Below are 109,592 nucleotides of genomic sequence, written 5' to 3' on the forward strand. Positions count from 1 at the left end.
TTTGCCTGGCGGCAACAGCGCGGTGGTCCCACCTGACCCCATGCCGAACTCAGAAGTGAAACGCCGTAGCGCCGATGGTAGTGTGGGGTCTCCCCATGTGAGAGTAGGGAACTGCCAGGCATCAAATAAAGCAAAAGGCTCAGTCGAAAGACTGGGCCTTTTGTTTTATCTGTTGTTTGTCGGTAAGCGCTCTCCTGAGGAGGACAAATTCGCCGGGAGCGGATTTGCACAGCACGCAGTGCTGCCCGGAGGGTGGCGGGCAGGAGGCCCGCCATAAACTGTCAGGCATCAAACAAACAAAGAAACCTCATGCGCAGGCATGGGGTTTTTTGTTGTCTGCGGTTCAGGAAAAGCGGCCGGACGCCGCCCGGATCGGGCGCTGCGCGCCGCGATCCCTGCCCCTTCAGGCGCAAAACGCCGAAAAATCCCTCTCTCTTCCGCCCCTGCAGCGGTGAAATGTAGCGTCAAAATGCTGCTCTATCCCACCACATAGCACCCTGTTATCAGCCGTTGCCCACTTTTTGCCGATTCGCGCGGCGCAGCGCTATTATTCATGATGCTTCCTGCCGATTAATCGCTGTATTCTGTCCCGTGCGTGGTTGAAACTTTCTCACCTTCCGCTTGCAGACTCGACATTTTGCTTATTCCTGGTTATTGTTAGCTGTCTGGATGTCTAAACGTTTATACGTATGCTATGAGGTAATAAAGTTATGCCTATTCGGGTGCAGGACGAGCTACCGGCCGTCAATTTCTTGCGTAGTGAGAACGTCTTTGTGATGACGGCAACGCGCGCAACGACCCAGGAAATTCGCCCGCTGAAGGTGCTTATCCTCAACCTGATGCCGAAGAAAATCGAGACCGAAAACCAGTTCCTGCGGCTGCTATCGAACTCTCCGCTTCAGCTTGATATCCAGCTGCTGCGCATCGACGCGCGTGAATCTCGCAACACGCCAACCGAGCATCTGAACAACTTTTACTGCAACTTTGAGGACATCTGCGACCAGAACTTTGATGGCCTGATCGTCACCGGCGCGCCGCTGGGGCTGGTCGAATTCAACGACGTGGCCTACTGGCCGCAGATCAAGCAGGTGCTGGAGTGGGCAAAGGATCACGTCACCTCAACGCTTTTTGTCTGTTGGGCCGTACAGGCCGCGCTCAATATCCTTTATGGCATCCCCAAGCAAACCCGCACTGAAAAAATCTCCGGCGTATTTGAACACCATATTTTGCATCCGCATGCGCTACTGACCCGCGGTTTCGACGATACCTTCCTCGCGCCACACTCGCGCTATGCCGATTTTCCGGCCGCATTGATCCGCGACTATACCGATTTAGAGATCCTGGCAGAAACCGAAGAGGGCGATGCCTATCTGTTTGCCAGCAAAGATAAGCGCATTGCCTTCGTCACCGGGCATCCTGAATACGATGCCGGTACCCTGGCGGGCGAGTTTTTCCGCGATGTGGAAGCGGGACTCAGCCCGGAAGTTCCGACCAATTATTTCCCGCATGATGACCCGCAAAACACACCGCGGGCCAGCTGGAGAAGTCACGGAAACCTGCTGTTTGCCAACTGGCTGAACTACTATGTCTACCAAATCACGCCATACGATCTGCGGAATATGAACCCGACTCTGGATTAATCCTCCAGCCAACGCGATCCTAAAGCGTTTCAGCATTTTGCCTCTGGCACCTTCGGGTGCCTTTTTTGTTTCCGAAATTCAATTCATGTACGAAATAAACTTTAATTTTAATGTTATCAATATGTTGAATTGATATTAAAATTAAAATGGAAATTGTTTTTGATTTTGGAAAAATAATGCGTAGTCTTAATTGTGTTGAGCGAAAACCAGACAACGATCTTTCACTCGCGCCAACTGGATCAACCAAGAGGAGCTGCACAATGACGCAACAGGCGACAATCACTGACGAACTGGCCTTTGGCCAGCCCTATGGCGAGCAGGAAAAGCAGGTCTTAACGCCCGAGGCGGTGGAGTTCCTGGCGGAACTGGTGAGCCGCTTTACGCCTGAGCGCAATAAGCTGCTGGCGGTACGTATCCAGCAGCAGCAGGATATCGACGACGGGAAGCTGCCTGACTTTATTTCGGAAACGTATTCCATTCGTAATGGTGACTGGACGATTCGCGGTATTCCGGCCGATTTACAGGATCGCCGGGTAGAGATCACCGGTCCCGTTGAACGCAAAATGGTGATTAACGCTCTGAATGCCAACGTGAAAGTATTTATGGCTGACTTTGAGGATTCGCTGGCGCCTGACTGGAACAAAGTCATCGATGGTCAGATTAACCTGCGCGATGCGGTCAACGGCACCATCAGCTATACCAACGAAGCGGGGAAAATCTACCAGCTGAAGCCCGATCCTGCGGTGCTGGTTTGCCGGGTGCGGGGCCTGCATCTGCCGGAAAAGCACGTCACCTGGCGCGGGGAGTCGATTCCCGGCAGCCTGTTTGATTTCGCGCTCTATTTCTTCCATAACCACCGGGCTCTGCTGGCGAAAGGAAGCGGCCCCTATTTCTATCTGCCGAAGACCCAGGCCTGGCAGGAAGCGGCCTGGTGGAGCGAAGTCTTCAGCTACACCGAAGATCGCTTTGAACTGCCGCGCGGCACCATCAAGGCGACGCTGCTGATTGAAACGCTGCCGGCGGTGTTCCAGATGGATGAAATTCTCCACGCGCTGCGTGACCATATCGTTGGCCTGAACTGCGGACGTTGGGATTACATTTTCAGCTATATCAAAACGTTAAAAAACCATGCTGACCGTGTTTTACCCGACCGCCAGGTGGTGACGATGGACAAGCCGTTCCTCAACGCCTATTCACGCCTGCTGATTAAAACCTGCCACAAGCGCGGCGCGTTTGCGATGGGCGGCATGGCGGCATTTATTCCCAGCAAAGACGCTGAACGCAACCGCCAGGTGCTCGGCAAAGTTACCGCCGACAAAGAGCTGGAAGCTAAAAACGGCCATGACGGCACCTGGATTGCCCACCCGGGACTTGCGGATACGGCGATGGCGGTTTTCAACCGCGTGCTGGGCGAAAGGACCAATCAGCTGGGCGTCAGCCGGGACCAGGATGCGCCCATTACCGCCGAACAGCTGCTGGCCCCCTGCGACGGGGAGCGTACCGAAGCCGGGATGCGCGCCAACATTCGCGTGGCGGTGCAGTACATCGAAGCCTGGATCTCCGGCAACGGCTGCGTACCGATTTATGGCCTGATGGAAGATGCGGCGACTGCCGAAATCTCGCGCACCTCTATCTGGCAATGGATCCACCATCAGAAGACGCTGAGCGACGGGACGCCGGTGACCAAAGCGCTGTTCCGCCAGTGGCTTGGCGAAGAGCTGATGGTTATTCAGGAGGAGCTGGGTGAGCACCGCTACAGTAGCGGCCGCTTTGACGATGCCGCGCGGCTGATGGAACAAATCACCACCTCAGACGAACTGATTGATTTCTTAACGTTGCCTGGCTACCGCCTGTTGGCGTAATTCACCCACTCGTGACCCTATGGAGCATCTGCACATGAAAACTCGTACCCAGCAAATAGAAGAATTAAACAAAGAGTGGACACAGCCGCGTTGGGAAGGCATCACCCGCCCGTATAGCGCAGAAGAAGTGGTGAAATTACGCGGTTCGGTCAACCCGGAATGTACCCTGGCGCAGCTTGGCGCAGCCAAAATGTGGCGGCTGCTGCATGGCGGCTCGAAAAAGGGCTATATCAACAGCCTTGGCGCGCTGACCGGTGGGCAGGCGCTGCAGCAGGCGAAGGCGGGGATCGAGGCGATTTATCTCTCCGGCTGGCAGGTCGCGGCGGATGCCAACCTGGCTTCCAGCATGTATCCGGATCAATCGCTGTACCCGGCGAACTCGGTGCCAGCGGTGGTCGATCGGATCAACAACACCTTCCGTCGCGCCGATCAGATCCAGTGGTCTACCGGTATTGAATCCGACGATCCGCGCTATACCGACTATTTCCTGCCGATCGTGGCGGATGCTGAAGCCGGCTTCGGCGGCGTGCTGAATGCGTTTGAGCTGATGAAATCGATGATTGAGGCCGGTGCAGCGGCGGTTCACTTTGAAGATCAGCTGGCGTCGGTGAAGAAATGCGGCCATATGGGCGGTAAGGTGCTGGTTCCGACGCAGGAAGCTATCCAGAAACTGGTGGCCGCTCGCCTGGCGGCCGACGTCATGGGCGTACCGACGCTGGTCATCGCCCGTACTGACGCCGATGCTGCGGATCTGATCACCTCTGACTGCGATCCGTACGATCGTGAGTTTATTACCGGCGATCGCACCAATGAAGGTTTTTTCCGCACCCATGCCGGCATTGAGCAGGCGATTAGCCGCGGCCTGGCCTATGCGCCGTACGCTGACCTCGTGTGGTGCGAAACGTCTAAGCCGGATCTTGAGCAGGCTAAGCGCTTTGCGGATGCTATTCACGCCCGCTTCCCGGGCAAGCTGCTGGCCTACAACTGCTCGCCGTCGTTTAACTGGAAGAAAAACCTCGATGACGCCACCATCGCTCGCTTCCAGCAGGCGCTCTCCGACATGGGCTACAAATATCAGTTCATTACCCTGGCGGGCATTCACAGCATGTGGTTCAACATGTTCGACCTCGCCCGCTCCTATGCGCAGGGTGAGGGGATGAAGCACTACGTTGAGAAGGTGCAGCAGCCGGAGTTTGCCGCCGCTGCGGAGGGATACACCTTTGTTTCCCACCAGCAGGAGGTGGGCACCGGCTACTTCGATAAGGTGACCACCATTATCCAGGGCGGAGCTTCCTCAGTCACCGCGCTGACCGGCTCAACGGAAGAAGAGCAGTTCTGACTGTTTTCCCCCTCTCCCTGCCGGGGAGAGGGCTGGGTGAGGGGGAAGGTATGACGCGTGGCCTGGAACTATTGATTGCACAGACTATTTTGCAGGGCTTTGACGCCCAGTATGGCCGTTTCCTCGAAGTGACCTCGGGCGCGCAGCAGCGCTTTGAGCACGCCGACTGGCACGCGGTACAGCAGGCGATGAAACAGCGTATTCACCTCTACGACCATCACGTCGGCCTGGTGGTTGAACAGCTGCGCTGCATTACTGATGGCAAAAGTACCGACGCCGACTTTTTACTGCGGGTGAAAGAGCACTACACCCATTTGCTACCGGACTACCCTCGCTTCGAAATTGCGGAGAGCTTCTTCAATTCCGTCTATTGCCGGTTGTTTGACCACCGCTCGCTGACTCCCGAGCGGCTTTTTATTTTCAGCTCGCAGCCGGAGCGCAGCTTTCGCTCAATTCCCCGTCCGCTGGCGAAAACGTTTTTCCCCGGGCGCGGCTGGGAAACGCTATTAAGCAAGGTACTATCCGATCTTCCCCTGCGGCTGGCGTGGCAAAACAAGGCGCGGGATATTGGCTATATCACGGCCTGCCTGGTGGAGGCACTCGGCAGCGAGATGCTCTCCCGCTCTCATCTGCAAATAGCCAACGAACTCTTTTATCGCAATAAGGCGGCCTGGCTGGTAGGCAAACTGGTGACGCCGGTGGCAACGCTGCCCTTTTTGCTGCCCGTCCACCGCAGCGATGAAGGGGAGCTGTTTATTGATGCCTGCCTGACCACCCACGCGGAAGCGAGCATCGTCTTTGGCTTTGCGCGCTCCTATTTTATGGTTTACGCCCCGCTGCCCGGCGCGCTGGTCGAGTGGCTGCGCGATATCCTACCGGGGAAAACCACCGCCGAGCTGTACATGGCGATTGGCTGCCAGAAGCACGCAAAAACGGAAAGCTACCGTGAATATCTGCACTATATTGCTCGCAGCGACGAGCAGTTTATCGAGGCGCCTGGCATCCGCGGGATGGTGATGCTGGTCTTTACTCTGCCGGGTTTCGACCGGGTATTTAAGATCATCAAGGACCGCTTTGCGCCGCAAAAGGAGATGACCGCTGCCCACGTCCGAGCCTGCTATCAGCTGGTTAAAGAGCACGATCGCGTCGGGCGAATGGCCGATACCCAGGAGTTTGAAAACTTCGTGCTGGATAAGCGGCAAATCGCGCCGCAGCTGATGGCGCTGCTGCAGTCGGAAGCCGGAGCTAAAATTACCGACCTCGGGGATCGGATTGCCATCAGCCATCTCTATATCGAGCGGCGGATGGTGCCGCTGAATATCTGGCTGGAGCAGGTCGATGGCCAGGCGCTGCGCGATGCGGTCGAGGAGTATGGCAACGCCATTCGCCAGCTGGCCGCCGCTAATATTTTCCCCGGCGACATGCTGTTCAAAAACTTCGGCGTGACCCGCCATGGCCGGGTGGTGTTCTACGATTACGATGAGATTTGCTACATGACGGAGGTTAATTTCCGCGAGATCCCGCCGCCGCGCTATCCGGAAGACGAGCTGGCGAGCGAGCCGTGGTACAGCGTGTCGCCGGGGGACGTTTTCCCGGAGGAGTTCCGCCACTGGCTCTGCGCGGACCCGCGTATCGGGCCGCTGCTCGAGGAGATGCACGCCGATCTGCTGCGGGCCGACTACTGGCGCGAGCTGCAGACGCGCATCCGCAACGGCCACGTGGAGGATGTCTACGCCTACCGCCGCCGCCAGCGCTTTTGCGTGCGTTATGGCGCGATGCAGCAGGCGGGTTAAGCGAAAGGTTAATACGAGCCGCGGAGTTGCGGCTCAGGGCGATAGCGCGTCGGCGACGTCGATCAGCGCGAACTCTTCGTAAACCAGCTCCATCTCCGGTGACCAGCTCCCTTCACGCTCGAAGAAGGCCCGGTGAGCCTGCTGCCAGTAGCGCAGGCTCAAATCGCCTTCACCCTCCAGTGCGGCAAGATCCGCGGTCATCTCATTAAAGCGAATAATTCTGAGCGCCAGGGTGCGGATGACGCACGCCGGCTCGCCCGCTCCGTTGAGCACGATGTGCAACGAGCCCGGAGTCACCGGCGGATTTTCCTGCCGATAGCTGGCAAGCGAGCCGCAGGTGCCGCGCTTTTTCCCGGCGATAACCAGCGCCACCAGCTCGTCAGCCAGCGCGGGAGAATCGCCAAATGACCAGCAGAAGGCGCCGGGATAGCGCTGCTGCCAGAGGGCCTGCAGATCGCTCATCTTAGCGAACTCCGCCGTAGGCCAGGGTCACCTCTTTGGCGGCCTTAATTGCCAGCGCGCCGAGCTCGGTAACGCGATCGTCGGTCATCCGGGAGATAGGCCCGGAGATGGAGATCGCGGCAAACGGCTCGCGGTGTTCGTCATAGATGCAGGACGCGACGCAGCGCAGGCCCAGGGCATGCTCTTCGTCGTCGAACGAATAGCCGCGCTTGCGCGTCTGGGCCAGGTCCTCTTTCAGATGCAGCGGCGATACCAGGGTGGCGTGGGTGTAGGCGTGCAGGCCTTTGCGGTGTAGAAGGCCGGTGACCTGCTCTTCGCTTAGCTGCGACAGGAAAGCTTTACCCGCTCCGGAGGCGTGCATCGGCAGCTTGCCGCCGATCGGCGCCGACATGCGCATTAGCTGCGTACACTGCACCTGGTCGATGATAATCGCCTGGTGGTCGCCCTGATCCAGCACCGCCAGGTTGACCGTTTCGCCGGAGTCCTCCATCAGCTGGCGCAGAATGGGGTGCACGATGGCCAGCAGGTTGCGGCTTTGCAGAAAGCTGCTGCCGACCACAAAGGCGTGGGCGCCGACGGACCAGTGCCCGAGATCGCCTACCTGGCGCACGAAGCCCAGCTGCTGCATGGTCGTCAGCAGGCGGTGGGTTGTCGAGTTCGGCAGGCCGGCCTGCTGCGCCAGCTCGGTTAACGCGACGCTACCGTGCGATTCAGAAATCCATTCGAGTAATTTTAGCCCACGGGTAAGCGACTGAACTTGCCCGCTGGCCTGAGGGGCGGCGGGAGTCGCGGGTTTTCTGCCGCGCTTTGCGGGAACGGGAGTGACCATCGCAGATTCCTTTTTTCTGTATCGTGGAAATAGTTTTCGTTTTATTTGCCCGTTTTGCAATCACAACCCGACTGATCGGATGAGTGAAGCTGAACATGTCTCATATTGCCCGCCGCTCTCTTTCCCGACCCTGTGGTTTATGCCAGTATGGATGGACACTTCATCCTTCAAACTGTTTCTGCGTTGGCTGCTCTGGCTCATCCCCGGTTACCTGCTTGTCTAAGCGCCTGGGGCCGCCTTGCCGCCTTGACCCAGCTTGAATGATTTTGTGTATTTCTGGGGTCTGGTTGAGCGTTGTCGGGAGCGAGTGTGAGCAGCAAAGTTGAGCAACTGCATCAGCAGTTAAAAAAACGTATTTTGGTTCTGGATGGGGGCATGGGCACCATGATCCAGGGCTATCGTCTGAGTGAAGAAGAGTTCCGCGGCGCGCGCTTTGCCGACTGGCCTTGCGACCTGAAAGGCAATAACGACCTGCTGGTGCTCAGCAAGCCGGATGTGATCCGCGCTATTCACGACGCCTATTTCGAGGCCGGCGCGGATATCATTGAGACCAACACCTTTAACTCGACGACTATCGCGATGGCGGATTACCAGATGGAATCCCTGTCGGCGGAAATCAACTTTGCCGCGGCACAGCTGGCGCGCGCCAGCGCCGACGAGTGGACCGCCCGCACGCCGGAAAAGCCGCGCTACGTCGCGGGGGTCCTCGGGCCGACTAACCGCACCGCCTCCATCTCTCCTGACGTCAACGACCCGGCCTACCGCAACATCACCTTCGACGGGCTGGTGGAAGCCTACCGTGAGTCAACGAAGGCGCTGGTGGAAGGGGGCGTCGACCTGATTATGATTGAGACGGTATTCGACACCCTGAACGCCAAAGCGGCAATCTTTGCGGTCAAAGAGGAGCTTGAGGCGCTGGGTGTCGATCTGCCGATCATGATTTCTGGCACCATCACCGATGCCTCCGGCCGTACGCTCTCCGGGCAGACCACCGAAGCCTTTTACAACTCGCTGCGCCACGCCGATGCGCTCACCTTCGGCCTCAACTGCGCCCTGGGTCCGGACGAGCTGCGCCAGTACGTGCAGGAGCTCTCGCGCATCGCCGAATGCTACGTCACCGCGCACCCCAACGCGGGCCTGCCGAACGCCTTTGGTGAATACGATCTGGATGCCGATACCATGGCCGCGCAAATTCGTGAATGGGCTGAATCCGGGTTCCTGAATATCGTCGGCGGCTGCTGCGGCACGACGCCGGAGCATATCGCGGCCATGTCGCGCGCCGTTGCCGGGCTGGCTCCGCGCGCGCTGCCCAGCCTGCCGGTGGCCTGCCGCCTTGCCGGCCTCGAGCCGCTGAATATCGGCGATGACAGCCTGTTTGTTAACGTCGGCGAACGGACCAACGTGACCGGTTCTGCGAAGTTCAAGCGGCTGATTAAAGAAGAAAAATATAATGAAGCGCTGGACGTTGCCCGCCAGCAGGTCGAGAGCGGCGCGCAGATTATCGATATCAACATGGACGAGGGGATGCTCGACGCGGAAGCGGCGATGGTGCGTTTCCTCAACCTGATTGCCGGTGAGCCCGATATTGCCCGCGTGCCGATCATGATCGACTCCTCGAAGTGGGAAGTCATCGAAAAAGGCCTGAAGTGCATTCAGGGCAAAGGCATCGTCAACTCTATCTCAATGAAAGAGGGGATCGAGCCGTTTATCCATCACGCTAAAAAAGTGCGACGCTACGGTGCCGCCGTGGTGGTGATGGCCTTCGACGAGCAGGGCCAGGCCGATACGCGCGCGCGCAAAATCGAGATTTGCCGCCGGGCGTACAAAATTCTGACCGAAGAGGTGGGCTTCCCGCCAGAAGATATTATCTTCGACCCCAATATCTTCGCGGTAGCGACCGGTATTGAAGAGCACAACAACTATGCGCAGGACTTTATCGGCGCCTGTGAAGATATCAAACGTGAGCTGCCGCATGCGCTGATTTCCGGCGGCGTTTCCAACGTCTCGTTCTCCTTCCGCGGCAACGATCCGGTCCGCGAGGCGATTCACGCCGTCTTCCTGTACTACGCCATTCGTAACGGCATGGACATGGGGATAGTGAACGCCGGGCAGCTGGCGATTTATGACGACCTGCCCGCCGAGCTACGCGATGCCGTCGAAGACGTGATCCTCAACCGTCACGCCGAGGGCACCGATCGCCTGCTGGAGCTGGCGGAAAAATATCGCGGCAGCAAAACGGACGACTCCGCCAACACCCAGCAGGCGGAATGGCGCAGCTGGGACGTTAAAAAGCGTCTTGAATACTCGCTGGTGAAAGGGATCACCGAATTTATCGAGCTCGACACCGAAGAGGCGCGTCAGCAGTCGACCCGCCCCATCGAGGTGATTGAAGGCCCGCTGATGGACGGCATGAACGTGGTGGGCGACCTGTTCGGCGAGGGCAAAATGTTCCTCCCGCAGGTGGTGAAATCGGCCCGCGTGATGAAGCAGGCGGTGGCCTACCTCGAGCCCTATATTGAGGCCAGCAAAGAGAAGGGTTCCAGCAACGGCAAGATGGTGATCGCCACCGTCAAAGGCGACGTGCACGACATCGGTAAAAACATCGTCGGCGTGGTGCTGCAGTGTAATAACTACGAAATCATCGATCTTGGGGTGATGGTTCCGGCAGATAAAATCCTCAAAACCGCCCGTGAAGTGAATGCCGACCTGATCGGCCTCTCCGGGCTGATCACCCCCTCACTGGATGAAATGGTCAACGTGGCAAAAGAGATGGAGCGCCAGGGTTTTACCCTGCCGCTGCTGATTGGCGGCGCGACCACCTCTAAAGCGCATACGGCGGTAAAAATCGAGCAGAACTACAGCGGCCCGACGGTCTACGTGCAGAACGCCTCGCGTACCGTTGGCGTCGTGGCGGCGCTGCTTTCCGACACCCAGCGCGATGACTTCGTTGCCCGTACGCGTAAAGAGTACGAAACCGTGCGTATCCAGCATGCGCGCAAGAAGCCACGTACTCCGCCGGTCACCCTGGAGGCCGCCCGGGATAACGACCTGGCGTTTGACTGGGGGAGCTATACGCCGCCGGTGGCCCATCGCCTCGGCGTGCAGGAGGTCGAAGCCAGCATCGAAACGCTGCGTAACTACATCGACTGGACGCCGTTCTTTATGACCTGGTCGCTGGCCGGGAAATACCCGCGTATCCTCGAGGATGACGTGGTGGGCGAAGAGGCGCAGCGGCTGTTTAAAGATGCCAACGACCTGCTGGATAAGCTGAGCGCCGAGAAGTCGCTGAACCCGCGTGGGGTGGTGGGGTTATTCCCGGCTAACCGCGTTGGCGACGACATCGAAATCTACCGTGACGAGACGCGCACCCATGTTCTGACCGTCAGCCATCACCTGCGCCAGCAGACCGAGAAGGTCGGATTTGCCAACTACTGCCTCGCCGATTTTGTCGCGCCGAAGCTGAGCGGTAAGGCCGACTATCTTGGCGCGTTCGCGGTAACCGGCGGGCTGGAGGAGGACGCGCTGGCCGAGGCCTTTGACGCTCAGCACGATGATTACAATAAAATCATGGTCAAAGCGATCGCCGACCGTCTGGCCGAAGCGTTTGCGGAATATCTGCACGAGCGGGTGCGTAAGGTTTACTGGGGCTATGCCGCCAACGAGAACCTGAGCAACGAGGAGCTGATCCGCGAAAACTATCAGGGGATTCGTCCGGCGCCGGGCTATCCGGCCTGCCCGGAGCATACCGAAAAAGCCGTGATCTGGGAGCTGCTGGACGTGGAGGCGCATACCGGCATGAAGCTGACCGAATCGTTCGCCATGTGGCCGGGCGCCTCGGTCTCCGGCTGGTACTTCAGCCATCCGGACAGCAAGTACTACGCGGTGGCGCAGATCCAGCGCGATCAGGTTGAGGATTACGCGCTACGCAAAGGAATGACCCCGGGCGAAGTTGAGCGCTGGCTGGCGCCGAACCTGGGCTACGACGCGGACTAGCCTGCGGCCTGTCGCAAATCGGTTATCTTCACTTACAACTTAGCGGGCGCCCAAAAGGCGCCCTGTCTCTTTATTGCGGCTAAACCCTTATACTGGAGTATTGGTTCAGGGCCATCTGCACTGACCGGGATTGCTCTGGGCGATGTAGCCCGGCTAAGCGTAGCGCCGCCGGGGGAATTCCCGACGGGGCTGTCCGCATTTATCCGTCGGGTAATAAGGAGAACAAGAATCCGTGTTAACTCTGCTGCACCTGCTTTCTGCCGTCGCCCTGCTGGTTTGGGGCACCCATATCGTTCGTACCGGCGTGATGCGCGTCTATGGCGCACGCCTGCGTTCCGTTCTCAGCAGTAGCGTCGAGAAAAAACCGCTCGCCTTCTGCGCCGGTATTGGCGTTACGGCTCTGGTCCAGAGCAGCAACGCTACCACCATGCTGGTTACCTCGTTTGTCGCTCAGGACCTGGTCGCGCTGGCCCCGGCGCTGGTAATTGTGCTGGGCGCCGACGTGGGGACCGCGCTGATGGCGAGGGTGCTGACCTTCGACCTCTCATGGCTCTCGCCGCTGCTGATTTTTATCGGTGTGATTTTCTTCCTTGGCCGCAAGCAGACCCGCGCGGGCCAGCTGGGGCGGGTCGGTATCGGGCTGGGGCTGATTTTACTGGCGCTGGAGCTGATCGTGCAGGCGGTGCACCCCATCACCCAGGCCAACGGCGTGCAGGTGATATTCGCGTCGCTGACCGGTGATATCATGCTGGATGCGCTGATAGGCGCCATGTTCGCGATAGTGAGCTACTCCAGCCTCGCGGCGGTGCTGCTAACCGCAACGCTCACCTCCACCGGCGTGATTTCGTTCCCGGTCGCGCTGTGCCTGGTTATCGGCGCGAACCTCGGCTCCGGGATCCTGGCGATGATCAACAACAGCGCCGCCAACGCCGCCGCGCGCCGCGTTGCGCTGGGCAGCCTGCTGTTTAAGCTGGTGGGCAGCCTGATTATTCTGCCTTTTGTCCACCTGCTGGCGGATGCGATGCACAAGCTGCCTTTACCGGAAGCGGAGCTGGTGATTTACTTCCACGTCTTCTACAACCTGATTCGCTGCGTGGCGATGGTGCCGTTCGCCGAGCCGATGGCCCGGCTCTGCAGGCGCCTGATTCAGGAAGAGCCCGAGCAGGACCTGCACCTGAAGCCGAAGCATCTGGATCCCTCGGCGCTGGATACGCCGGCCCTGGCGCTGGCCAACGCTGCGCGTGAGACGTTGCGCATTGGCGACGCCATGGAGCAGATGCTGGACGGCCTGCGTAAGGTGATGCACGGCGAGCCGCGGGAGGAGAAGGGGCTGCGCAGAATGGCGGACGATATTAACGTCCTCTATACCGCTATCAAGCTCTATCTGGCGCGGATGCCGAAAGATGAGCTCGCCGAAGAGGAGTCACGCCGCTGGGCGGAGATTATTGAAATGGCGCTCAACCTCGAGCAGGCTTCCGATATCGTGGAGAGAATGGGCAGCGAAATTGCCGATAAATCGCTGGCCGCGCGGCGGGCCTTCTCCGTTGAAGGGTTGAAGGAGCTCGACGGCCTGTACGATCAGCTGCTGAGCAACCTCCAGCTGGCGATGTCGGTCTTCTTCTCCAGCGACGTCCCGAGCGCCCGGCGCCTGCGTCGCAACAAGCACCGTTTCCGCATCATGAACCGCCGCTACGCGCACGCGCACGTCGATCGCCTGCACCAGCAGAACGTGCAGAGCATTGAAACCAGCTCGCTGCATCTGGGGCTGCTGGGCGATATGAAGCGTCTCAACTCTCTGTTCTGTTCGGTCGCCTACAGCGTGATGGAGCAGCCGGACGAAGATGACGAGCGGGATGATTATTAAGCGCTAAGGCCGCTGCCGGCCGTAGCGCCCCGGGAAAACCCCGCAGGCGCAGCGCAAGCCTGGTCCGCAACTCTCCCCGCCGGGGAGAGGGGGAAGGCGGTTAAAACCGGTGGCCGGCGGCGACAGAAACCGATTCTTTTCCGGCAGTAAACACCAGCGTTGGGTTCGGGCCGCCGAGGGTGGCGTGTCCCTGCGCAACCTGAATCCAGTTTCCTTCCGGTAAACCGATAATCACCAGCTCCGGCGCCACCAGCAGCAGCTCGCGGATCCGCTGTTCGCGGGTTTCGCCTTGGTGTCCTTCCGGCAGGGCGTTGGTGAAGTGGGGGTTAATCTGCAGCGGGAACAGCCCCAGGGCGTCAAACCCCTGCGGGTCAACGATCGGCATATCGTTAGTGGTGCGGATGGTCGGGCAGGCGAGATTGGCGCCGGCGCTCCAGCCGATATACAGCGCGCCGCGCCTGACCACGTCAACGATTGGCGCCAGCAGGCCGCGCGTGCGGCACTCTTTGAGCAGCTGGAAGGTATTACCGCCGCCGACGATGACCACATCGGCGGTCTCAATCGCCGCGATGGGATCCGCGACGCTGTGAATGCCCGTGACGCTCACGCCCAGAGGGGCAAAGACCGCGGCGGTTTTTGCCGTGTAATCATCCCAGGTCTGCGTGACGCCGGCGAAAGGGATAAATACCGCCGAACGGCGGCCGTTCAACTGCCCGGAAATGACCGGCAGGGCATGTTCCAGCCATGCCTTGCCGGGCAGGGTTGAGTTACTCAGTAGCAGTAGTTCCATCTTTTCTCCGTGATAACCATCGTCATTCAGGCCGTTTGCGCGGTGGCGTAGTCGCAAAACGCGCCGCTGCGCCTGAACGTCTATGGTCTGGTCATAATGACAAAGTCGGCTGGCGATCCTACCACTGCTTGCCCCTGCGCTCGCTGACGTGGCTCACGATGTTGTCAGGTTGCGGCACACCACGCTGCCGCAACCTATGCATCACGACCCGGGTATCCCTGGGCGATGCGGGCGTTTAGCCCGCGCGGGCAAACGCCGCCGCTTCGTTAACCAGCGCCTCGTCCGGGCGCACGCCGGTGTACAGCACAAACTGCTCTACCGCCTGCAGGGCAATCACCTCCGCGCCGCTGATGGTGCGTCTATCCAGCCGCTGCGCCAGGCGGATCAACGGCGTTTCCGGCGGCAGGGCCACCACGTCGAACACCACGTCGGCGCCCTCAACCATGGCCTGGCTGAAGGCCAGCGTCTCGACGTACTCTCCCCCCGCCATGCCGAGAGGGGTGACGTTGACCAGAATATCCACCGTTATTCCCTCAGGCTGCGGCTGCCACTGGAAGCCGTACTGTTTTGCCAGCGCCAGGCCGCTATCGCGATTGCGGGCAGCGATAATGACATCGCGGAAGCCAGCGTCGCGAAACGCGGCGATGACCGCCTTCGCCATGCCGCCGCTGCCCTGAATCATCACCTTCGCCGTGCGCGCCAGACTGTGGCTGTCGATCAGGCTTTTCACCGCGATATAGTCGGTGTTGAGGCCGGTCAGCCTGCCGCTATCGTTGACGATGGTATTGACTGAATCAATCACCTTTGCAGAAGGGTCGATAGCGTCGAGAAACGGCATGCAGCTCTCCTTGAACGGCATGGATACCGCACAGCCGCGAATGCCCAATGCCCGAACGCCTTGTACCGCCGCCGCAATATCCTGCGTCGTAAAGGCTTTGTAGATGTAGTTCAGCCCCAGCTTTTCATACAGATAGTTATGGAAACGGGTACCGAAGTTGCCCGGACGGCTGGCCAGCGACATGCAGAGCTGAGTATCGCGATTAATCATGGGTAATATCCTCCGCGTGGGCCAGCAGATACTGCTCGGCTTCGCCGGACCAGATCCCGTGATGGCGCTCTATAATTGCCGCCAGCGCCGGATCGGCAATGCTGCCCAGCGGGGTCAGCGGAATCGATTTCCCGGTATAAACCAGCTTCTTGCCGCCGCCGACGGCCGGTAAATCGAGGGTGGTTTCGCCCGCAGCGTTGAGCCCAAGAATATGGGTTACCACCTTCGCCGCCTGCACCTTTTTCTCCTGCATCAGCGCCACGGCGGCGCGCATATCGTCAGTGTTGCCCCCGGAGGTGCCGACGTAGTGGGTAAAGGCGTAGTGGACGTCGTAAAAGTTAACCGGCGCGCTAAACTGTTTATCCTGCGGGCCGGCGAAGAAGTTCAGGCAGCCATCGGCGGCCAGCAGCGAAGAGGCCAGGGTAATCAGCTCCTCTTTCGGCACGAAAACGAAAATATCGTCAAACCCGTGGCCGCCGGTCAGCGCCATCAGCGTCTCCCGGCTGGCGTCATGGCCGTCGAGGTAGTGGATCAGGGTTTGCGGCTCTGAGGGATAGTGCCGACGGGCGTAGCTCAGCTTGGGCTTATTGGTGTCGGTGACCACCAGCAGAGAGGGGTTGATCGGGCCGTGCAGGGCATAGTCAATGGCCAGCAGGCCCATCGGGCCGGTGCCGCCGAGGATCAGCGTACGCCCCTGCGGCCGGATGCCCATCGTATGGTTATAGGTGCCTTCCTGCAGGTGATAGTTGGCGTTGAAGGCGCCAATAACGCAGGAGAGCGGCTCGACCAGCGAGCCTTCAAACCAGGTATCGCCCTCCCAGGGGAGCAGGCAGTCCTGGGTCATCACCTCGTCAGGGATCACCACGTGGGTGGCTTCACCGCCGATCCACTGGAACGAGTAGCCGGGACAATCCGGGCGATCCGGCAGCTGCAGGTTGGCCTGAATCACGTAGCGCTGGCCGGGGTGGAATTTGTGCTGCCACTTTTTGCCGACCGCGAGGATTTCGCCGCAAAACTCATGCCCGATAACGATCGGATTGAGCGCAACGTCGTCCGGGACCTTTTTGTGGTCCTCGCCCTGATTGGCCTCTTTCCATGAGGAGAGGCACAGGCTGTCGGTGACCACCCGGGCGAGAATTTCATCATCCTCCATCGCCGGGAGTTCGAAAGTTTCCAGGCGCAGATCGCGTTTGCCATACAGACGTAGAGCCGTAGTTTTCATGTTTACCACCTCATCCCCTTACTCTTGCGGGGTTAGTTTATTGAAGCCGCCCCGACGGTAGCGCCGGGGCGAAAGATCAGGACAGGAAGCCCAGCGCGTGACCGATAATCCCGAGGCCGAACAGGGCGAAAATGAGCCAGACCGGGTTCACCTTCTTATTGAGCAGGCGCACCATCAGCAGCGTCAGGCCCAGGGCCAGCAGGCCAGGGCAAAGCTGGTCGAGGATGTTCTGCACGGTCATGGTGACGGTGGCGCCGTCAGCGCCCGGAGTTTGGGAGACCACCAGCGGTACGTTGATGGTGGTCCACTTCGTCACCAGTACGCCCATCACAAACAGGCCGAGGATTGAGGCGCCTTCGGTGAGTTTTTGCAGCAGGTTGCCGCCCATATCGCTGACGATATTGACCCCTTTGCGAAAGCCAAGCTGCAGCCCGTACCACTTCATGGCCAGACGTACTGCGTTGAAAATAAAGAAGAACAGCAGCGGGCCAAGAATATTTCCGGAGAGCGCCAGCGAGGCGCCGAGTGCGGCGGTAATCGGGCGCAGGGTTCCCCAGACCAGCGGGTCGCCGACCCCCGCCAGCGGCCCCATCAGCCCGACCTTGATGCCGTTAATCGCGCCGTCGTCAATCGCCGCGCCGTTGGCGCGCGCCTCTTCCATCGCGGCGGTGACGCCCAGTACCGGGCCGCAAACCGCGGGCGTGGTATTGAAGAACACCAGGTGGCGCTTGAGGGCCGCAACCTGATCCTCCTTCAGCGGGTAGAGGCGTTTGATTGCCGGGATCATGTCGTAGCAAAATCCCAGGCCATGAATACGTTCGAAGTTAAAAGAGGCCTGCTGCAGGTTGGAGCGCAGAAACATGCTAACCAGGTCGCCTTGCGTGAGTTTTTTCTGTTCCATGGTCGGCTCCATCAGTCGTCAAGTTGGTTAAGGGCGGTGGAAGAGGCGGCGCTAGCCTGGGGTTCAGGCTTGCGCCACTGCGGATTGAGCTGGATATAGATCAGCGCGATGATGACCCCCACACCGCCGAAGGCCAGCAGGCTAAAGTTGAGGTAACCGCCGGCGAGAAAACCAAGGAAAAAGAAGGGCATCAGATATTTCACGCCCATCATGCGCAGGACCATGGCGTAGCCGACCACGACGATGAAACCGCCGGCAATTTGCAGGCCGCGGGTCACGAATTCCGGGATCGCATTCAGCATGCTGCTGACCATATCGGCGCTGACGAACAGCGACACCACCAGCGCCGGGATGGCGACGCGCAGTGCCTGAACGCCGAGCGCCGAGACGTGCAGCAGATCGATGGTGCGAAAGCGGGCCTCTTCGGCGGCTTTATCCGCCGCGTGCTGGAAGACCACCGTGATGGTGCGGGCAAAGACGGTCAGCACCTGTCCGGCTGCGGCAACCGGCAGAGCGATGGCGATACCGGTCGCGATGCTTTGCTGGCCGACGATGACTAAAATGGCTGAAATGATGCTGGCCAGGGCTGAATCCGGAGACTGCGCCGCGCCGACGTTCATCCAGCCGAGGGCAATCAGCTCCAGCGTGCCGCCGAGCATAATTCCGGTTTTTAAATCACCGAGAATCAGACCAATCACCGTACAGGCGATTAACGGGCGGTGGGTCTGGAATTCATCCAGTACGCTGCCCATTCCGGCAATACAGGAAAAAATAAATATGGCTATTATTTGTAGGGTACTAATTTCCATAATTATAACCTTTAAAGTGTAGGGAACCCTGCCTGTTACGGCACATATACCAGTCACGTGGTTATTTATGCTGACGGTGATGTATTTATTTTTCGCCGCAACGCCTGCGCCACGAACGGGTAGTAAACAGGCGTTTTTTATTCTGTAACGGACTGCTGAGCGAGCTTGTCGAGAATATTAATAGATGGATCGGAAGCCACCACGCGTAAATCCAGAATAACGCCGAGCTGGTCCAGTTGGCGAAATGCGTCAATATCCGTTTGATCTAATGAAACGGCTTTGGTGAGCTGTTTCTTTCCCGGTCTCCAGGCCATGCCGCCGATATTTAGCGTGGCTATTTTGACTCCCTGCTGCACCATCGTTAAAACGTCTTGCGGATTGGTAAATAAATAAAAAACGGATTCATTTTGATATTGTGGATTATGATAAACGGCAACCGCTTTTTCGAGATTCACGACGTTGACCTTCATCCCTGGCGGCGCGGCCTGGCGGAGCAGGGTCCGGCGCACTTCGTCGTTATAAACATCGTCGTTGCAGATAATAATGCGCTGAGCGTTGGCCACTTTGGACCAGACGGTGGTCACCTGGCCGTGGATCAGCCGGTCATCGATGCGGGCGAGCGTAATGTTCATCAGAAATCCTCCTCAACGGTTTGTGGGAGCCGCCAGACCACGCAGCACTGGCTGGCAATCGCGGTCAAATGGTCGCACAAGGCGTCGGCGGTCATGGCCTGCTGGTTATCCACCAGCTCCAGCGCCAGCGGCAAAGAGAGGCCGCTGATCACCCGCAGCAGCGGGTTTTTCATCGCCAGCCCTGCGGCGGCATTCCACGGGCTGCCGCACTGTAAATCGACGGCAATCAGCCACTCATCACTGCTGTGAGTGCTTACTAACTCTTCCAACTTAGCGGCGATATCGCCGGCATTTTCTCCCGGGACAAACTCCACGGCGCTGACGTTGACGTCGCCATAGACCATACGAACGGAGTCCAGCATGGCGCAGGCAAGCTGGCCGTGAGCGCAGAAAATAGCGTTGACCATAGGATCTCCTTAACCGCGGGTTTTACCGCCAGCGATGTTAGTGGTTACTCCGGTTATATAGCTCGCACGCTCTGACAGCAGGTAGCAAACGTAGTCCGCAACCTCGCTCAGGCGCCCGGAGCGGCCGATGGGAATGGCGTTTTTGCTATAGCCTTCGCGCAGCTGTTCAACGCTGATGCCGCGGGTCCAGGCCAGCGCTTCTTCATACTCCGGCGTACGCAGCCCGGTTTTTTCCAGAATGCCCGGCGCGACGCCCACCACGCGGATACCGTGTCTTCCCAGCTCCTTCGACCATGAGCGGGTGAAGCTATTCAGCGCCGCCTTGGTGGCCGCATAGCAGCTCTGGCCCTCCGAGCCTTCCAGCCCGCTTTCTGACGAAACGTTAACGATCGCCCCTTCGCGCTGCTTCACCATCTGCCGGGCGACCGCCTGCGACATTAAAAAGACGCCTTTTTGGTTAATGTTGACCATTTTCTCAAAGGCCGCTTCGTTCAGCTCATAGCGGCCAGCGGGCGCCTTTTCATCAACTAACAGGCGGGGGAAATTAACCCCGGCGTTATTCACCAGGCCATCAATACGTCCGCAGCGTTGAATAATTTGCTCGACGCTGTGGTTCACTTCGTCGGCTCGGGAAATATCGGTGGGCCAGAACCTATAGTTCTCACTGTTACGATATTTGTCGCCACCGTGAATATCCGTCATTTGCACGTTGGCGCCTTGCTCAATTAATTCATCGACGATGGCCAGGCCGATTCCGGAGCCGCCGCCGGTGACAATAACTATTTTATCTTTGAGGTTTAGCCATGTTTTCATTATCGTCTTCTCGTTATTTAGATAAAGGGGGTCCGCGCAGCACGGGCTGCGGGAATAGATATTCTTATTTTATTTCAGCAATAGCTCAGCCGTTTCCCGGTTAGTCACCAGACAATTAATGTAGCCGCCGTTCAGGGCGCCGAGGATCCCGCTATATTTTTCTTCGCCGATGGCGATGCCCACCGAATAGCGCGCGTGCTTGAGCCTGGCGATATCAATAGAGAGCGTTTTTTCGTTCATATTAGTTTCAACGATGCCGCCGTTAATATCGTAAAAGCGCGAGCAAATATCGCCGGCGACGTGGCGGGCGTTGAGATCGTCGCTCTCTTCGCTGCCGTAAAATGCGTGCCAGTTTGCGCCGTCGCGGATCGCCGGTGAGCCGATCCCTACCAGCGCAACATCCAGATTGTCCCAGTAGGATGAGATGGTCTGAAAGTGCCTGGACTGCATGATGCCGTTGCGGATCAGGGTATTTTCCAGCAGCGCCGGGAAGTCGGCGAGGTGCGACTCGGCCTTCAGCTTCGCCGCTGCGCTATAGGTCAGGGTATTGACGTGGTAGCGGCTCTCCAGCTTACCGGAGGGGCCGCCGATAATCGGCACGCAGATAGCCTGGCGCGACTGGCTGGCCTGCGGCAGGGTTTCGACCAGCGCCCGCACCGCGCGTCCCCAGGAAAAGCCGATGATATCGCCGGGCTCCAGCAGCCGATCGACCAGCTGAGCGCCGTGCTGACCGATGGTATTGAGCTGGTCCTCCTCCTGCGTTGAGCTGCAGGAAGCCACCACCGCTTCCTTTAGGGCAAATTTTTGCTTCAGCTGCTGCTCCAGCCACAGGTTTTCGTTGTAGTCATAGTTGATGGCGATAGTGACGATACCCTGCTCGCGGCCGCGTTTTAGCAGACGGCTGATCGTGGTGCGGTAAATACCCAGCTCGCGGGCGATCTGCGCCTGGGTCATGTCCTGCTCGTAGTAGAGCTGGGCAATTTTCACGATTAAGCGGATATCGTCGCTATTTTCGGTGGTCATCTGCGGGCTCCTGCACATTTGTGCAAATCACGTTGTTGCTGCCTTGATCTGATATAACCCCATCAGCGGCCGACCACAAAGCAATTTTCCCCCATTTCATTGCGCTATGCCGGACGTTTATATTGCACATTTGATTATCAGCCCGCCGGCTGACGGCACCTTTGTGCCAGATTGCCTAATCGCTTGATTCTGTTTATTTTCGCCGGACAAAGTTGCAGAAGGTTCCACGGGACACTTTTGTGTCGAAAGACGCGGCAGATCACATTTAGCGCCACGGCGCCGGCGCGTGATTATTTTCGATTGCCCGCCGGCTGAGGTATATTTCTCGTTTTACACATAAAAGCATTCAAGTTTTATCGAGGCGGCAGGAGAGCGAGCGCCCGGGAGCATAGCAATCTATGTGGCCGGGATGCGTGAGCGTGGCCAATACGGAGACAACTTGAAGGATGAAGTGTTTTTAGGAGACGTTATGCTGCCCGACTCATCAACCCGACTCAATAAATACATCAGTGAAAGCGGCATTTGCTCGCGTCGCGAGGCGGATCGCTACATTGAACAAGGCAACGTTTTCATCAACGGCAAGCGTGCGACCATTGGCGATCAGGTTGCCCCTGGCGATGTCGTGAAGGTTAACGGCCAGCTGATTGAGCCGCGTGAGGCGGAAGATCTGGTGTTTATCGCGCTGAATAAACCGGTGGGGATCGTCAGCACCACCGAGGACAGCGAGCGCGACAACATCGTCGATTTTGTGAACCACAGCAAGCGCGTTTTCCCGATCGGCCGACTGGATAAAGACTCTCAGGGGCTGATCTTCCTGACCAACCATGGCGATCTGGTGAATAAGATCCTACGCGCCGGTAACGATCACGAAAAAGAGTACCTGGTGACCGTCGATAAGCCGGTTACCGACGAGTTCGTGCGCGGACTGGGGGCGGGCGTACCGATTCTCGGCACGGTGACAAAGAAGTGCAAGGTGAGAAAAGAAGCGCCGTTCGTCTTCCGCATTACCCTGGTTCAGGGACTTAACCGGCAGATTCGCCGGATGTGCGAACACTTTGGCTACGAGGTCATGAAGCTTGAGCGCACGCGGATTATGAATATCGGCCTGTCGGGATTACCCCTCGGCGAGTGGCGTGACCTGACGGACGATGAGCTGGTTGCGTTGTTTAAGCTGATTGAGAACTCCTCCTCTGAGGCCAAACCGAAGGCGAAAGCGAAGCCGAAAACGGCGGGCATCAAGCGCCCGGTGGTGAACGTGGAAAAGAGCAGCGAGAAAGGACGCCCGGCGGCAAACGGCAAACGTTTTAACCAGCCGGGACGTAAAAAGAAGGGGCGTTAGCGCCTGCCGCGCGTCGGCGTGCTCGCCGACCAGGAGAATGACGCGTCGCTGTCGGGTTTATAGGCCTGCTTTTTCTTTAACTGGCGGGCCTTTTTGGCCTCAGCTTCGCGCAGCACCATCAGCTTATCGATGTACTCTTTTTTTACGGCGTTGGTTTCTGCGTTAGTCAGCAGACGGCCGTGCGCGATTCTCGCCCGGTCAAGCAGCGTTTTCAGCTCGCGCTGCTCGCGCTCGGTCATATCTTGTTGCGTAATGCGGGGAAGTGCCATAGTAGAACCCTCAGTCAGCCGATAATTCAGTGTACGGCAATACCGGGTTGACTGACAGTCTGGATACCGCGCTAAGCGCAGTGAGGACGGGAAAACGCCCGGCCAGGCGCGGTGAGCGGCCTGTCCGGGCGGTGAAGGCAGGGCGCTACTTCGCTTTCTTCTCGGTGGGTTTAGCGGACCAGTAGCCGGCCAACAGCGACCCGGAAAGGTTGTGCCAGACCGAGAACAGCGCGCCGGGCAGGGCGGCAAGGGGGCCGAAGTAGATTTTCCCCAGCGCCGCTGCCAGTCCTGAGTTTTGCATCCCCACCTCAATGGCCAGCGTGCGGCAGGTCGACTCATCAAAGCCAAACAGACGCCCGCCCCAGTAGCCACTGAGCAGCCCGATGGCGTTATGCAGGATCACCGCGACAATCACCACCAGGCCCACGGAGGCAATGTGCGAAGCGGAGCCGGCGACGACGGCGCTGATGATCGCCAGAATGCAGAGCATGGAAAACGCGGGCAGGAACGGCTCGACCGCTTTGACCACCTTCGGCAGCAGGTGGTGAATAACCAGCCCCAGCGCAATCGGGATAACTACGATTTGCAGGATGCTGAGCAGCATACCCGCCACATCGACCTGAATATGCGCATCGACGTACAGGCGCGTCAGCAGCGGCGTTGCCACCACGCCAACCAGCGTGGAGACGGAAGAGATGGTGACCGAGAGCGCCACATCGCCTTTCGCCAGGTAGATCATTACGTTAGACGCCGTTCCGCTGGCAACGCTGCCCACCAGCACCATCCCGGCCGACAGCTCCGGTGGCATACGGAACAGCAGCGCCAGCGCCCAGGCGGCGAGCGGCATCACCAGGTAGTGCAGAAAAATCCCCGCCGCAACCGGCGCCGGGCGCGACAGCACGCGCTTAAAATCTTCCAGCTTCAGGTGGACGCCCATCCCGAACATGATGAGCATCAGCAGGGTGGTGACCCAGGGGCCGATGGGGGTAAAGGTGCCCGGCGTGTAATAGGCCAGAACGGAGAGCAGCAGCGCCCAGAGCGGGAACAGCCGTGTCAGCATAGCGAGCATGTTGGTTTCCTTGCAATTGGCTCGTCATCTTCCAGGCCGGCTGTGCCCGCTGCCCGAACGATGGCGAGTAGGTTGTGTTGATATAGTTATAAAAAAGCCGGGTTCGAGCCCGGCTATAGGTAATATTTATCGCGTGGAGGAATATTATTCAAACAAATTATGATGCAGCTTCTGCACGACCTTCTCAGCATCGACGCCCGGCACCAGGAAGCAGAGGTTATGGCTGGATGCGCCGTAGCAGATCATGCGAATGTTGAACGGCTCCAGCACGCCGAAGACCTCTTTGCCGACGCCGCAGGCGCGCGAAAGATCGTTGCCGATCAGGGCGACCAGCGCCAGATCCTGCTCTACCTCTACGCGACACAGGGAGGAGAGCTCGGTGAGCAGCGCCTGGGTGAGCAGGGTATCGGTGGCGGAGGTTGAGCCGGTGGTGTCCATGGTCAGGGCAATGCTGACTTCTGAGGTGGTGATCAGATCCACGGAGATATTATGGCGCGCCAGAATACCGAACACTTCGGCGAGGAAGCCGCGGGAGTGCAGCATATTCAGGCTGTGCAGGGTCAGCAGGGTCTGGCGACGGCGCAGCGCCAGCGCGCGGAACAGCGGCGGATGTTCGGTTTTATTGCACACCAGGGTGCCGCCGGCTTTCGGCTCTTTGCTGGAGCCAACGAAGACCGGTATATCGCTACGCACCGCGGGAAGCAGCGTCGCCGGATGCAGCACCTTGGCACCAAACGTCGCCATTTCGGCGGCTTCAGCAAAGGCGATAACGTCGATCCGTTTTGCCGCCGAGGCAACGCGCGGGTCGGTGGTGTAGATGCCCGGGACGTCGGTCCAGATATCGACGCGGCTGGCGCTAAGGGCTTCACCCAGCAGGGCGGCGGTGTAATCACTGCCTCCGCGACCGAGGGTGGTGGTGCGGCCTTTGGCTTCGCTACCGATAAAGCCCTGGGTGACGACCAGACCTTCGGCAAGGCGCGGCGTCAGCTGCAGCTGGGTTAGCTCAGCCAGGGCGGCGATATCGGGCTCGGCGCGGCCAAAGCGATCGCTGGTGCGCATCACTTTACGGACGTCAAACCACTGGGCGGCAATGCCGCGCTCGCGCAGGATTTCGACAAACAGCAGGGTGGACATCAGTTCGCCGTGGCTAACCAGCTCATCGGTCAGCGCCGTCGAGCATGCCAGCGCCGCGGCTTCCGCCAGGGTGGTGATGTTCTCCAGCAGACGCTCGATCTCTTCGCGGATCACGTTGGGATAGCGCAGGCGTTCGAGAATATTGAACTGGATCTGGCGCAGCGCCTCAAGCTTATCGAAACGCTCGGTGGGTTCCAGCCCGTCGGCTAACGCAACCAGAAGATTGGTTACACCCGCAGAGGCAGACAGCACCACTACACGAGTGTTTTCATCAATCATCGCAACGTCAACGCTACGATTCATGGCATCGAAATCGGCAACGCTGGTGCCGCCGAATTTGGCTACAACTAAATCTGTCATAACAACCTCGTGTCAGGGGGGCCTGACTTATTAAAACGATTCCTGATTGGGTTTGGGCTGGACACAACCTAACAGTCATAAAATGTCTTAATAAGCCAGGCCAAATTATTCAGCCATGGCACAAGGGAAGAGCGAAAAACAGGGTGGGCGCAGAGGGATAAACAGCTACGATGTCACCCAGAAGTGCTCCACCTTGTAGACCCGTTCCCCGACCTTTGCGTCAGTTCCTGAGTATGAAACGCCCGACTGCGAACGTTTCTGGTGACAACCCAGGGGATTCAGCCCCTGTGGCCGGTGATGAACGTACCAGACGCTCTTTCACCTCGGCGTTGCTCCCCCTCACGTATTTTCCCCGGACTGGTTCCTCCAATACGGTTACCTGGGCAACGCACCTCTTCTGGCAATTACCGACGTCTTTCACTTTGCCTGGGGGCGCTGGTCATGATCCCCCCTGCAATACCCTTTCGCTGTAGCGTGAAATGCGCGAGCAATACATACCTCGTTATATGCAGGCAGTGCAGCTATATAAAGGCTTCAGAGGGAGTATGTCAACGCTGCGGTTATGCGGATTTTTCATGCGCGGGCGATTAACAGCAAAAAGCCTTATGATGAGCCCGGCCGCACTCCGGCGGGCCGCCGCCCGGTGACCGAGAGTCCGCCGCTCTGCCCGGCGCCCGTGGGCGGATCCCCCCGCGCGCTGGTGCGGGACGTTTTTCCCGCATTTATGTCTATACTGGTAGTGGTTTTTTACCCTGATCTGACCCTGTTCCTGACGCGCGTCAACGGCATAACACAAAAATCATCACAATTTTTTGCCTCCGGCGCTACAATCGACCGCAGTCACAATTCTCAAATCAGAAGAGTATTGCTCATGAAAAACATCAACCCAACGCAGACATCTGCCTGGCAGGCGCTACAGAAACACTTTGATGAAATGAAAGACGTCACTATCAGCGAGCTTTTCGCTAACGATAGCGATCGTTTTACTAAGTTTTCCGCAACGTTCGACGATCTGATGCTGGTGGATTTCTCCAAAAACCGCATTACCGAAGAGACGCTGGCGAAACTGCAGGATCTGGCCAAAGAGACCGATCTGGCAGGCGCCATCAAATCGATGTTCTCCGGCGAGAAAATCAACCGCACCGAAGACCGTGCCGTGCTGCACGTCGCGCTGCGCAACCGGAGCAATACCCCAATCATCGTTGACGGCAAAGATGTGATGCCGGAAGTCAACGCGGTGCTGGAGAAGATGAAAACCTTCTCTGAAGCCATCATCTCCGGCAGCTGGAAAGGCTATACCGGCAAGGCGATTACCGACGTGGTTAACATCGGTATCGGCGGCTCCGACCTCGGTCCGTTTATGGTGACCGAAGCGCTGCGTCCGTACAAAAATCACCTCAATATGCACTTTGTTTCCAACGTCGACGGCACCCACATTGCGGAAGTGCTGAAAGGCGTGAACCCGGAAACGACGCTGTTCCTGGTGGCATCAAAAACTTTTACCACTCAGGAAACGATGACCAACGCCCACAGCGCACGCGACTGGTTCCTGGCAACGGCTGGCGATGACAAACACGTGGCGAAACACTTCGCGGCGCTCTCCACCAACGGTAAAGCGGTGGGCGAGTTTGGTATCGACACCGCCAACATGTTTGAATTCTGGGATTGGGTTGGCGGCCGATACTCTCTGTGGTCCGCGATCGGCCTGTCGATCATCCTCTCCGTTGGTTTTGACAACTTCGTTGAGCTGCTGTCCGGCGCGCACGCGATGGATAAACACTTCTCCACCACGCCGGCGGAGCAAAACCTGCCGGTGCTGCTGGCGCTGATCGGGATCTGGTACAACAACTTCTTCGGCGCAGAAACCGAAGCGATTCTGCCGTACGACCAGTATATGCACCGCTTTGCAGCCTATTTCCAGCAGGGCAACATGGAATCTAACGGCAAATACGTTGACCGCAGCGGTAACGCCGTGGACTACCAGACTGGCCCGATTATCTGGGGTGAGCCGGGTACCAACGGCCAGCATGCGTTCTACCAGCTGATCCACCAGGGAACCAAAATGGTGCCGTGCGATTTCATCGCGCCTGCGGTAACGCACAACCCGCTCTCTGACCATCATCCGAAGCTGCTGTCCAACTTCTTCGCGCAGACTGAAGCGCTGGCGTTCGGCAAGGCGCGTGACGTGGTTGAGCAGGAGTATCGCGATCAGGGTAAAGATCCGGCAACGCTGGATCACGTGGTGCCGTTCAAAGTCTTCGAAGGTAACCGCCCGACTAACTCGATCCTGCTGCGTGAAATCACCCCGTTCAGCCTCGGCGCGCTGATTGCGCTGTATGAGCATAAGATCTTCACCCAGGGCGCGATCCTCAACATCTTCACCTTCGACCAGTGGGGCGTTGAGCTGGGTAAACAGCTGGCTAACCGCATTCTGCCGGAGCTGAAAGATGGCGCGGATGTCAGCAGCCACGATAGCTCGACCAACGGTCTGATTAACCGCTATAAATCCTGGCGCGCGTAATCAGCGTTAATCCGCTTCAATGCCGGCCTCAGGGCCGGTATTTTTTATGGCAGACGGCGCAATAATTTCGCCGGATTTCCCGCCCACACGCCTTTCTCGGTAATCGACCGGGTGACCACGCTGCCCGCACCAATCACCGCACCATCGCAGATGCTGACCGCCAGAATGGTTGCTCCGCTACCGATAGAGACGTCGTTGCCCACCACGATTCTTCCCCAGCTCTCGCGATCGGCGTTGGGCTTACCGTCGCGAAACATATCGTTGGCAAACATCACCCCGTGGCCGATAAAACAGCGCTCGCCGAGCGTCACGTACTCGCAGATAAAGGTATGGGACTGGATTTTGGTGTCCGCGCCAACCGACGTATTGCCCTGAATCTCGACGAAAGGGCCGACGAAGACGTTATCGCCGAGGCGACAGTCGTACAGGTTAGCGGGCTGGTAGATCACCACATTTTCACCGCTTTCGACGTTGCGAACGCCGGTATCACGAAGCGTAGGCATCATTCCTCTCCGATCCGTTTGGCCAGAATATGGAGGGTGCTTTGCTGGGTGGCGGAGCGAAAGACGGTGTCTTTAAGATGCCGCATGCCCTGGCGCTCATAGAAGCGCCGGGCGCCGCTATTGGCGGCCAGCACCTCCAGCCACAGCCAGCGCTCGCCCTCAGCTTTAGCCCGCGCTTCGATGGCGCTAAAAAGCCGTTCGCCGTAGCGATGCCCCGTTTCGCCGGGCAGCAGATAGAGCTTATGCAGCAGCGTGCCCTGCGGGCCATCGGGTTCAATCTGCTGGCGATGCGCGTATTTGGCGAATCCTACCGGGCGCTGCGCTTCGGCAATCAGCCAGCGGCAGTTTGTCTCGGCCAGGCTGCGCTGCAAGGCTTCGGCGGCATACTCCTGCTGGAGAAAGTGCTCCAGCTCGCTGGCGCTGTGCCAGAGGTGGGTGAAGTGGTGGCGATAGCTGGCGTTGCCCATTTCACCGAGCAGGGTTGCGTCCTCCCGCTGTGCCGTACGTATTGTCAGCATGGTTGTCTCCTTTTTAACCCGCCAGTGTGGCAAGTGATTGTTACATTTGGCGCAACGGACGCAAAAAATTAACGAATAATATCGATCTGGGTCACGTTTTTGCGTTATACAGATCGCCAGGAACAATGAATATAAGAGGTATGAATATGCCGTCGGTCTATCGTCCGCTGGTGAGTTTTGTTGCGAAGGCCATGCAGGCCGTTCTGAATCTGGCGCTGCTGTGCCTGGGCGTGATTCTGGTGGTCTTTCTCGGCAAGGAGACCTTCCATCTGGCGCACGTGCTGTTTACCCCGGAGCCGGTGAGCAAGTACAAGCTGGTGGAAGGGCTGGTGGTCTATTTTCTCTATTTCGAGTTTATCGCGCTGATTGTGAAATACTTTGAGTCGGGCTTTCACTTCCCGCTGCGCTATTTCGTCTACATCGGTATTACCGCGATTGTGCGCCTGATTATCGTCGACCACGAGTCGCCGATGGCGGTGCTGATCTACTCCGCGGCGATCCTGCTGCTGGTGATTACGCTGTGGCTGTGCAACTCCAACCGCCTGAAACGCGAATAAAAAAAAGCGGCCTCCAGGGCCGCTGACCAACAGTCACAAATTTAATTTATGTAGGGTCCAGTTGAGGATAGCAGTGGCATTTGCCTTACTTTTCAGCTGAGGGCGGTAGTTGCCGTACCCGGTTGGGGTTCGTGTACAGCAACTAAGTCACCGTCCCTCCTCTGAAATTTGGGGCGGGTGTATCAAACTTAACCTTTCACTCCTCCCGCCGTCAGGCCGTTCACCAGCCAGCGCTGCGCCAGCAGGAAGACCACGGTAATCGGGATAGCGGAGAGCACCGCCGCCGCGGCGAAGTCGCCCCACAGGTAGTTCTGCGGGTTGAGGTACTGCTGCATGCCAACCGCCAGGGTATAGCTGTTCACATCGCGCAGCAGCAGGGACGCAACCGGGACTTCGGTAATTGCGGCGATAAACGACAGAATAAAGACCACCGCCAGAATTGGCACCGACAGCGGCAGCAGAACCAGACGGAAGGCCTGCCACGGCGTCGCGCCGTCCAGCGCGGCCGCTTCTTCCAGCGAACCGTCGATGGTTTCGAAGTAGCCTTTAATGGTCCAGACGTGCAGCGCGATGCCGCCCATATAGGCGAAGATAACGCCGCCGTGGGTGTTGAGGCCGACAAACGGCAGATACTGGCCGAGGCGGTCAAACAAGGCGTACAGGGCAACCAGCGACAGCACCGCTGGGAACATCTGAAAAATCAGCATCCCTTTCAACAGGGTAGCCTTGCCAGGGAAGCGCATGCGGGCGAAAGCGTAGGCGCAGGTAGTGGAGAGCGCCACGATACCGATGGCGGTGATCCCGGCAACCTTCACCGAGTTCCACAGCCACAGCAGAACCGGGAACGGCGGCGGCGTTACGCGGCCGTCCGCATGCTCAACGCTAAAGCCGAGCGCCAGACGCCAGTGTTCCCAGGAGATCTGATCCGGGATCAGGCTGCCGGTGGCGAAGTTACCTTCGCGCAGGGAGATGGCGATAACCATCAGCAGCGGGAACATAATCGCCGCGATAAAAATGAGCAGCAGGAGGTGCGTGGTGAAGAGACGCAGCTTCTGAGATTTAGGTTGTACCATAGCCATAATATTTTTATTCCCCTTGATACTGCTCCAGGCTATCTCGCTTGCCATTTTGAACTCGGGCAGTGCTCATCATCCTCACGTACTACGCGTACGCTCCGGTTCTTGCGCGCTGGCCGAGCCCAAACTGGCTGCGCCAATGACGCCTGGCCATTCCAGTTAGTCAAATTTCATTCGTGTGGCTTTCAGGTTAACAATCGCCAGCACGCCTACCAGCAGGAAGATCAGCGTAGCGATAGCCGCCGCGAGGCCGAAGTCCTGACCGCCGCCGCCTTCGAAGGCGATGCGGTAGGTGTAGCTCACCAGCAGGTCGGTATAGCCGGCCGGCGTGGTGGTGCCGAGGCGATCCGGACCGCCGTTGGTTAACAGCTGAATCAGTACGAAGTTGTTAAAGTTAAAGGCGAAGCTGGCGATCATCAGCGGCGTAAGCGGCTTGATCAGCAGCGGCAGCGTAATTTTAAAGAAGTTCTGGAACGGACCGGCGCCGTCCATTGCCGACGCTTCGTACAGGTCGTCAGGAATAGCTTTCAGCAGGCCCATGCACAGAATCATCATGTACGGGTAGCCCAGCCAGGTGTTGACGATAACGATCATCGAACGCGCGGTGGTCGGGTCGCTAAACCAGGCCGGCTTGATGCCGAACAGCGCGCTGAGCATCATGTTGATCTCACCGAAGCTCTGGTTGAACAGCCCTTTGAAAATCAGAATCGAGATAAACGACGGTACGGCGTAGGGCAGAATCAGCAGGATGCGGTAAATCGCTTTTCCTTTCAGGGACTCCCACTGTACGAGGCAGGCGAGGATCATGCCCACCGCGACGGTCAGAATCACGGTCAGAATCGAGAAGACTACCGTCCAGACGAAGATGGCGAAGAACGGCTTCTGGATCCCTTCATCGGTAAAGACGCGGGTGAAGTTATCCCAGCCAATGCTCACGGTGTAGCCCGGGCTGAGCTTCTCGCTGCTCCAGCTGCCGTCGGCGTTGATGGACTGATAGAAGCCGACTTTGTTGTTCGGCCGGTATTTGATGCCGCTCTGGTTGTTGGTCAGCTCGCCGTCGGCCGCCAGCGTATACAGCGGCTGGGTGCCGGAGAATTGACGCAGTGAGCTCATGATGACCTTGCTGTCGTCAGGCAGCACGGCGGTCAGCTGGTTCAGCGCGGTACGGTTCTGGGTGATCGCGCGCAGGTTGGCGCGCTCGCCTTCCGGCTGCGCATCGGCTTCTTTCAGGGCCAGCTTCTGCTCGCCGCCGAGCTTAAAGGCGTCGGAAACGTAATTTTTGCCGCTGTCGCCATCGGTCAGCGCCAGCTTCCACTCATCTCCCGCCGGGTACAGCGAGAAGTTGTAGGCTTTGCCAGCCTGGAAGGAGCGGTCCATCAGCACTTCCTGAGCGCGCTCGAAGGTCAGCTGGTTGGTGCTGCTGTAGTTGGTGAAGGCAATAGCAATGGTGCAGATCAGCGGAAACAGGACGAACAGCCCCATCCCGGCGAGACCCGGATAGACATAGCGCCAGGCATAGGCCTTGCGATTGGAAAAGATATACAGGCCAGCCGAGCTTAAAATCAGCGTCAGGATGGCAAACAGGTACTCCCCCTGGGCGTACATCAAAACAACAAGGTAACCCACCAGCAGGCACAGCAAGCCAATCGCAGACCATGTCAGCTGCGGGCTTTGCCACCAGTGTTTCTTTTTAACGACATCCATGGGGATCATCCTCTTTACACTTTATCCTTCGCGCTACCTCTTTGTTGGCTGCGGATGCGCACCCCAGTCACTTACTTATGTAAGCTCCTGGGGATTTGCATTCTTGTCGCCTCGATGTAGCGCGAATGATTTCGTGTAACAACGTATTCAATAAACCTTATTTCCTAAGAAATAAGGGAAACCGTATTACTTGGTGATGCGAGCCTGTGCATCTTTCAGCGCGGCATCGACGGTCTGACGACCGCTAGCTGCGTTGATAACCGCAGTACGTACGGCATACCAGAAAGCGGACATCTGCGGAACGTTCGGCATGATTTCGCCTTTCTGGGCGTTCGCCATGGTGGCGGCGATACGCGGATCTTTTTCCAGTTTCTCCTGGAAGGATTTCAGCGCCACGGCGCCCAGCGGTTTATCCTTGTTCACTTCATCCAGACCCTGATCGGTCAGCAGGTAGTTTTCGAGGAACTCTTTCGCCAGCTCTTTGTTCGGGCTGGCGGCGTTGATACCGGCGCTCAGAACGCCAACGAATGGTTTAGACGCTTTACCTTTGAAGGTTGGCAGCAGCGTCACGCCGTAGTTGATTTTGCTCTTATCGATGTTCGCCCACGCCCACGGACCGTTGATGGTCATCGCGGTATCGCCCTTGTTGAAGGCCGCTTCAGCGATGGAGTAATCGGTATCAGCATTCATGTGCTTGTTCTTGATCAGATCGACCAGGAAGGTCAGACCCGCTTTCGCGCCAGCGCTGTTCACGCCGACGTCTTTCACATCATATTTGCCGTTTTCAAGCTTGAACGCGTAGCCACCGTCGGCGGCGATCAGCGGCCAGGTGAAGTACGGTTCCTGCAGGTTGAACATCAGCGCGCTCTTACCTTTCGCCTTCAGCGTTTTATCCAGCGCCGGGATCTCTTCCCAGGTTTTCGGCGGATTCGGAACCAGGTCTTTGTTGTAAATCAGCGACAGCGCTTCAACCGCGATTGGGTAAGCGATCAGCTTGCCGTTATAGCGTACCGCGTCCCAGGTGAACGGATAGAGTTTGTCCTGGAAAGCTTTGTCCGGGGCGATCTCGGCCAGCAGGCCGGACTGCGCGTAGCCGCCGAAGCGGTCGTGTGCCCAGAAGATAATGTCCGGGCCATCGCCGGTTGCCGCAACCTGCGGGAATTTCTCTTCCAGCTTATCCGGGTGCTCGATGGAGACCTTAATCCCGGTGTCTTTTTCAAACTTTTTTCCCACTTCAGCGAGGCCGTTATAGCCCTTGTCGCCGTTAATCCAGATTACCAGCTTACCTTCTTCAATTTTGGCGAGGGCAGAGGCGGAAAACATCATCGTGGTCAGTGCTGACAGCGCGAGGATGCGGGCGCCGGTTTTGATTTTCATATACCAGTCCTTTTTGGTGATGTGCTCGTGGATACACTTAGGTGGCTTAACGGTGATGAGTTTCCTTTTTTAACAACCCCTTTCCATCCTCCCCATGTCTACGCCCCACCCGTGGTTTGTGTGATCTGGCTTGCAGAAATGCCGGTATTGGGGCGTGGAGCACATAAAAAGGAGACTATTTTTGCAACCTGTGTCACGAAATTGACTTTGGCGCGCCATCCCCCGCAGTGAGAGGCAATCTCTCATCCTCCCGTCTCCTCCCCCATAAAAAAGCCGGGGGTGGAGGATTTACCAGGTTAATGAATGCCGCATAGTCAGCCCATCTTGAATGTGTCTTTAAGTGACAGGTTGTAACGAAGGGAGATGGGCATGGCGAGCGTACAGCTGCGAAATATAACGAAAGCCTGGGGAGACGTGGTGGTATCGAAAGATATCAATCTCGACATCCAGGAAGGGGAGTTCGTGGTGTTTGTCGGGCCATCGGGCTGCGGCAAATCTACCCTGCTGCGTATGATCGCCGGGCTGGAAACCATAACCAGCGGTGATTTGTTTATCGGCGAAACCCGGATGAACGACATCCCACCCGCAGAACGCGGCATCGGCATGGTCTTCCAGTCTTACGCGCTCTACCCTCATCTCTCCGTCGCGGAAAATATGTCTTTCGGCCTGAAGCTGGCCGGCGCCAAAAAAGATGTGATCAACCAGCGCGTCACTCAGGTGGCTGAGGTGCTGCAGCTGGCGCACCTGCTTGAGCGTAAGCCGAAGGCGCTTTCCGGCGGCCAGCGTCAGCGCGTGGCTATCGGTCGTACCCTGGTGGCGGAGCCTCGCGTCTTCCTGCTGGATGAACCGCTTTCAAACCTCGATGCCGCACTGCGCGTGCAGATGCGTATCGAGATTTCCCGTCTGCATAAGCGCCTTGGGCGCACGATGATCTACGTGACCCACGATCAGGTCGAGGCGATGACCCTCGCTGACAAAATCGTGGTACTGGATGCCGGTCGCGTCGCGCAGGTCGGGAAACCGCTTGAGCTGTATCACTACCCGGCCGATCGCTTCGTCGCAGGCTTTATTGGCTCGCCGAAGATGAACTTCCTGCCGGTTAAAGTCACCGCTACCGCCATTGAACAGGTGCAGGTGGAACTGCCTAACCGCCAGCAAATCTGGCTGCCGGTGGACAGCGCCCGCGTTCAGGTCGGCGCGAATATGTCCTTAGGGATTCGCCCGGAACATCTGCTGCCCAGCGATATCGCTGACGTCACCCTCGAAGGTGTGATTCAGGTGGTGGAACAGCTTGGCAACGAAACACAAATTCATATCCAGATCCCCGCCATCCGTCAAAACCTGGTCTACCGCCAGAACGACGTGGTGTTGGTAAAAGAGGGAGCCACATTCGCCATCGGCTTGCCGCCGGAGCGTTGCCATTTATTCCGTGAGGATGGCACCGCTTGTCGTCGGCTGCATCAAGAGCCGGGCGTGTAAGGCTTCCCATTAAAAAAAACGTGCACCCTGGAGCGCCGAAAAACAGGCGCAACAACAGGCGAAGCGTTCAAAGAAAAGCAATGATCTCAGGAGATAGAATGATGATTACTCTGCGCAAACTTCCACTGGCGGTAGCCGTTGCGGCAGGCGTTATGTCTGCTCAGGCGATGGCCGTCGATTTCCACGGCTATGCTCGTTCCGGTATCGGCTGGACCGGCAGCGGCGGTGAACAGCAGTGCTTCCAGGCAACCGGTGCTCAAAGTAAATACCGTCTTGGTAACGAATGTGAAACCTATGCGGAATTAAAACTGGGCCAGGAAGTATGGAAAGAAGGTGATAAGAGCTTCTACTTCGATACCAACGTCGCGTACTCCGTATCGCAGCAGAATGACTGGGAATCAACCAGCCCGGCATTCCGTGAAGCCAACGTGCAGGGTAAAAACCTGATCGACTGGCTGCCAGGTTCCACCATCTGGGCCGGTAAGCGTTTCTACCAGCGTCATGACGTTCACATGATCGACTTCTACTACTGGGATATTTCAGGTCCTGGTGCGGGTATCGAAAACATCGATCTGGGCTTCGGTAAGCTGTCTATGGCGGCAACCCGTTCTTCTGAGTCCGGCGGTTCTGCCACCTTCGCTGACCGCGATGCGCAGGGTAACCGTATTTATGACAACATCGTGCCGAACGACGTCTTCGACGTGCGTTTAGCCGGTATGGAAATCAACCCGGGCGGTACTCTGGAACTGGGTGTTGACTACGGTCACACCAACATTCCAGACGACTACTACCTGCAGCCGGACGCCTCGAAAGATGGCTGGATGCTGACTGCTGAACACACGCAAAGCATGCTGAAAGGCTACAACAAGTTTGTACTGCAGTACGCAACCGACGCGATGACCTCCAACGGTAAAGGCATTCCGCAGGGCGGCAGCATCGATAACGATGGCTCCATGTGGCGTGTGCTGGACCACGGCGCGATCTCCCTGGCTGACGATTGGGATCTGATGTACGTCGGTATGTATCAGGATATTGACCGCGACAACAACAACGGTACCCAGTGGTGGACCGTCGGCGTACGTCCTATGTACAAATGGACGCCGATCATGAGCACCCTGATGGAAGTCGGCTACGACAACGTCAAATCTCAGCGTACCGGCGATCGTAACAGCCAGTACAAAATCACCCTGGCACAGCAGTGGCAGGCTGGCGACAGCATCTGGTCGCGTCCGGCAATCCGCGTATTCGCAACCTACGCCAAGTGGGATGAGAAATGGGGCTACGCGGACGGTGACTCCGGTACTGGCTACAGCTCCGGCGTGGCGTATAACGACACCTCTGCGAAGACCTTCAGCCGTGGCGATAACGACGAGTGGACCTTCGGTGCCCAGATGGAAATCTGGTGGTAATCCTGCCTGACCTGTCATGACCAAAAGAGGGGCGCAAGCCCCTCTATGTTTAGGCCCAGCGGGCTATTGCCTGGCTACCGCTCGGCCATCGGAATTGAGGTGATAACAATGAAAATGAAGAAAAGTCTCGTTGCCCTCTGCCTGTCCGCCGGCCTGCTGGCCAGCGTACCCGCAGTCAGTTTTGCCGATGTGAACTTTGTGCCGCAGAATACCGCTGCCGCACCGACGATCCCCGCCTCCGCGCTACAGCAGTTAACCTGGACGCCGGTCGATCAGTCAAAATCTCAGGTCACCAATCTCGCGACGGCAGGACAGTCGCTGAATATTCCCGGCATCACCGGGCCGGTCGCCGCCTATAGCGTTCCGGCGAACATCGGTGAGCTGACCATTACCCTGACCAGCGAAGTGAACAAGCAGACCAGCGTTTTTGCGCCGAACGTGCTGATTCTTGACCAGAATATGACGCCATCTGCGTACTTCCCCAGCAGCTACTTTACCTACCTCGAGCCGGGCGTAATGAGCTCAGATCGCCTCGAAGGGGTGATGCGTCTGACGCCGGCGCTGGGCCAGCAAAAGATTTACGTCCTGGTCTTTACCACGCCGCAGGATCTGCAGCAGACCACCAAATTAATCGACCCGGCGAAGGCCTACGCCAAAGGTACGGGTAACGCGGTACCGGATATTCCGGACCCGATTGCCAAACATACCACCGAAGGTACCCTGGGTCTGAAGGTGAAAACCTCTTCCGGCTCCAGCGTGCTGGTTGGCCCGCTGTTTGGCTCCTCCGGCCCGGGTCCGGTTACCGTCGGCAATACGGCCGCGCCGGTATACAGCGCGCCGGCCGCCGCTCCGGTCGTTGCTCCGGTCGTTGCTCCGGTCGCCGCACCGGCGGCGAAGAGCGAGCCGATGCTGGACGATACGGAAACCTACTTTAACAACGGCATCAAGCAGGCGGTTGCGAAAGGTGATATCGACAAAGCCCTCAAATTGATGAACGAAGCCGAGCGCCTCGGCTCGAAATCTGCCCGTTCCACCTTTATCAGCAGTGTAAAAGGCAAGGGGTGATCGTCTCCCCACAATGCTGATGTTTAGGCACAGCCTTTAGGTGCGTCCGCCTGGACGCACCTTTTTTTCTCGCGCGCGGCTGCTGTTGCATGGCTGTTGCGCGGAAGATCGTATCTTGATGTTTGCCCGCCCCGATCGGCCTATTCTGCGATACAATGCCTCCACGTTATGTATCGGAGAATCAGGCATGTCACATCCTGCGCTTACGCAACTGCGTGCGCTGCGCTATTTTGCCGCTATGCCCCCGCTCGAACCCGCGCTGCGCGACTGGCTGCTGCTGGAAGACTCAATGACCAAACGTTTTGAGCAGCAGGGGAAAAAGGTTAGCGTTATGCTGGTCAACGAAGCGTTCGTTGGACGTGAAGCGCTGGTTGGCGAAGAAGCGCTGCTGCCGGATGAAGCGCGTTACTGGCTGCGGGAAATTATTCTCTGCGCCGATAATGAACCCTGGCTGGCCGGGCGCACTCTCGTTCCGGAATCGACGCTGAGTGGTCCCGAACTGGCGCTGCAGCAGCTTGGACAGACGCCGCTGGGCCGCTATTTGTTCACGTCTTCGACGTTAACCCGTGATTTTATTGAAATTGGGCGTTATGCGGAGCTCTGGGGGCGTCGTTCCCGCCTTCGGCTGAGCGGTAAACCGCTGCTGCTGACAGAACTGTTTCTGCCGGCATCGCCGCTGTATTAAGAGGAAGAGAAAATGGAGTGGAGTCTGACGCAGAATAAGCTGTTGGCGTTTCATCGCCTGATGCGTACTGACAAGCCGATCGGCGCGCTGCTGCTGCTGTGGCCGACGCTGTGGGCGCTATGGGTAGCAACGCCGGGTATCCCGCCGCTGTGGATTCTGGCCGTTTTTGTCGCCGGCGTGTGGCTGATGCGCGCCGCCGGCTGCGTGGTCAACGACTATGCCGATCGTAAGTTTGACGGTCACGTTAAACGCACCGCGCGTCGCCCGCTGCCCAGCGGCGACGTGACGGAGAAAGAGGCCCGGGCGCTGTTTGCCGTGCTGGTGGTGCTCTCGTTCCTGCTGGTGCTGACCCTCAATACCATGACCATTCTGCTGTCGGTGGCGGGGCTGGCGCTGGCGTGGGTCTATCCATTTATGAAGCGCTACACCCACCTGCCGCAGGTGGTGCTCGGCGCGGCGTTTGGCTGGTCGATTCCGATGGCCTTTTCCGCGGTGAGCGAATCGCTGCCGCTGAGCTGCTGGCTGATGTTCCTCGCCAACATTCTGTGGGCGGTGGCCTACGATACCCAGTATGCGATGGTAGACCGGGACGATGACCTTAAAATAGGCATCAAATCAACGGCGATTTTGTTCGGTGAAAACGACCGCCTGATTATCGGCATGCTGCAGATCGCGGTGCTGGTCTTAATGGGGGCGGTAGGCTGGCTGAACGGCCTGGGCTGGGAATATTACTGGTCGCTGTTTATCGCGGCGGGGCTGTTTTTCTGGCAGCAGAAGCTGATTTTCCGTCGTGAACGCGACGACTGCTTCAAAGCGTTTTTAAACAATAACTACGTTGGGCTGGTGCTGTTCCTCGGCCTGGCGATGGGCTACATGGCGTAGTTTCCCCAGTCTTCGTTATAACTCCCCGGCCTGCGATGCGCAGGGCCGGGGCAGGTCTCAGGCGCTACGCTTCATCCTGCGCGGCGCTTTCAATCGTCAGGCGCACATCCGAGGTAATCAGGTTCGCCAGCATCTGGTAAACCTTCAGCGTCTCTTCCGGCTCGGCGTCGCCGGTATCGCTAATGTAGCCTTCGTCACGCAGCGTCAGTACCAGCGTACTGAATACCGCCTTATCGAAGAACTCCGGCGCGTTGATACCGTGCAGAACCGACAGGCGCTGGGCCATCGTACGGCTCTCTTTCTCCAGCGAACTGCGGTTAATCGAAGGATTTGCGCTCAGCAGCCAGAAGGTGATGGCGTAGCGCTGGAGCGTTTCACGCGCGCCGGCGGCCAGCAGTTGCAGCAGGCGGGAGTGCGACGGGTTGATGCTTATCTCATCATCGCTCAGCACCAGCAGGCCCTGGCGCTGCATCTCAGCGGTCAGCGCATCGATAACGCTCGCCAGCTCCTCTTTTTCCCAGCGCAGGAACAGCTCGGCCTTCAGCAGCGGATAGAACATCTCGACGTGACGCAGCACCTCCGCGCGGGTGATCCGCCGATGCTGGGTCACAATCGCCGCCAGCAGCGAAGGCATCATCAGCATATGAGCAATGTTGTTGCGGTAGTAGGTCATCAGCACCGCCTGCTCGCGCGGCAGAATAATGATGTCGCCGATGGTGTCCTTCTCGACCTCGAACTTATTCATCTTCAGCGCGTGGTCAATCAGCTCGCTGGCGGAAGCCGGCGGCGTGGTCGCGTCCGGAGAGTAGGGCACGTTACGCAGCAGATCGAGATAGCACTCCAGCTGCTGGGTCAGCTGCTCGCGGGTCAGCGAACGCTGGCGCGATGCCAGCAGCGCGGTACAGCACAGGTTCATGGCGTTTGCCGCGCCGGCGTTGTTGATGCGGACCATCAGATCGGCGGCGATGCTATTTACCGTCGGCGTCAGCCAGGACGGGCGAATGGCTTCGATAGGATCGATAGATTCGCGCCACTCCGGCACGTGCTGGTTGAGCCAGGTCATCAGCGGCAGCGGTTCGCCGAAGTTAACGTACCCCTGGCCGAGGTTACGCAGCTTGCTCAGGCCGCGCAGCATCTGCGGCAGGCTCTCTTTCTCTTTCGTCGCGCCGCGCAGCTCTTTGGCGTAGGTTCCGACTTCCATCACGTGCTCGTAGCCGATGTAGATAGGAACCAGCGTGATTGGCCGGGTGCCGCCGCGCAGCATCGCCTGAATAGTCATCGACAGGGTGCCGGTTTTCGGGTCCAGCAGGCGCCCGGTACGGGAGCGTCCGCCCTCGACGAAGTACTCCACCGAGTAGCCGCGGCTGAACAGCTCGCCAAGATATTCGCGGAATACCGTTGAGTAGAGCTTGTTGCCCTTAAACGTACGGCGAATAAAGAACGCGCCGCCGCGGCGGAAAATCGGCCCTGCCGGCCAGAAGTTGAGGTTGATGCCGGCGGCGATATGCGGCGGTACCAGCCCCTGGTGGTAGAGCACGTAGGAGAGCAGCAGGTAGTCCATATGGCTACGGTGGCACGGAACGTAAACGATCTCGTGCCCTTCGTGCGCCAACTGCCGCACGCGCTCGGCGTTGTGAACGTTAATGCCCTGATACAGACGGTTCCAGGTAAAGCCCAGCACGCGGTCGGTCAGGCGAATCATCTCGTAGGAGAAGTTTGCGGCGATCTCTTCCATCAGCGCGATCGCATTTTGCTGCGCCTTCTCGTGGGAGATTTTCTTACTGCGGGCTTCGTCTTCCACCGCGCGGGCGATGGCTTTTGACGCCAGCAGCTTGTTGAACAGATCCTGACGGGCGGGCAGGCGCGGACCGACGGCGGCCAGGCGCTGGCGGGCGAAGTGCATACGCGCCACGCGGGCCAGCTTCTGGGCGATGGTTTTGTCGGTTCCGTGCTCGGACGCCATTCGGCGTAGCGACACCGGCGGCGAGAAGCGCACGAAGCTGTCGCGGCCCAGCCACAGCACTGCGAAGAATTTCTGAATACCATTAAGCATGCGCAGCGGCGGATTGAGCTCGCCTTTTTCGCGCCCGGGCGCACGGCCAAACATCACCGACACCGGCACCATTTGCACATCGAGGTCAGGGTGGTTGCGGTGCAGATCCAGGTAGTCGTGGAACAGCTTGATGGACTCTTCTTTCGGCGTGTAGTAGGTAAATACGCGCGGGCCGCCGTGGATAAAGACGTAGCGGGGCAGCAGGGTGCCGTCGATTTCGAGCGGCTCGAGCGGATCGGCTAAATCATGCTCCAGGCACTGCGCGCGCAGCGTCAGCAGGTCTGCCTTCGAGTTATAGGGCAGAACGTACATAATCGGACGCGAGGTATCCAGTCCTAATTCCTGAGCAGGCTCTGCGGGAATAGACTTGCTTTTTACCAGCAGCCGTAATGGTAAATTAAGTAATTTATAGTAAATTCGTTGCCAGCCGGACATAAACGATGTGAAGCCTCTGGTTAATCATGCAAATGCGCGGCAAGAATAACAGAAAGTGCGCAAAATTTCCGTCGCCACGCGGCAAACGCGTACACTCATTGACGTCATTTACATAAAAAGGTTCTTTTGATGGCCAATAATACCACCGGGTTAACCCGAATCATTAAAGCTGCAGGGTATTCCTGGAAAGGTTTTCGTGCGGCATGGATAAATGAGGCCGCCTTTCGTCAGGAAGGTATCGCCACCGTTATTGCCATTGCGATCGCCTGCTGGTTGGATGTTGACGCCGTTACGCGCGTGCTGCTGATAGGCTCGGTTATGTTAGTGATGATAGTCGAAATTCTTAATAGCGCGATTGAGGCGGTGGTGGACCGGATTGGCTCCGAGCACCATGAGCTTTCCGGACGGGCGAAGGATATGGGCTCGGCGGCGGTATTTCTGGCGATCGCCATCGCGCTGATCGTCTGGGTTACGCTGCTGTGGTCGCACTATCGCTAAGCGCCGCTAGCATCAGGCTATGTGGTTTGCCGCCCACCGCCCCGGTTTAGCGTCCACGGGCCGGAGGCCGGCGAGCCTCCCTCCACGCATTTTTCTGTCCCGCGTGGAGCCGCAGCGCCTCACCACTATCCCTTCTGCGTTAACCTGCTCCGGCGGGCATCAAAACAAAAGAATCTCCTGATTTATGTGTGAAATTTGATTCCAAAATCACCGTTAGCTGTATATACTCACAGCATAACTGTATATACACCCAGGGGGCGGAATGAAAGCGTTAACGACCAGGCAGCAAGAGGTGTTTGATCTCATCAGGGATCATATCAGCCAGACGGGCATGCCGCCGACGCGTGCGGAAATTGCTCAGCGCTTGGGGTTCCGTTCCCCAAACGCGGCGGAAGAACATCTGAAAGCGCTGGCGCGTAAAGGCGCAATCGAGATCGTTTCCGGTGCCTCCCGCGGTATTCGTCTGCTGACTGAAGAAGAGCCCGGCCTGCCGCTGATTGGCCGCGTAGCTGCCGGTGAGCCGCTGCTGGCGCAGCAGCACATCGAAGGCCACTTCCAGGTCGACCCGGCAATGTTCAAGCCGAGCGCCGACTTCCTGCTGCGCGTCAGCGGTATGTCGATGAAAGACATTGGTATTCTGGACGGTGATCTGCTGGCGGTACACAAAACGCAGGATGTGCGCAACGGGCAGGTTGTGGTCGCACGCATCGATGAAGAAGTGACGGTTAAACGCCTTAAAAAGCAGGGTAACGTCGTCGAACTTCTGCCGGAAAACAGCGAGTTTTCACCGATCGTGGTGAACCTACGCGAGCAAAGCTTTACCATTGAAGGTCTGGCCGTTGGCGTTATCCGCAACGGCGAGTGGCTGTAAGCGCCTTCTCTAACGCAGCATCGTCTGATGCATGATGCTGCGCTATCTCTTCGCTCGGGCTTTCCCCATGCTTTTTAATGCTGCTGATAAGGCCCTGTGGCGCCTGGCGCTACCGATGATTTTCTCCAATATCACCGTCCCGCTGCTGGGCCTGGTAGATACTGCCGTCATCGGCCATCTTGATAGTCCGGTTTACCTGGGCGGCGTGGCGGTCGGAGCGACGGCTACCAGCTTCCTGTTCATGCTGCTGCTCTTTCTGCGAATGAGTACCACCGGCCTGACGGCGCAGGCGTTTGGCGCAAAGGATCCCGTTCGCCTGGCGCGCGCGCTGGTGCAGCCGCTTGGCCTGGCGCTGGCCGCCGGTCTGCTGATCGTTGTGTTTCGTATTCCGCTCATTAACCTCGCGCTGCATATCGTCGGCGGCAGCGAAGCGGTGCTGGAGCAGGCCCGGCGTTTCCTCGAGATCCGCTGGCTGAGCGCTCCGGCAGCGTTAGCTAACCTGGTGCTGCTGGGCTGGCTGCTGGGCGTCCAGTATGCCCGCGCGCCGGTGATCCTGCTGGTTGTCGGCAACCTGTTGAATATTGTCCTCGATCTGTGGCTGGTGATGGGCCTGCATATGAACGTGCAGGGCGCAGCGCTGGCGACGGTGAGCGCCGAATACGCCACCTTTATCATTGGCCTGCTGATGGCGAAACGCGTGCTGACGCTTCGCGGCGTGTCGTTCGCTATGCTCAAGGGCGCCTGGCGCGGCGATATCCGGCGGCTGCTGGCCCTCAACCGCGATATCATGCTGCGTTCGCTGCTGTTGCAGCTCTGCTTTGGCGCGGTGACCGTTTTCGGCGCGCGTCTGGGGGGCGATATCGTGGCGGTGAACGCCATTCTGATGACCATGCTAACCTTCACCGCCTATGCGCTGGACGGCTTTGCCTACGCCGTGGAGGCCCACTCCGGGCAGGCCTACGGCGCGCGCGACGGCAGCAAGCTTCTGGAGGTATGGCGGGCGGCCTGTCGACAGGCTGGCACGGTCGCGCTGGCGTTTGCGCTGGTTTACAGCGTGGCGGGCGAGCAGATTATCGCTCTGCTGACCTCGATACCCTCGCTCCAGCAGCTTGCCGACCGCTATCTGTGGTGGCAGATGATTCTGCCGACGATCGGCGTCTGGTGCTATCTGCTGGACGGGATGTTTATCGGCGCGACGCGCGGCAGCGAAATGCGTAACAGCATGGCGGTAGCCGCCGTGGGCTTTGCCTTAACCCTGCTGACGCTACCGGTGCTCGGTAACCACGGCCTGTGGCTGGCGCTGGCGGTGTTCCTGGCGCTGCGGGGCCTGTCGCTGGCGCTGATTTGGCGGCGGCACTGGCAGCGTGGAACCTGGTTTTCATAACGTGTTTTGTCGTAAAGATGGTTAAAGATTCCGAATAATAAAGTTAACCCAGAATTCTCATCTATAGTTAATCATACGTCCGGCACACAGCGGGCTGTTAACTCACCGAACGATGAGGATTGAATTATGAATAAAGACGAAATCGGCGGTAACTGGAAACAGTTAAAAGGTAAGGCGAAAGAGCAATGGGGCAAGCTTACCGACGATGATATGACCGTCATCGAGGGCAAGCGCGACCAGCTGGTCGGTAGAATCCAGGAGCGTTACGGCTACGCTAAAGATCAGGCAGAGAAAGAAGTGTCTGACTGGGAAACCAAAAATGACTATCGCTGGTAGCGATCGGACATAAAGCGTTAACCCTTTGTTTTAACGCATTGTTATTGCCTGCCCGAACGGTACAAGGATGTACGAAAATCCCCTGATTCCCGCTGCGGCTAACGCCTCAGCGGGCTTTCTTTTTAATCTGGATGGTGTGGTCGTGGTGGCAGTGCCCCGGCGTGTTGCAGGCTTCTACTTCGACGCAGCCCGCGCACAGGCCGTGCGCTTCAATCACGTTATGGCGCAGGGCGAAGCCCATTTTTGCCGCCAGCGTATGCATGATGTCCTCTACGCCTTCCGCGCACTCTTCTTTCACCACGCCGCAGCGATCGCAGATAAACATCGCTGAGCTATGGGTTGGCTGATCGAACAGATGGCACAGCACGTAGCTGTTGGTTGATTCCACCTTGTGCACGAAACCCTGCTCCAGCAGAAACTCCAGCGCCCGGTAGACCGTTGGCGGCTTGGCCTGCGGCTCTTTACCGCGCAGGAGATCGAGCAAATCGTAGGCGCTGATCGCCCCCTGCTGCAGACTCATCAGGCGCAACACTTCCAGGCGCTGCGGAGTCAGGCGCACGCCCCGCTGCGCGCAGAGCTTTTCAGCATGCGCTAACATTTCTTGCGAAGTGGACTTATCCATGAGCATCCTCTGGTTGCGTAACGATGAAGTTGTTACTTTATCACGATCCAGGCAAAACGCCGAGAACCCACGGTTTGTGCTATACCTGATGCATCTCATTTTCGGGAGAAAACGATGAAACGACCTGATTGTATTCGACATTGGCGCGAGCTGGAGGGGCCGGATGATGCCACCAATCCTGACAGCAACGAGCTCTTTTCCATCGGCGCGCCGCTGGCCCGAGGTTTACGGCTAAACCGGCTGGGGATCCATCATGAACGCCTGCTGCCTGGGCGTCGAACCTCTTATCCGCATGCGGAAAGCGATGAAGAAGAGTTTATCTACGTGCTGGAAGGGTATCCGGAAGTGTGGATAAACGGCTATCTGTGGAAGCTGGAGCCCGGGGATAGCGTTGGTTTTCCCGCCGGTACCGGGGTATGCCATACCTTCCTGAACAACACCGAAGAGGAGGTGTGCCTGCTGGTGGTCGGCGAAGCGAATAAAAAATTTAACCGGATCTACTATCCGCTTAACCCCAGCTACGCCGCGACGCGCCAGGATCGCTGGGTTGACCATCCACCGCAGTTCTTCGGTCCTCACGACGGCAAGCCGCGCAGGAAATAGCGTTTTTTCCACCCCGGGATATGGCCATTGGCGCTATGCGCCTGTGGTTTATCTTTGTGCTATAGTAGCGCCTCTTTTTACCCGGATGCCTGTTTATTCGCCATGATGCCAGAATCAACTTCTACCGCTTTTGCTGCCCACCGTTTTTCCATCGCACCGATGCTCGACTGGACCGACAGGCACTGCCGCTACTTCCTGCGCCAGCTGTCACGCCATACGCTGCTGTACACCGAAATGGTGACCACCGGGGCGATTATTCACGGTAAAGGCGACTATCTGGCCTACAGCGAAGAGGAGCATCCCGTTGCGCTACAGCTGGGCGGTAGCGATCCGGCTGCGCTGGCGCAGTGTGCGAAGCTGGCGCAAGCGCGCGGCTACGATGAGATTAACCTCAACGTCGGCTGCCCGTCTGACCGCGTGCAGAACGGGATGTTCGGCGCCTGCCTGATGGGTAATGCACAGCTGGTTGCCGACTGCATTAAGGCGATGCGCGACGTGGTCTCGATTCCGGTAACGGTCAAAACGCGCATTGGCATTGATGACCAGGATAGCTATACGTTCCTGTGTGATTTCATCGATACCGTATCCGGGAAAGGTGAATGCGATATGTTCATCATCCACGCCCGCAAAGCCTGGCTTTCCGGCCTGAGCCCGAAAGAGAACCGCGAGATCCCGCCTCTGGACTACCCGCGCGTCTATCAGCTAAAGCGTGATTTTCCGCATCTGACGATGGCGATCAACGGTGGGATCCGCTCGCTGGAAGAGGCGAAGCTGCACCTTGAGCATATGGACGGCGTGATGGTAGGGCGCGAGGCGTACCAGAATCCAGGCATGCTGACCGCGGTTGACCGGGAGATTTTTGCGGCCAGTGGCGCGGATGCTGACCCGGTTGCCGTGGTGCGCGCCATGTATCCGTATATTGAGCGTGAGCTGAGCAACGGGACCTATCTTGGCCATGTGACCCGCCATATGCTGGGCCTGTTCCAGGGGATCCCCGGCGCTCGCCAGTGGCGTCGCTACCTGAGTGAAAACGCGCACAAGGCCGGGGCGGATATTAACGTCCTGGAACACGCGCTGAAGCTGGTGGCCGATAAGCGTTAACGTTTCGCTAAAATTTAGTCAAATACGCCACGCCCTGAAGTTAACTTCAGGGCGTTTTTCTTTAAATTCAATAAATTATAATTGGCACGCTTCTTGTAATGCCTGAGTGCAGAGGGCTATTGCCGAGGAGAGAAGACGATGCTGGAACTGCTATTTATTATTGGGTTTTTTGTGATGCTGCTGGTGACCGGCGTGTCGCTGCTGGGCATTATTGCCGCGATTGTTGCGGCGACGGCGCTGATGTTCGTCGGCGGACTGTTTGCGATGATGATTAAACTGCTGCCGTGGCTGCTGTTGGCCGTTGCGGTGGTATGGGTGATTCGGGCGATAAATAAACCAAAAATCACCCGCTACCGTAGCAACAACCGCTGGCGTTATTAAGGTAGTGAGTGGTAGGTCACAACCTGAGGAATTTTGCATAATACGGCGTAGGTTTTGCTTATGAAATCTGTCACTATTAGCACGTTAATGAATTCATCGCGCTGTACCCTACATACAGCCGAACTAAAAAAAGTAAGGGCTTCCGAATGGAAGCCCTAAACTTTTCCACCCTCCCGACTCTCCCGTCATACTTCGAACTACAGGTGCGTTGGCTGCCTCGTTATTCGGCTCATCCATGAGCCTCACCCTTATCAGGGCCGCTGCTCGCAGCGTTCAAATCTGTTCCAGACAGATTTGTCACCCCGGTCACTTACCGGAGTAAGCTCCCGGGGATTCGCTATTTTGCCGCCTGCCTGTCGCCCGAATTATTTAGGGAGGGCCTCCCGTCATACTTCGAACTACAGGGGCGTTGGCTACGTTAGCTCACCCCGGTCACTTACTGGAGTAAGCTCCCGGGGATTCGCTATCTTGCCGCCTTCCTGTAGCCCGAATTATTTAGGGAGGGCCTCCTTTCGTCATACTTCGAACTACAAGGGCGTTGGCTGCGTTAGCTCACCCCGGTCACTTACCGGAGTAAGCTCCCGGGGATTCGCTATCTTGCCGCCTTCCTGTAGCCCGAATTATTTAGTGAGGGCTTCCCGTCATACTTCGAACTACAGAAGCGTTGGCAGCGTTAACCTTGCCTCGATTTACCCATTACGGTAGCAGCAGGCTTGAGCCTTCGGTGGCGCGGCTTTCGAGCACCTCGTGCGCGCGTCGCGCGTCGGCCAGCGGATATTTTTGACTCTCGGCAACGTCGACGTTTATCACCCCGCTGGCGATCAGCGAAAAGAGCTCGTTACTGGCTTCTACCAGCTCTTCGCGGCTGGTGATATAGCCCTGCAGAGAAGGGCGGGTAACGTACAGCGAACCTTTCTGGTTGAGGATCCCCAGATTAACGCCGGTAACCGGTCCGGAGGAGTTGCCGAAGCTGACCATCAATCCTCGGCGCTGCAGACAGTCGAGCGAAGCTTCCCAGGTGTCTTTGCCCACGGAATCATAGACCACATGCACCTTTTTACCCCCGGTAATCTCTTTCAGCCGCTCGGCGATATTCTCTTCACGATAGTTGATCGTCTCCCAGGCTCCGGCCTGCTTCGCGCGCTGCGCTTTTTGCGCGCTGCCGACGGTGCCGATGAGCCTGGCGCCCAGCGCTTTTGCCCACTGGCAGGCTATCAGCCCGACGCCACCGGCCGCAGCGTGGAACAGGAACGTCTCGCCGGCTTTGATTTCGTAGGTTTTACGCAGCAGATAATAGACCGTCAGACCCTTAAGGAAGGAGGCCGCGGCCTGCTCGAAAGAGATGGCCGCAGGTAAAATTGCGGCTTTATCGGCGGGGACATTATGCACCGAGCTGTAGGCGCCCAGCGCCGACTGGGCGTAAACGACGCGATCGCCGGCTTTAATATGCGTGACGCCGCGCCCGACCTTGCTTACTACGCCGGCGGCTTCGGTACCTAATCCGCTCGGAAGCGAAGGGGGCGGATAGAGGCCGCTGCGAATATAGGTATCGATGTAGTTGATACCAGTAGCTTTGTTTTCTACCTGTATCTCGTGCTCTGCCGGATCCCCTGCCACAAACTCCACCACCTGCAGAACTTCGGGGCCACCGTGCTTGTGAAATTCAATACGTGTTGCCATGCTTCCTCCTGAACTATGTGGTAACCTTTCGAGCCAATTTCTATACCGGGAATTCCATTCAATATGGCAGGAAATAAACCCTTCAACAAACCCCAGACTGAACCCCGAGTTCGCGATCCGCAGGTCGCCGGGTTGAAAGTACCGCCGCACTCGATTGAAGCGGAACAGTCGGTGTTGGGCGGTTTAATGCTGGACAACGAGCGCTGGGACGACGTCGCCGAGCGCGTTGTTGCAGAAGACTTTTACACGCGTCCGCACCGTCATATCTTTATTGAAATGGCCCGCCTGCAGGAAACCGGCAGCCCGATTGACCTTATTACGCTCGCGGAATCGCTTGAGCGCCAGGGGCAGCTGGACAGCGTAGGCGGTTTCGCCTATCTGGCTGAACTCTCCAAAAATACGCCAAGCGCGGCGAACATCAGCGCTTATGCCGATATCGTGCGCGAACGAGCCGTTGTCCGCGAAATGATCTCGGTAGCGAACGAAATTGCCGAAGCGGGCTTCGACCCCCAGGGCCGCACCAGCGAAGACCTGCTCGATCTGGCGGAGTCCCGGGTCTTTAAGATCGCTGAGAGCCGCGCGAATAAAGACGAAGGTCCGAGAAATATCGCCGAAGTACTTGATGCGACCGTTGCGCGTATCGAGCAGCTGTTCCAGCAGCCGCACGACGGCGTCACCGGCGTGAATACCGGCTATGACGACCTGAATAAAAAGACCGCGGGTCTGCAGCCGTCGGATTTGATCATCGTCGCGGCGCGTCCGTCGATGGGTAAAACGACGTTTGCGATGAACATCGTCGAAAATGCGGCGATGCTGCAGGATAAGCCGGTCCTGATTTTCAGCCTCGAGATGCCATCTGAGCAGATTATGATGCGTACCCTGGCCTCGCTGTCGCGCGTCGATCAGACGCGTATTCGTACCGGCCAGCTCGATGACGAAGACTGGGCGAGAATTTCGGGCACCATGGGTATTCTGCTGGAAAAACGCAATATCTATATCGATGACTCTTCCGGCCTGACGCCGACGGAAGTGCGTTCCCGCGCCCGCCGTATCGCCCGCGAGCACGGCGGCATTGGCCTGATTATGATCGACTACCTGCAGCTGATGCGCGTACCGTCGCTCTCCGATAACCGTACCCTGGAGATCGCCGAAATCTCCCGCTCGCTGAAGGCGCTGGCTAAAGAGCTGCAGGTGCCGGTGGTGGCCCTGTCGCAGCTTAACCGTTCCCTGGAGCAGCGTGCCGATAAGCGCCCGGTAAACTCCGATCTCCGTGAATCAGGTTCTATTGAACAGGATGCCGACTTAATCATGTTTATCTATCGTGATGAGGTTTATCACGAGAACAGCGATCTGAAAGGCATCGCCGAAATTATCATTGGTAAGCAGCGTAACGGCCCCATTGGTACGGTACGTCTGACGTTTAACGGGCAATGGTCGCGCTTCGATAACTATGCCGGCCCTCAGTATGATGATGAGTAAATCTCCGTAGTCCTTCACGCCGCTGGTACGTTGACTCGCCCGCCCGTCTCGGTCACTTAGCCTGTTAAGTTCCCGGGGCGCCCGGGCCTGTCGCCTTCCGGCAGCGCGATGGTTACCGGCGACTCTTTTATTAAGGAACTTAAATGCAAGCGGCAACTGTAGTCATTAACCGCCGCGCTCTGCGACACAATCTGCAACGTCTGCGTGAACTGGCGCCTGCCAGCAAGCTGGTTGCAGTCGTGAAAGCGAACGCTTACGGACACGGTCTTATCGAGACCGCGCGAACGCTCCCTGATGCCGACGCCTTTGGCGTCGCCCGGCTTGAAGAAGCCCTACGCCTGCGGGCGGGCGGTATCACGCAGCCGATCCTGCTGCTGGAAGGCTTTTTTGAGGCCAGCGATCTGCCGGTGATTGCCGCCCAGCGCCTGCAAACGGCGGTGCATAGCCCCGAACAGCTGGCAGCGCTGGAAAGCGCCGAGCTGAGCGAACCGGTCAGCGTCTGGATGAAGCTCGATACCGGCATGCATCGGCTGGGCGTGCTGCCGGAAGAGGCGGACGCTTTCTACCAGCGGCTGAGCCGCTGTAAAAACGTCCGCCAGCCGGTGAACGTCGTCAGCCACTTTGCCCGGGCGGATGAGCCGGAGTGCGGGGCCACCGAGCGGCAGCTGGATATCTTCACTACCTTTACCGATGGCAAGCCTGGCCTGCGCTCTATCGCCGCCTCCGGCGGGATTTTGCTGTGGCCGCAGTCGCATTTTGACTGGGCGCGTCCGGGCATTATTCTCTACGGCGTGTCGCCGTTAGAGAATCAATCCACCGGCGCCGACTTTGGCTGCCAGCCGGTGATGTCGCTGACCTCGAGCCTGATTGCCGTTCGAGAGCATAAAGCGGGCGAGCCGGTGGGCTACGGCGGGACCTGGATTAGCGAACGCCATACCCGTCTCGGGGTGGTGGCGATGGGCTACGGCGATGGCTATCCGCGCGCCGCGCCGTCCGGTACGCCGGTGCTGGTTAACGGTCGGGAAGTGCCGATTGTCGGCCGCGTGGCGATGGATATGATCTGCGTGGACCTCGGCCCCGAGGCGCAGGAGAGGTCCGGCGATCCGGTGGTGCTGTGGGGGGAAGGTTTACCCGTTGAACGGATTGCAGAAATTACGAAAGTAAGTGCTTACGAACTTATCACGCGCCTCACTTCACGCGTTTCGATGAAGTACGTCGATTAGCCCCTATTTACCGCAATATTCCCCGGCTGCGTCACGGCTGCCGGGGCCAGGGCGCTACCCGACAGCCCGGCTACGGCGCCAGCGCTGCGGCCGGGAAAAGCCCCGCCGGTGCCCTGGCGGGCGATCGTCATCGGCAATCCGCCAACATCCTCTCGACCTGCCACAGCTTCCGGTTTATTGTGTTATGACCTGCCTTTTGTAAACCTGGAGAAACATCGCGTGTTTCAGAAAGTTGACGCCTACGCTGGCGACCCCATTCTCTCCTTAATGGAGCGTTTCAAAGAAGATCCTCGCAGCGACAAAGTAAACCTCAGCATTGGTTTGTACTACAACGAAGCCGGAATTATCCCGCAGCTGAAGGCGGTGGCGGAAGCGGAAGCGCGCCTTAACGCGCAGCCGCACGGCGCCTCGCTGTATCTGCCGATGGAGGGTCTGAATGCTTACCGTAGTGCCATTGCGCCGCTGCTGTTTGGCGCCGAGCACCCGGTACTGCAGCAGCAGCGCGTGGCTTCCATTCAGACGCTGGGCGGTTCCGGTGCGCTGAAGGTGGGGGCGGATTTCCTCAAGCGCTACTTCCCGCAGGCGCGTGTATGGGTCAGCGATCCGACCTGGGAAAACCACATCGCCATCTTTGAAGGGGCTGGCTTCGAAGTAAGTGCTTACCCTTGGTTTGATGATGAGACCAATGGCGTGCGCTTTGAGGCGCTGCTCGAGACGCTACGCACGCTGCCTGAAGGCGATATCGTGCTGCTGCATCCGTGCTGCCATAACCCAACCGGCGCCGATCTGAGCCATGACCAGTGGGATGAAGTGGCAAAAGTGCTGAAAGCTCGCAGCCTGATCCCTTTCCTCGACATCGCCTACCAGGGTTATGGCGCGGGCATGGAAGATGACGCCTGGGCAATTCGCACAATTGCCAGCGCCGGTATGCCGATGCTGGTCAGCAACTCGTTCTCGAAAATCTTCTCCCTGTACGGCGAGCGCGTGGGCGGCCTGTCGGTGGTTTGCGAAGATAGCGAAACGGCGGGACGCGTGCTCGGTCAGCTGAAGGCGACCGTACGCCGTAACTACTCCAGCCCGCCGAACTTCGGGGCGCAGGTGGTTGCTACCGTGCTGAACGACGCGGAACTGAAGGCCTCATGGCTGGCGGAAGTCGAAGAGATGCGCACGCGCATTTTAGCGATGCGTCAGGAGCTGGTGAACGTCCTGAAAGAGGCGGTCCCCGGCGTTAACTTTGACTACCTGCTCAAGCAGCGTGGTATGTTTAGCTACACGGGATTGAGCGCCGCTCAGGTCGATCGCCTGCGTGAAGAGTTTGGCGTCTATCTGATTTCCAGCGGAAGAATGTGCATGGCGGGCCTTAATTCGGGCAACGTCCAGCGCGTCGCGCAGGCATTTTCTGCCGTGCTGTAACCCCGCAGCAGTACCCGGCCCTCTCCGGCGTTAAGGAGAGGGCGGTTCCTTTCCTGAAGTGTGATCATTCTCTTTTTCTATGACATTCGAGCAGAAACCTCTTTTCATCACCGGATGCGGAGGTTAAGGTCATGGTGAATTTATAAGCATGCACATTATTGAAAATTATAATGATTCGGTTATTTACACTCGCCATCATGCAAAATGCGTCTCAGCCCCAGGGAGCGTTTGGCTAAACGTAGCCGTCAACGAGGCCGTTTGAATGATGACGTTTATAGGGATAAATATGCGCAAAATCATCCTGGCCTTCGGGGCCGTCTGCCTGCTGTTCACGCTCAATAGCGCCGTCGTTGCCCGCGCCTCGACGCCGCAGCCCCTCTCGACGGGAACCAACGTCGCTAAGCTCGCTGAACAGGCGCCGATTCACTGGGTATCGGTGGCGCAGATTGAAAATAGCCTGCTGGGGCGCCAGCCGATTGCGGTGGGCTTTGATATTGACGATACCGTGCTGTTTTCCAGCCCTGGATTCTGGCGCGGCCAGAAAACATTCTCTCCCGGCAGCGATGCTTACCTGAAAAACCCCGAGTTTTGGCAAAAAATGAACAACGGCTGGGATGATTTCAGCATGCCGAAAGAGGTCGCGCGTCAGCTGATTGCGATGCACGTTAAGCGCGGCGATAGCATCTATTTTGTGACCGGCCGCAGTCAGACCAAAACCGAAACGGTCTCGAAAACCCTGCAGGATGATTTCCTGATCCCTGCGGCAAACATGAATCCGGTCATTTTTGCCGGCGATAAGCCGGGACAGAACACGAAAACCCAGTGGCTGCAGGAGAAAAACATCAAGGTCTTCTACGGTGACTCGGATAACGATATTGGCGCAGCCCGTGAAGTGGGCGCGCGAGGCATTCGCATTCTGCGCGCCTCCAACTCTTCCTATAAGCCTTTACCGATGGCCGGGGCCCAGGGAGAAGAGGTTATTGTGAACTCCGATTACTGATTGCCTGCGGGCGAAATAGCCGCCAGCAACAGCGGCAGCCAGAGGGTTGCCGTTTTTTTGTACAAAATCCGCTCCGGAAGGTTTTACCTTTTCGCTTATTGCTGCACACTTAGAAAGATTCATTCGCAGCATGAATGGCTTATCTGGCATCGACAGTCGGGCCGCGGTGCGGCTCGCGGAATATCGCATTCACGGCGGTTCGCGCCATCGCGTCGGGACGCTCATGGGGGAATATTAGATGACAATTTCGGAGTTATTGCTCTACTGCATGGCCAAGCCTGGCGCGGAGCAAAGCGTACACAGCGACTGGAAGGCGACGCAGATTAAAGTGTCGGACGTGCTGTTTGCGATGGTCAAGGAGGTGGAGGATAAGCGCCCGGCGGTGTCGCTGAAGGCCAGCCCGGAACTTGCCGAGCTTTTGCGGGAGCAGCACGTTGACGTGCGCCCTAGCCGGCATTTGAACAAGGCCCACTGGAGTACGGTATTCCTTGACGGTTCGCTGCCCGATTCGCAGATTTACTACCTGGTCGACGCCTCTTATCAGCAGGCGATTAGGCTGCTGTCGGAGCCGACCCGACAGCAGCTTTCACAGTGATTAGCTCAGCAACGGCTTGAGGAAATGCGCGGTGTGCGAGGCTTCGCACTCGGCAACCGTCTCTGGGGTCCCGGAGACGAGAATTTCCCCGCCGCCGCTGCCGCCTTCCGGGCCGAGGTCCACAATCCAGTCCGCGGTTTTGATGACGTCCAGGTTGTGCTCAATGACCACGATGGTGTTGCCCTGATCGCGCAACTGATGCAGAACGTCCAGCAGCTGCTGGATATCGGCGAAGTGCAGACCGGTGGTCGGCTCATCGAGAATATACAGCGTCTGGCCGGTTCCGCGCTTCGACAGCTCGCGCGCCAGCTTCACGCGCTGAGCCTCGCCGCCGGAGAGCGTGGTCGCCGACTGGCCAAGGCGGATATAGGTCAGGCCCACGTCCATCAGGGTTTGCAGCTTACGCGCCAGTGCTGGCACGGCGTCAAAGAACTCGCGCGCCTCTTCGATAGTCATATCCAGCACTTCATGGATAGTCTTACCCTTGTACTTAATCTCCAGCGTTTCGCGGTTATAGCGCTTGCCCTTGCACTGGTCACACGGCACGTAGATATCCGGCAGGAAGTGCATCTCGACCTTGATAACGCCATCGCCCTGGCAGGCTTCGCAGCGGCCGCCGCGAACGTTAAAGCTAAAGCGCCCCGGCGTGTAGCCGCGTGAACGTGATTCCGGCACGCCGGCGAACAGTTCGCGTACCGGCGTAAACACGCCGGTATAGGTTGCCGGGTTAGAGCGCGGCGTACGGCCAATGGGGCTCTGGTCGATATCGATAACCTTATCGAAATGCTCCAGCCCCTGCACGTCGCGATAGGGCGCCGGTTCGGCGATAGTCGCGCCGTTGAGCTGGCGCTGGGCTATCGGGAACAGCGTATCGTTAATCAGCGTTGATTTACCGGAACCGGAGACGCCGGTAATGCAGGTAAACAGGCCCACCGGCAGCGTCAGCGTAACGTCCTTCAGGTTGTTACCGCGTGCGCCGGTCAGCTTCAGCACCTTTTGCGGATCGGCGGCTACGCGCTGCTCAGGCACCGCAATCTTGCGCTTGCCGCTCATGTACTGCCCGGTCAGGGATTCAGGCACCGCCATAATATCCTGCAGCGTGCCCTCAGCCACCACCTGCCCGCCGTGTACGCCAGCGCCGGGGCCGATATCGATCACGTGGTCAGCGGCGCGAATCGCGTCTTCATCATGCTCAACGACAATGACCGTATTACCCAGATTACGCAGGTGAACCAGCGTCCCGAGCAGGCGTTCGTTGTCGCGCTGATGCAGGCCGATGGACGGCTCGTCGAGCACGTACATGACGCCGACCAGCCCGGCACCGATCTGGCTGGCCAGACGAATACGCTGGGCTTCGCCGCCGGACAGCGTCTCCGCCGAACGCGAGAGCGTTAGGTAGTTCAGGCCGACGTTGACGAGGAACTTCAGGCGATCGCCGATCTCCTTCAGCACCTTTTCAGCGATTTGTGCCCGCTGGCCGGAGAGCTTCAGGTTGGTGAAGAAGTCCATCGCATGGCCAATGCTCATATCGGAGATTGTCGGCAGCGGCGTATTTTCGACGAAGACGTGCCGCGCTTCGCGGCGCAGACGGGTGCCATCACAGCTGGTACAGGAGCGGTTGCTGATAAACTTCGCCAGCTCTTCGCGTACCGCGCTGGATTCGGTCTCTTTGTAGCGGCGTTCCATATTGTGCAAAACGCCTTCGAACGGATGGCGGCGCACGGAGGTGTCGCCGCGATCGTTCATGTACTTGAATTCAATGTTCTCTTTGCCGGAGCCGGACAGAATGACTTTCTGCACGTCGGCATTGAGGGTGCCCCACGGTGCTTCGATATCGAACTTGTAATGCTCGGCCAGCGACTTCAACATCTGGAAATAGTAGAAGTTACGTCGATCCCAGCCGCGGATCGCCCCGCCCGCCAGCGACAGCTCCGGGTTTTGGATAACCCGTTCGGGATCGAAATACTGCTGCACGCCAAGGCCGTCGCAGGTGGGGCAGGCGCCGGCCGGGTTGTTGAAGGAGAACAGGCGAGGTTCCAGCTCGCGCATGCTGTAGCCGCAAATCGGACAGGCGAAGTTGGCGGAGAACAGCAGCTCTTCCGCTTTCGGATCGTCCATATTGGCAACAACGGCGGTCCCGCCGGAGAGATCCAGCGCCGTTTCAAACGACTCGGCCAGACGCTGGGCGAGATCGTCACGCACCTTGAAGCGATCGATAACCACTTCAATGGTGTGTTTCTTCTGCAGCTCAAGCTTTGGCGGATCGGAGAGATCGCAAACTTCGCCGTCGATCCTCGCGCGGATATAGCCCTGGCTCGCCAGGTTCTCCAGGGTCTTGGTATGCTCGCCTTTACGCTCTTTGATAATCGGCGCCAGCAGCATCAGGCGCTGGCCTTCCGGCTGGGAAAGCACGTTATCGACCATCTGGCTGACGGTTTGCGCCGCCAGCGGGACATCGTGGTCCGGGCAGCGCGGTTCGCCGACGCGGGCGTACAGCAGACGCAGATAGTCGTGAATTTCGGTAATAGTGCCTACCGTAGATCGGGGGTTATGGGACGTTGATTTCTGCTCGATGGAAATCGCCGGCGACAGCCCCTCGATATGGTCGACATCCGGCTTCTCCATCAGCGACAGGAACTGACGCGCGTAGGCGGAGAGCGATTCAACGTAGCGGCGCTGCCCTTCGGCATACAGCGTGTCGAAAGCCAGTGAGGATTTGCCTGACCCTGAAAGCCCGGTGACGACAATCAGCTTGTCGCGGGGGATAACGAGGTTGATGTTTTTGAGATTATGGGTGCGGGCGCCCCGAACTTCGATCTTATCCATTCACCTTTCCCGGTAGGTAGATACACGGATTGCCTGGTTTGTATGAAGAACAAACGGCGGAAACGGCTAATTATGGCACAATCCGACCTGTTTGAATATACAGTATTGGAATGGCAGCGGGGGTTGATGGTGAAAAATTGTATAGCGATAAGATGTTTACTGGAATCGACGTCCCAGCTATCTAAAAGGGCCTTTGTGGTGTTAGAATTACCGGTTTACACTTATTAAGAAACGTATTCAGGAGATTCGATCATGGCCAGCAGAGGCGTAAACAAGGTGATTCTCGTCGGTAATCTGGGGCAGGACCCGGAAGTACGCTACATGCCAAGTGGCGGCGCCGTCGCCAACTTCACGCTGGCGACTTCCGAATCCTGGCGCGATAAGCAGACCGGCGAAATGAAAGAACAGACCGAATGGCACCGCGTTGTGCTGTTCGGCAAGCTGGCTGAAGTGGCCGGCGAATACCTGCGTAAAGGTTCGCAGGTTTATATCGAAGGCCAGCTGCGTACCCGCAAATGGACCGATCAGTCCGGTACTGAGAAGTACACCACTGAGATCGTGGTCAACGTTGGCGGCACCATGCAGATGCTGGGTGGCCGTCAGGGCGGCGGCGCTCCGGCAGGCGGCGGCCAGCAGCAGGGCGGTTGGGGTCAGCCTCAGCAGCCGCAGCAGCAGCCGCAGGGTGGCAACCAGTTCAGCGGCGGCGCGCAGTCTCGTCCGCAGCAGCAGGCTCCGGCAGCACCTTCTAATGAACCACCAATGGATTTCGACGACGACATCCCGTTCTAATCAGTACGTATTGAGAACGGTCGTCTCAGAATCATAAACCCTGCTTCGGCAGGGTTTTTTTGTCATGGCGTGGCCTGCCTTTCGCCTCCTTGCTCTCCCTTTCCCGTTTCCTCTTCTCTGCTTCCTGCTTCCTGCTTATCGCTCCCATTTTCGGACTGAACAGACCGCCGCGCCTGACGCCAGATATAAATAAATTAGTTTTAATAAACAATGGGTTAACAATTCCCCCTTCGTTCGGCCGCTTTCCCGTCCTCTCCTCACCGTCTTGCGAAATAGCCTTCTTATCCGGCCAGCGTCTTCTGCGCAGTCGATCACGTTTCATCGACATCAGCGCGCCAGGTTTGTGAGGATTATCTCTTTTCTGCATGCCGCTATTTGCTCATTGATGCTATAGCTAATATTTATTAGCTAATTATTATCAGTGATCAGGAGCAGTGATGAAACAGCAGTGGAGCAAAGAGCAGGCGCAGGCGTGGTATCAGCAGCAGGGTTGGCTTTGCGGGTTTAACTATCTCCCTTCGACGGCGGTGAACTGGACCGATATCTGGCAGGAGGAGACGTTCGATGCGCCAACCATCGAGCGTGAGCTGGGCTGGGCGGCAGAGGCGGGCTACAACACGCTGCGCATCAACCTGCCGTTTATCGTCTGGGAGGCCGATCGCGATGGCCTGATGGCGCGCATCGAGCGCTTCCTGACGCTTGCCGATAGCCGCGGCTTTAGCACCATGCTGACGCTGATGGACGACTGCGGCTTTTCGGGCGACGAACCCTATCTTGGGCCGCAAAAACCGCCGGTACCCGGCAAGCATAACAGCCAGGCGGCGGCGAGCCCCGGGCGGGACAAGGTTTGCGACCGTGACAGCTGGCCGCAGATCGAACGCTATATCCGCGACGTTATCCGCCAGTTCCGCGACGATAAGCGCGTTCTGCTCTGGGATCTCTATAACGAGCCGGGCAATCGCGGCATCTTTGCCACCGGCACGGTTGAGGTGCTGTACGACGAAAAGCTGGAAACCTATGCTCAGGAGCTGATGGAGCTCGCCTTCCGCTGGGCGAGGGAAGAGGACCCGACGCAGCCGCTCACCGTCTGCGCGTGGCGCCTGCCGGAGGAAGTTGAAGGAGAAGTGTTCTATCAACATCCGCTGGATCGGGCCGCGCTGGCCCTCTCGGACGTGGTCAGCTATCACGCCTATACCAATACCGCCCGCATGACGGCGATTATCCAGCAGCTTCAGCATCTGGAGCGGCCGATTTTTTGCACCGAGTGGCTGGCTCGCCACGTCGGCAGCACCATCGAAGAGCAGCTGCCGCTGATGTATATAGCGAACGTTGCGCCTTATCAATGGGGCCTGGTACGCGGGAAAACCCAAACCTGGCTGCCGTGGCCGGTGGTGATGAAGGAGTCTTCCGATTACTGCCGCCTCTGGTTCCACGACGTCTTTGAAGAGAACGGGATCCCGTTCTCCCGCAAAGAGATTGCGCTCATCCGCAGGCTTCGTCACATTGCCCTGCCGTCACGGGCATAATAATAATATATCCGGCGGTACGCCGCCGGGAATAGGGTACGCACTATGGCAACGACAATGAAAATACCGTCTCGCGAGTTGTGGTCTTATTTTGGCTATGGTTTAGGTCAGTGTTTTAGTTTCGGTTTAGTGGGCTCGTTTATTAACTATTTTTATACCGATGTGCTGGGAATATCGGCGCTGGCGGCGAGTACGATTTTCCTTATCGCACGCGCGTGGGATGCGGTTCACGACCCGCTGTTCGCCAGCATCATGGACACCATTAACAGCCGCTTTGGCAAGTTTCGTCATTTCCTGCTGATTGCGCCGCTGTTAATTACCGGGGTCACGCTGCTGGCTTTTTATAAAATCGAAGCCGATATGACCACCATGATTATCTACGCCGGAGTGACCTATATACTGTGGGGCACGCTGTACGCGATATCGGATATTCCGTTCTGGTCGATGTCCTCGGTGATGACCAACGACTCCGGTCAGCGCACCCGCGCGGTGACGGCGGCAATGCTCGGCGTTAATGCCGGTATCGCCTGCGCCAATATCTTTTTCCCCAAGCTTGCGGCCTTCTTTGCCCAGTACAGCAACGATAAGGGCTATTTTATGGCGGCGCTGGTGATGATGATGGTCGGCCTGCCGCTGATGCTTAACGGTTTTTTCCAGATCAAAGAACGCGTGCAGGCCGGCCCGGAAAAGGTCACCATGCGCGATACCTTCCATAATCTGCGGCAAAATAAGCCGCTATTTATCGTCCTGCTGTCGTTCTTTTTCTGCGTATTCCACAACGTCGCCGGCGGGATTTATATCTATTTCTTTATCTACAATATGGGCGACGGCGGGCTGCAGATGGCGATCGGTATTATGGGGATTGTCGCCGCGGTGCTGTGCCTCGTCGCCCCGATGCTGACGCGTAGAATGCAGAAGCGAAAGCTGTTTATGATCCTTTGCGGACTGGATATTCTGGTGCGGGTGGTGATGTGGTTTGCCGGCTATCAGCACGCGATGCTGCTCTTTATTCTGCTGGGCCTCAGCACGCTGTTTATCATGATGAGCAATATCCTGACCTCATCAATGATTGCCGACACCATTGAATACGCCGAATATCACACCAATAAGCGCTGTGCGGCCATTACCTTCTCCGGACAAACGTTTACCGGAAAAATGTCGGTGGCGGTCGGCGGCGGATTAATCGGCGTATTTCTGACCCTGATAGGCTATGTGCCGCAGGCGGCCAGCCAGAGCGAGAGCGTACTTAACGGGCTGTTCTTCGGTATCTGCCTGCTGCCCGCATTTGGCTCACTGATCAGGATGGGCTGTATGTCGCGCTATACCTTTACGGAAGAAAAGCATGCGGAGATTTGCGCGTTACTGGCCGATCGCCGAAAGGTTGCACCTGCGGAAAACGATGGTGAGGACAATCTGAAGCAGCCGCTGCCAATAAATTAGTTACGTCGATAAAATATACCGCCTGGCGATATTAGGATTATATCCCGGCGCGGAAAAATCTCCTCCGGAGGAATAAATCGGCAGACCCGAATGCCTCTGAGCCTACGCCGCCGTCGAGCGCTGAAGCCGGGGTTCGGTCGCACGAATAATATTACAACTGTCGTTAATAACCCGTTCGTGACGATGGGCGGGTTATTATTGTCATTAGCGTCATGCTTTATTTGTAAACTCTAAAAAATAAACTCTACTGCGTAATTGCATGTGACTTGACTACCCGTTTGCATTTTACTTGGCGACCGTTTGCGAATCACTTGACCATCGCCAAAAAAATTTACACTTAGCTCTCTACATAAGATGAGGTTCGATCCGAACGGCTGCTGTGTGCCAGGAGCGGGCGTCACTAATATTGCACTAAGTTAAAAATAAACAAATGTTCAATTGTGGTGTAAGAAAGGGTTTTCCCGAGTTCGGCTATGATGCGTTTTTAGAGGCAATGTATGAAAGGAAACACTTAATATGAGTTTCTGTTTAATTATGGGAAGTCTATTGAACACGCATTACTAAACCATTCAATAGATAGGTGTCCAGGGTATTGTTAGAACTTAGGTATTCGCATCGCGTTATGAATGCCTTTGCTGACGTAGTCGCTCTTCTGTTGGTGATATACCCAGGATGCGTTTATAACACTGAGAAAAATGAGATGGATTTATAAATCCGCTTTCTAGTGCGACATTTGTTATGGTTTCATCGGTAAATAACAGCATATGCCTTGCAGTTCGTAAGCGTAGGCGAAGCAGATAATTTTCTGGTGAATAGCTGGTCAATTTCCGCATGGAACGATAGAGTGTTCTTTGTGAAACACCATATTTTTCACAGAGTTTGTCCCAGTCAATAGCTACAGTATGACGGCAACGTAACTCATCCAGTAGATACTCTATCCCGAAATAATTTTTTGCATGCGTAGCTCTGACACGATGAAAACTAAGTAATGAAATTAATTGTAATAATAGACCTTCTCGACGCACCGCAGATAAAGAGTCATTTTTATTGAGTGTCTCTCTAAGTTGAGACATTAAATTGTTATATTGGTTGCGTGATTCAATATTAAGATGATAAATGCTGGACGATGACTCTGTAAAAGTGTTGCTTAATATTTGCTGCAGTGCAGGTATGTTGATAAATTTAACATCGCTACGGATAAGTATATTCGTCAAGCATAATTCACCCATATTTTCATAGTAGTGATAGTCTTCTTGTTTAATATAGAAAACATCACCTGACTGAATAGATATTGGCTCACCATTGAGTGTATGTGTTCCACTTCCATGGTCAACAATAACCAACTCCTCAAAGTCATGATCATGTTCAATGTTATTTACTTCAGGGTGTGTCTGGTGGATGGCAATAGGTTGTTCCTGTGTTGCAAAGTAATTATCAAATAATATTCTGTACATCGTCATACCCTCCTGAGCCGTTAACAATATCATTACAGCACAAACATTGACGCTATTGACTTCTCGTTTACAGAAATGTGAAGTGCATAGCCCTGTTTTATCCATACTGCCAGCTAAGAGTAAAATCTGGCATTGTGAATAATGCTGGCTCATGGCCACTGTGTGATGCTTACGCTCACTTCTCATAACAGGTGATGATGATGAAACTCTCCGGATGGCAAAAACTGAGTTTTGGCAGCGGTGCATTCAGCAAAGACATTTTCAGTGTCGTTGTTACTTCATATTTGATGATTTTTTATACTGACGTGTTTGGGTTAACCGCGTCAATGGCAGGCATCGTCTTGCTTGTAACGCGGCTCATTGATGCTTTCTCGAACCCATTTATTGGCACGTTAATGGACAGAACAGATACCCGCTGGGGTAGATTTCGTCCGTGGTTGCTCATTGTGCCCATACCATTTTGCATTTTCACCGGCTTAATGTTCTGGGTGCCCGACCTTTCGTTAACGATGAAATTTATATACGCGTTGATTGTTTATAACATTGCAGGATTGTGTTTTACCTGTATTGACGTTGCCATTTGGGGGTTAGTACCCAATCTTACGCGTGACACCACTCAGCGCAGTCAACTCATCGCATTAAGTCGGGCTTTTTCCAATGTCGCAGGGATGATTGTGGCACCGCTTGTCATGCCACTTATCTACTTCTTTGGACGGGATGACGCCGCAAGTGGATTCATGTGGATAGGCTGGATAGTCGGCATTCTTAGTATTTTATTTTCATGGATGCTATTTTTTACCACGCGTGAGTTACCTACCACCGTTGCGCCACGAAAGACGCCATTTTTATCAGCAATGCGTCAGGCTGTATCAAGTGTACCGGTAAGGTGTGTCGTACTGGCAATGATAACCTTTGGTCTTAGTGTAGGTTTACAAAATAGCGTGGGTATTTATTACCTTAAGTATTACCTCGCTGAACCAGAACTTATTCCGCTTTATATTTTTATCAGTTATACCTGCAAAGTCGTCGGTGCGTTGTGTGCTCCGTGGGTTATTTCTAGATGCGGTAACTCCCAAAGTGCAAAATTAACTTATATGGCAATGGGGATTGTGTGTATCGCAATGATATTCTCTCCGGTAAATGTGCCTGTAATTTATTTCATTCTCGCTGGAATGTTTAGCTTAGGTATCGGTGTTCTTTTGGTCGCAATTACTGGCATGATGGCGGAAACATCAGATTTGCTAGAAAAAATAAATGGTCAACGCAGTGATGGGATGTTGTTCTCATTAAATGCTCTTTCTATGCAAATTGGGTTCGCAGTATCCGCTGCCGTAGCTGGGTTTATTTTAGATTATGCAGGTTACATACCAAATCAGGTAATACAACCTGATTCTGCATTACTTGCAATAAATCTGGTGCGTTGTGCTGGCCCTGCTCTATTTTGTTGGGCGGTCGTTGCGGTATTTTACTTCTATCAACGCAACATGTCTGATCAAAAAAATATCACTTCTACAGTTTATATTGTCAAACAGGAAAACCAATGATCGCTATTGAACGTATCACATGCAACGGTGAAAGCTCACTCATTGGAGCAGATGCCAGTTCACTGTTGTTCAGCTGGATTATCAAGTCTAAAAAGCTGGCAGTTATACAGCGCCGTTATCAATTGCAAATTTCTACAGATGCACAATTCGCTAGCCTGAATTATGACAGCGGCTGGATTGAGGATAATTCCTCAATCCATATTCAGGCACCAAATTTTATTCCGGTGGTCAGGCAACGTTATTTCTACCGCGTTCGTATAGAGGATCAACATTGTGATGTGACTGAGTGGAGTGCTTGTGGGTTCTTTGAGACGGCACCATCGGCAAATTGTGTCTGGCAAGGGCAGTGGATCACACCGGATGACGAAACAACGGCAGATGAAAGTGTGCATTTGTTAAAACGCGCTTTCCAGCTACCAGCACAGGTTAGTAAAGCGACGCTTTATGCTTCAGCCCTTGGCATTTATCAGATGCATATTAATAACAAGCCCCTTGGCGATGAGCTATTCAGCCCTGGGTGGACGAGTTATCAGCATCATATTCAGTTTCAAAGCTGGGATGTTGGCTATCTTCTTCAAGAAGGGAGCAACGAAATTGGAGCAGGTCTGGCTGAGGGTTGGTACAAAGGAGAGCTGAGTTGGCTTAAAAAGCGACATTTGTATGGTGATCGCAAAGCGCTCTTTGTTCAGTTGCACATTACTCTGGAGAATGGCGAGGAACATCTGCTGCTGAGCGACGGGCAATGGCAATGCTGCCTTGCACCACAACTACATAGCAGCTTCTATCAGGGTGAAGCGTGGGATGCACGGCTTGAAAATGTGAGTCATGAATCCAGGGCATGGTCTTCGGTGAATATTATTGAAAAGCCGATATCAGGTTTAACCGCTCAAATTTCAGAGCCTGTACGAGTCACTCAGACGCTGGTTCCGGAAAAAATAATATCCCGTGAAGGTTCGCGAGCCATCGTGGACATGGGGCAGAATATGGTGGGGCGCATTCGGATTTGTGCAAAATTAGCCGAAGATGAAAGAGTTGAATTGCGTCACGCTGAAGTTCTGGATAATAAAAACGATCTGTATACCGATAATTTACGTGGCGCTGCGCAACGGGTATCGATTATCGGCAATGGGGAAGATATTGACTACGCAGCAAACTTTTCCTTCCAGGGTTTTCGCTATATCGAGATCATTGGGCTGGGTACCCTGAATGACAAACAACTGATGGATGCGATACGAGGGGAAGTGCTACATACAGACATGGCTCGAACGGGGTCATTTAGTTGCTCAAATAATGATATCAACAAGCTGTACCAAAATATTGTATGGGGACAGCGAGGCAATTTTGTCGATGTTCCTACTGACTGTCCACAACGTGATGAGCGGCTGGGATGGACGGGAGACGCGCACATTTTTATCCGTACAGCTGCATATAACTATGATGTCCGTCGCTTTTTTAAAAAATGGCTGAGAAGTCTTGCCGCAGACCAAAAATCCAATGGCACAGTGCCAATGGTCATTCCCGATATCCTGCGTGACTACATATCAAAAATCTGGGGCGACAAAACCTACACTTCATCCGGTTGGGGAGATGCGGCAGTGATCTGTCCGTGGGTCCTTTATGAAATGTATGGTGATAAGCAATTGCTAGCGGAACAGTGGCCGTCAATGAAAGCTTGGGTGCATTACATCCATAGTACTGGTGAAAACCCGTGGCTTTGGGAAAGCGGTTTTCAGTTCGGTGACTGGCTTGCACTAGATGCAGAGCCTGACAGCTACTTTGGTGCAACACCGGTTTATCTGGTGGCAAGCGCATTTTACGCTCACTCCACCCATTTACTGGCGCGAACTGCTGCTGTTCTTGGGCTAGAGGGTGAAGCTCAGCTTTATCAGAAATGGTTTGAGAACATTAAATCAAGTTTCCAGGAAAAATTCCTTTCCAGAGCGGGTGGAATGTGTGCTGATACTCAGACTGCACATATTTTGCCACTTGCGTTCCAACTTCTTGATGATTGCACGGCAAAGAAAGTTGCAACCCGTCTCAACGAGTTGGTTGTAGCAAACGACTATCATTTGACAACAGGGTTCCTCGGTACGCCATGGTTATGCACAGCTCTTTCCGAATATGGCTATCATGACACTGCTGTCCGGTTGATATGTCAGACGACCTTCCCATCCTGGCTTTTCTCTGTGAAACAAGGAGCGACCACCATCTGGGAGCACTGGGATGGTATCAAGACCGATGGAAGTTTCTGGAGTGAAAACATGAACTCATTCAATCACTACGCTTATGGAGCAATTGGAGAGTGGTTGTATCGTTACTTGGCAGGATTGGACATGGAAGATGGGGCAGTAGCGTTCAACCGGATTAATTTCCGTCCTGATATGAACAACACTCTGATCAACTGGGCAGAGGCATGCCATGAATCCCCATATGGGCGGGTGAGTATTCACTGGAAGCGAGAAGAACTGACCGGAGAGATACAATTATCGGTTCCCTGTAATACGCAGGCCTGCATACAGTTACCGGAAGGATGGCAACTTGCTGAAGAGGAAGAGATAAGTCTGCTGAAATTGGAACCTCATGCAAGGCGTTGGCATTTAGGATCGGGTAATTATTGTCTTAGGGTTGTTAAGAAATAGATAATTAATTGTCATCATGCTCGCCAGTTTTTCGTTTCTGTGTCTTTAGCGTATTAGCTAAGGATAGTTTGGTAATTTAAAGTCTGCGAGTGTAAATCTTGCAGGCTTTAACCAGTCAGTTGAATAAGAAATTGCCTGATATGCCTGTTTGACCACTGCTCGTTAAGTTACAGGACGACAACTTCCGCTGATCGCTCAACGCTGCCTGTCAGCGTAGTCGCAATTTTTGTTGGCGATGACCAAGTAAATTGCAAACAGGCAATCAAGTAAAACGCAAATGGGTAGTCAAGTGAATGCAAATACCCATCTACTTAATTAAATAATAAAAGGCTCTACCGATGAATAAAATCTGGGTCGGCTGTTTTTTGACGTCTTTATTTACCCCAGTGGTCAATGCGCAGGCGTCGTTATCTCTTGAGGAACGACTGGCACAAATGGAACAACGGCTGAAGGCGACCGAGCAGCGGGCGGCCAGCGCGGAGGCGGAGATCGACGAATTAAAACGTCAGGATACGCCTGCGGCGGTTGCCAGCGCCACGCCGGCTAAACCCGCGTTACAGCTTAATGATTATGGCGAAGTAAAGTTCTACGGCGACGTTGAGTTTAATATGGACGGCGCTAGCCGCACCGGCAGCCTGACCTCGATAAAAACCAGCGCTAATAAAAACTGGGCTCCGGGAGATAAAGAGCGCTGGGATATTAACGGACGTATTCTTCTGGGCTTTGATGGATTGCGGAAAGGCGCTAACGGTAAATACGCCGGGTTTAGCGTGCAGCCGCTGGCGGATATGAATGGCAAAATGAATCTTGATGACGCGGCGTTTTTCTTTGGTCAGGAGGATGACTGGAAAATTAAAATCGGTCGCTTCGAAGCCTACGATATGTTCCCGCTTAATCAGGATACGTTTATTGAATATTCTGGTAACACGGCCAACGACCTGTACAGCGATGGCTACGGCTATATCTACATGATGAAAGAAGGGCGCGGTCGCAGCAGCAGCGGCGGTAACTTTTTGCTCAGTAAAACCCTCGATAACTGGTATTTTGAGGTCAATACGCTGGTGGAGGACGGCAGCTCGCTGTTTGTTGACCAGAGCTATCACGGCAATGCGCTGGATAATCGTAAAAACGCGGTTTACGTTCGGCCGGTGGCGGCGTGGCGGTCCGGTGCCTGGTCGGTCGCGGCGGCGCTGGAGAGCAACCTCGTCAATAACGCCTACGGTTACCAGAACCAGGAGGGGCGCTGGGTCGATCAGTCCAGTCGTACCGGCTACGGTATGACCCTAAGCTGGAATACGCAGAAGGCCGACCCGCAGGATGGGGCGGTGGTCAATCTGAGCAGCGCCTATCTGGATGCAGCGGACGAAAAGGACTTTAGCGCCGGTATTAATGCGCTATGGCAACGCGTGGAGCTTGGCTATATCTACGCGCACAACAAAATCGACCAGTTCAATCTGTCCGGCGTGAGCGCGGAGTGCGACGGTGACTGCGCGATTCTGGCGCCGGGACGCTATGATATCCACACCCTTCACACCTCGTGGCAGCTGCCAAATATTATGGATATGCCGAACTTTAATATCTACCTCGGGGCCTACGCGTCGTGGCTGGACTCGTCGGCAGCCAAAACCGGCAATACCGATGAACGCTACGGCGCGCGGGTGCGTTTCAAATACTTCTTCTGATAGGCTAAAGGGCGCGCGTTGTGGAATACGCGGTCCCGGCTGACCAAAACCCCGCTTCGGCGGGGTTTTGGAGTATCTCAGGGCCTTACTGCGCCGCCGGGGCGTCGCCCGTCTTGAGCGGAGTCTCCTCGCGCCGGGCGTCGACGGTGGACTTCTGCTTGCGCGTCATCTCATCGATAATCAGCCGATAGGCGATGTAGTACTTATAGATATTGCTGACATAGGTGACGGTCTCGGAGCCGATTTTCTCCGCGGCCAGGTACTCCACGTTGCCAAACCAGATATTAGGGTCAAAGCCGCGCTTTTTTGTTTCAACCCGCAGGCGGGCTATCCTCGCCGGTCCGGCATTGTAGGCGGCGAAGGAGAACAGCGCCTTATCGAGCTGGGTCATCGGCTCGTCGCCGTAGTACTGGTCTATCATCCAGCGCATATACTTCACCCCGGCGTGGATGTTGGGATCGAGCTTGCTGATATCCCCGACCTTCAGCTCCTTACCGGTGCGCGGCATAACCTGCATCACGCCTATCGCCCCGACGTGGCTGCGCACCGACTGATTGAGGCGCGACTCCTGATAGCCCTGGGCCGCCATCAGCAGCCAGTCGACATCATAGCGATCGCCGTACTTACGAAAGATATCCACCATCGCTAAAAATTTCTGCCGCTCCTTTTGCGCCGCCGCATTTTTGACATATTTAGCGTCTTTCAGGTAGCGCAGCAGGATGGTATTCCCCAGCCTGCTGCCCTGGCGATTAGTCTTTACAAACTGATTAAGCGAAGCGAGCAGCTGAGGGCTATCTTTGCGCACCGCCCAGGCGATGCTGCCATCGTCGCGCAGGACGATATTCTGGTGTACCTCGATTTTAGGGAACACCTGTTTCCAGAACAGCGCCTTATGGCGATCGACAACGGTCAGGGGGATAAGGCCGGCGTTGAGCATCTCAATCAGGTCCTCATCCTCAAGCGATTCCGGGGCGGCATCAACGATCGCCGGCTGGCGCGACTCTTTGATAAAACGCGCGTTTAGCGCCATCAGACTCTGGTAATAGCTTGAGGAGCGGCGTACGAACACCGTCTTGCCTGAAAGCTGGTCGATGTCGGCGACCGCGGGAGAGCCCGGCCCCGAAAGCAGCAGCTCCTGAACGTGGGTATAAATCGGCGCGCTGAAGGCGACCTGCTGCTGGCGCTCAGGGGTGATGGTGAGGTTCGCGGCGATGATATCTCCCTTACCGGCATTGAGCGCCTCGATCAGCTGGTCGCGCGCCACCGGAACGAAAAAGATCCGCACCTTGAGATGACGGTGCCGGAGCTTCTTCTCCTTCACCAGCTGATGATTAAGGTCGCGCTCGTACTCAATAAAAATGTCGTGGGTGGCGCCGCGCTGGGTGCCCTTATCGATAAAGAAAAAGGTTTTGCTGTAGGTGGTCAAAACCCGGATGGTCCGCCGGTCGAGCATGCCGGAGAGATCCCCCTGCCAGGGTTTTAGCATCTCTTCGGTATTGACCTCCAGGGTCTCCCGTGGTTCGGTCGCCGGCGGTTTTTGCTCAGCGGAAGCGGCATAAACGGAGCCAACTAACAGCATCGCGAGGAGGCAGGTAGACCAGGCGATAAATAATCGCGGCAAGCAGAGGATGTTCATGGCGCGGCGCTCCGCAGGGACATCCTTTTATTTTAGTCAACTCTGCCGGGTTAGCGTGTCGGCCAGGCGCCTGGACGGTGGTTTTATGCCGCTGAAATTTTACGGAACTGGCTGGGTGTGACCGAATAGTATTTTTTAAAGGTCCGGTTAAATGCGCTGATGTCCTCATAGCCGGCCATAATGCAGATATCGACGATGCGAAAGGCCGGTTTTATCTGCAGCAAATCCCGGCACAGCAGCATCCGCTGCCGTCTGATAAACGCCATGGGTGACATCTGGAAGTGTTGCTGGAAGAGGCGAAACAGGTGCCACTCTGAATAGCCGGAAAAAACGCTTAGCGCATTGACGGTAAGTTTTTTCTCAAGATTATTTTTTATCCAGCGCACCAGTTCGTGCAGCACGGCTTGTTGGATCCCATTTTTACGCTGATTCATGCCGGTTCCAGAACGATGGCGCCCGTCGCTTCATGGCGCGGGCAGAGGGTGACGTCACGGTCAGGTTGCCGCCCGGCATGGCTCTCTGCCGGGCCTCGGTGTCCAGCGCCGCCGCGGGAAAATGCCTTACCGTCCCTGGCAAGGCGCCACTACTTTGCTTTTAGATATCGCAATCGGCTTTCGATGATGCTCCCATAAGCCTCTGCGACCATATCCTGTCATTTTGAGGAAAATATGAAGAATCTGGATTAATATCCCTGCTGATATATCGTGCGCATACGTGATGGTCTCTCTGCATAATTTTTTCAATATCTCTTCATTTTATCTGCGGTATTTTGAGCTAACTTTTGCGTGTTCCTGGTCAACCCCAGAGAGCATCATTCCTAACAAGATCTTTCCCCCTTTCAACCAATGCGAAAGGGGGCTTTTTGTTTTTTTTATTAATTAAAAGTACGCTATATATTACTGCCTGACCCTCTCAGACTGAAAAAAAATGATCGGGTTCCGTCGATGAATGTTTTTATTTGCGGTTCTTTAAGATCCATTTTTTCTCCATTGTTTCACCATAATTAAGTGCAATTCTGCGCCTCGCTTAGGTTAATCCCAGCAGACTCCTGCTATTTCTAAATCTCTCTTAAATAAAACGCCCATGCTAAAGAAAACAAATATCATTGCCGGATTATTGATTTCACCCCTAACGCTTTATGCCGCGACTTCGTACACTATTGATGATATTCGCTTTGAAGGCCTGCAGCGCGTTACCGTAGGAGCGGCACTGTTGAACATGCCCGTTCATCCGGGAGAAGAGGTCTCGAGCGACGATATCAGCGACGCGATACGCGGCCTGTACGCCAGCGGCAACTTTGAGAGCGTGCAGATCCTGCGCGATGGCCATGCGCTAGTGGTGCAGGTTAAAGAGCGCCCGACCATTGCCAGTATCAGCTTCGCCGGCAATAAATCGGTGAAGGACGAGATGTTGAAAGAGAACCTCACCGCCAGCGGCGTTGAGGCGGGTAGCGCGTTGGATCGTAACGCCCTCAGCGAAATAGAAAAGGGGTTGCAGGATTTCTATTACAGCGTCGGGAAATATAGTGCTACGGTCCATGCTGTGGTGACGCCGCTGCCGCGCAACCGCGTGGATTTAAAATTTGTCTTTCAGGAAGGGAAGTCGGCAACCATTGCCCAGATTAATATTATTGGCAATAAAGCGTTTAGCGAAGAAACGCTGCTCGACCAGCTTCAGCTACGCGATCGGGTTCCGTGGTGGAACGTTATTGGTGATAAAAAATATCAAAAACAAAAAATGGCGGCGGATCTTGAAACGCTGCGCAGCTATTATCTCGATCGCGGCTATGCGCGTTTTGCCATTAATTCCAGCCAGGTCAGTATTACCCCGGATAAAAAATCGCTCTATCTTACGATCGACCTTGCAGAGGGAGAACGCTACAAGGTCAGCCGCACCGTGGTGACGGGTGAGATGGCCACGCATGGCCAGGAAATTGAGGCGCTGGCCCAGCCGCTGTCCGGCAGGTGGTATAGCGGAGCCGAGATTACCGCCGTCGAAAACGCGATTAAAAAGCGCTTCGGTAAATATGGCTATGCCTGGCCGCAGGTGACGACGCACGCCGAAATTGACGATCGGCAGAAAAGCGTCGCGCTGCGTATTAGCGTCGATGCCGGGCGCCGCTACTCCGTACGCCAGATTCGTTTTATCGGCAACGATACCTCGCGCGATGCCGTTTTACGCCGTGAAATGCGGCAAATGGAGGGCGCGTGGCTCAACGATGAAAAGGTGCAGCAGGGAAAAGAACGTCTTGACCGCACGGGCTATTTCGAGAGCGTTGATAAAGAGATAACCCCGGTTGCCGGCAGCCCGGACCAGGTTGACATCGTCTATAAGGTGAAAGAGCGCAATACCGGCTCATTTAACGTTGGCCTGGGGTTTGGTACCGATAGCGGCGTCAGCTACCAGCTGGGCGTGACCCAGGATAACTGGCTGGGCACCGGCAACAGCGTCAGCTTTAATGGCACCCGCAATAGCTACCAGTCCTACGTTGAGCTCGGGGCGACTAACCCCTATTTCACCGTCGACGGCGTAAGCCTCGGCGGCAAGATTTTCTATAACAGCTATGACGCCTCCGATGCCGACTCCGGCAGCTATAACCAGCAAAGCTACGGCCTTGGCAGCAATCTCGGCTTCCCGATTAGCGAAAATAATTCGCTGAATCTGGGCGTTGATTATGTCCACAACCGCCTGACCAATATGGATCCGGAGCTCACGACCTGGAATTACCTTAACTCGCGGGGAATTTATCCGCAGGTGGTGACCAAAGATGGCGACAGCGGGGCGGAATACAGCGCCAACGATTTTTTTGTCAGCCTCGGATGGAGCTATAACGATCTCGATCGCGGGTTTTTCCCCCGCTCCGGCAATAAAAGCAGCCTGAGCGGCAAAGTTACCGTCCCGGGATCGGATAACAGCTATTACAAGCTGACCCTTGATAGCACCCAGTATGTGCCGCTAAATGAAGGCCAAAGCTGGGTATGGATGGAGCATCTGAAAGCGGGCTATGCCGGCGGCCTGCAGGAGAGAACGGTGCCCTTTTACGATAATTTCTACGCCGGGGGATCGTCATCGGTGCGCGGCTTCTCCTCAAATACCATCGGCCCGAAGGCGGCCTACTATCGCTGTAATGGCTCTGAAAGCAGCTATAGCGGCTGCCCGCTGGAGAGCTCTTCCGACGCGGTTGGAGGAAATGCGATGGCGGTGCTGAACAGCGAGTTTATTATTCCTACGCCGTTTATTAGCGACAAATATGCCGACAGTTTGCGGACCTCGCTCTTTGTCGATGCGGGCACGGTATGGAGCACCTCGTGGCAGAATAACGCCCAAACCCTGGCAGCGGGGATCCCGGACTATAGCGACCCGCTGCATGTCCGAATGTCGGCGGGGATTGCGGTACAGTGGATGTCGCCGCTGGGGCCGCTGGTCTTCTCCTGGGCTGAGCCCTTTAAAAAGTACGATGGCGATAAAGCCGAGCAGTTCCAGTTTAATATCGGCAAAACCTGGTAAGCGAGGGCAAAGAACCGCTCTACTACCGCCGCGCCACCGCGTGAGAGATGACGCTCTGATGGCTACCATTCATGCAGCGGGCGCCGAGGTCTTTCTACTCCCATAACCCCCGGCGGCGAGCTGCCCGCCAGGGGTAAGCGTGAGCATGGACGGCAAAATAGTCTATTTTGACGTTATGTCGTTGTTTAATCTGAATTCCGCGTCGATATTTTTTTGTAAAGTTATGCAGAGTTATTTTATGCTTTTCTGACTTTACATATAAATATGTATTTTTAGGGGCAAAATCTACGTATTAAATATTATGTAAATTACTTCTAAATAGCTAGAGCGGATGTGGTTGATGGTTGTCCCATATCACATTATTGCGCTGAGGACTTGCGGTTAATTATAATATTTGCTATTTCTGAAGTCATGATTTTTGGTCCTGGATACAAGGATGAAATATGAAATGGACGGTGCTTAATACAATCATATGCCCGCATTCTGGCGTCGCATTCTCCAGTATCTGCGGACTGCGTTTTTTAAAGTTTATCATCTGGTATGAAGCGGATATTCTGTTGATTCCCGGTGAATCAATGAAACTGTATTCATCTAAAGTTCTGATAGATAATAAATATCATTTCTTTAAGGTTTACAATATTGCGACCTACAGCGATACGCAGTGGGAGTCGCTGAGAGAGCGGCCATCCTGCCCCCATGACTTTAGCGCAACCACCGCAGAGGTGTGCTGCTACCAGCCGCACTGCGTCATTAAGCGATGCCCCGGCAGCTATCACCGCCACGCTTTATGCTAAGCTAGTGGCTGTTAAGAACGGGTATTTTCACAGACAAAATAGGGCGTATTTGTCGACATAAATACCCACGACCCAGGCTTTAACTTTATTATTTTAATAATAAAGTTATCTTCTTTTCTAATTCCAGTAAAGAACGGTGGGAGAATATCATCGAACTTTTCGGAGAATTCCGGTGAACTGGTTCGCATGTTGGAATCATTGTTTTTAAAAATAAAGATATCGTTCTTGTTTTTAGTATAGGAGAAATATTTGCGAATGCTGATATTGTCCTGGGCATTTCCGGAATTGCCGGTAAAGGTCATCAGACCATTGCCATTTTTAGTGAAGAATGTAACTGAAAACGAGAAGGTTTCGTCATCATTGATAATCGAAAAGGCCGACGTACAGTCAATACTATCATCCTCTTCACGTAAGTGAGTGTAATATACAGCACCGCCGATCATAAGAATAATGATGATGAGGGTTATTATTTTCTTCATTTTATATGCCGATATTTTCTTTTATTTTAAGTAGTAGGAGGAGGTACAGAATGATTTCTTGCTTGATTTGATCGGATAGCGACAAACGATCAGCGACGTTCTGCTCGACGGATAGTGGTTGGTAATATATACCGTTTGGCCATCGGAACAGCTGATGTGCTTCTCCTGCATAAAGTTAATAAAAAATTCATCAAATCTTAAGTCATCATTACGAAACACCTTGCAGGTACCGGGAGTGGCCAGCTCGGTATAAGAGAAGAAAGGCACGCTGGTCTGCGGGAAATAATAAACATAGACCAACAGAACAATCGCCAGCAGGCTGGCGAAACCCGCAACTCTACAGGTTCCTTTTTGACTGTCAGCGAACCTGATGCCGGAAAATATCCACGGGGTGAACTGGTCTTCGTTCACTGGCGGCGATGTCGATAGGTTATCCCGAGGCAGTTCCGGATCTGGCTGCTGCGGTTCTATACTTTCTACTGCCGGAGGTTGATGCGGGTTATTAACATTTTCCTCAACATTCGTTCCACTATCGTCTTCGGACCCCGGGTCGCTTTCAATATGCCGGGCAAAAATGGTGGTGTCATCGTCAATCATAAATCCCCGTTTCGGGATTGTTTGAATTATGCCGCCGTTAACGTGCAGGCGATTTAATGATTTACGCAGCAGAGAGATGTTTTGGTATAGGGTATTTGGCGTAACGTTCATCCCTCTTTCTCCCCAGGCATTATGCAACAGCTCTGCCTGGGTGACTATTCTACCCTGGTTTTTAATTAATAAAATAAAGCAAAGGCTTGCTGGTATTGCCAGAGTGATACGCTCATTGCTTTCGATAGCATGAAGAGTATGCGCCGTAGGATTGAACCTGAGCGTGTTCTCAATAACGTAAATAGTGTCCATGTATTATGTCTTATCGTAAAATAGCTACCGCGGCTGAGGTTTATCTAAGATTTGATATTGAGATACTAGCATTAAAGCTTACTCTCAGCATTCATTCATAACTAAGAATTATCTTAATCCATCAGGGCATTTGTTGTAAAAATACTTGTGTTTGTTAATTTTGTGTTAGATAACTCATTAATTTCAATGAGTTATGTTTTTACATAAAATCAACAAATGTGATTTCTTTACGTTTCATAACTTTATGAGTAATAAAATATGAATATTACCTTTAGTATTGCTGCATAAAACGTAGCGACATTAATAATGTGATAGCAATGTTAATGAATGGCAGGGGCGTGCCAGATTGTTGTTACGAACCCGTCATAATTAGTAACGAAGGCGTCGTGGAAGTGTTTTTTCCGAACCGGTGGCCAATGGAATAGAGGCTGGTTATTATGGCTGTACTGATTGTAACTGATAATTATTTCTTTATACAAGGCCTGAGCCATATGGCCGATGACTTCTGTTATATCGGTTGTGCCGGCAGTTTTGATAGCGAGTTGGCCCGCAGGCAGTGTGCGACGCTGAGCGCTGACGACTATGTAATTATCCATTTTGCACATTTAGAACATATATTATTTTTCTACCGATACTATCTGTCTAACAGCCTGGCGAAAGTTATTGTCGCCCCGGATGCAAAATTTGTTAGCGACGTGTCGGATATTAATGATATTTATTTTCTATCGGCCAATGCCAGCGTCAAGGTGGTGGAAAATATGTTTAAACTTAAAGAATATAAAATCAGGAAGAGAAACCTGACTCCGCGAGAAGAGAAAATAATGTCCTTAATGATTATCGGTGGTTTAATTAATGACATTTCGCAAACACTCGGCTTAAGCATTAAGACGGTCAGTTTACATAAAAGCAATACCAGCAATAAAGTTGGCTTGCTTAATAATAACAATATCACAATGCTGGCCCTGATGCGGTTTATTCTTCCGGCATCAAAGAATGGCCTGCGGATTATTTGATCTGCCGCGGCAGCGCATCCTGTCGATTTATTAAGGCATTTGTTTTTAAGAACTCAGGGTTCTTAAGGGCAATCATTCCATAAAGAACTATGGAACAGTACGGGCCATAAAAAGCCTCTTATCTTTATCAGGTGATAAATATGAAATTGAAAATGTTGGCAGCAGCTCTGATGACTACTCTCTGTGTTGGCGCTGTTCAGGCCGCTGATGTTACGGCTCAGGCAGTAGCGACCTGGTCAGCAACCGCTAAAAAAGATACCACCAGCAAGCTGGTCGTCACTCCGCTGGGCAGCCTGGCGTTCCAGTACGCTGAAGGGATCAAAGGCTTTAACTCGCAGAAAGGCCTGTTTGATGTTGCAATTAAAGGCGATGCTACCGCAACGGCCTTTAAACTGACTTCCCGTCTGATCACCAATACCCTGACTCAGCTGGACACCTCTGGCTCTACGCTGAGCGTTGGCGTTGATTACAACGGCGAGTCCGTAGAAAAATCGACTGACACCACCATGATCGATACCGCTAACGGCAAGCTGGGCGGCAACCTCAGCGCGCTGGCTAACGGCTATAACCAGGCCGGCCGTACTACCGCTCAGGATGGTTTCAACTTCTCTATCGTTAGCGGCACCACCGACGGTACCACGGCTGTAACGGATTACAGCACGCTGCCGGAAGGGATCTGGAGCGGCGACGTCAGCGTACAGTTCGACGCGACCTGGACCAGCTGATTTCCCTGTAGCACAAAGCAGGGGGCTTCCCCCCTGCTTTCTTTCACGGATTGAATTCCCATGAAAAACCACATTCTGGCTATTGGCCTCTGTTTATGCGCAATCATGCCGGCCCGGGCGCTGGACGTTGGCGATATCTCCTCGTTTATGAACAGCGACAGCAGCGTGCTCAGCAAAGAGATAAAAAATACCACCGACAGTGGACGCCTGATCAATATCCATATGGAGCGCCTCTCCTCGCCGCTCGATGGCGGTAACGTCATTGCGATGGAGAGCCAGGACGAAGTTTTGCTCACGCCTGCCAGCCTGCTGCTGCCGGCGAAGAGCAGCGATGTTATTCGCTTTTTCTACAAAGGCCCGACGGATGACAAAGAGCGCTATTACCGCATCGTCTGGTTCGATCAGGCGCTAAGCGACGCGCAGCGCAATGGCGCAGCCCGCAGCGCGGTAGCGACGGCATCCGCCCGTATTGGCACCATTTTGGTCGTGGCGCCCCGCAAGGTGAACTACCGCTATCAGTACGCCAACGGCACGCTGGTGAACAGCGGAAACGCCACGCTGCGCATCCTCGCCTACGGCCCATGCCTCAAGCCGGCAGATGGCAAAGAGTGCAAAGAAAATTATTACCTCATGCCCGGCAAAGAGCGCCGATTCACGCGCGTCAACGTTGCCGATAAAAAAGGACGGGTCGCACTCTGGCAGGGCGAGCAGTTTGTTCCCGTAAAATAACAATTGTGCTGACGGGATAAGGTTATGCCGCGACTACGGATTTCCCCGGAGCTGAAAGCGCTCCTGGCCTACGGTATGGTTATTTTTTCTGTTCCGCTCAGCGTCAGCGCGGCGCCGGAGCAGATACCGCAAATCGGCGGCGTAATTATTCCCCAGGCGTTTAGCCAGGCCCTGCAGGACGGGATGAGCATCCCGCTCTTTATTCATCTGGAAGGCAGTACGGGAAACGGGGACGATCAGCGCCTCGGCAGCGCCTTTATCTGGCTGGATGGCGGCGTGCTGCGCGTGCGCCAGATCCGCCTGGAGGAGAGCGATAATAATGCCACCGTGAGCGCCCAAACCCGGCAGACGCTCGCCTCCCTGGCGAACGAATCCTTCGACAGCGACCTGCGCATGAAGATCTCCGCCGACGCGCAGCTGCAGCTCAGCCTGCGCCAGCTTCTGCTCCAGCTGGTGGTGAAAAAAGAGGCCCTGGGCACCGTGCTGCGATCGCGCAGCGAAGATATCGGCCAGTCCAGCGTTAACGCCCTCAGCAGCACCCTAAACTATAACCTCGGCGTCTATAACAACCAGATGCGCAACGCGGGGAACAGCACCTCCAGCTATCTGTCGATGAATAATGTTACCTCCCTGCGCGAGCATCATCTGGTGCTCGACGGATCGCTCTACGGCGCCGGAACCAGCAATCAGGACAGCGAGATCTATAAGGCGATGTACGAGCGTGACTTCGCCGGTCACCGCTTTGCGGGCGGGATGCTCGATACGTGGAACCTGCAGTCCCTCGGACCGATGACCGCCATTTCGGCAGGCAAAATTTACGGCGCCTCCTGGGGCAACCAGGCCAGCTCGACGGTCTTTGATAACTCCCAGTCGGCGACGCCGATTATCGCGTTCCTGCCTTCCGCCGGTGAAGTGCATCTGTCGCGCGATGGCCGCCTGCTGAGCGTGCAGAACTTCACGATGGGCAACCATGAGGTTGATACCCGCGGCCTGCCGTACGGGATTTACGACGTGAATGTTGAGGTTGTCGTTAACGGCCGGGTGGTCAGCAAGCGAACCCAGCGGGTGAACAAGCTGTTCACCCGGGGACGCGGCGCCGGCGCGCCTTTGGCCTGGCAGGTCTGGGGCGGAAGTTTCCATATGGACCGCTGGTCAGAGGGCGGCAAAAAGACGCTGCCCGCCAAAGAGAGCTGGCTGGCCGGGGCTTCGGCAACGGGCTCGCTGGGCGCCTTCAGCTGGGCCGCAACCGGCTACGGCTACGATAACAACGCCGTCGGCGAGACCCGGCTGACCCTGCCGCTGACGCAATCTATCAACGTGAACCTACAAAACATGCTGGCCAGCGACAGCTCGTGGAGCAGTATCGGCAGCGTCAGCGCCACGCTGCCCGGCGGCTTTAGCTCGGTTTGGGTCAACCAGGAAAAGACCATAATCGGCGACAGGCTGCGGCGCAGCGACGCCGATAACCGGGCGATTGGTGGGACGTTAAACCTCAGCCCGCTGTGGTCAAAGCTGGGCACCTTCAGCATCAGCTATAACGACGATCGCCGCTATAGCAGCCACTACTACACCGCGGACTACTATCAGACCCTCTACAGCAACGCCTACGGTTCGCTGGGCCTGCGCGCCGGGATCCAGCGCTTTAACAACGGCGACAGCAGCGCCAGCACCGGGAAATATATCGCGCTCGACTTTTCTCTGCCGCTCGGCAACTGGTTTAGCGCCGGGATGACCCACCAGAATGGCTACACCATGGCCAACCTGGCGGCGCGCAAGCAGTTTGAGGAAGGGAGCACCATTCGTACCGTCGGCGCCAATATCTCCCGAGCCATCTCCGGCGACACTGGGGATGACAAAACCCTGAGCGGCGGCGCCTATGCCCAGTTCGATACCCGTTACTCCAGCGGGACGCTGAACGTGAACAGCGGGACCGACGGCTACGTGAATACCAACCTCACCGCCAGCGGCAGCGTGGGCTGGCAGGGGACAAATATTGCCGCCAGCGGGCGTACCGACGGTAACGCCGGGGTGATTTTTAATACCGGTCTTGAAGATGACGGCAAGCTCAGCGCCAGGGTAAACGGCCGGGTATTCCAGCTCTCGGGTAAACGCAGCTATCTGCCGCTCTCGCCCTACAGCCGCTACGAAGTCGAGCTGCAGAACAGCAAAAACTCGATCGACAGCTACGACATCGTCAGCAGCCGCAAAAGCCGTCTGACCCTCTATCCGGGCAACGTGGCGGTGATCGAGCCGGAAGTGAAGCAGATGGTGACCGTCTCCGGGCGTATTCGCGCCGAAGACGGCACGCTGCTGGCCAATGCGCACATTAATAACCACATCGGGCGCACCCGCACCGATGACAAAGGCGAGTTTGTGATGGATGTAGATAAAAAATTCCCGACCATCGACTTCAGCTACGGCAACAACCAGCGCTGCGAAGTGGAGCTTGAGATTAACAAAGCGCGCGGGGCGGTATGGGTCGGCGATGTGACCTGTAACGGCTTGAAAACCTACGCCAGCAACCTGGCGACGGGAGAGAATTATGAAGGCTAAATGGGGTGCGCTATTGGCGATTGCGTTCGCTCTGGGCGCAATGACGCGGGCCTCTGCGGCGGTGACCAAAACGAACTGGCCCGACGCGGCGGCGATGCAGTATGTGCTTGTGGAAAACAACGCTGACGATAACTACTTCGTCACCCCAGGCGGCGCGCTCGACCCGCGCCTGACCGGCGGCAGCCGTTGGACCGGGCTGAAGTATACCGGTACCGGCACTATCTATCAGCAGAGCCTGGGCTATATCGATAACGGCTACAACACGGTGCTGAACGCCAACTGGCAGTTCGACATGTGGCTGGAGAACTCGCCGGTATCCAACCCGCTGAGCGGCCTGCGCTGTATAAACTGGTACGTTGGCTGCGATATGGCAACCAGCCTGATTCAGGCACCGGCGCTGGATGCGAGCGGTTTCTACGGCGCGACGGTAACCTCAGGCGGGACTAAATGGATGCACGGGATGCTATCCGACGCCTTCTACCAGTATCTGCAGCAGATGCCGGTAGGCGGCAGCTTCTCGATGACCATCAACGTCTGTCAGACTTCCGTTCAGTTCGATGCCAGCAGCGGGGCGCGCTGTAAGGATCAGGCTTCGGGGCGCTGGTATACCCGCAAGGTTACCCATACCAAGGCCGCCAACTTAAGGTTGCTCAATACTCACTCCCTTACCGAGGTGTTTATCAATACCGACGGCGTGCCGACCCTCGGCGAGGGGAGCACCAACTGCCATGCCCAGACCATCGGCACCCGCTCCGGTCTGAGCTGTAAGATGGTTAACTATGCTCTGGAAAACAACGGCCTGAGCAATACCTCCATCCATATTTTCCCCGCCATCAGCAATTCGTCGCTGGTCTCTGCGGTGGGCATCTATGATATGCAGTTCAGCCTCAACGGCAATTCGTGGAAACCGGTAAGCGGCATCTCCTACTACTACAATTTCAATGAGATGAAGTCCTCTGACTCCATTTACATCTTCTTTTCGAATAACTTCTTTAAGCAAATGGTCGCGCTGGGGATCAGCGATATAAATACCAAAGATTTGTTTAACTTCCGCTTCCAGAACATTACGTCGCCGGAGTCCGGCTGGTATGAGTTTTCTACCTCTAACTCCCTGATTATCAAGCCGCGTGATTTCGGTATCAGCATTATTTCCGATGAGTACACCAGCGCGCCGAGCCGCGAGGGCTACGTCGGGCAGGGCAAGCCTTCGCTGGATTTTGGCTATATCGTCACCACCAGCGGCAGGACCGCCGCCGATGAGGTGCTGATCAAAGTTAACGGCCCGGCGCAGACCATCGACGGGCGTTCATACTGCATCTTCAGCTCCGCGGACAATACGACGAAAGTGCCTTTCCCGGCGACGCTGACCTTCACGACGCAAAACGGCGGCAACAAAACCTACGATGCCGGCTGCGACGATAGCTGGGGCGACATGACCGATGCGCTGTGGATGAGCACGCCGTGGAACGACGCCTCCGGCGATCCGGGAGTGATGAATAAAACCACGGTCAAGTTTTCCATCCCGATGAATGACGGGATCTCGCTGAAAACGATCGACGGTGACGGCTGGTTCGGTGAAGTGAGCGCTTCAGGTGAAATTCGGGTCCAGGCGACGTGGCGAAATGTTAACTAATACGATACGCGCGATGGCGTGGCTGCTGGCCCTCTGCCTGCCGGCGGTCGGAGAGGCCATATCGGTCGGTAACCTGACCTTTTCGCTGGGGGCGGAAGAGAGCTTTGCCGCCAAGCGGGTGCTGAATAATAACCAGAGCGCGCGCCTGTATCAGGTCTCGGTGGTCGGCATCGACCGTCCGGGCGGGAAAGAGGTTCGCTCCCGCCCGGCGGACGGCGAGCTGCTCTTTGCGCCGCGCCAACTGACCCTGCAGGCGAGGGAGGGGGAATATTTTAAGTTCTACTATCACGGGCCTCAGGACAACCGCGAGCGCTACTATCGGGTCTCGTTTCGTGAAATCCCTACCCGCAACCGCGTAGAGCGCAATACCGCCGGGGCGGCGGTGAGCATCGACCCGGTGGTGGTGGTGGAGACTATCCTGGCGGTGCGTCCGCGTCAGGTCGATTTTAAATGGGCTTTTGACCGCCAGGCGGGCACCGTCAGCAACAGCGGCAACACCTGGTTTAAGCTGCTGATTAAGCCCGGATGTGGGGCAACGGAAGAGGACGGCGACGCCTGGTACCTACGCCCAGGCGACGTGGTGCGCCAGGCCGCGCTGCGCCAGCCTGGCGACAAATACATAATTTACAACGATAAATTTATCAAAATATCCAGCGACTGCCCGTCGCCATCGGCGGGCGGTTAGCTGCCCGTCAGGGCCATCAGGCGCGACTGAACCTCGGGGCAGCCGGCCAGCACCAGGTTACCGCTGAGCAGGCCGTCGTTGGCCAGAAAGTCGCTGCTTGTCCCGCCCGCTTCGACGATCAGCAGGATACCCGCCAGCGCATCCCAGCTGTTCATATGCGCCTCATAATAGGCGTGCACCTGGCCGGCGGCGACGTGGGCCAGCATCAGCGCCCCGGCGCCAAAGCGGCGGTACTCCATGCCGGCGTCAATCACCCGCTCAAGCATGCGGGCGTAGTTTGCGGCAGGCGCCCGGCTGGAGCGCCCCATGCCAATCACCACCGTTTCCGGGTCCGGCTCGCGCAGAGCCAGGCGCTTAGCGTTGAGAAATGCGCCTTCACCGCGGCGGGCAAAGAAAAACTCGTTGCGATCCGGGGCGTAGATAATGCCCAGCTCCAGCACGCCCTGGCTGACCCAGGCCAGAGAAATACACCAGTAATCCATGCCCAGAATATAGTTGGTGGTGCCGTCGATAGGATCAATGACCCAGGTTCCCTGCTTCCCGGCCCGCAGGCCGCTCTCTTCGCCGAGAAAACCGTCCTCAGGGCGATGGGCCTCCAGCCAGGTCTTGATCTCCTGCTCGACGAAAACGTCGGCCTGGGAAACAAAATCCTGGCGCGCTTTTTTATCCACCTGCAGTCCCGCATCGCGCAGCTCCTGCGCGCGCGTACCCAACTGGCGAATCAAACTGCATAGCGACTGCTGCTGTTCTTCGGTCATAGCCTGGCTCTTATGTGGTTGATGGCGACGTGCGCCGGTGAATTAAATCGACCTTCACCCACGTGGTGCGTGAAGGCTGGAGCGGATCGCTGGCCCTCTCCAGCAGGCGGGTGAGCGCCTGGCGGGAGATCTCCGCCACGTCCTGATGCAGAGTAGTCAGCCGGTAGCTGTACTGTGCCGTTTGCGGCGTGTTATCAAACCCGATGAGCTGAAAATCCGCCGGGGCTTCTTTGCCACGCTGGCGCATGCCGTCAAGAAAGCCACAGGCCAGCTGCGCGTTGGCGCAAAAAATCCCCTCCAGCGCATCGTCGGCGTCGGCGGCGGCCAGCAGCCCGCCCTCATAGCCCTCGAGGGAGGCAAAAAGAGGCTGAAGATCGCGCCGCGTATCCACCCCAAGTTCGGTGAGCGCCTGATAAAACGCTTCCCCGCGCATTTGTCCGGCCCAGGTTGAGTGTCGATGGTTTAGCCAGCCAAAGCGGCGGCAGCCGGCGGTTACCAGCTGCTTCGCGGCCAGCGCCGCCCCGGCGGCATTGTCCGAGCAGACGTAGTCGACGCCGGGAATATTGGGCTGACGGTTAATGCCGACGACCGGAATTTGCTGCTGGGCGAACTCGTAGACCAGCGATTCAGGCGGCTGGCCGGAGGTGACGATCGCCCCGGACACGCGAAACTGCGCGAAGCGGCGAAGGGTCTGGGCCAGATCCTGCTCGCTGCGGATCTCGCTGACCAGCGCCTGAAAATCGCGGCGCTGGATCTCGCTCAGCAGCCCGTCGAGCAGGCTGCTGCGAAACGGATCGTTGATGCGGGAAACGATCACCCCGATCAGGTGGCTGCGCCGGCGGTTAAGCCCCTGGGCGAGAAAGTTGACCTGATAGCCCAGCTCTTCTGCGGCGCGCAGCACCCGCTCGCGGGCGGCGGGCGAGATGCTGCCGTTATTGCTCAGCGCGCGGGAAACGACCGCGCGCGAGACGCCGGCGCGGCGGGCAACGTCCTCGGCGGTAATGCTCTGTTTTCGGGGAAGTGCGCTCATGCCGGGCTTTCCTCGCCGCTGCGCGGTGGCTGATGAAGATCGTATTGTAAGCCGTCCTGGCTGACGAACAACCCGTTCCACGGCCGGCAGGCTACCCGTAGCGCCGGCAGGATCGCGTCGTAGCAGTGATAGAGCCCCATGGCGGGCAGCGCCAGCGTTTGAAACAGCGCCAGGCAGGCCGGGAAATCGCCGTGGGAGGCGTCGTCGCTCAGGGCGGTGAGCGAGGCGCACTCCTGAAACGCCAGATCTGCCCCCGCCATCAGCGCGATCGACTGCGCAGTCGGCCGGCCGTCGCCGCTGTAGAACAGGCTTTTCCCGCCGAGGGTGATGCGAATAGCGCGGTTGCTGAGCTCGTGCTGGGTTTCGGCGGTGCGGATCTGCCAGTCGTGCCAGGTCCACGCCGGGGTGACGTCGCGCCACTCAATCGCAAAGCACAGCGCGGTGTCCGGCCAGTTTGCCAGCTGCGCCAGCTGCATCAGTACCGGACGCTGCTGCGGCTGGCTGTAGATAATCAGCGGCTTGTGGCGGGAAAAGCTTTTCCAGTAGTTGAGCAGCGCCGTCAGGCCGGTACAGTGATCCGGATGGACGTGGGTGAAGTAAATGGCATCGATATCGTTAATATCGCCCCCGCGCTGCCACAGGGCACGAGGGATGGTGGGGCCGCAATCAATCAGCCACTGGCGATTGTTATTATCAATAACGCGCAGCGCAGAGGTATTTTGGCTCTCTGAGAAGGCGCTGCCGCAGCCGAGAACGTCTATTTTCATTTACCCTCGCCAAAAAATTTTCGCACTTAATTAAATTGTCACAAATACCCGACAAAGTAGGCTCACATCATGTCGAGTCAACGTTGCATTTTTTTTACAGCCAAATGAACACGTGTTCATCTCGGTGCGAATAAATAAAAAAATGCCTACAGAAGAGTTTTGGATACCGAATATGAGCTATCTGCACATTGCCAGCCTGAGAATTAGCTACGGCGATAAGGTTGTCCTGCATAATATCGATCTGGCGGTAGAGAAGGGGGAGATGATCGCCCTGCTGGGGCCTTCAGGCTGCGGGAAAACCACGCTGCTCAATGCGCTCTGCGGCTTTATCCCGGCGCAGAGCGGGGAGATCGTCGTCGCTGGCAGGGATATTACCCATAGCCCGCCGGAGCAGCGCAATATTACGATGGTTTTTCAAAGCTATGCGCTGTGGCCGCATCTGACGGTGGCCCGCAATATCGGCTACGGCCTGAAGCTGCGTCGGTGGCGTCGCGACGATATCGACCGCCGGGTGGCGGAACTGCTGGAGATCGTCAACCTCTCGGGGCTGGCGGAAATGAAGGTGACCGAGCTTTCCGGCGGCCAGCGTCAGCGGGTTGCCCTGGCGCGCGCCCTGGCGATTGAACCGGACGTACTGGTGCTGGATGAACCGCTCTCCAATCTCGATGCCAAAGTCCGTCTTAACGTCCGCCATGAAATAAAAGCGCTGCAAAAGAAGCTCGGCTTTACCTCATTAATCGTCACCCATGACCAGCAGGAAGCGCTGGTGATGGCTGATCGTATCGCCGTATTAAATAACGGCAGGATTGAGCAGCTAGGGACGCCGGAAGAGATATATCAGCGTCCGGCCACGCCTTTTGTCGCCGATTTTATGGGGGCCGATAATAAAATAAATAGCCGCGATATCCGCACCCTCGACGGTATTCACTGGCGCAGCCCACAGGCATATTCCGATATCGATTCTGGCGAGCAGGTTATTTATTTTCGCAGCACCGACGCGGCGCTCCTTTCAGTAGCGGATAGCGCGCCGCAGGAGGGGCTGACCCTTGACGGCATCGTCGAACAAAGCGCCTTCCTCGGCCATTTATATCGCCACAGCGTGCGCTGCCGCGATCGCCTGCTGCTGGCGGATTCTACCCGCTGCTGGCCCGCCAGCTCCCCGGTCAGGCTGCACGTGCCGACGCCGGCGCTGCATATTTTTCCTTCATCTCATGCAAGTTGACATCATCGTGTTCATTCTGGGGATAAACCATGTTTACTAAAAAAAACGTTGCGCTAGCGACCGCCGTACTCCTGAGCTACGGCGCGCAGGCCGATACCATCCTGAACGTCGCGACGGCGGGCGATCAGAATATGGTGGATTACGTAAAAACCTGGCTGGGGCCAAAGTTTGAGGCCGCGCATCCGGGCGTCAAGGTGCAGGTTATCGGTACCGGGCCGGGGGATGCGGGGTCGAACAAAATTATCGAAAAGCTGACGGCGCAGAAGGAGAGCGGCGCCAGCAGCTGGGATATTGACGTCGCCGTGGTACATCAAAAAGCCGGCGGCGAGCTGGTGGAGAAGGGGCTATTAGAGAAGTACCGCCAGCAGATTAAGACCGGCAGCCTGGTTAGCGCCGACAACGCTAAAAATGCCCTCGGGGTTAACGTCGACGGCTACGTGATGCCGATGTTTTTAAGCCAGACCGCCATTGCCTGGAACAGCGAGACGATCAAAACCCCGCCGGCCTCCTACGATGAGCTGGTGGCCTGGGCGCAGAAAAACCCGCAGGCCTTCGGCTATAACGGGATTAAAAACGGCATGTCCGGGGTCAGCTTCGTGGTGGGCTGGATGTACGCCTACGGCACCGACGCTCAGCGCCTCTCCTCCCTGCCGTACGATAAAAGCGTGGAGAAAAACTGGGGCCAGGCCTATGAAAAGCTGAAGGCTTTTAATAAAAACGTCACCTTCACGCCGGGCAACGCCGGGACGCTCGATATGCTGACCCGCGGGGAGATCGCGATGGGGCCGGTGTGGGTGGACATGTTCTACAGCTGGAAGGATCAGGGCAAGCTGCCGCCGTCGATCAAGCTGTCCCTGCTGGCGCCGGGCATGCCGGGTCAGCCGATGTATTACGTGACCCCGGCGAAGGCGGCGAATCCGCAGCTGGCGCGCGAGTTTATCGAGCTGGCGACCAGCCCGGAGGTGCAGGCGCAGGGGATCGTGAAGCAGTTTAACTGGTATCCCGGCATCGATGCGCAGCACGTTAAGCCGCAGCTGGACGCGGGGACGTGGCAAAAGCTGTTTGCTGAGATTTCGCCGCAGGCGCTGGTGGAATACGGCAAAAGCTTCCCGATTACCGCCTATTTTGACGATATTAAAGAAGGTTACGAAAGCCAGGTCGCCAACTAACCTCCGTCGATGCCCGGGACGGCTGCGCGTCGACCCGGGCGTTTCTCCTTGCTGATATCAGGTTTGCTATGCGTATTTCGCTGAAATATCTGCTGCTGGTTGCTCCCGCCACGCTGACCATCGCCGTGTTGTTTTTATATCCGCTGGGCTTCTCGCTGATGGCCGCCTTTACCGACGATGCGCAGCGGCTGACCCTGGCCCACTTTCGCAAAGTCTATGCGCTCTACTCCACCGATATTCTGTTTACGCTGATCGTCGTGCTGAGCTCCGTGGCACTGCTGGCGCTTATTTCGATCACCCTTTCCGCGGTGATTACCCTGTCGTCCTGCCGGCCGATCGTGCAGATGCTGGCATTTTTATATCGGCTGCCGCTGTTTATTCCCTTTATCGTTGCGGCGCAGATGATGCGCACCTTTCTGGCCAAAAACGGCTTAATGAACAATGCGCTGGTTGCCAGCGATCTGCTCACGCCAATGGAGACTCTCTCCTGGCTGGGCTGGAAGGGCATTATTATCACCTTCGTCTGGAAGCAGCTGGCGTTCGCCACGCTGCTTATCTGCGGCGCAATGGCGGCGCTTGAGCCGTCGCAAATTCTGGCGGCGCGCAACCTGGGCGCCTCTCGCCCGCGGATCCTGTTCGATATTATTCTGCCGCAGGTGCTGCCTGCTATCGGCGTGGCGCTGGTGCTCTCGACCGTCACCATGATGTCGGTGCTGTCGGTGCCGCTGATGATAGGCGTCGGTACGCCGACGATGATCACCGTTGATATGGCGTTTCGCGTGAACTCCTACGGGGATTACGCCGTGGCTAACGCCCTCGGCGTCGTGTCGCTGCTTATCTGCGGCGCGCTGTCGTGGTTTTATCTGCGCCACAGCCTGCGGCAAAAAGGGGGAGAATAATGAAGGAGGTTACGATGACGTCACCCGCGACGCTGCTGGCGAAAGGGCGGAGAAAGCTGAACGCCAGCCTGCCGCTCCAGACGCTGCTGCTGGTTCTGATGCTGCTGGCGATGTTTGGCCCGCTGCTGAATCTGCTTATCTGGACGGTGGCCGAAAGCTGGTTCTTTCCCCACAGCCTGCCCAGCCAGTGGGGGCTGAAATACTGGTATCAGGTGTTCAGTCCCTATAGCGATGTTTCGGGCTCTCTGCTGACCAGCGTGCTGATTGCCGTGCTGTCGGTGCTGGTGTGCCTGCTGATTTCGATCCCCGCCGGCTATGCGTTATCGCGGCGAGGGATGCCGCTGCGGGTGGGTTTTATGCTGCTGTTTCTTATTCCGCAGGCGTTCCCCAACCTGACGGTATATATGAATATTGCCCGGCTTTTCTATCAGTGGGGGCTCAACGGCACCGTGGCCGGCGTGGTGCTGGTGCACAGCGTGCACGGGCTGATGTATTCGGTATGGATCTGCGTGGCGGCGTTTTCGGCGGTCGATCCGCTGCTGGCAAGAGCGTCGCGCAATCTGGGGGCTGGGGCGGTGTATACGTTTTGGCATATCGTTTTGCCCCAGGCATCGCCGGGGATTATTGCTGCTAGTATTTTTGTCTTTCTGGAGTCGCTGGACGAGTTCACCGGCACCTTTTTTGTCGGCGCGCCGGATATCACCACGCTGCCGCTGCTGCTATACAACGCCAGCATGTCGGGAAACTATCAGGTGTCGTCTATTACCGCGCTGATTTTATTACTGCCGTCGCTGCTGTTTATGCTGGTTATTCATAAATTTATGCGCCCGGAAATGCTGGCGAAAATGGGCAAATAGCGCTCAGGCTACCCGCCAGTAAAAACGCTTCCCGGTGGGAAGCGTTTCTATTATCAGGTCATCATCATTGGCCACTCTGGCGGCGTCTGGCTCATCACTTCAACCATGACGTCTTTAATGTTGCCCCAGATTTTGGCAACGTCGATCAGCGTGATACCGAGCAGGCCGGTGGCAAACCAGCAGGCGGCGACCAGCCCCAGGCAGCTGCAGATGACCGCCAGGCCGGCATAGTCGCTTTTACGTAGCTGAATATTCATCGAGCTGGCTAAAAACATCAGCACTGCGCTCACCAGCGGCCAGCGTAGGAGTATGACACTGGTAGTAATGGAAGCCATTAACCTGATCCTCAAAGAAAGTCGGGGGCCTTTGACAACCTGGCGAGACTAACGATGACGTGGCGCTCTGGCTATCGACGGGCAAACAAACGTATAATGAAACAATGTTTCCGTTTCATTATGATGTGTGAACTATATCACACTTGTTCTTTTATTCACCAGCCAAAAATTGCGTTTTTTATGTGTTTATAAACCATTTAAATACTGTGGTTAATGGCGCGGTGCGCCATAGCCATGCCCGCCATGATGCTGAAGCTAATGCATTAATACGATGGATTGTGTTTTTGCCAGGCTTATATCTGCGGGTTTTATTACCTGTTCGCGGTAATCATACGGATAAACCGAATCAGAGAGCGGTGCCGCCCTCATTATGTCGAGAATGTTTCTCGATTGTTCTATAAGTTAGTATTATTCATCATTATCAGCTGTGGGGTTTTTACGCCAAATAGTCGATTGCTAAATGACTGAGTGTTGTATAAGAGTAGGCATCTGCCATTGTGGACTGTTACCGTGACTAAGGCGTATCGCATGGATATAAAGCGGAAATGAGTCGTAACGCGCCGCATAAGGCGTTGAAAGTACTCGGTATTGCCCTGGTTATCCTGCTGCCAATGGTGCTGGCATCCTGGCTTGCCCAACACCGGGCAAAGGTGGAAACCGACGACCAGCTCCGCTCATTTTCTCAACTGGCGCTGCAGAAAACCGAAATGGTTATTCATGAGGTCGAGGAGGCGCGTAAAAAGGCCATGCAATATCAGGGGATAATATGTTCGCCGCAGCATCAGCGATATATGCTGGATATTGTTCGCAGCCTGCTTTACGTCAATGATTTAATCTATGCGAAAGGCACTGATTTCGTTTGCTCAACCGCCGTTCATCCCGATACGGCCTGGCATGTTGAGACGGCTAATTATATAAAAAAGCCGGATATCGCCATCTATTACTATCGCGATACGCCGTTCTATCCCGGTTTTGCCATGACCTATATGCAGCGCGGCCACTATGTTGCGGTTATTAATCCACTTTCCTATAGCGCGTTAATATCCAGCGATAGAGATTTAGCCTACGGTCTGTTCGATACCAAAACGAATCAGTTTTTCTCTGTCAGCAAAAATACCGACGCCGCGGCGTTACGTCCACTGATCCACAGCGAAGACACCTTTTTCCAGCAGGACCGCCGGGTATACACCGTTGCCCATTCGGCGAACCGCCCTATCGCGGTGATCGTGTCCACCTCGCGCGTGGGCTATTATCAAAATTTATATGAGCAGATCGTGCTCACTCTGCCGCTGGGCCTGATTGGTAGTGGGCTGATGTTAATTCTGTGGCTACGAATCCGGCGGCAGTATCACTCCCCGCGCAGCAGGCTGCAGCGCGCGCTGAGCCGTCGCCAGCTGTGCCTGCACTATCAGCCGATTGTCGATATTAAAAATAACCGCTGCGTCGGGGCCGAAGCGCTGCTGCGCTGGCCAGGATGCGATGGCCCGGTGATGAGCCCGGCGGAGTTCATTCCGCTGGCGGAGAACGAAGGGCTGATTGCGCAGGTGACGGACTACGTCGTGAATGAGGTGTTTGCCGATCTGGGTGAATTCCTCGCCAGCCATCCGCAGCTGTACGTCGCGATAAACCTTTCGGCCACGGACTTCCACTCCGCGCGGCTGATTAGCCAAATTAGTGAAAAGGCGCAAAGCTACGCGGTATGCATCAACCAGATTAAAATCGAAGTGACCGAGCGCGGGTTTATTGACGTGCAGAAAACGACGCCGGTGATTCAGGCCTTTCGCGAGGCGGGATATGAAGTCGCCATCGATGATTTCGGCACCGGCTACTCCAACCTGCATAACCTCTCTTCGCTCAACGTCGACATTCTCAAGATCGATAAATCCTTTATCGATACGCTGACGACCCACGGCACCAGCCACACGATCGCCGAGCATATTATTGAGATGGCGCGCAGCCTGCACCTGAAAACCGTGGCCGAGGGCGTCGAAACGCTGGACCAGGTGAAGTGGCTACACAAGCGCGGCGTCCGCTACTGCCAGGGCTGGCATTTTGCGAAGGCGATGCCGGTGCAGGAGTTTAAGCAGTGGCTGGTTAAGGCACCAGCGCTGCTTAACGCCCGTGCGCAAAACCGTCAGGCGGAAATCTGATGGCGATAGTCGCTGGGCGTGCGGTCATACTCCCGGCGGAACACCCGTGAAAACGTCTGCTGCGAGACGTAGCCCAGATCCATCGCGATATCGAAAATCGGGCGCTGGGTGGTTCTGAGGGCTTCAGCGGCCAGTAACAGCCGACGTTGGCGAATGTAATCCCCCAGCGTCTGGTGCGTAACGGCGCGGAACATCCGCTGGAGATACCATTTCGAGTACCCCGATTTTTTGGCGACTACATCAATGTTAAGTGGTTGATCGATATGTTCATCAATCCATTCAATAAGCGTTTGGATAATATCCTGATGGGACATAAAGCGGCCTCTCTCTCAATTCTCGATTCGTCGTTTTGTCTGCGGGTGAGTATAATTCCTCAAGTTAACTTGAGGTAAAGCGCTTTTATGGAAAAGAAATCACCCCGTATTAAAATGCTGTTGACCCCTGGCGAAGTGGCAAAACGTACCGGCGTTGCCGTCTCGGCGCTCCATTTCTATGAAAGCAAAGGGCTGATTCACAGCCAGCGCAATCCGGGTAATCAGCGGCGCTACCGTCGCGACGTGCTGCGCGCGGTGGCGATTATCAAGATTGCGCAGCGTATTGGCATTCCGCTGGCGACTATCGGCGACGCCTTTGGCGTGCTGCCCGAAGGCCACAACCTAAGCGCCAAAGAGTGGAAGCAGCTATCGTCGGTGTGGCGGGAAGAGCTGGACCGGCGCATTCATACGCTGACCGCGCTGCGCGATCAGCTGGATGGCTGTATCGGCTGCGGCTGTCTGTCGCGACGGGACTGCCCGCTGCGTAACCCGGGAGACAAGCTGGGTGAAGAGGGGACCGGCGCGCGGCTGCTGGAGGATGATTAAAAAACTAAAGCGCCACAACAGGGCGCTTTAGTTGTTTTCCGGTCTTTGTCTTTCGCTCTATCCCGCTGGTACACAGGAGGGTTTCCCCCGACGTCGGCTCACCTCAGTATTGCGCAACAAGCTGATGGAGGTTCCGGATTGCGCCGACACCTTAATTGTGGCACATCCCCTTAAATCTACCCGCTTATTTTGGCGAATTTTTCCCGTCATTCACCGCCAGTTCCTATAGTTAATTTGAACAAACGACGGGAGAGACTCATGCTGACGGTACATCACCTCAATCAATCGCGATCGCAGCGCGTACTCTGGGCGCTGGAAGAGCTGCAGCTGCCCTATCAGATTGTCTGCTATCCGCGGCAGAAAAATATGCTGGCACCGCCGGAGTTAAAAAACATTCACCCGCTGGGCAAATCCCCGGTTGTGGAGGACAACGGCTACGTGCTGGCGGAGTCCGGGGCGATCCTCGAATATCTGCAGGAAACCTACGATAGCACGCAGCAGCTGCGGCCGCAGGCGATGGCGGACAGGCTGCAGTACCGCTTTTGGCTGCACTATGCCGAAGGCTCGCTGATGCCCCTGATGCTGATGAAGCTGGTTTTTTCCAGCCTCGGCAAGGCCCCGGTGCCGTTCGGCATGCGCACCCTGGGCGGCGCGCTGGGGAAGGGGATGCAAAAAGCCTGGCTGGACCGGCAGATTGCCACCCACGCCGGCTTTATCGAAGACCACCTCTCCCGATGGCCGTGGTTCGCGGGCGAAAACCTGAGCATGGCCGATATCCAGATGAGCTTTCCGCTGCTGGCGCTGCAGTCGCGCGGCGGAATCGACGGGCTTGCGCACATCGCCCGCTGGACGCAGCGTATCGAACAGCGTCCGGCCTGGCAGCGCGCCATTGAGCGCGGCGGCCCCTTCACGCTACCGGGTGCCTGAGGCATCATCTTTTACGATGGCCGGCGCGAATTGCTATCAGCGCAATACAAAAATGTTAGCAGATTGCGCATAGACGATAACGTTTGCGCATCGGCTGGTTATTTCCTGAACGTCATAAGCGAAATTTAGCGAAATACGACAAACTTCAGTTGAAAAGGGCCATCTAAAGGCTGGATAATCGTTTGCCTTATTATTTTGCTCGCTATTTATCCTGCTAACAGGGGGGGAGTAAAGTAATTTTGACCACCGTATTGTATGCGCGGAGTTAAACGTTTGCTTTTTTTGCAGCCCCCCTGGCGCTGCGATATATAGCACAAGGAGATCGCGTTGAACTGGCAGTGGATGGTCCACCACGCATACCGACGAATGATAAAAATTCTCAGGGGAAGTTTTCTATGTCTACGCCTTCAGCGCGTACCGGCGGTTCATTAGACGCCTGGTTTAAAATTTCGGCTCGCGGCAGCTCCGTGCGTCAGGAAATTCTTGCAGGTTTAACCACTTTTCTGGCCATGGTGTACTCGGTAATCGTGGTACCTGGCATGCTGGGTAAAGCCGGGTTCCCACCGGCAGCGGTGTTTGTCTCCACCTGCCTGGTGGCGGGCGTGGGCTCTCTGGTGATGGGGCTGTGGGCCAACCTGCCGCTGGCAATCGGTTGTGCTATCTCGCTGACCGCCTTTACCGCCTTCAGCCTGGTGCTGGGGCAGCAGATCAGCATCCCGGTTGCGCTGGGCGCCGTGTTCCTGATGGGCGTGCTGTTTACCATTATCTCCGCCACCGGCATTCGTAGCTGGATCTTACGCAACCTGCCGCAGGGCGTTGCGCACGGCACCGGTATTGGTATCGGCCTGTTCCTGCTGCTGATCGCCGCCAACGGTGTGGGCCTGGTCATTAAGAACCCGCTGGACGGTCTGCCGGTGGCGCTGGGTAATTTCGACAGCTTCCCGGTGATTATGTCGCTGGTGGGGCTGGCGGTGATTATCGGCCTCGAAAAGCTGAAGGTGCCGGGTGGTATCCTGCTGACCATTATCGGCGTGTCGATCGTGGGCCTGATTTTCGACCCTAACGTTCACTTCTCCGGTATTTTTGCCATGCCGTCGCTGAGCGACGATCAAGGCAATTCGCTGATCGGCAGCCTGGATATTATCGGCGCGCTGAACCCGGTAGTTCTGCCGAGCGTGCTGGCGCTGGTGATGACGGCGGTATTTGATGCCACCGGCACCATCCGCGCGGTCGCGGGGCAGGCGAACCTGCTGGACAAAGACGGGCAGATCATCAACGGCGGTAAAGCGCTGACCACCGACTCCCTGAGCAGCGTCTTCTCCGGCCTGGTCGGCGCGGCGCCGGCGGCGGTGTATATCGAATCGGCTGCGGGTACCGCTGCCGGCGGTAAAACGGGCCTGACCGCGGTGACGGTTGGCGTGCTGTTCCTGCTGATCCTGTTCCTCTCTCCGCTCTCCTATCTGGTTCCCGCCTACGCCACCGCTCCGGCGCTGATGTATGTCGGCCTGCTGATGCTGAGCAACGTGGCGAAGATTGATTTCAACGATTTTGTCGATGCGATGACGGGGCTGATTACCGCGGTCTTTATCGTGCTGACCTGCAACATCGTTACCGGCATCATGATCGGCTTCGCGTCGCTGGTTATCGGACGCCTGGTCTCCGGGGAGTGGCGCAAGCTGAACCTCGGCACCGTGATCATTGCCGCAGTGCTGGTTATCTTCTACGCCGGCGGCTGGGCAATTTAAGCGATTTATGCTGACAGCGGGCGGCTCAGGCCGCCCGTTTAATTTTTAAGCCACATCCTGTTTCCTTTTGCGTTAATCTGGGTAGCGTATTATTTAGAGACATGACGCCTCAGATGTAAAAAAAGAAAACGCAGCAAACAGGGAACACATGGAAATATTCTTTACCATACTCATCATGACCCTCGTGGTCTCTCTCTCCGGGGTGATTACACGCGTACTGCCCTTTCAGGTTCCACTACCTTTAATCCAAATCGCCATCGGCGCGCTGCTGGCCTGGCCTACCTTCGGGCTGCACGTCGAATTCGACCCCGAGCTCTTCCTGGTCCTCTTTATTCCGCCGCTGCTTTTTGCCGACGGCTGGAAGACGCCGACCCGCGAGTTCATTGAGCACGGACGAGAGATTTTTGGCCTCGCGCTGGCGCTGGTGCTGGTGACGGTGGTGGGCATCGGCTACCTCATCTACTGGATAGTCCCGGGCATTCCGCTGATCCCGGCCTTTGCGCTGGCGGCGGTGCTGTCGCCAACCGATGCGGTGGCGCTCTCCGGGATTGTCGGCGAAGGGAGGATCCCGAAAAAAATTATGGGGATACTGCAGGGCGAAGCGTTGATGAACGACGCCTCCGGCCTGGTCTCGCTGAAGTTTGCCGTCGCGGTGGCGATGGGTACGATGGTCTTTACCGTTGGTGGAGCGACCGTCGAGTTCTTCAAGGTCGCGATAGGCGGCATCCTCGCCGGTTTTGTCGTCAGCTGGCTCTACGGGCGCTCGATGCGCTTCCTCAGTCGCTGGGGCGGCGATGAGCCGGCAACGCAGATTGTGCTGCTGTTCCTGCTGCCGTTTGCTTCCTACCTGATCGCTGAACATATTGGTTTTTCCGGGATTCTGGCCGCGGTCGCGGCGGGGATGACCATCACCCGTTCCGGGGTGATGCGCACCGCGCCGCTGGCGATGCGCCTGCGCGCCAACAGCACCTGGGCGATGCTGGAGTTCGTGTTTAACGGCATGGTGTTCCTGCTGTTAGGCCTGCAGCTGCCGGATATCCTGTCGAGCTCGCTGGTGGCGGCGGAGGCGGATCCCAACGTCGAAACCTGGATGCTGTTTACCGATATTATCCTGATTTACGCAGCCCTGATGCTGGTCCGTTTTGGCTGGCTGTGGACGATGCGCAAGCTCAGCCAGCGCTTCCTGAAGAAGAAGCCGATGGAGTTTGGCTCCTGGACAACCCGCGAGCTGCTGATCTCCTCGGTGGCCGGGGTGCGCGGGGCGATTACCCTCGCCGGCGTGCTGTCGATACCGCTGCTGCTGCCGAGCGGCGACGTTTTCCCTGCGCGCTATGAGCTGGTGTTCCTTGCCGCCGGGGTCATCCTGTTCTCACTGTTTGTCGGCGTGATTGCGCTACCGATCCTGCTGCGCCACATTGAGTCGACCGACCATGTCCAGCAGCGTAAAGAGGAGCGCCTGGCGCGCGCCGCAACCGCGGACGTGGCGATCGTGGCGATTCAAAAAATGGAGGAGCGGCTGGCGGCAGATACCAAAGAGAATATCGATAACCAGCTGCTGACGGAGGTCAGCTCGCGGGTGATCGGTAACCTGCGGCGGCGGGTTGACGGGCGCAACGACGTGGAAACCTCCATCCTCGAAGAGCAGCTTGAGCGCCGCTTCCGCCTGGCGGCGCTGCGCTCAGAACGCGGGGAGCTATACCACCTGCGTGCCACCCGGCAGATCAGCAACGAGACGCTGCAGAAGATGTTGCACGATCTTGACCTGCTGGAAGCGCTGTTAATCGAAGATCAGTAACTCCGTACCTGTTCCCCGGAGGCGGCGCCTGACGCGCCTTGTCCGGGCTACCGTCCCTCAGACTGTAGCCCGGGTAAGGCGTTTACGCCGCAACCCGGGAGCTCACTCCAAACTGACCCCTGCCACAAAGCGGCATTCCCGTTAGCGGGTAAATACGAATGAGTCTCATCTGTTGACGGCCTTCAGGAACAGAGTAAGGTTATTTTTATACTGTATATTTATGCAGTATAAATGAAACCACAAATACACTGAACCAGCAAAAAAGGACCTTACGATGGCTGAACAGAAAACTAACGCTCAGGTAGGGGGAAGAACTCGTTATGAGCTTCATCATGTTAAACCGATCAGTGAAGGTGGTGCTGTTTACGATATTGATGGGATTCGTGTAACCACTCCAAAACGCCATATTGAACTTCATAAGAAGGATAAATGAGATGGAAAAGAAAACGATTTCTGATTATACCGAGGCTGAATTCTTGGATTTCGTTAGGAAAATTTGTTTGGTTTCCGACTATAAAACGGAAGATGAGCATACTAATGCTGTTTTGAAATTCGAAGCGTTATCTGAGCACCCTGACGGATCAGACCTTATTTATTATCCGAAAGATGGTCAGGATGACAGTCCGGAAGGTATCGTAAAAGAGGTTAAAGAATGGCGAGCTAAAAACGGAAAATTAGGATTTAAGAAAGCCTGATTTTTACAGACAGCGCCATCCTTCCGGGTGGCGTTTTTCAACTGTGAGTTAACTCCATTCGATAAGGATACAGAAGCTACATCAACCGGCAGGATGAGGGCTTCTGATCCTCGACAACGTCTCCTGAAATAATATCCTACCCTCACCGCCAGAACCGCATTCAGCACCAGCTGGAGTTGAAGTGGTTTACTGAATTTGGCCACCTGAACAGAGGTGATATGCTCACCTCTTAACAACGGAATAGCCACGGTTTTCGTAGCCATTTTTCATCGTATGTAAATATGTATTAATTTCCGCTCCTCGCTCAAAGCTGCCTGTCAAAGTGGTCAAGCTCTACCACAGCTCAGAGGTACAAAAAACCACCTTAACGTACAATAATTTTCGATATCCAAACTAACCCCTACTACACTCCAGCCATGCCCGCGCGCTGTGCGACATATACACGCCCTCCCGCCAAATCATCCCCAATTCCCAACGCAGCTCGCTCTGCAGCGGGATCGTGCAAAAATGCCGGGCGTCGAGGCGCTCACAAATCGGCTGAGGCAGGATAGCCACGCCAATTCCCGCCTGAACCATCGCGGCGAGGAAGTCCCACTGTCCGCTGCGCACCGCGATGCGGGGCTTGACGTCATGGTCGGTAAACAGCTGCATCAGCTGCTGGCTGAGGGCGAAATCTTCGTTATAGATAACCAGTGGATGGGCGGCGAGCGCCTGCGGCGACAGCGAGCTCATCGCCTTCCACTGCGCCGTTCTCGGCGCCAGCACGCACAGCGAATGGTTGAACAGCGGCAGCGTCGCCAGGCCACTCTCCTCATCGACCGGCAGCGCCGTCATGGCCAGATCCAGCTCGCCGTCGCTGACCGCCTGCTGCACGGTCAGACCGCCGAACTCGGCAATTTTCAGCTCCACGCCCGGATAGCGCTGACGAAACAGGCCGATCGGCTCGGCCATCAGCATCCCGACCATCGGCGGGATCCCCAGCCGCAGAATGCCCTTATGCAGGTGGTTAATATCGCTAAGCTCGGATTCAAGCTGGCGGAATTCGCCCAAAATCGCCTGCCCACGCTCGAAAACCACCCGGCCGGTATCGGTTAGCAGCAGCCGGCGGCCGTCGCGAATAAGCAGCGTACAGTTGAGCTCATCTTCGAGGTTTTTTAGCATCTTGCTGATGGTGGGCTGCGTGACGAACAGTTTCTCCGCCGCGCGGGTGAAGCTCTGCTGGCGGACGACTTCGACAAAATAACGCAGCGTGCGGATATCCATAATTATTCCCTGAGACTATACCTGTGATGATTTTAATTCATTTCTGTCCAACCTGGCGGCTCACTATACTGCTCGCCTGGCTTCTTTTTCAGGAATATCGCTCATGGCCTCCGTGCCAGCTCGCGTTACCCCCTTCGTTATGCAACGCCTTCAGGTACCGGTTCAGGTACTGGTTTATGCCGGACTCTTTGTCTGCGCTCAATATCTGGTTAACTGGCTGCACCTGCCGCTCCCGGCAAATCTGGTCGGCATGCTGATGCTGCTGGCGCTTATCGTCTGTCGGATTATCCCGCTGAAGTGGGTGCGCGCCGGCGCCCGCTGGCTGCTGGCAGAAATGCTGCTGTTCTTCGTGCCGGCGGTGGTGGCGGTGGTCAACTACACCCAGCTGCTGATGGTGGACGGCTGGCGTATTCTGCTGGTGATCGCGCTGAGCACGACGCTGGTGCTGGGCGCCACGGCGTGGGTGGTGGATAAAGTTTATCGCTATGAAATAAGCAGGATGAAGCATGAGTGATCTCCATCTGAGCATTCTGTGCCTGATCGTAACGCTGGTGCTCTATTTTGCCAATAAACGCCTCTATCGCCGCTTTCACAAGCTGCCGCTGATGCCGCTGGTTTTTACCCCAATCCTGCTGGTGCTGATTCTGGTCTTTGGCCATATTTCATATCAAAGCTATATGGGCGAAGCCCACTGGCTGCTGTGGCTGCTGGGGCCGGCGACCATCGCTTTCGCCGTGCCGGTGTATGACAACCTGGCGATTATTAAGCGCCACTGGATGTCGCTGAGCGCCGGGGTGGTGACGGCCTCAATCGTGGCGGTCTGCAGCTCGGTCTGGCTGGCGCGCCTGTTCACCCTTTCCGATGAGATTCAGCGCAGCCTGGCGGTGCGTTCGGTCACCACGCCTTTTGCGCTGGCCGCGGCCCGGCCTCTCGGCGGTCAGCCGGATCTGGTCGCGCTGTTCGTGGTGGTCACCGGGGTCTTTGGTATGGCGATCGGCGATGTGCTGTTTTTGCGCCTGTCGATTCGTGAAGGGATGGCGAAAGGGGCGGGCTTTGGCGCCGCCTCGCACGGTGCCGGGACCGCTCGCTCCTACGAGCTCGGGCCGCAGGAGGGCGTTGTCGCCAGCCTGGTGATGATGCTATCTGGGGTGGTGATGGTGCTGGCGGCGCCGCTGGTGCGCCTGCTGATGTTCTGATGAACCCCGGCCGAACGGCCGGGGTTAAGCGGCTTAATGCGCCTGGCCGCGTTCGATACCGATACCGGTCTGTGAACGGATAAACTGGGCGCGGAACAGCTCGCGTTCGCGCTGCCCGTCCGCCGAGTTATCGGTGGCGGAGAAGAACCAGATACCGATAAAGGCAACGGCAATCGAGAACAGCGCCGGATACTCGTACGGGAAGACCGCCTTCGCATGGCCGAGGATCTGTACCCAAATCGTCGGGCCGAGGATCATCAGGATTACGGCGGTCAGCAGCCCCAGCCAGCCGCCAATCATCGCCCCGCGGGTGGTCAACTTCGACCAGTACATCGACAGCAGAATGATAGGGAAGTTACAGCTGGCGGCAATCGAGAACGCCAGTCCGACCATAAAGGCAATGTTCTGATTTTCGAACAGGATCCCCAGCAGAATGGCGACCACGCCGAGGATCATCACGGTGATTTTCGATACCCGCAGCTCGTCGCGCTCGCTGGCGCCCTTACGGAAGACGTTGGCGTAAAGGTCGTGGGAGACCGCCGAGGCCCCGGCCAGGGTGAGGCCTGCAACCACCGCAAGAATGGTGGCGAAGGCCACGGCCGAAATAAAGCCGAGGAACAGATTACCGCCCACCGCGTCAGCGAGGTGCACCGCCGCCATGTTGTTGCCGCCGATAAGCGCGCCCGCAGCGTCTTTAAACGCCGGATTTGCGCCAACCAGCATAATTGCGCCGAAGCCGATAATAAAGGTCAGGATGTAGAAATAGCCCATAAAACCGGTGGCGTAGAATACGCTTTTACGCGCTTCGCGCGCATCGCTCACGGTGAAGAAGCGCATCAGAATATGCGGCAGGCCGGCGGTACCGAACATCAGCCCCAGCCCAAGCGACAGCGCCGATATCGGGTCTTTCACCAGTCCACCAGGGCTCATGATCGCCACCCCTTTTGGATGGACCGCCATCGCTTCGCTGAACAGGTTATTGAAGCTGAAGCCGACGTGCTTCATGACCATAAAGGCCATAAAGCTGGCGCCGCACAGCAGCAGAACCGCCTTAATGATCTGTACCCAGGTGGTCGCCAGCATGCCGCCAAACAGCACGTACAGCACCATCAGCACGCCGACCAGCACCACCGCAACGTGGTAGTTAAGGCCGAACAGCAGCTGGATAAGCTTGCCCGCGCCGACCATCTGCGCAATCAGGTACAGCGCCACCACCACCAGCGAACCGCAGGCGGAGAGGGTACGGATTGGCCCCTGCTTCAGGCGATAGGAGGCGACGTCGGCAAAGGTATAGCGTCCGAGGTTGCGCAGGCGTTCGGCAATCAGGAACAGAATAATCGGCCAGCCGACCAGGAAGCCGAGGGAGTAAATCAGCCCATCGTAGCCGGAGGTATAAACCAGCGCGGAAATCCCGAGGAAGGAGGCGGCGGACATAAAGTCGCCGGCAATCGCCAGCCCGTTCTGGAAGCCGGTGATGTTCCCCCCGGCGGTATAGTAATCGCTGCGCGAGCGTACCCGTTTTGACGCCCAGTACGTGATATAGAGCGTCAGGGCGACGAAGATCAGGAACATGATAATCGCCTGCCAGTTTGTCGGCTGGCGCTGGACCGCGCCGGCGATCGTATCGGCCGCGTTTGCGGCAGCCGGGAGCGTGGCGGCAAGCGCCGTCAGAACTTTCTTCATGATGCCTGCACCTCTTTGAGAATGCTTTTCGTCAGACGATCGAATTCGCCGTTGGCCCGCCAGACGTAAACGCCGGTGAGCAGGAAGGAGATAACGATGACGCCGATGCCGATGGGGATGCCGCGGGTGACGCTGGTTCCCGCGTGCAGCGGCGTACCCAGCCAGCCGGGGGCAAAGGCGATAAGCAAAATGAAGCCGACATAGATAACCAGCATGATCAGTGACAAGATGGCGGCAAACCTTTGCCGGGTTGCAACTAACTCCCTGAAATTCGCACTATTTTCTATCCGCTGACAAATTTGATCATTCATCACAGCGTCTCCAGAGGTATTCCTTTCGTCATCCACGCGCGAGACGTCGGCAGCACGCGTCCGCCCGACGGTAAACCGTCGGGAATCTGCCTGCTTACCGCTTTCCTGCTGCCTGGAATCCTTAGGAAGGTTTTATGTTTATCTCCTCTCCCCGATTGAGGAGAGGGTGTAGGGATTCAGTACGTATTTACGACGGCATTGCGATGGACTGCTTCTCTTCGAGCAGTTTTTCCACCACGCCAGGATCGGCGAGCGTTGAGGTATCGCCGAGGTTGCTGGTGTCACCGGCGGCAATCTTGCGCAGGATGCGGCGCATGATTTTACCGGAGCGGGTTTTCGGTAACGAATCGGTCCAGTGCAGCACGTCCGGGGTGGCCAGCGGGCCTATCTCTTTACGCACCCAGTTGCGCACTTCCGCGTACAGCTCCGGCGTCGGCTCTTCACCGTGATTCAGCGTCACGTAGGCGTAAATGGCCTGACCTTTGATGTTATGCGGGATGCCGACCACCGCCGCTTCGGCGATTTTCGGGTGTGAAACCAGCGCCGATTCAATTTCTGCGGTGCCCAGACGGTGGCCGGAAACGTTCAGCACGTCGTCCACGCGGCCGGTTATCCAGTAATAGCCATCCTCGTCACGACGCGCGCCGTCGCCGCTGAAGTACATGTTTTTAAAGGTGGAGAAGTAGGTTTGCTCGAAGCGCTCGTGGTCGCCGAACAGGGTACGCGCCTGACCAGGCCAGGAGTCGGCGATGGCCAGGTTGCCCTCGGTGGCCCCTTCCAGCGGCGTGCCTTCGTTATCGACGATTACCGGCTGAACGCCGAAGAACGGACGGGTGGCGGAGCCGGCCTTCAGCTCAATGGCGCCCGGCAGCGGAGTGATCATAAAGCCGCCGGTTTCGGTCTGCCACCAGGTGTCCATCACCGGGCATTTCTCGTTGCCGATTTTCTTCCAGTACCACTCCCAGGCTTCCGGGTTGATTGGCTCGCCGACGGATCCCAGAATGCGCAGGGAAGAGCGGTCGGTGCCTTCGATAGCCTTATCACCCTCGGCCATCAGCGCGCGAATCGCCGTCGGCGCGGTATACAGGATGTTGACCTGGTGTTTATCCACCACCTGGCACATGCGCGCCGGAGTCGGCCAGTTTGGTACCCCTTCGAACATCAGCGTCGTCGCGCCGCAGGCCAGCGGGCCGTACAGCAGGTAGCTGTGGCCGGTTACCCAGCCCACGTCGGCGGTGCACCAGTAGATATCGCCAGGATGATAGTCGAATACGTATTTGAAGGTCGTTGCCGCATACACCAGGTAGCCCCCGGTGGTGTGCAGGACGCCTTTCGGCTTGCCGGTTGAGCCTGAGGTATAGAGGATAAACAGCGGGTCTTCGGCGTTCATCTCTTCCGGCTGGTGCTGGTCGCTGGCGTTTTCCAGCAGATCGCTCCACCACAGGTCGCGACCCTCGTGCCATTCCGTTTTGCCCCCGGTGCGCTTGAGGACGACCACGTTTTCAATAGTGGTAACGTTAGGATTTTTCAGCGCGTCATCGACGTTTTTCTTCAGCGGAATGGCGCGACCGGCACGCAGGCCCTCATCGGCGGTGATCACCAGCCGCGAGCTGGAGTCGATGATGCGTCCGGCAACCGCTTCCGGCGAGAAGCCGCCGAAAATAACCGAGTGGATGGCGCCAATGCGCGCGCAGGCCAGCATAGCGACCGCCGCTTCGGGCACCATTGGCATATAGATAGCCACGACGTCGCCTTTTTTAATCCCGAGGCCGAGCAGGGCGTTGGCAAAGCGGCACACGTCGCGATGCAGCTCGCGATAGGTAATTTTCTTGCTCTGGCTGGCGTCGTCGCCTTCCCAGATGATGGCCGTCTGCTCGCCGCGCTCCGCGAGGTGGCGATCGAGACAGTTGGCCGCCAGGTTTAGCGTTCCGTCCTCATACCATTTGATAGAGACGTTGCCCGGGGCAAACGAGGTGTTCTTCACGCGCGTATAGGGCCGCATCCAGTCGAGAATTTTTCCCTGCTCGCCCCAGTACGCGTCGGGGTCGGTCACGGATTGTTGATACTGCGCCTTGTACTGTTCCGGGTTAATCAGGCAGCTGTCCGCAATATTTGCGGGAATAGAGTGTTTATGTATTTGGCTCATGGCTTTTTTTCTCCTGTAGGTTGTTAAATATATGTCAAATAAACGTTAATAGTAGGGGCTTTGCGCGCTTTGTTTGCTATTTGGGGGACAGATCACGCATTAATTCAACTGAATGAAAATCAATCAAATGAAACTTTTAAGTGCAATAATTCCGGTAATGAATTTATAGAAACGGAAGTTATTAAAATTTTTTTATAACAAATACTTATGCAACATAAGTGGGGGGAATGAGCGGATTCATGCATAAACTCAGAGTAAAGGCCTGTTCTTAAAGGCTTGCGTAGCATGCCGTGCAAATGATACTCATACCGCGCGTTAAAAAACCCCATAGAGCAACGCAACACAATTCATACCCCTTTCAGTGGGTATCATTACCTCCGGTAATGGTGCCTTTCATTGAGGAAGTCTGTAGTGATGAAAAAAACAAAAGTCAGCCTGGCCTGGCAAATTTTGCTGGCCCTGGTGCTGGGCATACTCCTGGGCAGTTATCTGCATTACCATGCCGAAAGCCGTGATTGGTTAATCTCGAACCTCCTGACGCCTGCGGGCGACATCTTTATCCACCTGATTAAAATGATCGTGGTGCCGATTGTGATTTCGACGCTGATCGTCGGGATTGCGGGCGTCGGCGACGCTAAGCAGCTGGGGCGTATTGGTGCCAAAACGATTATCTATTTTGAAGTGATCACCACGGTGGCGATTGTGCTGGGGATCACCCTGGCCAACGTTTTCCAGCCGGGCACCGGCATTGATATGTCGCAGCTGGCGGCGGTCGATATTTCGAAATACCAAAGTACGACGGCGGAAGTGCAAAGCCACGCGCACGGGCTGATGGGGACGATTTTGTCGCTGGTGCCGACCAATATCGTCGCCTCGATGGCAAAGGGCGATATGCTGCCGATTATCTTCTTCTCGGTGCTGTTCGGTCTGGGCCTCTCCTCGCTGCCGGCCACGCATCGTGAGCCGCTGGTGACCGTTTTCCGCTCCATTTCCGAGACCATGTTCAAAGTGACGCACATGGTGATGCGCTACGCGCCGGTCGGGGTGTTCGCGCTGATCTCCGTGACCGTCGCTACCTTCGGCTTCGCCTCCCTGTGGCCGCTGGCCAAGCTGGTGATTTTGGTCTATTTCGCGATTCTGTTCTTTGCGCTGGTGGTGCTGGGGCTGGTCGCACGGGTCTGCGGCCTGAGCATCTGGACCCTGATTCGTATCCTCAAAGACGAGCTGATCCTCGCGTACTCTACCGCCAGCTCCGAGAGCGTGCTGCCGCGTATTATTGAGAAGATGGAGGCCTACGGCGCGCCGGCCTCAATTACCAGCTTCGTGGTGCCGACCGGCTACTCCTTTAACCTCGACGGTTCGACGTTATACCAGAGTATTGCGGCGATCTTTATCGCCCAGCTGTACGGGATTGACCTGTCGCTGTGGCAGGAGATTACCCTGGTGCTGACGCTGATGGTGACCTCGAAAGGGATTGCCGGCGTGCCGGGCGTCTCCTTTGTGGTGCTGCTGGCGACGCTGGGCAGCGTCGGGATCCCGCTGGAAGGTCTGGCCTTTATTGCCGGCGTTGACCGTATCCTCGATATGGCGCGTACCGCGCTGAACGTGGTGGGGAATGCCCTGGCGGTGCTGGTTATCGCCAAGTGGGAGCACAAATTTGACCGTAAGAAAGCGCTGGCGTACGAGCGTGAAGTGCTGGGCAAATTTGATAAGACCGCGCAATAAACGCGTAATGAAATAGCAAAACCGGCGCCCTGCGCCGGTTTTTTTATCGTGGGGCAGGGGATTTCAGATAACGGTGGTTTGGGCGAAGGCCGTTTTCAACTTGTTCTGCAAAATGCGCCGTTCATATTCCGTGTAATGTTCCGTTCACGATGAATCCAGCGCTTTTCTGATACCCGCTGCGGGTGAACGGCACGGGGGGCGTTTCGCCCGCCCCCGTGGCCCCCGGCATGGCGCTGAAAACTGCCGCTGCGCGGTACGCTCCACTCCGGCTTCATCTGGCGGACCGGGCAGGACTCGACGTCCCTGTCTCGACCTGCCTCTCTGACCGCCTTATTCGTCCATCCATGGGACTCACCCCTTCGGGGCCGACGTTAACGTCGTTCAAAAACGCTCCCGGCGTTTTTGTCCTGGCGGCCAGTCCTGGATGCGCGCCTGCGTTCCCGCCAGTTTTCTTGATGCGCCTTAACCCCCCTCGCTGTCAGCCCGTAGATACCAGCAGCCAAATCATTGCTGAAGGCTTTTTCAGCAATGACCATGCAGGCATGAGGCATCGGGATATGCAGCAGGGGGGTTGGGCCGGCTAAAAATCGCTGAGGCGCAGGCGGCTGGCCGGGGCCGCCTGCATGGATGCTGGCGGAGGCAAGCCTTACAGGGAAGTTACCTCTTGCCGTCCCCGAAAAGCCAGACGGCGGAGATGAAGGTATCGCGCAGCGACGATTTTTCTTGCCGGGATGCCGGGTCCCCAGGGCCGGGCGAAACCGGCCCTGGGCCGTTCACGTATGCCGCAGGAAACAGAAGTATGCGAGACCAATGGTGAACGGAACATTCCGCCGTAGCCTGGCATAGCGCATATCAGCGATCCGCCCTTCGCCCAAACCACCGTAAAAAGCCATCCGGGCGCGAAGAGTTTACCCCCTGGTTATCCGCTCAAACTCCTCGCATCCGGTATCAAACCCCTCCTGGCAGCTGACGTTCAGCCAGTGCAGGGCCTTCTGCTGATTGGGCTCGATAAAGCCTTTCTCCCCCTGCTGGAACATCATCCCCGCCCAGTACTCGGCGTAGCCGGTGCGGGACAGCGAGGAGCTGCGTTTAAAATAGAGCGTGGCCGCGGCTTCATCTTCCGCAATCTGCACGCCGCTGGCGTAAATCAGCCCGAGCAGCATCTGCGCGTCAACGGCGGAGTCGCTTTCCGGATCCAGGGCCGCGTCCTGCAGCAGGGTGATGGCGTGCGAATAGTCCGGCTTGCCGGCCTGATGATTGACCAGCACCCGGGCAAGGACGATCTCCCCGGCCTTACTTCCCGCCTGTACCGACTTTTCCGCCAGCTGCCTGGCCTGCTTGTAATCGGCGTTCTGCGGGTTGCGGATCTTCAACTGCGCCAACAGCGCCAGCGCGTCGCCATCGCCGTTTTCCGCCGACTTCTGCGCCCAGTATTCGGCCTGCGGGTAATCGCCGGAGCTGACGTAGGTATCGGCGAGATAGTACTGTGCGCGCGGGTCGCCCGATTCAGCCTGCTGTTTGTACTGACTGCCTGGTTCCATGGCGCCTGCGGCGAGGGAGACCAGCGCCAGCAATAAATAGAGGTATTTCATTTTTTATTATCTATTAGGGATACAGCTAACAGTATAAAGGGAGGCGTAAGAGAAGAAAATGACAGGCGCTAAGCAGGAGTGATGAAACCGGGGCGATAAATGTGTCCCGCCGCTGAGCGTTGCGCCAGCGGGGGACCGGTCCGTCGCCCGGAAAAGCGCAGCGCGCCCCTCCGGGAAAGCGGTCTGACTTAGCCCATCGCGCTTTCGCGCAGGCGGGCTTTTAGCTTACTGTACTCATCAATCACGTACTGTTCGGCGGCGCGCTGGTCGGCAATCCTCTCAATGTTAACCGCGCAGTACTTGTACTCCGGCGTTTTAGTTATCGGGCTCAGGTTCTCGGTTACCAGCTCGTTGCAGGCGCCAATCCACCACTGGTACGTCATATAGACCGCCCCCTTATTCGGCCGCTCGCTAACCTGCGCGCGGGTTATGATGCGGCCCTTACGTGAGTTAACCCACACCAGCGCCTCATCCTCGATACCCAGACGCGCGGCGTCGGCGGTGTTGATTTGCGCATAGCCAGGTTCATCCGCCAGCGCCGCCAGCGCCGCACAGTTGCCGGTCATCGAACGACACGAATAGTGGCCGACTTCACGCACCGTGGAGAGCACCATCGGGTACTCGTCGGTCAGCTTGTCAATCGGCGCAACCCAGTCGCAGGTATAGAACTGCGCCAGGCCGTTCGGGGTATCAAACTTCTCTTTAAACAGATAAGAGGTCCCCTGATCGGCATCGGACTCGTCGCGGCACGGCCACATGATGTAACCCAGTTCGCCCATCTTCTCGTAGGTGGCGCCGTAAAAGTCCGGACACAGATGGCGCAGCTCGTTCCAGATCTCCTGGGTGTTGCTGTAGCGCATCGGGT

Annotated in this window: 95 protein-coding genes, 1 rRNA gene and 1 riboswitch; of the genes, 55 read left to right on the forward strand and 41 right to left on the reverse strand. The window is 56.4% G+C overall.

Features of this window, described 5'->3' with window-relative positions:
* The first annotated feature begins 4 nt into the window (after nucleotides 1–4).
* The 5 genes from rrf to aceK all read left to right on the forward strand — a co-directional run bounded on the left by rrf (nucleotide 5) and on the right by aceK (nucleotide 6,634).
* Nucleotides 5–120, forward strand: a 5S ribosomal RNA gene (rrf, locus tag GVK32_RS18905).
* A gap of 590 nt (nucleotides 121–710) precedes the next feature.
* On the forward strand, nucleotides 711–1,640 hold the full coding sequence (gene metA, locus GVK32_RS18910) for a homoserine O-succinyltransferase (RefSeq protein WP_159871705.1): 930 nt from the start codon (nucleotides 711–713) through the stop codon (nucleotides 1,638–1,640).
* Between the two features lie 260 nt (nucleotides 1,641–1,900).
* Nucleotides 1,901–3,502, forward strand: coding sequence for a malate synthase A (gene aceB, locus GVK32_RS18915; protein WP_159871708.1), 1,602 nt, complete (start codon nucleotides 1,901–1,903; stop codon nucleotides 3,500–3,502).
* A 34-nt stretch (nucleotides 3,503–3,536) separates the two neighbouring features.
* The gene (gene aceA, locus GVK32_RS18920) at nucleotides 3,537–4,841 is read left to right on the forward strand and encodes an isocitrate lyase (RefSeq protein WP_041143562.1); all 1,305 of its coding nucleotides are present in this window, start codon (nucleotides 3,537–3,539) and stop codon (nucleotides 4,839–4,841) included.
* A gap of 50 nt (nucleotides 4,842–4,891) precedes the next feature.
* Nucleotides 4,892–6,634, forward strand: coding sequence for a bifunctional isocitrate dehydrogenase kinase/phosphatase (aceK, locus tag GVK32_RS18925; RefSeq protein WP_159871711.1), 1,743 nt, complete (start codon nucleotides 4,892–4,894; stop codon nucleotides 6,632–6,634).
* A 33-nt stretch (nucleotides 6,635–6,667) separates the two neighbouring features.
* On the opposite strand, the gene GVK32_RS18930 is transcribed toward aceK, so the two are convergent.
* Both GVK32_RS18930 and iclR read right to left on the reverse strand, forming a co-directional pair.
* Nucleotides 6,668–7,096 (reverse strand): ASCH domain-containing protein, encoded by a 429-nt coding sequence (locus GVK32_RS18930; RefSeq protein ID WP_370461178.1) that lies wholly within the window; start codon nucleotides 7,094–7,096, stop codon nucleotides 6,668–6,670.
* Nucleotide 7,097: 1 nt separating this feature from the next.
* The gene (gene iclR, locus GVK32_RS18935) at nucleotides 7,098–7,925 is read right to left on the reverse strand and encodes a glyoxylate bypass operon transcriptional repressor IclR (protein ID WP_159871714.1); all 828 of its coding nucleotides are present in this window, start codon (nucleotides 7,923–7,925) and stop codon (nucleotides 7,098–7,100) included.
* 309 nt (nucleotides 7,926–8,234) lie between these two features.
* Between iclR and metH the strand changes: the two genes are divergently transcribed.
* Together metH and GVK32_RS18945 are read left to right on the forward strand one after the other, a co-directional pair.
* Nucleotides 8,235–11,918 (forward strand): methionine synthase, encoded by a 3,684-nt coding sequence (gene metH / locus GVK32_RS18940; RefSeq protein ID WP_159871717.1) that lies wholly within the window; start codon nucleotides 8,235–8,237, stop codon nucleotides 11,916–11,918.
* Between the two features lie 232 nt (nucleotides 11,919–12,150).
* Nucleotides 12,151–13,782, forward strand: coding sequence for a Na/Pi cotransporter family protein (locus GVK32_RS18945; protein WP_159871719.1), 1,632 nt, complete (start codon nucleotides 12,151–12,153; stop codon nucleotides 13,780–13,782).
* 100 nt (nucleotides 13,783–13,882) lie between these two features.
* Here GVK32_RS18945 and pepE read toward each other — a convergent pair whose 3' ends face one another.
* The 9 genes from pepE to GVK32_RS18990 form a co-directional block, all read right to left on the reverse strand.
* Nucleotides 13,883–14,572, reverse strand: coding sequence for a dipeptidase PepE (gene pepE, locus GVK32_RS18950; protein WP_159871722.1), 690 nt, complete (start codon nucleotides 14,570–14,572; stop codon nucleotides 13,883–13,885).
* Nucleotides 14,573–14,807: 235 nt separating this feature from the next.
* Nucleotides 14,808–15,620: a shikimate 5-dehydrogenase gene (locus GVK32_RS18955; protein ID WP_159871725.1), complete on the reverse strand. Its 813-nt coding sequence runs from the start codon at nucleotides 15,618–15,620 to the stop codon at nucleotides 14,808–14,810.
* A complete protein-coding gene (gene sorE, locus GVK32_RS18960) occupies nucleotides 15,613–16,842 on the reverse strand; it encodes an L-sorbose 1-phosphate reductase (protein WP_159871728.1) in 1,230 nt (409 codons plus the stop codon). Before sorE ends, GVK32_RS18955 begins: the two co-directional genes overlap by 8 nt.
* 76 nt (nucleotides 16,843–16,918) lie before the next feature.
* Nucleotides 16,919–17,743, reverse strand: coding sequence for a PTS system mannose/fructose/sorbose family transporter subunit IID (locus GVK32_RS18965; protein ID WP_159871731.1), 825 nt, complete (start codon nucleotides 17,741–17,743; stop codon nucleotides 16,919–16,921).
* 11 nt (nucleotides 17,744–17,754) lie between these two features.
* Nucleotides 17,755–18,552, reverse strand: a complete 798-nt coding sequence (locus tag GVK32_RS18970) for a PTS mannose/fructose/sorbose transporter subunit IIC (protein ID WP_159871734.1) — start codon at nucleotides 18,550–18,552, stop codon at nucleotides 17,755–17,757.
* A 137-nt stretch (nucleotides 18,553–18,689) separates the two neighbouring features.
* Complete coding sequence (locus GVK32_RS18975) at nucleotides 18,690–19,184, reverse strand: mannose/fructose/sorbose PTS transporter subunit IIB (protein ID WP_041143573.1); 495 nt, start codon at nucleotides 19,182–19,184, stop codon at nucleotides 18,690–18,692.
* On the reverse strand, nucleotides 19,184–19,591 hold the full coding sequence (locus GVK32_RS18980; RefSeq protein WP_123710020.1) for a mannose/fructose/sorbose PTS transporter subunit IIA: 408 nt from the start codon (nucleotides 19,589–19,591) through the stop codon (nucleotides 19,184–19,186). Before GVK32_RS18980 ends, GVK32_RS18975 begins: the two co-directional genes overlap by 1 nt.
* 9 nt (nucleotides 19,592–19,600) lie before the next feature.
* The gene (locus GVK32_RS18985) at nucleotides 19,601–20,404 is read right to left on the reverse strand and encodes an SDR family oxidoreductase (protein WP_159871737.1); all 804 of its coding nucleotides are present in this window, start codon (nucleotides 20,402–20,404) and stop codon (nucleotides 19,601–19,603) included.
* A 69-nt stretch (nucleotides 20,405–20,473) separates the two neighbouring features.
* Nucleotides 20,474–21,427 carry a sugar-binding transcriptional regulator gene (locus GVK32_RS18990; protein ID WP_123710018.1) on the reverse strand — a complete coding sequence of 318 codons (954 nt, stop codon included), beginning with the start codon at nucleotides 21,425–21,427 and terminating at the stop codon, nucleotides 20,474–20,476.
* A 469-nt stretch (nucleotides 21,428–21,896) separates the two neighbouring features.
* Here GVK32_RS18990 and rluF point away from each other — a divergent pair, with 469 nt between their 5' ends.
* Complete coding sequence (rluF, locus tag GVK32_RS18995; RefSeq protein WP_041143577.1) at nucleotides 21,897–22,766, forward strand: 23S rRNA pseudouridine(2604) synthase RluF; 870 nt, start codon at nucleotides 21,897–21,899, stop codon at nucleotides 22,764–22,766.
* Here the strand turns inward: rluF and GVK32_RS19000 are convergent.
* The 3 genes from GVK32_RS19000 to lysC all read right to left on the reverse strand — a co-directional run bounded on the left by GVK32_RS19000 (nucleotide 22,763) and on the right by lysC (nucleotide 25,598).
* The gene (locus GVK32_RS19000) at nucleotides 22,763–23,035 is read right to left on the reverse strand and encodes a DUF3811 domain-containing protein (RefSeq protein WP_041143578.1); all 273 of its coding nucleotides are present in this window, start codon (nucleotides 23,033–23,035) and stop codon (nucleotides 22,763–22,765) included. The genes rluF and GVK32_RS19000 overlap by 4 nt on opposite strands.
* Before the next feature lie 145 nt (nucleotides 23,036–23,180).
* Entirely contained in the window at nucleotides 23,181–24,104 is a 924-nt protein-coding gene (gene panS, locus GVK32_RS19005; protein ID WP_159871740.1) for a ketopantoate/pantoate/pantothenate transporter PanS, read from the reverse strand.
* Nucleotides 24,105–24,248: 144 nt separating this feature from the next.
* Nucleotides 24,249–25,598 (reverse strand): lysine-sensitive aspartokinase 3, encoded by a 1,350-nt coding sequence (lysC, locus tag GVK32_RS19010; protein ID WP_159871743.1) that lies wholly within the window; start codon nucleotides 25,596–25,598, stop codon nucleotides 24,249–24,251.
* Between the two features lie 173 nt (nucleotides 25,599–25,771).
* A riboswitch (Lysine riboswitch) is annotated at nucleotides 25,772–26,003 on the reverse strand.
* A 466-nt stretch (nucleotides 26,004–26,469) separates the two neighbouring features.
* Here lysC and pgi point away from each other — a divergent pair.
* A complete protein-coding gene (pgi, locus tag GVK32_RS19015) occupies nucleotides 26,470–28,119 on the forward strand; it encodes a glucose-6-phosphate isomerase (RefSeq protein ID WP_041147502.1) in 1,650 nt (549 codons plus the stop codon).
* Between the two features lie 44 nt (nucleotides 28,120–28,163).
* Here pgi and GVK32_RS19020 read toward each other — a convergent pair whose 3' ends face one another.
* On the reverse strand, nucleotides 28,164–28,622 hold the full coding sequence (locus GVK32_RS19020; protein WP_041143581.1) for an acyltransferase: 459 nt from the start codon (nucleotides 28,620–28,622) through the stop codon (nucleotides 28,164–28,166).
* Nucleotides 28,622–29,140, reverse strand: a complete 519-nt coding sequence (locus GVK32_RS19025; protein WP_159871746.1) for a GNAT family N-acetyltransferase — start codon at nucleotides 29,138–29,140, stop codon at nucleotides 28,622–28,624. The genes GVK32_RS19020 and GVK32_RS19025 overlap by 1 nt, the downstream gene beginning before the upstream one ends.
* A gap of 146 nt (nucleotides 29,141–29,286) precedes the next feature.
* On the opposite strand from GVK32_RS19025, the gene psiE reads away from it, so the two are divergent.
* Entirely contained in the window at nucleotides 29,287–29,697 is a 411-nt protein-coding gene (gene psiE / locus GVK32_RS19030) for a phosphate-starvation-inducible protein PsiE (protein WP_041143583.1), read from the forward strand.
* A 188-nt stretch (nucleotides 29,698–29,885) separates the two neighbouring features.
* Here psiE and malG read toward each other — a convergent pair whose 3' ends face one another.
* From malG to malE, 3 genes are all read right to left on the reverse strand, one after another.
* Nucleotides 29,886–30,776 (reverse strand): maltose ABC transporter permease MalG, encoded by an 891-nt coding sequence (gene malG / locus GVK32_RS19035; RefSeq protein ID WP_041143584.1) that lies wholly within the window; start codon nucleotides 30,774–30,776, stop codon nucleotides 29,886–29,888.
* Between the two features lie 156 nt (nucleotides 30,777–30,932).
* A complete protein-coding gene (malF, locus tag GVK32_RS19040; RefSeq protein WP_159871749.1) occupies nucleotides 30,933–32,477 on the reverse strand; it encodes a maltose ABC transporter permease MalF in 1,545 nt (514 codons plus the stop codon).
* Between the two features lie 186 nt (nucleotides 32,478–32,663).
* A complete protein-coding gene (gene malE, locus GVK32_RS19045; RefSeq protein ID WP_159871752.1) occupies nucleotides 32,664–33,854 on the reverse strand; it encodes a maltose/maltodextrin ABC transporter substrate-binding protein MalE in 1,191 nt (396 codons plus the stop codon).
* 369 nt (nucleotides 33,855–34,223) lie between these two features.
* Here malE and malK point away from each other — a divergent pair, with 369 nt between their 5' ends.
* The 5 genes from malK (at nucleotide 34,224) to ubiA (ending at nucleotide 39,374) form a co-directional block, all read left to right on the forward strand.
* Entirely contained in the window at nucleotides 34,224–35,333 is a 1,110-nt protein-coding gene (malK, locus tag GVK32_RS19050; RefSeq protein ID WP_159871755.1) for a maltose/maltodextrin ABC transporter ATP-binding protein MalK, read from the forward strand.
* A gap of 98 nt (nucleotides 35,334–35,431) precedes the next feature.
* Nucleotides 35,432–36,742 (forward strand): maltoporin, encoded by a 1,311-nt coding sequence (locus GVK32_RS19055; RefSeq protein WP_159871758.1) that lies wholly within the window; start codon nucleotides 35,432–35,434, stop codon nucleotides 36,740–36,742.
* 108 nt (nucleotides 36,743–36,850) lie between these two features.
* Nucleotides 36,851–37,807 (forward strand): maltose operon protein MalM, encoded by a 957-nt coding sequence (gene malM, locus GVK32_RS19060; RefSeq protein WP_159871761.1) that lies wholly within the window; start codon nucleotides 36,851–36,853, stop codon nucleotides 37,805–37,807.
* Between the two features lie 187 nt (nucleotides 37,808–37,994).
* The gene (ubiC, locus tag GVK32_RS19065; RefSeq protein WP_159871764.1) at nucleotides 37,995–38,492 is read left to right on the forward strand and encodes a chorismate lyase; all 498 of its coding nucleotides are present in this window, start codon (nucleotides 37,995–37,997) and stop codon (nucleotides 38,490–38,492) included.
* 12 nt (nucleotides 38,493–38,504) lie between these two features.
* Nucleotides 38,505–39,374 (forward strand): 4-hydroxybenzoate octaprenyltransferase, encoded by an 870-nt coding sequence (ubiA, locus tag GVK32_RS19070; protein ID WP_159871767.1) that lies wholly within the window; start codon nucleotides 38,505–38,507, stop codon nucleotides 39,372–39,374.
* Nucleotides 39,375–39,438: 64 nt separating this feature from the next.
* Here the strand turns inward: ubiA and plsB are convergent, their stop codons facing one another.
* Nucleotides 39,439–41,862: a glycerol-3-phosphate 1-O-acyltransferase PlsB gene (gene plsB, locus GVK32_RS19075; RefSeq protein ID WP_159871770.1), complete on the reverse strand. Its 2,424-nt coding sequence runs from the start codon at nucleotides 41,860–41,862 to the stop codon at nucleotides 39,439–39,441.
* 129 nt (nucleotides 41,863–41,991) lie between these two features.
* Between plsB and GVK32_RS19080 the strand changes: the two genes are divergently transcribed.
* The 4 genes from GVK32_RS19080 (at nucleotide 41,992) to GVK32_RS19095 (ending at nucleotide 44,951) form a co-directional block, all read left to right on the forward strand.
* Nucleotides 41,992–42,360: a diacylglycerol kinase gene (locus GVK32_RS19080; protein WP_123710005.1), complete on the forward strand. Its 369-nt coding sequence runs from the start codon at nucleotides 41,992–41,994 to the stop codon at nucleotides 42,358–42,360.
* A gap of 262 nt (nucleotides 42,361–42,622) precedes the next feature.
* A complete protein-coding gene (gene lexA / locus GVK32_RS19085) occupies nucleotides 42,623–43,231 on the forward strand; it encodes a transcriptional repressor LexA (protein WP_123710004.1) in 609 nt (202 codons plus the stop codon).
* Nucleotides 43,232–43,298: 67 nt separating this feature from the next.
* On the forward strand, nucleotides 43,299–44,615 hold the full coding sequence (dinF, locus tag GVK32_RS19090; RefSeq protein WP_159871773.1) for an MATE family efflux transporter DinF: 1,317 nt from the start codon (nucleotides 43,299–43,301) through the stop codon (nucleotides 44,613–44,615).
* Between the two features lie 126 nt (nucleotides 44,616–44,741).
* On the forward strand, nucleotides 44,742–44,951 hold the full coding sequence (locus tag GVK32_RS19095; RefSeq protein WP_041143596.1) for a CsbD family protein: 210 nt from the start codon (nucleotides 44,742–44,744) through the stop codon (nucleotides 44,949–44,951).
* 106 nt (nucleotides 44,952–45,057) lie between these two features.
* On the opposite strand, the gene zur is transcribed toward GVK32_RS19095, so the two are convergent.
* Nucleotides 45,058–45,573, reverse strand: a complete 516-nt coding sequence (zur, locus tag GVK32_RS19100) for a zinc uptake transcriptional repressor Zur (RefSeq protein WP_041143597.1) — start codon at nucleotides 45,571–45,573, stop codon at nucleotides 45,058–45,060.
* Between the two features lie 114 nt (nucleotides 45,574–45,687).
* On the opposite strand from zur, the gene GVK32_RS19105 reads away from it, so the two are divergent.
* The 3 genes from GVK32_RS19105 to pspG all read left to right on the forward strand — a co-directional run bounded on the left by GVK32_RS19105 (nucleotide 45,688) and on the right by pspG (nucleotide 47,658).
* Nucleotides 45,688–46,176, forward strand: coding sequence for a cupin domain-containing protein (locus GVK32_RS19105; RefSeq protein ID WP_159871776.1), 489 nt, complete (start codon nucleotides 45,688–45,690; stop codon nucleotides 46,174–46,176).
* A gap of 102 nt (nucleotides 46,177–46,278) precedes the next feature.
* Nucleotides 46,279–47,277, forward strand: a complete 999-nt coding sequence (gene dusA / locus GVK32_RS19110) for a tRNA dihydrouridine(20/20a) synthase DusA (RefSeq protein WP_159871779.1) — start codon at nucleotides 46,279–46,281, stop codon at nucleotides 47,275–47,277.
* Between the two features lie 138 nt (nucleotides 47,278–47,415).
* On the forward strand, nucleotides 47,416–47,658 hold the full coding sequence (gene pspG, locus GVK32_RS19115; RefSeq protein WP_041143599.1) for an envelope stress response protein PspG: 243 nt from the start codon (nucleotides 47,416–47,418) through the stop codon (nucleotides 47,656–47,658).
* 696 nt (nucleotides 47,659–48,354) lie between these two features.
* On the opposite strand, the gene GVK32_RS19120 is transcribed toward pspG, so the two are convergent.
* A complete protein-coding gene (locus tag GVK32_RS19120; RefSeq protein ID WP_159871782.1) occupies nucleotides 48,355–49,338 on the reverse strand; it encodes a quinone oxidoreductase in 984 nt (327 codons plus the stop codon).
* A 63-nt stretch (nucleotides 49,339–49,401) separates the two neighbouring features.
* Here GVK32_RS19120 and dnaB point away from each other — a divergent pair, with 63 nt between their 5' ends.
* Both dnaB and alr read left to right on the forward strand, forming a co-directional pair.
* Entirely contained in the window at nucleotides 49,402–50,817 is a 1,416-nt protein-coding gene (gene dnaB / locus GVK32_RS19125) for a replicative DNA helicase (RefSeq protein WP_045853454.1), read from the forward strand.
* A 143-nt stretch (nucleotides 50,818–50,960) separates the two neighbouring features.
* Complete coding sequence (gene alr, locus GVK32_RS19130) at nucleotides 50,961–52,040, forward strand: alanine racemase (protein ID WP_159871785.1); 1,080 nt, start codon at nucleotides 50,961–50,963, stop codon at nucleotides 52,038–52,040.
* On the opposite strand, the gene GVK32_RS19135 is transcribed toward alr, so the two are convergent.
* Complete coding sequence (locus tag GVK32_RS19135) at nucleotides 52,037–52,204, reverse strand: hypothetical protein (protein ID WP_159871788.1); 168 nt, start codon at nucleotides 52,202–52,204, stop codon at nucleotides 52,037–52,039. The genes alr and GVK32_RS19135 overlap by 4 nt on opposite strands.
* A 55-nt stretch (nucleotides 52,205–52,259) precedes the next feature.
* Here GVK32_RS19135 and tyrB point away from each other — a divergent pair, with 55 nt between their 5' ends.
* The 3 genes from tyrB (at nucleotide 52,260) to GVK32_RS19150 (ending at nucleotide 55,048) form a co-directional block, all read left to right on the forward strand.
* Complete coding sequence (gene tyrB, locus GVK32_RS19140) at nucleotides 52,260–53,453, forward strand: aromatic amino acid transaminase (protein WP_159871790.1); 1,194 nt, start codon at nucleotides 52,260–52,262, stop codon at nucleotides 53,451–53,453.
* A 286-nt stretch (nucleotides 53,454–53,739) separates the two neighbouring features.
* Complete coding sequence (aphA, locus tag GVK32_RS19145; RefSeq protein WP_159871793.1) at nucleotides 53,740–54,453, forward strand: acid phosphatase AphA; 714 nt, start codon at nucleotides 53,740–53,742, stop codon at nucleotides 54,451–54,453.
* A 238-nt stretch (nucleotides 54,454–54,691) separates the two neighbouring features.
* On the forward strand, nucleotides 54,692–55,048 hold the full coding sequence (locus GVK32_RS19150) for an MmcQ/YjbR family DNA-binding protein (protein ID WP_045853451.1): 357 nt from the start codon (nucleotides 54,692–54,694) through the stop codon (nucleotides 55,046–55,048).
* Here GVK32_RS19150 and uvrA read toward each other — a convergent pair whose 3' ends face one another.
* Complete coding sequence (gene uvrA, locus GVK32_RS19155) at nucleotides 55,049–57,874, reverse strand: excinuclease ABC subunit UvrA (RefSeq protein WP_123709999.1); 2,826 nt, start codon at nucleotides 57,872–57,874, stop codon at nucleotides 55,049–55,051. It abuts the gene before it with no gap.
* Nucleotides 57,875–58,126: 252 nt separating this feature from the next.
* Between uvrA and ssb1 the strand changes: the two genes are divergently transcribed.
* Complete coding sequence (ssb1, locus tag GVK32_RS19160; protein ID WP_123709998.1) at nucleotides 58,127–58,663, forward strand: single-stranded DNA-binding protein SSB1; 537 nt, start codon at nucleotides 58,127–58,129, stop codon at nucleotides 58,661–58,663.
* A gap of 31 nt (nucleotides 58,664–58,694) precedes the next feature.
* On the opposite strand, the gene GVK32_RS19165 is transcribed toward ssb1, so the two are convergent.
* The gene (locus GVK32_RS19165; RefSeq protein ID WP_159871796.1) at nucleotides 58,695–59,030 is read right to left on the reverse strand and encodes a hypothetical protein; all 336 of its coding nucleotides are present in this window, start codon (nucleotides 59,028–59,030) and stop codon (nucleotides 58,695–58,697) included.
* A gap of 70 nt (nucleotides 59,031–59,100) precedes the next feature.
* Between GVK32_RS19165 and GVK32_RS19170 the strand changes: the two genes are divergently transcribed.
* Nucleotides 59,101–60,189, forward strand: a complete 1,089-nt coding sequence (locus GVK32_RS19170) for a cellulase family glycosylhydrolase (protein WP_159871799.1) — start codon at nucleotides 59,101–59,103, stop codon at nucleotides 60,187–60,189.
* 45 nt (nucleotides 60,190–60,234) lie between these two features.
* The gene (locus GVK32_RS19175) at nucleotides 60,235–61,629 is read left to right on the forward strand and encodes an MFS transporter (RefSeq protein WP_227697876.1); all 1,395 of its coding nucleotides are present in this window, start codon (nucleotides 60,235–60,237) and stop codon (nucleotides 61,627–61,629) included.
* Nucleotides 61,630–62,249: 620 nt separating this feature from the next.
* Here the strand turns inward: GVK32_RS19175 and GVK32_RS19180 are convergent.
* Nucleotides 62,250–63,083 (reverse strand): helix-turn-helix domain-containing protein, encoded by an 834-nt coding sequence (locus tag GVK32_RS19180; protein WP_159871802.1) that lies wholly within the window; start codon nucleotides 63,081–63,083, stop codon nucleotides 62,250–62,252.
* 197 nt (nucleotides 63,084–63,280) lie between these two features.
* Here GVK32_RS19180 and GVK32_RS19185 point away from each other — a divergent pair, with 197 nt between their 5' ends.
* The 3 genes from GVK32_RS19185 to GVK32_RS19195 all read left to right on the forward strand — a co-directional run bounded on the left by GVK32_RS19185 (nucleotide 63,281) and on the right by GVK32_RS19195 (nucleotide 68,948).
* Nucleotides 63,281–64,627 carry an MFS transporter gene (locus GVK32_RS19185; protein WP_159871805.1) on the forward strand — a complete coding sequence of 449 codons (1,347 nt, stop codon included), beginning with the start codon at nucleotides 63,281–63,283 and terminating at the stop codon, nucleotides 64,625–64,627.
* The gene (locus GVK32_RS19190) at nucleotides 64,624–67,266 is read left to right on the forward strand and encodes an alpha-L-rhamnosidase (RefSeq protein ID WP_159871808.1); all 2,643 of its coding nucleotides are present in this window, start codon (nucleotides 64,624–64,626) and stop codon (nucleotides 67,264–67,266) included. Before GVK32_RS19185 ends, GVK32_RS19190 begins: the two co-directional genes overlap by 4 nt.
* 338 nt (nucleotides 67,267–67,604) lie before the next feature.
* Nucleotides 67,605–68,948, forward strand: coding sequence for a carbohydrate porin (locus GVK32_RS19195; protein WP_159871811.1), 1,344 nt, complete (start codon nucleotides 67,605–67,607; stop codon nucleotides 68,946–68,948).
* An 85-nt stretch (nucleotides 68,949–69,033) separates the two neighbouring features.
* Here GVK32_RS19195 and GVK32_RS19200 read toward each other — a convergent pair whose 3' ends face one another.
* Entirely contained in the window at nucleotides 69,034–70,584 is a 1,551-nt protein-coding gene (locus GVK32_RS19200; RefSeq protein ID WP_159871814.1) for a lytic transglycosylase F, read from the reverse strand.
* Nucleotides 70,585–70,667: 83 nt separating this feature from the next.
* A complete protein-coding gene (locus tag GVK32_RS19205) occupies nucleotides 70,668–71,018 on the reverse strand; it encodes an AraC family transcriptional regulator (RefSeq protein ID WP_159871817.1) in 351 nt (116 codons plus the stop codon).
* Between the two features lie 649 nt (nucleotides 71,019–71,667).
* Here GVK32_RS19205 and bamA point away from each other — a divergent pair.
* Together bamA and iraM are read left to right on the forward strand one after the other, a co-directional pair.
* Nucleotides 71,668–74,091 (forward strand): outer membrane protein assembly factor BamA, encoded by a 2,424-nt coding sequence (gene bamA, locus GVK32_RS19210; protein ID WP_159871820.1) that lies wholly within the window; start codon nucleotides 71,668–71,670, stop codon nucleotides 74,089–74,091.
* 443 nt (nucleotides 74,092–74,534) lie between these two features.
* The gene (iraM, locus tag GVK32_RS19215; protein WP_159871823.1) at nucleotides 74,535–74,885 is read left to right on the forward strand and encodes an anti-adapter protein IraM; all 351 of its coding nucleotides are present in this window, start codon (nucleotides 74,535–74,537) and stop codon (nucleotides 74,883–74,885) included.
* 11 nt (nucleotides 74,886–74,896) lie between these two features.
* Here iraM and GVK32_RS29235 read toward each other — a convergent pair whose 3' ends face one another.
* Together GVK32_RS29235 and GVK32_RS19225 are read right to left on the reverse strand one after the other, a co-directional pair.
* Complete coding sequence (locus tag GVK32_RS29235) at nucleotides 74,897–75,364, reverse strand: hypothetical protein (RefSeq protein WP_227697877.1); 468 nt, start codon at nucleotides 75,362–75,364, stop codon at nucleotides 74,897–74,899.
* A gap of 21 nt (nucleotides 75,365–75,385) precedes the next feature.
* The gene (locus tag GVK32_RS19225) at nucleotides 75,386–76,264 is read right to left on the reverse strand and encodes a transcriptional regulator (RefSeq protein ID WP_159871826.1); all 879 of its coding nucleotides are present in this window, start codon (nucleotides 76,262–76,264) and stop codon (nucleotides 75,386–75,388) included.
* Between the two features lie 437 nt (nucleotides 76,265–76,701).
* Here GVK32_RS19225 and GVK32_RS19230 point away from each other — a divergent pair, with 437 nt between their 5' ends.
* The 6 genes from GVK32_RS19230 (at nucleotide 76,702) to GVK32_RS19255 (ending at nucleotide 83,602) form a co-directional block, all read left to right on the forward strand.
* A complete protein-coding gene (locus tag GVK32_RS19230) occupies nucleotides 76,702–77,277 on the forward strand; it encodes a LuxR C-terminal-related transcriptional regulator (protein ID WP_159871829.1) in 576 nt (191 codons plus the stop codon).
* Between the two features lie 140 nt (nucleotides 77,278–77,417).
* The gene (locus tag GVK32_RS19235) at nucleotides 77,418–78,002 is read left to right on the forward strand and encodes a common pilus major fimbrillin subunit EcpA (protein ID WP_159871832.1); all 585 of its coding nucleotides are present in this window, start codon (nucleotides 77,418–77,420) and stop codon (nucleotides 78,000–78,002) included.
* A 60-nt stretch (nucleotides 78,003–78,062) separates the two neighbouring features.
* Entirely contained in the window at nucleotides 78,063–78,731 is a 669-nt protein-coding gene (locus GVK32_RS19240) for a hypothetical protein (RefSeq protein WP_159871835.1), read from the forward strand.
* A gap of 24 nt (nucleotides 78,732–78,755) precedes the next feature.
* Nucleotides 78,756–81,284 carry a CS1-pili formation C-terminal domain-containing protein gene (locus GVK32_RS19245; protein WP_159871838.1) on the forward strand — a complete coding sequence of 843 codons (2,529 nt, stop codon included), beginning with the start codon at nucleotides 78,756–78,758 and terminating at the stop codon, nucleotides 81,282–81,284.
* Nucleotides 81,285–81,324: 40 nt separating this feature from the next.
* Nucleotides 81,325–82,917 (forward strand): hypothetical protein, encoded by a 1,593-nt coding sequence (locus tag GVK32_RS19250; RefSeq protein ID WP_227697878.1) that lies wholly within the window; start codon nucleotides 81,325–81,327, stop codon nucleotides 82,915–82,917.
* A complete protein-coding gene (locus GVK32_RS19255) occupies nucleotides 82,907–83,602 on the forward strand; it encodes a fimbria/pilus periplasmic chaperone (RefSeq protein WP_159871844.1) in 696 nt (231 codons plus the stop codon). The genes GVK32_RS19250 and GVK32_RS19255 overlap by 11 nt, the downstream gene beginning before the upstream one ends.
* Here the strand turns inward: GVK32_RS19255 and GVK32_RS19260 are convergent.
* From GVK32_RS19260 to GVK32_RS19270, 3 genes are read right to left on the reverse strand one after another with little or no spacing between them, the layout of a single operon-like run.
* Entirely contained in the window at nucleotides 83,599–84,360 is a 762-nt protein-coding gene (locus GVK32_RS19260; RefSeq protein ID WP_159871847.1) for an inositol monophosphatase, read from the reverse strand. The genes GVK32_RS19255 and GVK32_RS19260 overlap by 4 nt on opposite strands.
* Nucleotides 84,361–84,370: 10 nt before the next feature.
* Nucleotides 84,371–85,390, reverse strand: coding sequence for a LacI family DNA-binding transcriptional regulator (locus GVK32_RS19265; protein WP_041143622.1), 1,020 nt, complete (start codon nucleotides 85,388–85,390; stop codon nucleotides 84,371–84,373).
* The gene (locus GVK32_RS19270) at nucleotides 85,387–86,157 is read right to left on the reverse strand and encodes an MBL fold metallo-hydrolase (protein WP_159871850.1); all 771 of its coding nucleotides are present in this window, start codon (nucleotides 86,155–86,157) and stop codon (nucleotides 85,387–85,389) included. The genes GVK32_RS19265 and GVK32_RS19270 overlap by 4 nt, the downstream gene beginning before the upstream one ends.
* Nucleotides 86,158–86,329: 172 nt before the next feature.
* Here GVK32_RS19270 and GVK32_RS19275 point away from each other — a divergent pair, with 172 nt between their 5' ends.
* From GVK32_RS19275 to GVK32_RS19290, 4 genes are all read left to right on the forward strand, one after another.
* Complete coding sequence (locus GVK32_RS19275; RefSeq protein WP_159871853.1) at nucleotides 86,330–87,379, forward strand: ABC transporter ATP-binding protein; 1,050 nt, start codon at nucleotides 86,330–86,332, stop codon at nucleotides 87,377–87,379.
* A gap of 29 nt (nucleotides 87,380–87,408) precedes the next feature.
* Entirely contained in the window at nucleotides 87,409–88,548 is a 1,140-nt protein-coding gene (locus GVK32_RS19280; protein WP_159871856.1) for an extracellular solute-binding protein, read from the forward strand.
* Between the two features lie 68 nt (nucleotides 88,549–88,616).
* On the forward strand, nucleotides 88,617–89,447 hold the full coding sequence (locus GVK32_RS19285; RefSeq protein WP_159871859.1) for an ABC transporter permease: 831 nt from the start codon (nucleotides 88,617–88,619) through the stop codon (nucleotides 89,445–89,447).
* A gap of 14 nt (nucleotides 89,448–89,461) precedes the next feature.
* Nucleotides 89,462–90,304 carry an ABC transporter permease gene (locus GVK32_RS19290; RefSeq protein ID WP_159871862.1) on the forward strand — a complete coding sequence of 281 codons (843 nt, stop codon included), beginning with the start codon at nucleotides 89,462–89,464 and terminating at the stop codon, nucleotides 90,302–90,304.
* A 53-nt stretch (nucleotides 90,305–90,357) separates the two neighbouring features.
* On the opposite strand, the gene GVK32_RS19295 is transcribed toward GVK32_RS19290, so the two are convergent.
* Nucleotides 90,358–90,639 carry a YjcB family protein gene (locus GVK32_RS19295; protein ID WP_041143628.1) on the reverse strand — a complete coding sequence of 94 codons (282 nt, stop codon included), beginning with the start codon at nucleotides 90,637–90,639 and terminating at the stop codon, nucleotides 90,358–90,360.
* Nucleotides 90,640–91,184: 545 nt separating this feature from the next.
* Between GVK32_RS19295 and GVK32_RS19300 the strand changes: the two genes are divergently transcribed.
* Nucleotides 91,185–92,789 carry an EAL domain-containing protein gene (locus tag GVK32_RS19300; protein WP_159871865.1) on the forward strand — a complete coding sequence of 535 codons (1,605 nt, stop codon included), beginning with the start codon at nucleotides 91,185–91,187 and terminating at the stop codon, nucleotides 92,787–92,789.
* Here the strand turns inward: GVK32_RS19300 and soxS are convergent.
* Nucleotides 92,774–93,103, reverse strand: coding sequence for a superoxide response transcriptional regulator SoxS (soxS, locus tag GVK32_RS19305; protein WP_041143630.1), 330 nt, complete (start codon nucleotides 93,101–93,103; stop codon nucleotides 92,774–92,776). The genes GVK32_RS19300 and soxS overlap by 16 nt on opposite strands.
* Before the next feature lie 87 nt (nucleotides 93,104–93,190).
* Between soxS and soxR the strand changes: the two genes are divergently transcribed.
* The 6 genes from soxR (at nucleotide 93,191) to GVK32_RS19335 (ending at nucleotide 98,811) form a co-directional block, all read left to right on the forward strand.
* On the forward strand, nucleotides 93,191–93,649 hold the full coding sequence (soxR, locus tag GVK32_RS19310; RefSeq protein WP_041143631.1) for a redox-sensitive transcriptional activator SoxR: 459 nt from the start codon (nucleotides 93,191–93,193) through the stop codon (nucleotides 93,647–93,649).
* 258 nt (nucleotides 93,650–93,907) lie between these two features.
* Nucleotides 93,908–94,576, forward strand: coding sequence for a glutathione S-transferase family protein (locus GVK32_RS19315; RefSeq protein WP_045853430.1), 669 nt, complete (start codon nucleotides 93,908–93,910; stop codon nucleotides 94,574–94,576).
* 395 nt (nucleotides 94,577–94,971) lie between these two features.
* Nucleotides 94,972–96,321, forward strand: coding sequence for an NCS2 family permease (locus tag GVK32_RS19320; RefSeq protein ID WP_159871868.1), 1,350 nt, complete (start codon nucleotides 94,972–94,974; stop codon nucleotides 96,319–96,321).
* A gap of 148 nt (nucleotides 96,322–96,469) precedes the next feature.
* Complete coding sequence (locus GVK32_RS19325) at nucleotides 96,470–98,116, forward strand: Na+/H+ antiporter (protein ID WP_159871871.1); 1,647 nt, start codon at nucleotides 96,470–96,472, stop codon at nucleotides 98,114–98,116.
* Between the two features lie 274 nt (nucleotides 98,117–98,390).
* On the forward strand, nucleotides 98,391–98,549 hold the full coding sequence (locus GVK32_RS19330; RefSeq protein WP_304623250.1) for an HNH endonuclease signature motif containing protein: 159 nt from the start codon (nucleotides 98,391–98,393) through the stop codon (nucleotides 98,547–98,549).
* Between the two features lies 1 nt (nucleotide 98,550).
* Entirely contained in the window at nucleotides 98,551–98,811 is a 261-nt protein-coding gene (locus GVK32_RS19335) for a bacteriocin immunity protein (protein ID WP_159871874.1), read from the forward strand.
* Nucleotides 98,812–99,204: 393 nt separating this feature from the next.
* Here the strand turns inward: GVK32_RS19335 and GVK32_RS19340 are convergent, their stop codons facing one another.
* Nucleotides 99,205–100,074: a LysR family transcriptional regulator gene (locus tag GVK32_RS19340; protein WP_159871877.1), complete on the reverse strand. Its 870-nt coding sequence runs from the start codon at nucleotides 100,072–100,074 to the stop codon at nucleotides 99,205–99,207.
* 103 nt (nucleotides 100,075–100,177) lie between these two features.
* Here GVK32_RS19340 and GVK32_RS19345 point away from each other — a divergent pair, with 103 nt between their 5' ends.
* Nucleotides 100,178–100,588 carry a CidA/LrgA family protein gene (locus tag GVK32_RS19345; RefSeq protein ID WP_159871880.1) on the forward strand — a complete coding sequence of 137 codons (411 nt, stop codon included), beginning with the start codon at nucleotides 100,178–100,180 and terminating at the stop codon, nucleotides 100,586–100,588.
* Complete coding sequence (locus GVK32_RS19350; protein ID WP_041143637.1) at nucleotides 100,581–101,270, forward strand: LrgB family protein; 690 nt, start codon at nucleotides 100,581–100,583, stop codon at nucleotides 101,268–101,270. Before GVK32_RS19345 ends, GVK32_RS19350 begins: the two co-directional genes overlap by 8 nt.
* A gap of 33 nt (nucleotides 101,271–101,303) precedes the next feature.
* On the opposite strand, the gene actP is transcribed toward GVK32_RS19350, so the two are convergent.
* The 3 genes from actP to acs form a co-directional block, all read right to left on the reverse strand.
* The gene (actP, locus tag GVK32_RS19355; RefSeq protein WP_159871883.1) at nucleotides 101,304–102,953 is read right to left on the reverse strand and encodes a cation/acetate symporter ActP; all 1,650 of its coding nucleotides are present in this window, start codon (nucleotides 102,951–102,953) and stop codon (nucleotides 101,304–101,306) included.
* Nucleotides 102,950–103,264 (reverse strand): DUF485 domain-containing protein, encoded by a 315-nt coding sequence (locus GVK32_RS19360; protein ID WP_041143639.1) that lies wholly within the window; start codon nucleotides 103,262–103,264, stop codon nucleotides 102,950–102,952. Before GVK32_RS19360 ends, actP begins: the two co-directional genes overlap by 4 nt.
* Before the next feature lie 187 nt (nucleotides 103,265–103,451).
* On the reverse strand, nucleotides 103,452–105,410 hold the full coding sequence (acs, locus tag GVK32_RS19365; protein WP_159871886.1) for an acetate--CoA ligase: 1,959 nt from the start codon (nucleotides 105,408–105,410) through the stop codon (nucleotides 103,452–103,454).
* 414 nt (nucleotides 105,411–105,824) lie between these two features.
* Here acs and gltP point away from each other — a divergent pair, with 414 nt between their 5' ends.
* The gene (gene gltP, locus GVK32_RS19370) at nucleotides 105,825–107,135 is read left to right on the forward strand and encodes a glutamate/aspartate:proton symporter GltP (RefSeq protein WP_041143641.1); all 1,311 of its coding nucleotides are present in this window, start codon (nucleotides 105,825–105,827) and stop codon (nucleotides 107,133–107,135) included.
* A gap of 908 nt (nucleotides 107,136–108,043) precedes the next feature.
* Here gltP and GVK32_RS19375 read toward each other — a convergent pair.
* Both GVK32_RS19375 and GVK32_RS19380 read right to left on the reverse strand, forming a co-directional pair.
* Nucleotides 108,044–108,727, reverse strand: coding sequence for a tetratricopeptide repeat protein (locus tag GVK32_RS19375; protein ID WP_159871889.1), 684 nt, complete (start codon nucleotides 108,725–108,727; stop codon nucleotides 108,044–108,046).
* Between the two features lie 188 nt (nucleotides 108,728–108,915).
* Nucleotides 108,916–109,592, reverse strand: a 677-nt coding sequence (locus GVK32_RS19380) for a molybdopterin oxidoreductase family protein (RefSeq protein WP_304623252.1), incomplete at its 5' end; no start/stop codon positions are given.

The sequence above is a fragment of the Klebsiella sp. 18074 genome, from assembly GCF_902705905.1.
GTDB lineage: Bacteria > Pseudomonadota > Gammaproteobacteria > Enterobacterales > Enterobacteriaceae > Klebsiella > Klebsiella terrigena.

Coding starts and splice junctions, on each gene's coding strand:
- metA (WP_159871705.1), top strand. CDS start 711: ATGCCTATTCGGGTGCAGGACGAGCTACCGGCCGTCAATTTCTTGCGT.
- aceB (WP_159871708.1), top strand. CDS start 1,901: ATGACGCAACAGGCGACAATCACTGACGAACTGGCCTTTGGCCAGCCC.
- aceA (WP_041143562.1), top strand. CDS start 3,537: ATGAAAACTCGTACCCAGCAAATAGAAGAATTAAACAAAGAGTGGACA.
- aceK (WP_159871711.1), top strand. CDS start 4,892: ATGACGCGTGGCCTGGAACTATTGATTGCACAGACTATTTTGCAGGGC.
- GVK32_RS18930 (WP_370461178.1), bottom strand. CDS start 7,096: ATGAGCGATCTGCAGGCCCTCTGGCAGCAGCGCTATCCCGGCGCCTTC.
- iclR (WP_159871714.1), bottom strand. CDS start 7,925: ATGGTCACTCCCGTTCCCGCAAAGCGCGGCAGAAAACCCGCGACTCCC.
- pepE (WP_159871722.1), bottom strand. CDS start 14,572: ATGGAACTACTGCTACTGAGTAACTCAACCCTGCCCGGCAAGGCATGG.
- GVK32_RS18955 (WP_159871725.1), bottom strand. CDS start 15,620: ATGATTAATCGCGATACTCAGCTCTGCATGTCGCTGGCCAGCCGTCCG.
- sorE (WP_159871728.1), bottom strand. CDS start 16,842: ATGAAAACTACGGCTCTACGTCTGTATGGCAAACGCGATCTGCGCCTG.
- GVK32_RS18965 (WP_159871731.1), bottom strand. CDS start 17,743: ATGGAACAGAAAAAACTCACGCAAGGCGACCTGGTTAGCATGTTTCTG.
- GVK32_RS18970 (WP_159871734.1), bottom strand. CDS start 18,552: ATGGAAATTAGTACCCTACAAATAATAGCCATATTTATTTTTTCCTGT.
- GVK32_RS18975 (WP_041143573.1), bottom strand. CDS start 19,184: ATGAACATTACGCTCGCCCGCATCGATGACCGGCTGATCCACGGCCAG.
- GVK32_RS18980 (WP_123710020.1), bottom strand. CDS start 19,591: ATGGTCAACGCTATTTTCTGCGCTCACGGCCAGCTTGCCTGCGCCATG.
- GVK32_RS18985 (WP_159871737.1), bottom strand. CDS start 20,404: ATGAAAACATGGCTAAACCTCAAAGATAAAATAGTTATTGTCACCGGC.
- GVK32_RS18990 (WP_123710018.1), bottom strand. CDS start 21,427: ATGACCACCGAAAATAGCGACGATATCCGCTTAATCGTGAAAATTGCC.
- rluF (WP_041143577.1), top strand. CDS start 21,897: ATGCTGCCCGACTCATCAACCCGACTCAATAAATACATCAGTGAAAGC.
- GVK32_RS19000 (WP_041143578.1), bottom strand. CDS start 23,035: ATGGCACTTCCCCGCATTACGCAACAAGATATGACCGAGCGCGAGCAG.
- panS (WP_159871740.1), bottom strand. CDS start 24,104: ATGCTCGCTATGCTGACACGGCTGTTCCCGCTCTGGGCGCTGCTGCTC.
- lysC (WP_159871743.1), bottom strand. CDS start 25,598: ATGACAGATTTAGTTGTAGCCAAATTCGGCGGCACCAGCGTTGCCGAT.
- pgi (WP_041147502.1), top strand. CDS start 26,470: ATGAAAAACATCAACCCAACGCAGACATCTGCCTGGCAGGCGCTACAG.
- GVK32_RS19020 (WP_041143581.1), bottom strand. CDS start 28,622: ATGCCTACGCTTCGTGATACCGGCGTTCGCAACGTCGAAAGCGGTGAA.
- GVK32_RS19025 (WP_159871746.1), bottom strand. CDS start 29,140: ATGCTGACAATACGTACGGCACAGCGGGAGGACGCAACCCTGCTCGGT.
- psiE (WP_041143583.1), top strand. CDS start 29,287: ATGCCGTCGGTCTATCGTCCGCTGGTGAGTTTTGTTGCGAAGGCCATG.
- malG (WP_041143584.1), bottom strand. CDS start 30,776: ATGGCTATGGTACAACCTAAATCTCAGAAGCTGCGTCTCTTCACCACG.
- malF (WP_159871749.1), bottom strand. CDS start 32,477: ATGGATGTCGTTAAAAAGAAACACTGGTGGCAAAGCCCGCAGCTGACA.
- malE (WP_159871752.1), bottom strand. CDS start 33,854: ATGAAAATCAAAACCGGCGCCCGCATCCTCGCGCTGTCAGCACTGACC.
- malK (WP_159871755.1), top strand. CDS start 34,224: ATGGCGAGCGTACAGCTGCGAAATATAACGAAAGCCTGGGGAGACGTG.
- GVK32_RS19055 (WP_159871758.1), top strand. CDS start 35,432: ATGATGATTACTCTGCGCAAACTTCCACTGGCGGTAGCCGTTGCGGCA.
- malM (WP_159871761.1), top strand. CDS start 36,851: ATGAAAATGAAGAAAAGTCTCGTTGCCCTCTGCCTGTCCGCCGGCCTG.
- ubiC (WP_159871764.1), top strand. CDS start 37,995: ATGTCACATCCTGCGCTTACGCAACTGCGTGCGCTGCGCTATTTTGCC.
- ubiA (WP_159871767.1), top strand. CDS start 38,505: ATGGAGTGGAGTCTGACGCAGAATAAGCTGTTGGCGTTTCATCGCCTG.
- plsB (WP_159871770.1), bottom strand. CDS start 41,862: ATGTCCGGCTGGCAACGAATTTACTATAAATTACTTAATTTACCATTA.
- GVK32_RS19080 (WP_123710005.1), top strand. CDS start 41,992: ATGGCCAATAATACCACCGGGTTAACCCGAATCATTAAAGCTGCAGGG.
- lexA (WP_123710004.1), top strand. CDS start 42,623: ATGAAAGCGTTAACGACCAGGCAGCAAGAGGTGTTTGATCTCATCAGG.
- dinF (WP_159871773.1), top strand. CDS start 43,299: ATGCTTTTTAATGCTGCTGATAAGGCCCTGTGGCGCCTGGCGCTACCG.
- GVK32_RS19095 (WP_041143596.1), top strand. CDS start 44,742: ATGAATAAAGACGAAATCGGCGGTAACTGGAAACAGTTAAAAGGTAAG.
- zur (WP_041143597.1), bottom strand. CDS start 45,573: ATGGATAAGTCCACTTCGCAAGAAATGTTAGCGCATGCTGAAAAGCTC.
- GVK32_RS19105 (WP_159871776.1), top strand. CDS start 45,688: ATGAAACGACCTGATTGTATTCGACATTGGCGCGAGCTGGAGGGGCCG.
- dusA (WP_159871779.1), top strand. CDS start 46,279: ATGATGCCAGAATCAACTTCTACCGCTTTTGCTGCCCACCGTTTTTCC.
- pspG (WP_041143599.1), top strand. CDS start 47,416: ATGCTGGAACTGCTATTTATTATTGGGTTTTTTGTGATGCTGCTGGTG.
- GVK32_RS19120 (WP_159871782.1), bottom strand. CDS start 49,338: ATGGCAACACGTATTGAATTTCACAAGCACGGTGGCCCCGAAGTTCTG.
- dnaB (WP_045853454.1), top strand. CDS start 49,402: ATGGCAGGAAATAAACCCTTCAACAAACCCCAGACTGAACCCCGAGTT.
- alr (WP_159871785.1), top strand. CDS start 50,961: ATGCAAGCGGCAACTGTAGTCATTAACCGCCGCGCTCTGCGACACAAT.
- aphA (WP_159871793.1), top strand. CDS start 53,740: ATGCGCAAAATCATCCTGGCCTTCGGGGCCGTCTGCCTGCTGTTCACG.
- GVK32_RS19150 (WP_045853451.1), top strand. CDS start 54,692: ATGACAATTTCGGAGTTATTGCTCTACTGCATGGCCAAGCCTGGCGCG.
- uvrA (WP_123709999.1), bottom strand. CDS start 57,874: ATGGATAAGATCGAAGTTCGGGGCGCCCGCACCCATAATCTCAAAAAC.
- ssb1 (WP_123709998.1), top strand. CDS start 58,127: ATGGCCAGCAGAGGCGTAAACAAGGTGATTCTCGTCGGTAATCTGGGG.
- GVK32_RS19165 (WP_159871796.1), bottom strand. CDS start 59,030: ATGCAGAAAAGAGATAATCCTCACAAACCTGGCGCGCTGATGTCGATG.
- GVK32_RS19170 (WP_159871799.1), top strand. CDS start 59,101: ATGAAACAGCAGTGGAGCAAAGAGCAGGCGCAGGCGTGGTATCAGCAG.
- GVK32_RS19175 (WP_227697876.1), top strand. CDS start 60,235: ATGGCAACGACAATGAAAATACCGTCTCGCGAGTTGTGGTCTTATTTT.
- GVK32_RS19180 (WP_159871802.1), bottom strand. CDS start 63,083: ATGTACAGAATATTATTTGATAATTACTTTGCAACACAGGAACAACCT.
- GVK32_RS19185 (WP_159871805.1), top strand. CDS start 63,281: ATGATGAAACTCTCCGGATGGCAAAAACTGAGTTTTGGCAGCGGTGCA.
- GVK32_RS19190 (WP_159871808.1), top strand. CDS start 64,624: ATGATCGCTATTGAACGTATCACATGCAACGGTGAAAGCTCACTCATT.
- GVK32_RS19195 (WP_159871811.1), top strand. CDS start 67,605: ATGAATAAAATCTGGGTCGGCTGTTTTTTGACGTCTTTATTTACCCCA.
- GVK32_RS19200 (WP_159871814.1), bottom strand. CDS start 70,584: ATGAACATCCTCTGCTTGCCGCGATTATTTATCGCCTGGTCTACCTGC.
- GVK32_RS19205 (WP_159871817.1), bottom strand. CDS start 71,018: ATGAATCAGCGTAAAAATGGGATCCAACAAGCCGTGCTGCACGAACTG.
- bamA (WP_159871820.1), top strand. CDS start 71,668: ATGCTAAAGAAAACAAATATCATTGCCGGATTATTGATTTCACCCCTA.
- iraM (WP_159871823.1), top strand. CDS start 74,535: ATGAAATGGACGGTGCTTAATACAATCATATGCCCGCATTCTGGCGTC.
- GVK32_RS29235 (WP_227697877.1), bottom strand. CDS start 75,364: ATGAAGAAAATAATAACCCTCATCATCATTATTCTTATGATCGGCGGT.
- GVK32_RS19225 (WP_159871826.1), bottom strand. CDS start 76,264: ATGGACACTATTTACGTTATTGAGAACACGCTCAGGTTCAATCCTACG.
- GVK32_RS19230 (WP_159871829.1), top strand. CDS start 76,702: ATGGCTGTACTGATTGTAACTGATAATTATTTCTTTATACAAGGCCTG.
- GVK32_RS19235 (WP_159871832.1), top strand. CDS start 77,418: ATGAAATTGAAAATGTTGGCAGCAGCTCTGATGACTACTCTCTGTGTT.
- GVK32_RS19240 (WP_159871835.1), top strand. CDS start 78,063: ATGAAAAACCACATTCTGGCTATTGGCCTCTGTTTATGCGCAATCATG.
- GVK32_RS19245 (WP_159871838.1), top strand. CDS start 78,756: ATGCCGCGACTACGGATTTCCCCGGAGCTGAAAGCGCTCCTGGCCTAC.
- GVK32_RS19250 (WP_227697878.1), top strand. CDS start 81,325: ATGACGCGGGCCTCTGCGGCGGTGACCAAAACGAACTGGCCCGACGCG.
- GVK32_RS19255 (WP_159871844.1), top strand. CDS start 82,907: ATGTTAACTAATACGATACGCGCGATGGCGTGGCTGCTGGCCCTCTGC.
- GVK32_RS19260 (WP_159871847.1), bottom strand. CDS start 84,360: ATGACCGAAGAACAGCAGCAGTCGCTATGCAGTTTGATTCGCCAGTTG.
- GVK32_RS19265 (WP_041143622.1), bottom strand. CDS start 85,390: ATGAGCGCACTTCCCCGAAAACAGAGCATTACCGCCGAGGACGTTGCC.
- GVK32_RS19270 (WP_159871850.1), bottom strand. CDS start 86,157: ATGAAAATAGACGTTCTCGGCTGCGGCAGCGCCTTCTCAGAGAGCCAA.
- GVK32_RS19275 (WP_159871853.1), top strand. CDS start 86,330: ATGAGCTATCTGCACATTGCCAGCCTGAGAATTAGCTACGGCGATAAG.
- GVK32_RS19280 (WP_159871856.1), top strand. CDS start 87,409: ATGTTTACTAAAAAAAACGTTGCGCTAGCGACCGCCGTACTCCTGAGC.
- GVK32_RS19285 (WP_159871859.1), top strand. CDS start 88,617: ATGCGTATTTCGCTGAAATATCTGCTGCTGGTTGCTCCCGCCACGCTG.
- GVK32_RS19290 (WP_159871862.1), top strand. CDS start 89,462: ATGACGTCACCCGCGACGCTGCTGGCGAAAGGGCGGAGAAAGCTGAAC.
- GVK32_RS19295 (WP_041143628.1), bottom strand. CDS start 90,639: ATGGCTTCCATTACTACCAGTGTCATACTCCTACGCTGGCCGCTGGTG.
- GVK32_RS19300 (WP_159871865.1), top strand. CDS start 91,185: ATGAGTCGTAACGCGCCGCATAAGGCGTTGAAAGTACTCGGTATTGCC.
- soxS (WP_041143630.1), bottom strand. CDS start 93,103: ATGTCCCATCAGGATATTATCCAAACGCTTATTGAATGGATTGATGAA.
- soxR (WP_041143631.1), top strand. CDS start 93,191: ATGGAAAAGAAATCACCCCGTATTAAAATGCTGTTGACCCCTGGCGAA.
- GVK32_RS19315 (WP_045853430.1), top strand. CDS start 93,908: ATGCTGACGGTACATCACCTCAATCAATCGCGATCGCAGCGCGTACTC.
- GVK32_RS19320 (WP_159871868.1), top strand. CDS start 94,972: ATGTCTACGCCTTCAGCGCGTACCGGCGGTTCATTAGACGCCTGGTTT.
- GVK32_RS19325 (WP_159871871.1), top strand. CDS start 96,470: ATGGAAATATTCTTTACCATACTCATCATGACCCTCGTGGTCTCTCTC.
- GVK32_RS19330 (WP_304623250.1), top strand. CDS start 98,391: ATGGCTGAACAGAAAACTAACGCTCAGGTAGGGGGAAGAACTCGTTAT.
- GVK32_RS19335 (WP_159871874.1), top strand. CDS start 98,551: ATGGAAAAGAAAACGATTTCTGATTATACCGAGGCTGAATTCTTGGAT.
- GVK32_RS19340 (WP_159871877.1), bottom strand. CDS start 100,074: ATGGATATCCGCACGCTGCGTTATTTTGTCGAAGTCGTCCGCCAGCAG.
- GVK32_RS19345 (WP_159871880.1), top strand. CDS start 100,178: ATGGCCTCCGTGCCAGCTCGCGTTACCCCCTTCGTTATGCAACGCCTT.
- GVK32_RS19350 (WP_041143637.1), top strand. CDS start 100,581: ATGAGTGATCTCCATCTGAGCATTCTGTGCCTGATCGTAACGCTGGTG.
- actP (WP_159871883.1), bottom strand. CDS start 102,953: ATGAAGAAAGTTCTGACGGCGCTTGCCGCCACGCTCCCGGCTGCCGCA.
- GVK32_RS19360 (WP_041143639.1), bottom strand. CDS start 103,264: ATGAATGATCAAATTTGTCAGCGGATAGAAAATAGTGCGAATTTCAGG.
- acs (WP_159871886.1), bottom strand. CDS start 105,410: ATGAGCCAAATACATAAACACTCTATTCCCGCAAATATTGCGGACAGC.
- gltP (WP_041143641.1), top strand. CDS start 105,825: ATGAAAAAAACAAAAGTCAGCCTGGCCTGGCAAATTTTGCTGGCCCTG.
- GVK32_RS19375 (WP_159871889.1), bottom strand. CDS start 108,727: ATGAAATACCTCTATTTATTGCTGGCGCTGGTCTCCCTCGCCGCAGGC.